This window comes from Paractinoplanes ovalisporus (assembly GCF_016834655.1).
GTDB lineage: Bacteria > Actinomycetota > Actinomycetes > Mycobacteriales > Micromonosporaceae > Actinoplanes > Actinoplanes ovalisporus.
The window spans coordinates 114,142-229,484 of sequence record NZ_JAENHP010000011.1 but is presented as its reverse complement, the minus strand read 5'-3'; the positions used below and the strand labels follow the sequence as shown (position 1 = coordinate 229,484).

Here is a 115,343-nt window from a genome sequence, read left to right as displayed (position 1 = left end):
GGGTTCCGCGCTGAACCAGGACGGCGCCTCCAACGGCCTGACCGCACCGAACGGCCCCTCGCAGCAACGCGTCATCCGCCAGGCACTTTCCGGCGCGGGGCTGCGAGGGGCCGAGGTGGACTTCGTCGAGGCACACGGCACCGGAACCCGGCTGGGTGACCCGATCGAGGCGCAGGCGTTGCTCGCGACCTACGGGCAGGACCGCGCCGAACCGCTGCGGCTGGGCTCGATCAAGTCGAACATCGGCCACACCCAGGCCGCCGCCGGTGTCGCCGGCATCATCAAGTCGGTGCTGGCCATCGGTCACGCCGTGCTGCCCCGCACGCTGCACGTCACCGCACCCAGCAGCCACGTCGACTGGTCGACGGGCGCGGTCGAACTGCTCACCGAGCAGATGCCGTGGCCTTCGACCGGGCGTCCGCGCCGGGCCGGTGTCTCGTCGTTCGGGCTGAGCGGCACCAACGCGCACATCATCCTCGAACAGCCCTCGACCCCGGCTGACGTCTCCTCGCCCGCATTGGTCGACGCGTCCTCGGACGACGCCTCCTCGCCCGTCACGCTGCCGGCCGGAAGCGAGACTTCGGCGCAGTCGGACGGGTCGGCGGCGAGCGGGACCTCGGCGCTGTCGGCGGCAACCGGCGTTTCAGCGTTGCCGTGGTTGGTGTCAGGGGCCACCGAAGCCGCGCTGAACGCTCAGATCGAGCGCCTGCGTGACACCGATGGCACGCCGTTGGACATCGCCTGGTCCCTCGCCACCGGCCGCGCCGCGCTGGAACATCGCGCGGTCCTCCTCGATGGCCGGGAGGTCGCGCGCGGCGTGGCCGGTGAGCAGTTCGTGGCGGCGTTGTTCGCCGGGCAGGGTTCCCAGCGGGTCGGCATGGGCCAGGGCTTGGCGGCCCGGTTCCCGTTGTTCGCCTCGGTGTTCCAGGACATCCTCGACCGGCTCGGCGTGGCGGTGCCGGAAGACGAGACCCTTCTTTCCCGTACGGGCGTAGCCCAGCCGATGTTGTTCGCGTTCGAGGTGGCGCTGTTCCGTCTGGTCGAGTCGCTCGGCATCCGGATCGACGCGCTCGGCGGTCACTCGGTCGGCGAGATCGCCGCCGCGCATGTCGCCGGTGTCCTTTCGCTCGAGGACGCGTGCACGTTGGTGAGCGCTCGTGCGCGTTTGATGGACGCGCTGCCCGAGGGCGGCGCGATGGTCGCGGTGCAGGCTGCGCCGGACGAGGTCGTGCTGACGCCCGGAGTCTCGATCGCGGCGGTCAACGGTCCGCGTTCGATCGTGTTGTCCGGTGTCGAGGACGAGGTTCTGGCGATCGCCGCTCGCTTCGAGAAGACGAAGCGGCTGAAGGTGTCGCACGCGTTCCATTCGCCGTTGATGGAGCCGATGCTCGATGAGTTCCGGGCCGTGGTCGAGGGGCTGACGTTCCACGAGCCGCGGATCCCGTTCGTGACGGCCGGTGATGTGACCGACCCCGAGTTCTGGGTGCGGCACGTACGCGACACCGTCCAGTTCCGAGAAACCGTGACCCGACTGTCCGACGCCACCGCCTTCCTGGAGATCGGGCCGGACGGGACGCTCTCGGGTCTGGTCGAGGCGGCGGCGGGCCGTCCCGTGCCGGGCATCCCGGCCGTCCGGCGTGACCGCGACGAAGAAACGAGCTTCGTCACCGCGCTGGCCCGCCTGCATGTCACCGGGGTCACCCTGGACTGGCGCGCCTTCTTCGCCGGCACCGACGCCCGCTGGACCACACTGCCGACGTACGCGTTCCAGCACGAGCGCTACTGGCTCGACCCCGAGCCGATGCCCACGGGCGTCGACCCGGTCGACGCCGCGTTCTGGGCCGCGATCGAGAGCGCCGACCCGGCCGAGATGGCCGAGGAGTGGGGCCTGGACGCCGGTGCGGTGTCGGCCGTCCTGCCCGCTCTGGCCGCCTGGCGGGGACGCCGCCGCGGCGAGTCGACGATCGACTCCTGGCTCCACCACGAGACCTGGCAGCCGCTGACCGCCCTCGGCACCCCAGCACCCGGCCGCTGGCTGGTCGTCGACCCGACCGGCGACCCTGACGCCCCGCGCATCGCCGCCACCCTCGGCGCCACGCTGGTCACCGACTTGGCCGAAACTGCGGCCGGCACGCCCGACGCGATCAGCGACACGCCCGGCACGACGGCCGACACGCCGCGCTCGACAAACGGGGCGATGACGTCGGCGAAGGGTTTTGAGGGCATCGTGGTGCTTCCCGGGCCGGTCGGCGATGCCGTGGTCCCCGCCGGGATCGCGCGGGTGATGGCGGTTCTGCGCGAGGCGAACGCACCCGTCTGGGTGCTCACGCGCGGTGCGGTCGCGACCGGTCGGGCCGACGCTGTGACCGACCCGCGCGAGGCCGCGCTGTGGGGCTTCGGTCGGGTCGCCGCGCTCGAGCAGCCCGCTCGCTGGGGTGGCCTGGTCGACCTGCCGTCCGAGCTGGACGAGCGGGTCCTGCGCCGGCTCACCGCGGTGCTGACCGGCGGCACCGGAGAGGACCAGGTCGCCGTCCGCGCCACCGGTGTCTTCGGCCGCCGCCTGGTGCCCGCCGCCCGCAACGAAAGCCCGGCCCGCAACGAAAGCCCCGCCGCGCGCGTTGAAGGCCCCACCCACAGCGAAGGCCCCGCCGAGGGGGAGCCGTTCACGTCCGGCGGCGCCGTCCTCGTCACCGGTGGCACGGGCGCCCTCGGAGCCCGCGTCGCCCGCGATCTCGCCGCCCGCGGCGTGACCAAACTCGTGCTGGCCAGCCGCCGCGGGCTCGACGCCCCCGGCGCCGCCGCCCTGCGCGACGAACTGACCGCCACCGGCGCCGAGGTCGTGGTGGCGGCCGCCGACACCGCCGACCGGGACGCCCTGACCGCCCTGCTGGCCGAGCACCCCGTCACCGGTGTCGTCCACACGGCCGGCGTGCTCGACGACGGCACGATCGACGGCCTCACCCCCGAACGCTTCACCGAGGTCTTCCGGGTCAAGGTGAGCTCGGCCCTCCTGCTCGACGAACTGCTGCCCGACGCGGACCTGTTCGTGTTGTTCTCGTCGTCGGCGGGCGCGGTCGGCAACCCGGGCCAGGCCAACTACGCGGCCGCGAACGCCGTGCTCGACGCGCTCGCCGCCACCCGCCACGCCCGTAGGCAGGTCGCCACCTCGATCGGCTGGGGCGCCTGGGCCGGCGACGGTATGGCCGCCCGATCCGAGGTCGGCGACGCCATGGGCCGGGTCGGCGTCAGCGCCCTCGACCCCGAGCTGGCCCTCCAGGCGATGTGGCGGGTCGCCGCCGGGCCGGCCGCCGCCCCGGTTGTGGCCGACCTGCAGCAGCCGCAACTTCTGGCCTCGCTGCTCAGCCTGCGGCCCAGCCCCCTGCTGTCCGGCCTGCCCGGCGCCCGACAGGCGGCCGAGGCCGTCGAGCAGGCCCGCCGGCAGACCGAGGAGGTCGGCTCCGAGCTGCACCAGAAACTGCGGACGCTGCCCGAGCGGGACCGGCTCGAACCGGTGCTCGACCTCGTGCGTACGGTCGCCGCGGCCGTTCTCGGGCACGCCGGCGCCGAGGCGATCGGCACCGACCGCGCGTTCCGCGACCTCGGCTTCGACTCGCTGACCGCCGTCGAGCTGCGTAACCAGCTCGCCGCCGTGACCGGCCTGACGTTGAACGCCGGCCTCGTCTTCGACTTCCCGACGCCGACCGTGCTGGCCGAACACCTTCTCGGCCAGCTGCTGGGCGCGGCGAAGCCGGACACCGACGAGACGGTCGAGGCCAGCACCGACGCGATCGCGGTCGTCGCCATGGCCTGCCGCTTCCCGGGCGGCATCACCAGCCCCGAACAGCTGTGGTCGGTGCTGGCCGAGGGCCGCGAGGTGATCGGCCCGTTCCCCGGCGACCGCGGCTGGGATCTGGCCGGTTACGACAACTTCCGCGGCGGTTTCCTCGACGGCGCCGCCGACTTCGACCCCGAGTTCTTCGGCATCTCGCCCCGCGAGGCCCTGGCCATGGACCCGCAGCAGCGGCTGCTGCTGGAAACCTCGTGGGAGGCGTTCGAGCGGGCCGGCCTCGACCCGCGGGCGCTGCGCGGCAGCCGTACGGGGGTCTTCGTCGGCACCAACGGACAGGACTACCAGCGGCTCGTGCTGGCCGCCCGCGAAGACCTGGAAGGACATGCCGGATCCGGTCTGGCCGCCAGCGTCATCTCGGGCCGCCTCTCCTACACGTTCGGGCTCGAGGGCCCGGCTGTCACGGTCGACACCGCCTGCTCGTCCGCCCTAGTCGCCCTGCACCTGGCCACACAGGCGCTGCGTGCGGGGGAGTGCTCGCTGGCCCTGGTCGGCGGCGTCACCGTGATGGCCACCCCGACCAGCTTCGGCGGCTTCGACCGGCAGGGTGGCCTTTCGGCGGACGGGCGGGTCAAGGCCTTCTCGGGCGACGCCGACGGCACCACCTGGAGCGAGGGCGCCGGCATCCTGCTCGTCGAGCGGCTCAGCGACGCCGAACGCCTCGGGCACCGGGTGCTGGCCGTCGTGCGCGGCTCGGCGGTCAATCAGGACGGCGCCTCGAACGGGCTCACCGCGCCCAACGGCCCGTCCCAGCAACGGGTCATCCGGCAGGCACTGGCCGGCGCGGGGCTGACCGCCGGCGACGTGGACGCGGTCGAGGCGCACGGCACCGGCACCCGCCTCGGTGATCCGATCGAGGCCGAGGCGCTGCTGGCCACGTACGGGCAGGACCGCGCGGCACCGCTGCGGCTGGGCTCGGTCAAGTCGAACCTCGGCCACACCCAGGCCGCCGCCGGCGCCGCCGGACTGATGAAGATGATCCTCGCGTTCGCCCACGAGGAGCTGCCCCGCACCCTGCACGTCAGCGAGCCGTCGCCGCACGTCGACTGGACCGCCGGCGCCATCGACCTGCTCACCGAACCGTCGGCCTGGCCGCGTGGGGAGCGCCCGCGCCGGGCCGGGGTCTCGTCGTTCGGCATCAGCGGCACCAACGCCCACGTCATCATCGAGGAGCCGCCCGCCCGCGACGTCACGCCGTGGACCGGCCAACCCGTCCCGTACGCCCCCTGGCCGCTAAGCGCCCGCAGTGACAACGCCCTCACGGCGCAGATCGAGCGGGTGCACGGCGACTCCCTGGACGTCGGTTTCTCCCTCGCCACCACTCGCGCCGAGCTGCCCCGGCGGGCGGTCGTCGTCGGCGGGGCCGAGGTCGCCCGGGGCACGGCCACCGACCGTACGGTGGCTGTGCTCTTCTCCGGCCAGGGAAGCCAGCGCCTCGGCATGGGACGCCAGCTGTACCACCGGTTCGACGTCTTCGCCGACGCGCTCGACCAGGTCACCGGCGAGCTCGACCCCTACCTGCCGCGGCCGCTGCGCGAGGTGATGTGGGGCGAGGACGCCGACCTGCTCAACCGCACCGGGTTCGCCCAGCCCGCCCTGTTCGCGGTCGAGGTGGCGCTGTTCCGGCTGGCCGAGTCGTTCGGGCTGCGCCCGCGGCACCTGGCCGGGCACTCGATCGGTGAGGTGGCGGCCGCGTACGTGGCCGGGGTGTTCTCGCTGAGCGACGCCTGCCGGCTGGTCGCCGCCCGCGCCAACCTGATGCAGGCGCTGCCCACCGGGGGCGCGATGGTCGCCGTGGAGGCCACCGAGGACGAGCTCACGCTGACCCCCGGGGTGTCGATCGCCGCCGTCAACGGCCCGCGCTCGATCGTGCTGTCCGGCGTCGAGGACGAGGTTCTGGCCGTCGCGGCCGGATGCGCGCGCAGCAGCCGCCTGCGGGTCAGCCACGCGTTCCACTCGCCGCTGATGGACCCGATGCTGGCCGACTTCCGCGAGGTGGTCGCCGGCCTGACCCTGCACGAGCCCCGGATCCCGATCGTGTCCACCGGTGACGTGACCGACCCTGAGTACTGGGTTTCCCACGTGCGTGACGCCGTCCGCTTCCACGACGCCGTCACCCGCTTGGCCGGGCTCGGCGTCACCGCGTACGTGGAACTCGGGCCGGACGGTGTGCTCTCCGGCATGGCCGCCGGATCGGTGCCCGAGGGCGCCGAACTGGTGCCGCTGCTGCGCAAGAACCAGCCCGAGGAGCTGGCCGCTGTCACCGCACTCGCTCGGCTGTGGACGGCCGGGGTGCCGGTCGACTGGCGGGCCTGGTTCGACGGGACCGGCGCCCGGATCGTCGACCTGCCCACCTATCCGTTCGACCGGCAGCGCTACTGGCCGACCGCCGGTGTCGGGATGCGCCCGGGTGACCTCGCCGGCTTCGGCCTCAGCTCGCCCGGCCACCCGCTGCTCGGCGCCACCGTCACGGTCGCCGGCTCGGACGAGATCGTGCTCACCGGCCGGGTCTCGCCCCGCGACCAGCCGTGGCTGGCCGACCACGTCATCGGGGGCACGATCCTGTTCCCGGGCACCGGATTCCTCGAGCTGGCCATGCGCGCCGGCGACCTGGCCGGTTGCGAACGGGTCGCCTCCCTCACCCTGGCCGTGCCGCTCGCGCTCGAAGCGACCCAGGCGGCCGCAATCCAGGTGCGCGTGGGCGAACTGGACGACAACGGCCGTCGCCCGATCGGCATCTATTCGCAGCCGGCCGACGACCGCGGCCCGGTGTGGACCGAGCACGCGACCGGCACCCTGACCCCGGCCGGCGGCGCCACCGGCGGACTGGACTCGTCGGCCTGGCCGCCCGCCGGGGCGAAACCGGTTGAGCTGGAGGGCTTCTACGAGCAGCTGGCCGAGCGGGGCGGGCTCGCCTACGGGCCGGTCTTCCGCGGTCTGCGCGCGGCCTGGCGGCTCGACGGCGACCTGTATGCCGAGGTCGCCGTGCCCGAGTCGGTCGAGGACGCGCCCATGTACGGCGTGCACCCGGCCCTGATGGACGCCGCGCTGCACGGCATCGGCCTGGTCGAGGACGCCGGGCAGGGCCTGCCGTTCGAGTGGAGCGGTGTCACCCTGCACGCCACCGGCGCGCCCGCGCTGCGGGTGCGGTTGCGGCGCACCGGCCCCGACTCGGTCTCGGTCGCCGCCGCCGACGTGGACGGCAACCCCGTCATCACCGCCGACGGTCTCATCATCCGCACGCCGTCGGCCCCACCCCGGACCGCCGTCGCCGGGTCCCCGGTGCTCGACTCGCTGTTCCACGTCGAGTGGGCGCCGATCGAGGAGGCCGGTCCGGCCCGCCCGTGGACGATCCACGGCGAGGACATCTTCGGGCTGGCCGCGCATCTGCCGGCGGTCGAGGGCGACCCCGAGGTGGTGCTGGTGCCGATCGCGGGCGGCAAAGGCCCGGCTGCGGTGCACGAGCTGACCGCCGCCGTGCTGGCCGAACTTCAGGACGCCCTGAACGGGACGGCCCGCACGGTCTTCGTCAGCCGGGGTGCCGCCGCTGTGGGCGAGGAAGCCGTGACCGACCTGGCCGCGGCGGCCGCCTGGGGTCTCGTGCGATCGGCCCAGGCCGAGAACCCGGGACGGTTCCTGCTCGTCGACCTCGATGACCCGGCGGCCGTCGGGCGAGTCGTCTTCCACGGCGACGAGCAGCAGATCACCGTACGGGGAAACGCCTCTCTCGCACCACGTCTGGCACGCCTGGCCTCCGCGCCCGCGCTCGTCCCGCCGCCCGAGGGGCCGTGGCGCCTGACCACCGCGGCCAAGGGCAACCTCGACGCGCTCACCTTGGCGCCCTGCCCCGAAGTGCTCGAACCGCTCACCCCGACCCAGGTGCGGGTGGCCGTGCGGGCCGGTGGCCTCAACTTCCGGGACGTGCTCAACGCGCTCGGCATGTATCCGGGCGAGGCCGGGCTCTTCGGGGCCGAGGCGGCCGGCGTGGTCACCGAGGTCGGCGCCGATGTGACCGGCGTGGCCGTCGGCGACCGCGTGATGGGCATGATGTTCGGCGGGTTCGGCCCGGCCGTCGTCGCCGAGGACCGTTACCTGACCCGGATTCCGGACGGCTGGACGTGGGAGCAGGCGGCCTCGGTGCCGCTCGTCTTCCTCACCGCCTACTACGCGCTGATCGACCTGGCCGACGTGCAGCCGGGCGAGCGGGTGCTGGTGCACGCGGGCGCCGGCGGGGTCGGCATGGCCGCGATCCAGGTCGCCCGGCACCTCGGCGCCGAGGTCTTCGCCACTGCCAGCGAGGGCAAGCAGGACGTGCTGCGCGGCCTTGGCCTCGACGACGACCACATCGCCTCGTCGCGCACCACCGAGTTCGAGGCCCGGTTCGCCGGCGGCGTCGACGTGGTGCTCAACGCGCTCACCGGTGAGTTCGTGGACGCATCGCTGCGGCTGCTCGGCCCGGGCGGCCGGTTCCTCGAGATGGGCAAGACCGACCTGCGCGACCCGGAAAGCCTGCCCGGCCTCATGTACCGGCCGTTCGACCTGGGCCAGGTCGACCTCGACCGGGTGCAGCAGATGCTGGTCGCGCTCGTCGAGCTGTTCGCCCAGGGTGTGCTGGAACCGTTGCCCATCAAGGCGTTCGACGTGCGGCGGGGCCGCGACGCGTTCCGCCACATGAGCATGGCCCGGCACGTCGGCAAGATCGTGCTGACCGTGCCCGAGCCGTGGGACCCGGACGGCACCGTGCTCATCACCGGCGGCACCGGTGGCCTCGGCGCCGCCCTGGCCGAGCACCTGGTCCGCGAACGCGGGGCCCGGAAACTGCTGCTGCTCAGCCGCAGCGGGCCGGACGCGCCCGCCGCCGACGAGCTGCGCGGGCTTCCGGCCGAGGTCGACATCGTGGCCTGTGACGTGGCCGACCGCGACCAGCTCGCCGCCGCCATCGCCGGTCACCGCCTGACGGCCGTGGTGCACACGGCCGGGCTGCTCGACGACGGCGTGGTCTCCTCGCTGACGCCCGAACGGCTCACGCCGGTGCTGCGGGCCAAGGTGGACGCCGCCTGGCACCTGCACGAGCTGACCCGCGACCACGACCTGGCCGCGTTCGTCATGTATTCCTCGGTCTCCGGTGTCATGGGCGCCGCCGGGCAGGGCAACTACGCGGCCGGCAACAGCTTCCTCGACGCGCTCGCCGCTCACCGCCACGGCCAGGGCCGGCCCGCGATCTCCCTCGCCTGGGGAGCATGGGCCCCCGGCGCCGGAATGACCTCGACGCTCGACGCGGCGTCGCTGGAGCGTATGGAACGTTCCGGCATGCCCCCGCTGCCGCTCGCGCTGGGCCTGTCCCTGTTCGACGCGGCCGTCGCCTCCGACCTGCCGCTGCTCGTGCCGACCCGGTTGGTGACCGGATCCGGCCCGGCGCCGTTCGCCGGGCAGGTGCCGCCGATGCTGCGCGGCCTGGTCCGCACCCGGCGCGCGGCGGCCACCGGCGGCCAGGTCGCGGGCCGCCTCGAACGGCTCAAGCCGGCCGAACGGGCCCGGGCCGTGCTGGAGACCGTGCGTGACGAGGCCGCGGCCGTGCTCGGCCACGCCTCGGGGCAGGCCGTCGACACCACCCAGGAGTTCCGGCAGCTCGGCTTCGACTCGCTGACCGCGGTCGAGCTGCGCAACCGGCTCAGCACCGCGTTCGGCCTGACCCTGCCGGCCACCCTGGTGTTCGACTACCCGACGCCCCGGGCGCTGGCCGAGCATCTGATCGCCGAGCTGTTCGGCGACGAGCGGTCCCGCGCCGACGACGCCGTCCGGGTCGTGGACGACACGATCGCCATCGTCGGCATGGCCTGCCACTTCCCGGGCGGCATCGGTTCGGCCGACGACCTGTGGGATCTGGTGGCCGAGGGCCGCAGCGCGATCGGGCCCTTCCCGACCGACCGGGGCTGGGACCTCAGCATGCTCGGCGGCGACGGTGCCGGCCGCAGCATCACCCAGCGCGGCGGCTTCGTCGAGGGGATCGCCGACTTCGACCCCGGCTTCTTCGGCATCTCGCCGCGCGAGGCGCTGTCGATGGACCCGGCCCAGCGGATGCTCCTCGAAACGGCGTGGGAGGCCCTCGAACGTACGGGAATCGACCCGGTCTCGTTGCGGGGCAGCCGCACCGGCGTCTTCGTCGGGGCGGGCGGCGCCGACTACGCCCACCTGCTGCTCAGCTCGCTGGAGAACATGGAGGGCTACACCGGCACCGGCACTTCGCCCAGCGTCACCTCGGGCCGGCTCTCGTACACGCTCGGCCTCGAAGGCCCGGCCATGACCATCGACACCGCCTGCTCGTCGGCGCTCGTCGCGACCCACCTCGCGGCTCAGGCCCTGCGCGGCGGGGAATGCTCGCTCGCATTGGCCGGCGGTGTGCAGCTGATGGCCGGACCGGGCGCGTTCATGGAGTTCACCCAGCAGGGTGGGCTGGCCGCCGACGGGCAGTGCAAGCCGTTCTCGGACAGCGCCGACGGCACCGCCTGGAGTGAGGGCGTCGGCGTCGTCGTGCTGGAACGGCTGGCCGACGCGCAGCGCCACGGTCATGACGTGCTGGCCGTCATCAAGGGGTCGGCGATCAACCAGGACGGCGCCTCGAACGGGCTCACCGCCCCGAACGGGCCCTCCCAGCAACGCCTGATCCGGCAGACGCTGGCCACCGCCGGGCTGACCGCGGCCGACGTGGACGCGGTCGAGGCGCATGGCACCGGAACCGTGCTGGGTGATCCGATCGAGGCTCAGGCGTTGCTCGCCACCTATGGGCAGGACCGGGACACGCCGCTGCTTCTCGGCTCGGCCAAGTCGAACCTGGGCCACACCCAGGCCGCGGCCGGGGTTGTCGGGGTCATCAAGATGGTGCAGGCGCTGCGGCACGGCGTGCTGCCCGCGACCCTGAACGTCACCGAACCCACCACCCACGTCGACTGGACCGCCGGCCAGGTCGAGCTGCTCACCGAGCGCCGGGACTGGCCCGAGACGGGACGGCCGCGCCGCGGTGGTGTCTCATCGTTCGGCATCAGCGGCACCAACGCCCACCTGATCCTGGAGCAGGCGCCGGACACAGCGGAACGGGCGGCGTCCGCCCCCTTGAAGGTGGTGCCGATGCCGGTCTCGGCCCGCACCCGGGCTGCGCTCGACGATCAGGTCACGCTGATCCGAGGCCTCGAAGAGAAGACCGTCGACGTCGGCCACTCACTGGTCACCGGGCGCTCGACGTTCGAGCACCGCGCCGTGCTGCTCGGCGACGACGTGGTGCGCGGTACCGCGACCGACCGACGGCTCGCGATCCTCTTCACCGGGCAGGGCTCGCAGCGCGGCGGCATGGGACGCGAGCTGTACGACCGCTTCCCGGTCTACGCCCGCGCCTACGACGAGGTGGCGTCCCGGCTCGGCCTCAGCGGCGAGCCGGCCGACCTCGATCAGACCGGCCATGCCCAGCCCGCCATCTTCGCCCTCGAAGTCGCGCTCTACCGCCTGGCCGAGTCGTTCGGCCTCGTCGCCGACCGCCTGGCCGGCCACTCGATCGGCGAGATCGCGGCCGCCCACGTGGCCGGGGTGCTCTCGCTCGACGACGCCTGCACGCTGGTCTCCGCGCGGGCCCGCCTCATGCAGGCCCTGCCGGCGGGCGGCGCGATGGTGGCGATCCAGGCCGCCGAGGACGAGGTCGAGCTGACGGCCGGCGTGAGTATCGCGGCGGTCAACGGCCCCGAATCGGTGGTCATCGCCGGTGAGGAGGCGGCCGTGGCGGCGATCGAGGCCGATTTCCAGGCCCGCGGCCGCAAGACTAGCCGTTTGCGGGTCAGCCATGCGTTCCACTCTCCGTTGATGGATCCGATGCTCGACGAGTTCCGCGCGGTGGTGGACGGCCTCACGTTCGACCGGCCTACCGTGCCGATCGCGGCCGCCGGTGACGTGTCCACACCGGACTACTGGGTGCGGCACGTGCGAGACACCGTGCGCTTCGCCGATTCCGTACGGACCCTGGCCGGCGACGGCGTCACCGCGTTCCTCGAACTGGGCCCGGACGGGGTGCTGGCCGCGCTCACCGCCGAGCAGGCGCCCGAAGGCTCGGTCGTCGTTTCGCTGCTGCGCAAGGACCGCCCCGAGGAGCACTCGGCCCTGACCGCGCTGGCCCGACTGCACGTGTCGGGCGTGACCGTCGACTGGTCACCGGTCTTCGCCGGGACCGGCGCCCACCGGGTCGACCTGCCCACCTACCCGTTCCAGCGGGAGCGTTTCTGGCCCGCCACCGGTGCCGCCCGCGCGGACGCCACCGGGCTGGGCCTGCGCCCGGCCGGGCACCCGCTGCTGGGCGCCGCGATGCCGGTCGCCGGGGGAGAGGGTCTGGCCCTGACCGGCCGTCTCGCTGCCAGCCCGGGCCAACGGTTCGGGGAGGCCGGCTTCGCCGAGCTGGCCGTCCGGGCCGCCGACCTGGCCGGCTACGACCGGATCGCCGAACTGACCGTGACCGCCCCGCTGGTCCTGGACAGCGCCACTGACCTGCAGATCTGGGTCGGCTCCGGCGAACTCACCATCTACTCGCGCCCGGCCGGAACCGACCGGCCCTGGACCGAACATGCGAAAGGCACCCTGGCCCTCGACGCCGGGCTCGCACCGGAGGTCGGCCCGCACGACACGCTGGTCGAGGTCGCCCTGCCGGAGGACGTCACCGACGCCGATCGCTACGGCATCCATCCGGACCTGCTGAGCGCGGCGCTGCGCGGTGACGGCGACGACCGCGTGCCGGTGGCCTGGCACAACTTCACCCTGCACGCGGCCGGCGCCCCCGCCCTGCGCGTCCGCACCGTCCCGACCGGCCCCGACACAGTGTCGCTGGCCGCCTTCGACGTGGACGGCGACCCGGTGCTCTCCGTCGAGGAAGTCACGCTGCGCGAGCCCGAGGAGGCCGCGTCTCAGACCGAGGGTGAGCCGCTGCTGCGCCTGGACTGGACCGCGGTGGAGACCCCGGAGGCGCCCGAGGGCCGGTGGGTGGTGCTCGGCGACGAGGTGCCCGGTTTCGCGGCGGTGCCGTCGCTCGCCGAGATCGAGTCGCCCGATCTGGTGCTGGTGCCGCTGCGGGGCGGCTCGGCCGACCCGGTGAGCGCCGCCCACGAGCTGGCCGGTCGCACCCTCGAACTCGTGCAGCAGTGGCTCTCCGACGAGCGTTTCGGCCAGGCCCGTCTGGTGTTCGCCGTCGGGGACGACCTCGCGGCGGCCACCGCGGCCGGGCTCGTGCGCTCGGCCCAGTCGGAGAACCCGGGAACGTTCCAGCTCGCCCACATCGACGGCGACGCCGCGTCGTGGACGGCGCTGCGGGCGGTGCCCGGTCTGACCGACGAGCCCCAGGTACGCATCCGGGCCGGTGTCATCGAAGTCCCGCGCCTGGCCCGCACCGACGGCGACAGCGGCCCCCAGGCCTGGGACCGCGACGGCACCGTCCTCATCACCGGCGGCACCGGCGGTCTCGGCGCCCAGCTGGCTCGGCACCTGGTCACCGACCGCGGGATGCGGAACCTGCTGCTCGTCTCGCGCCGCGGCCCCGACGCCGAGGGCGTGGACGACCTGCGCGACGAGCTCGCCGCGCTGGGCGCGACGGTCACCGTCACGGCCTGCGACACCACCGACCGCGAGGCCGTCATGGCCCTGGTCAAGGGCGAGCCCGCGCTGACCGCGGTCATCCACACGGCCGGTGTGCTCGACGACGCCACCATCGGCTCGCTCGACCCGCAGCGGCTGGCCTCGGTGATGCGACCCAAGGTGGACGGCGCCTGGCACCTGCACGAGGCGACCCGCGACCACGATCTGGCGGCGTTCGTCCTCTACTCCTCGGTCGCCGGTGTGATGGGCGCCGCCGGGCAGGGCAACTACGCCGCCGCCAACGCCTTCCTCGACGCCCTCGCCGCCCACCGGCGCGAGCAGGGCCGGGCCGCGATCTCGCTCGCCTGGGGACCGTGGGAGCAGGCGGGCATGGCCGCCGGGCTGGGCGGCCGCAGCGACCTGCCGCCGCTCACGGTCGCGCAGGGCCTGGCGATGTTCGACGCCGCCACCGGCCGCGACGAACCCCTGCTGGTGCCGGTGCGGTTGGGTGCGAGCGCGCCCGGCATGCCGGTTCCGGCGCTGCTGCGCGGCCTGGTCCGCGCCGGGCGCCGGGCCGCGGGCGGGCGGATGTCGGCGGCGGGCCTGCGTGAGCGGATCGAAGCCATGGCGCCCGCCGAGCGGACGGCCGCACTGGTCGAGCTGGTGCGGGCGCACGCGGCCGGTGTGCTCGGCCACGCGACGCCCGAGGCGGTCGAGACCGACCGGGAGTTCCGGCAGCTCGGCTTCGACTCGCTGAGCGCGGTCGAGCTGCGCAACAGCCTCACCGCCGCGACCGGGCTGCGGCTGGCCGCGACCCTGGTCTTCGACTACCCGACCCCGGTCGCGCTGGCCGCGCACCTCGGCGACGAGATGTTCGGGGCCGTCGAGGAGGGCTCGGCCCTGCTCGGCGAGCTCGACCGGCTCGAATCCGCCCTGTCGGCCAGCTCGGCCGGCGACCGGGACTCGGCGGGCGTGGCCGCACGACTTCGTGAGCTGCTGGCGCGCTACACGAACGGTGCGGACGCGTCCGCCGAGGAGACGACCGTGGCCGACCGGATCAGCGCGGCCAGCACCGACGACATCTTCGCCTTCATCGACAACGAACTCGGGCGCGGAAGCCGCAACGGCGGCTGACGTGCGGACCAGGAAGGGCCCTGACGTGCCGGACGACCAAGAAAAGCTCGTCGAGTACCTCAAGTGGGTCACGGCGGACCTGCACGAGACCCGGCAGAAACTGGAGCGGGCCGAGGCCGGCGCGCACGAGCCGGTCGCCATCGTCGGCATGGCCTGCCGGATGCCGGGCGGGGTGACCACCCCCGAGCAGTTCTGGCAGGTGGTCTCGGGCGACCACGACGTGATCACGTCGTTCCCGGGCGACCGCGGCTGGAACCTCGACGTGCTGGCCGGTGACGCCGGCGGGCACAGCGCGACCCTCCAGGGCGGATTCCTGTTCGACGCGGCCGAGTTCGACCCGGAGTTCTTCGGTGTCTCACCGCGCGAGGCCCTGGCCATGGACCCGCAGCAGCGGCTGCTGCTGGAGACCTCGTGGGAGGCGGTGGAACGGGCCGGGATCGACCCGCAGACCCTGCGCGGCAGTCGCACCGGGGTCTTCGTCGGCACCAACGGCCAGGACTACGGCCACGTGCTGATGATGAGCGGCGAGGACGTCGAGGGGCACGCCGGCACCGGCACCGCGGCCAGCGTCATCTCGGGCCGGCTCTCTTACACGTTCGGCTTCCAGGGCCCGGCCGTCACGGTGGACACCGCCTGCTCGTCCTCGCTGGTCTCGATGCACCTGGCGAGCCAGGCCCTGCGGGCCGGGGAGTGCACCCTGGCCCTGGCCGGCGGCGCGACCGTGATGAGCACGGCGGCCAACTTCGCCGGGTTCACCCGGCAGGGCGGTCTCGCGCCGGACGGGCGGTGCAAGGCGTTCTCCGACGACGCCGACGGCACCGGCTGGTCGGAGGGCGCGGGCATGCTGGTGCTGGAGAAGCTGTCCGACGCCCAGCGCCACGGCCACCCGGTGCTCGCCGTGCTCAAGAGCAGCGCGATCAACCAGGACGGCGCCTCGAACGGGCTCACCGCCCCCAACGGGCCGGCCCAGATCCAGGTCATCAAGGCGGCGCTGACCCGGGCCGGGCTCACCGCGGCCGACGTGGACGCGGTCGAGGCGCACGGCACCGGAACCGTGCTGGGCGACCCGATCGAGGCCCAGGCCCTGCTCGCCGCCTACGGGCAGAACCGCCCGGCCGAGGCCCCGCTGCGGGTCGGCGCGGTCAAGAGTCACATCGGGCACACCCAGGCTGCGGCCGGTGTCGCCGGTGTCATCAAGATGGTGCTCGCGCTGCACCACCACCAGCTGCCGCGCACCCTGCACGTGAGCCGCCCCTCGACCCACGTCGACTGGAAAGCGGGAGCCGTACGCCTGCTGACCGAGGCCGAGCCGTGGCCGGTGGGGGAGCGGCCGCGCCGGGCCGGCGTCTCGTCGTTCGGTGTCAGCGGCACCAACGCCCACGTCATCATCGAGGAAGCGCCGGCGACGCCGGAAACCACGAGACCAACCGTTTCCCGTACGCCGAAGGTCGTGCCCTGGCCCGTCTCGGCGCGCTCGGCGGCCGCGCTGGACCGCCAGATCGAAGCGCTGCGAGCGGTTTCCGCCGACCCGGTCGACGTCGCGCACTCGCTGAGCACCACCCGCACTTTGTTCGCGCACCGGGCCGTGCTGGCCGCCGGGCCGGGCGGCGCCACCGAGATCGCCCGCGGCGTCGCCACCCGCCGGCCCCTGGCCGCGCTCTTCTCCGGCCAGGGCTCGCAGCGCCTCGGCATGGGCCGCGAACTCTACGACGCCCACCCACGGTTCGCGGCCGCCCTCGACGAGGTGTTCACCCACCTCGACCCGAGGCTGCGCGAGGTGATGTGGGGCAGCAACCCCGGCCTGCTCGACGACACCGGCTGGACCCAGCCCGCCCTGTTCGCGGTCGAGGTGGCGCTCTACCGCCAGGCCGAGTCGTGGGGGATCGTGCCCGGCTTCGTGGCCGGGCACTCGATCGGCGAGATCGCGGCCGCGCACGTGGCCGGGGTGCTCTCGCTCGAGGACGCCTGCGCGCTGGTCACCGCCCGGGCCCGCCTGATGCGGGAACTCCCGGCCGGTGGCGCGATGGTGGCGATCCAGGCCGCCGAGAGCCAGATCGAGCTCACGCCCAACGTCAGCATCGCGGCGGTCAACGGCCCCGACTCGGTAGTCGTCTCCGGCGCCGAGGACGAGGTTCTGGCCATCGCCGCCAAGTTCGAGAAGACCAAGCGGCTCGCGGTGTCGCACGCGTTCCACTCGGTGCTGATGGACCCGATGCTCGACGACTTCCGGCACGTGGTCACGGGCCTCACCTTCCACGAACCGGTGATCCCGGTCGTGTCCTCCGGTGACATGACCGACGCCGACTACTGGGTGCGGCAGGTGCGCGAGCCCGTGCGGTTCGCCGACACGATCACCGGCCTGGTCGAGCGCGGTGTCACGGCGTATTTGGAAATCGGTCCGGATGCCACCCTGAGCGGTCTCGCGGCACAGAACGCCCCCGAGGGCGCGGTCGCCGTCCCGCTGCTGCGCAAGGACCGGCCCGAGGAGGACGCTCTGCTCGCCGGCCTGGCCCGGCTGCACGTCTCGGGTGTGCCGGTCGACCTCGCCGCCTACCTCGACGGCACCGGCGGCCGCGTGGTCGAGCTGCCGTCCTACCAGTTCGACCGGCAGCGCTACTGGCCCGCCGGTGGCAACGGCTTCGCCACCGACCCGGCGAGCCTGGGCGTCGCTCCGGCCGGGCACCCGCTGCTCGGCGCCGTGGTCACCGTGGCCGGCTCGGGCGACCTCGTGCTCACCGGGCGCCTGTCCACGACCGCGCAGCCCTGGCTGGCCGACCACGTGGTGGGCGGCTCGATCCTGTTCCCCGGCACCGGTTTCCTCGAGCTGGCCGTCCGCGCGGCCGACCTGGCCGGCTGTGCCCGCGTCGAACAGCTGACCCTGGCCGTGCCGCTGGTGCTGCCGGCCCGCGAGGCGGTCACCGTGCAGGTGCGGGTGAGCGACCGGCGGATCGGCATCTATTCCGAGAACGGCGGCGAGTGGGTGCAGCACGCGACCGGCGAGCTGGCCGAGGAGGAGCAGACCGGCACGTTCGACGCCACCGCATGGCCGCCGCCGGGCGCCGAGCCGATCGAGCTGGACGGCTTCTACGAGCAGCTGGCCGCGCACGCCAAACTCGCCTACGGGCAGGCGTTCCAGGGCGTACGGGCGGCGTGGAAGCGGGACGGCGAGGTCTACGCCGATGTGCAGCTGCCCGCGGCGGCCGGCGGCGCCGACGCGTACGGGATGCACCCGGCCCTGCTCGACGCGGCGCTGCACCCCATCGTCTTCCTGGGCGAGCAGAGCAAGGGTCTGCCGTTCGATTTCCGCGGCGCCTCGCTGCACACCACCGGCACCACCGCGCTGCGGGTGCGGCTCACCCCGCTGCCCGGTGGCGCCGTCCGGGTCACCGCGGTCGACTCCCGCGGCGTTCCGGTGGTTTCGGTCGAGGAACTGGAGATGCGCACCACGTCGGCCCGCGCGGCCGGCGCGGTCAACGCCTCGTTCCGGGTCGACTGGACCGCCTCGCCCGTGCCCGCGGCGAGCGTGCAGAGCAGTTGGGGTGTCATCGGCACCGACCCGCTCGACCTCAGCTTCAAGATCCATTCGGCTGGACAGACGGTTTCCGCGTACGGCGATTCCCTGTCGAGCGCCGGCAGCGGGCCCGACGTGTTCGTGGTGCCGCTCATCCCCGAACCCGGCGCCGACCCGGTCACCGCCGCGCACGCGCTGACCCGATTCGCTCTCGAAACCGTGCTGGAGGCCGTCAACGACGAGCGTTTCCGGGCCGCCCGGGTCGTGTTCGTCACGAGCGGCGCGGTGCTGCTGCCGGGCGAATCCGAAGTGGACCTGGCCGGAGCGGCCGCGGCCGGTCTGGTGCGCTCGGCCCAGTCCGAGAACCCGGGCCGGTTCCTGCTGGCCGACCTCGACCGGGCCGAGCTGAGCGCGGCGGTGCTGCCCCGGCTGCTCACCGGCGAGGAGCCGCAAGTCGCCGTCCGCAACGGAACCGCGTACGCGCCGAGGCTGACGCCCCTGACCGGCGACCGTCCCGAGCCGCGCGCCTGGGACCCGGAAGGAACCGTGCTCATCACCGGCGGCACCGGGGGCCTCGGCGCCGACCTGGCCCGCCACCTGGTGCGCAGTGCGGGCGTCCGTCACCTGCTGCTCGCCTCGCGCGGCGGTTCCGCCCCCGAGCTGGTGGCCGAGCTGGGCGAGGCCGTCACCGTGGTGGCCTGCGACGTGACCGACCGTGCGGCGGTCGACGCCCTGATCGCCTCCGTGCCCGCCGAACACCCGCTGACCGCCGTCATCCACACGGCCGGGGTTCTCGACGACGGCCTGGCCGCTTCGCTGACCCCCGACCGCATCGACCCCGTGCTCGCCCCGAAGGCCGACGGCGCCTGGCATCTGCACGAGGCGACCGCCGGCCTCGACCTGGCCGTGTTCGCGCTCTACTCGTCCGTCGCCGGCATCATGGGCGGCGCCGGGCAGGGCAGCTACGCCGCCGCCAACTCGTTCCTGGACGCCCTGGCCGAGCAGCGCCGGGCCCAGGGGCGGGCCGCCACCTCGATCGCGTGGGGCCCGTGGGAACCGTCGGCCGGCATGACCGCCGAGCTGAGCGCGGCCGCCCTGGAACGCATCGCCCGCTCGGGTTTCCCGCCGTTGACGGCCGCCCAGGGGCACGCCGCGTTCGATGCCGCCGTCGCCGGTTCCGAGCCCGCGGTGGCCGCGCTGAACCTCAGCTCCGGTGGCGCCCGCTCGGCTCAGGGCCAGGTGCCGCCGCTGCTGCGCAACCTCGTCAGCAGCGGCAGCCGTCCGGTGGTGCGGGCCGACCGGGCCGCGGCCTCGGTCCGCGACCGCATCGATGCCCTCGACCCGGAGGCCCGCACGGCGTTCCTCGAGCAGATGGTGGTCGAGACGGCGGCCAAGCTGCTCGGCCACGGCGACGCGGCCGACCTCGACCCCCAGCGCGACTTCCTGGAGCTGGGCTTCGACTCGCTCATCGCCGTCGAGCTGCGCAACCAGCTGGCCGACGCGCTGAGCCTGCGGCTGCCCACGTCGATCGTGTTCGACAGCCGCACCCCGGCCGCGTTCGCGCGGGTGCTGACCGACGAGCTGCGCCAGAGCCCGGGGGAGACCGCTGCCGTCACCACCGTCGCGGTGCCGGCCGGCGAGACCGTGCACGAGCTGTTCCAGAAGGCAGTTGCCGAGGGCAAGTCCCTGGCCGGTCTGCGGCTGCTCTCCGCGGTGGCCGCCCTGCGGCCCAGTTTCGAGTCGCCGGCCGAGCTCGAGGAGCTGCCCGAGGCGGTGACGCTGGCCGACGGCTCCCGCGAGCCCCGCCTCATCTGCATCAGCTCGCCCGGGGCCAGCGCGGGCGTCCACCTTTACGCCCGGATGGCCGCCCACCTGCGCGGCAAGCGTCACGTCTCGGCCCTGCCGCTGGTCGGGTTCGCCCCGGGGGAGCCGCTTCCGGCGACAACTGAGGCCGCGGGCCGGGTGGTGGCCGAGAGCGTGCTGCACGCCTCCGAGGGCGAGCCGTTCGTGCTCATCGGGCATTCCTCGGGCGGCACGCTCGCCTACTTCGCGGCCGGGATCCTCGAGAAGACCTGGGGCGTACGGCCGGAAGCCGTCATCATGCTCGATACGCTGAGCCTGCGCTACGACGACAGCGAGAACATCAACTTCGACGCGACCAGCAACAACTACTTCACCAGCATGGACTCGCCGGCGGTCAGCATGAACAGCGCGCGGCTGTCGGCGATGTCGCACTGGTTCGTGAAGATGACCGGCATCGGCGACGAGCCGACCGTGCCCAAGCTGATGATCCGCTGCGCCCAGGAGGCCGAGGGCACCGACTTCGAGACGGCGTCGAGCGTCGCCACGGCGGTGCCGGCCGACGAGGTCCGCGAGATCGCGACCCACCACATGGCCATGGTCATGGAGGACGCGGCGATGACCGCTCAGATGATCGACGAATGGCTGACCGACCTGACGCTTAGGAGCGCCGAGTGACTACCACCACCCATGACGAGCTGCCGCTCGTCACCCTCGACCAGCCGACCATCATGACGTTCGGCGACCTGCGGCTCGACCTGCAGAAGCAGGCCGGCGTCTGTCAGATCCGCACGCCGGCCGGGCACGAGGCCTGGCTGGTGACCCGGCACGCCGAGGTCAAGGCTCTGCTCAGCGACACCCGGCTCGGCCGCTCGCACCCCGACCCGGCCAACGCGCCCAAGTTCCTCAACAACCCGATGCTCGACATGCTCATCACCGACGCGCCGCCGGACGTCGAGCGCCACGAGCACATGAAGAAGCAGCGCCTCTACACCGGCAGCTTCGCCGCCCGCCGGGTCCTCGACCAGCGGGCCCGGGTCGAGGCGATCGCCGAGCGGATGATCGACGACATCCTGGCCGGGGAGCAGCCGGCCGACCTGCACGGCGGCTTCTCGATGCCGTTCTCGCAGGCCGCGCTCTGCGACATGATGGGCATCCCCAGTGGCGACCGGGTCGAGCTGCTCAGCATGATGGACCGGGTCGGCAACGTGAAGGACGAGGGCGACTCCTACGTCGGCATGGACACCCTGTTCGGCTTCGCCATGCGGATCGCGACCCAGGTGCGAGCCGAGCCCGGGGACAACGTGGTCTCCCGGTTCGTCGAGGCCGGCCTGCCCGACCAGGAGATCGCCACCCACATCGTGGCGCTGCTGTTCACCGGGCTGTCCGGGCTGGCCAGCCACATCGACTACGGCATCACGCTGTTCCTGCGCAACCCCGACCAGCTGGCCCTGGCCACCGCCGACCCCGACGTGATGGCGAAGGCGGTCGAGGAGGTGCTGCGGGCCACCATCGGCTCGCCGGTGCTGCCGCGCTACGCCCACGAGGACATCGAGATCGACGGGAGGACGATCCGGCAGGGCGAGCTCGTGATGATCGACTTCTCGCTGGCCAACTACGACCCCCGGGTCTTCGAGGAGCCCTTCGCGTTCCGCGTCACCCGGTCGCCCAACCCGCACTTCACCTTCAGCTACGGCATGCGCCACTGCACCGGGGCGCCGCTCGTGCGGATCGTGCTGCACGTCGCGTACAGCACGCTGTTCCGCCGCATTCCGACGCTGAAGCTGGCCGTGCCCTACGAGTCGCTGCACCGGCACCCGGGCGGCCGCCTGGCCGGCGGGCTGGCCGAGCTGCCGGTCTCCTGGTAGACGTGAACGGAAATCGGCCCGGGGCAACCGCCCCGGGCCGATCTCTTTCCACGAGAGGGAATTCAGTCCTCGACGACCGTGATGGACTGCGACGGGCAGATCATCGCGGCCGTGCGGGCGTCCTCCAGATCCTCGCCGTCGGGCTCGCCGTTCAGCACCACCACGAAGCCGTCCTCGTCCTGGTCGAACAGCTTGTCCGCGGACAGCACACACTGCGCGGCGCCGATGCAGCGGTCCCCTTCGATCTCAATGCGGGCTGCCATGGGTAGTTCCTCCGTTGGTTACCAGGTGACCGGCAGGGCGTGCAGTCCGTACAGCACGCCGTCGTACTTGAAGGGCAACTCCTCGACCGGCACCGCCAGCCGCAGCGTGGGCACCCGCTCGAACAGCGTCCGATAGGCCAGCTCCATCTCGACCCGCACCAGGTTCTGCCCGAGGCACTGGTGCACGCCGTAGCCGAACGCGACGTGCGCGCGGGCCGAGCGGCTCGGGTCGAAGTGGGCCGGGCAGGCGAACTGCTTCTCGTCGTGGTTGGCCGAGGCCATCAGCGGCACGATGCCCTCGCCGGCCTGGATGAGCTGCCCGCCGACCTCGACGTCCTCGACCGCGACCCGCAGGGCCACGATGTCGGCCACCGAGTGCAGCCGCAGCAGCTCCTCGACGGCCCGGTCGTCGCCGATCCACTCCGGGTTCTGCAGCAGCGTCACCGCGCCCAGGGCGATGTTGTTGGCCGTCGTCTCGTGCCCGGCGATGAGCAGCAGCATGGCCACGCCCGACAGCTCCTCCAGCGAGAAGACGCCGTTGGCGATGAGCCGGCTGAGCAGGTCGTCGCCGGGGCGCTTGGTGCGCAGTGTGATGAGCCGGTTGATGTAGCGCAGCAGGTGCTCGCTGGCCCTGTCACGCTCCTCGTCGGTCGACGTGATGGTGACGAGCACCTTCGTCTTGGCCTCGAAGAAATCGCGGTCGACGGGCGGCACCCCGAGCAGCATCGAGATGACCAGCGACGGCACCGACAGGGCGAAGTCCTCGACCAGGTCGGCATCGGTGCCCTTCGCCAGCATGGCGTCGATGCTGCGGTCGACCACGTCCTGGATGGCCGGGCGCAGCTCGCGGATGCGCCGCACGGTGAACTCGGGGATGAGCGCCTTGCGGAACCGGTCGTGCTCGGGCGGGTCGAGCGAGACGAACCAGCCCGGCACCTCCTTGGCCGACGGCACCCCACCGGTCTTCAACGGGCGCGGAAAGCCCTCATGGGTCGGGTCGGAGCTGATCCGCCGATCGGTGAGCACCATGCGGACGTCCTCGTGCCGGGTCACCAGCCACACCGGCGCCCCGCTGGGCAGCACGGCCCGGGCCAGTCCCTCGCGGCCGCGCATCTCCACGTATTCGGGCGGGGGGAACGGTTTGCCCGGCCCGCGCAGCAGGAAGGGGACGGCGTCCTGTTCGGTCGTGGACATTTCGGGGGCCTCCGTCAGACGTTGGCGGGCGCGGCGAGGAGCTCGGTCACGAGGTCGGCGGCCCGGGCCCGGCCGCCGGCGGCGAGCTGGAGCTGGCCGAACATCTCGGCCCGGGCCCGGAAGGACTTGCCGGTCAGCACGCGGGTGAGCTTGTCGACCACGTCGTCCGGCCGGAACGTGCGCGGGTCGTCCAGGGTCAGGCTCACGCCCAGATCCTGGCCCCGGACGGCCTGGTCGTAGCAGTCGACCCAGAGCGGCCGCATCACCATCGGCTTACCGAAATAGAGGCTTTCGTGGTACGCGTTCCCGCCGCCATGGGTGAAGAAGAGTTTGACGTTCGGGTGGGCCAGCACGTCGAGCTGCGACGGCACCCAGTTCTCGACCCGCAGGTTGGCCGGGCGCTCGGCGGGCAGGAACCGTTGCTGGTCGGTGGGCAGCTTCCAGAGGAACTGGTGTTTCGGCATGCGCCGGGCCACCTCGACCAGCTGTGCCACCTCGGCCGGGGTGAGCCGGGTGATGGTGCCGAACCCGAGGTAGACCACCGAGGGGTGCTCGTCCAGCCAGTCGTTCAGCTCGCCCGCCTCGGCCTGGGGCAGCGGCGGGACCAGGGCTCCGACCGTACGGAAGAAGGGGGGAAGCTCGAACGGGTAGTCCAGCTCGGGAATCGAGTAGTTGAGGACGAACTCGGCCTTCTCCACGCGCGTCATCTGACCGGTCGCGGCCTCGTCGATGCCGAGCTCGGCGCGCACGGCGGCGTCCTCGGCGTTGCGCTGCCGCATGGTCGAGGAGAGGAACAGGGTGAGCATGCGCCACCGGAACAACCGGTTGGTCAGCCGCTGGGTCAGGCTCATGCGGTTCGAGAAACCGGTGTGGGGGACGGGAAAGTCCTTCGGCGTGTACGACTTGCCGACCGGCACCAGCGAGCTGACTGCGTTGCTCGGGATGAACGGGTTGCTCAGCACGTACGGGATCCGCTTGGTGATGGCGAGCTGGAAGCCGTACAGGCACATGCTCTCGACCACCATGAGCGCCGGCCGGATCTGCTCGACGGCCTCCTCCAGGCGGCGGTACTTGGCGGCCAGCAGGCGCGGCACGAAGGTCTTCTCGATGACGGCCCGGCGCGCCTTGAAGCGTGAGCGCTGGGTCACCGCGGCGTAGGTCTCGTCGTCCCAGGTGACCGACGACAGCTCGGAGATGACGTCGCCCAGCGGGACGAACCGCGCACCGGTGGCCTCCACCTCGGCCTTACGGTTGTCGTCGGTGGCGAAATACAGCTCCTCGACGCCCCGGCGCGACAGCTCCTCGGCCAGCACCAGCATGGGGTTCAGCAACCCGCTCTCCGGCATGCTCACGAAGAGAACCGGCCCGCGGTGAGTTGTCATGCTTGCATCCTGGCGTCCGGAAGTCCGGAAGATTCCTAGTCTTGCCGCTCGTAGTCTGCCGACAGCGCAGACCAGGAGTGGAGGGCGGGCATGACGTCCGGATTGGCGGAACGGGAGCCGCAGTGGGCCGAGCTGGAGCGGCTCGCCGCCCTCGCACGCACCGGCAAGGGCCAGGTCGCGCTCATCGGCGGCCCGGTCGCCACCGGCAAGACGGCCCTGCTCGACCTGTTCGCCGAACACCTCGAGGCGACCGGCTTCACCTGGCTGCGCGCGATCGGGGCCGTATCCGAGCGGGACCTGCCGTTCGGCGTGGCCGCCCAGGCGATCGGGCCCATCGCCGATGAACCCGGTGACGACCGGCCGCGGGCCGTGCAGGCGCTGTGCCAGGCCATCCTCGGCCGGGCCACGCGCGACCGGCCGCTGCTCGTCACCGTCGACGACGTCCAGCACGCCGACGAACCCTCCCGGGACTGGCTGCTCGCCTGCATCCGCCGGCTCCCCGGCGTGCCCGCGCTGATCGTGCTCACCGAGGCCGCCGCGCCCCGGCCCGGCGCCACCACGCTGCACACCGAGCTGTTGCGGCACCGCCACAGCACCCGGCTCACCGTTGCGCTGCTGAGCGAGGCGGCCGTGGGCGACCCGGCCGCTTTCCCGCTCACCGGCGGCAATCCGCTGCTCGTGGAGGCTCTGCGCGAGGGCGAGCCGGCCTATCGGCAGGCCCTGCTGAGCTGCCTTCACCGTTGCGGCCCGGACGCGTCGGAGGTGGCGCGTGGCCTCGCCGTGCTGGATCGCTTGCCGGACGACGCGCCGGAGGACGCGACCGCCCTCCTGACCACGGCCGGGTTGCTCCTCGACGGCCGTCTGCGGCACTCCGCGATGCGCGAAGCGGTGCTGGCCGGGATGGTGCCGGGGGAGCGGGCCGACCGGTATGCGGCGGCTGCCCGCCTGCGCCACGACCAGGGCGCCGAGCCCTCCGAGGTGGCGGCCCTGCTGCTCGAGGCGGACCGGGCCGACGGCCCGTGGGCGGGCGCGGTGCTGGCCGAGGCAGCCGAACAGGCGCTGCAGCGGGAGCGGGTCGAGGACGCCGTACGGTGCCTGGAACTCGCCCGCACCTTCGCCGAGGGCGCCGGACGGGCCGCCGCGGTCGCCCGGCTCGCGCGCGCCGAATGGCGGGTCCGCCCGGCCGGCGTGACGCGCCACCTGCCCGAACTGATCGCGGCCGAGGCGGCCGGAGAGCTGAGCCGACTCGACCGGGTGAGCCTGGTGCGGCTGCTGCTCTGGTTCGGCCGGCCCGACGAGGCCATGCCGGTGCTCGACCGGCTGCGCGCGGCCACCGAGCCGGAACGCCTGCACGCCTTGGAACTCTGGCTGGCCGCGACCCATCCCGGGCTGGCCCGGCCGGGAACCCTTCCACACTCCGGTGAGGAGACCCCGGGCTCGGTGGCGACCGACCGTTCGACCGCCGCGATCCTCGCCGTGCTGGGCCGGGGCGCGACGGAACCGGCAGTCGCCGAGGCCGAGCTGATGCTGCAGTCCGCCCGGGCCAGCGACGGCCTGGTCTGGGGCGCCGAGGTGGCGGTCAACGGCCTGCTGGTGCTGCTCTACGCCGATCGGATCGACGAGGCCCGGTCCTGGTGCGACAAACTGCTCGCCGAGAGTCCGACCGCGCCGATCACGGCCTACCTCACCGCCGTACGGGCCGAGATCGCGCTGCGCCGAGGTGAGCTGAGCGCAGCTTGGCAGGACGCCACAACCGCCCTCGATTTGTTGCCCCTGGCCGGTTGGGGTGTCGCCGCGGGCCTGCCGCTGGGGGGCGCGATCGTCGCCGCGACCCGGCTCGGCCGAGCCGAGGACGCCGCGCGCCTGCTGGCCGAGCCGGTGCCCGATGCCATGCTGCAGAGCCGCTGGGGCGTGCACTACCTGCACGCGCGGGGCGAGCACTATCTCGCGACCGGGCGTGACTACGCGGCCCTGGCCGACTTCCTGTCCTGCGGCAAGCTGACCGCCGAGTGGGGGCTGGACGCGCCTGGCCTGGTGCCGTGGCGGACCAGCGCGGCCGGCGCCTGGCTGCGTAAAAGCGAGAACCGGGCCGAGGTGCGGCGCCTGCTCAATGAGCAGCTGGCGCGGGTCGGCCCGGGACCGTCGCGCATTCGTGGGGTGGCGTTGCGGCTGCTGGCCGCGACCAGCCAGGCCCACAGCCGCCCGCAGCTGCTGGCCGAGGCGGTGTCGCTGTTGCGTGACTGCGGCGACCGTTTCGAGCTGGCCCGGGCGCTGGCCGATCTGAGCCGCGCCTATCGGGGCGTGGGGCAGCCGCGCCGGGCCTCGCCGATGGCCCGGCTGGCGGCCGAGATCGTCGAGGAGTGCGGCGCGGCCGTGCTCCGCGACGAGGTGATGCCGTTGCGCACCGGTCTCGAAGCCGGCGCCGGGGGAGCGGACCCGAGGGACCGGCTGGCCTCGCTGACCGAGTCCGAGACGCGGGTGGCCGCCCTGGCCGCGAGCGGCCTGACCAACCGCGAGATCGCCGCGAAGCTGCACATCACCGCGAGCACGGTCGAGCAGCACCTGACCCGCGTCTATCGCAAGCTGCGCGTGCGGCACCGGCGGGAACTGCCGGCCGACCTGTTCGCGCACCTGCCGGTGGCGGCCTGAGGCCGGCTCAGAGCGCGGCGCGCAGATCCTTGACCAGGGTGGACAGGTCGGGGCGGGACGACGCCGAGCCGTACAGGTAGAAATCGGGCCGCACCAGCGCGCCGACCTGCCGGGCCCCGGTGAGGTAGGGCAGATAGACGCCGTCGGTGTCGACCACCTCGTGGTCCTTGAGGTTCTTGGCCGGCATGCGGCCGGGCAGCACCCGGACGACGTGGGCGCCCAGTTCCTTGAGGAAACTCCGGTCGTCCTCGTCGAGCACCAGGTAGGGGTCGAACGTGGCGAGCAGCACGAACCCGCGGCCCACCACGTCGTCGAACATGGCCGTGCGGCCGCCGCGCGTCACCCGGCCCTGAGGTACGAGATCGCCGGCCAAGCCGGCCACCGCGCCCTCGGCGTCGCGCCGGACGATGCCGTCGGTGAGCGCGAAGTACTGCGGCACCCCGGCCTGGGCCGGATCCTGCTGCCGGGCGAACATGACCTTGTCGCGGAGGGCGGCCGCGGCCGGGTCCAGCTCCGAGATCATCTTGCCGACCTCGATGGCCAGCGCGGTCGTGCTGCGTACGTGCGGGTCGCGTTCGGCCACGTACGCGTCGAAGAGGTCGTCACCGGACGTGCCACGCAGCACCAGGTCGAGCTTCCAGGCCAGGTTGACCGCGTCCCGGATGCCCGAGCACATGCCCTGCCCGATGAACGGCGGCATCAGGTGGGCCGAGTCGCCGGCCAGCAGCAGCCGCCCGCGGCGCCAGTCCCGCACGATGCTCGCCTTGAACGTGTAGACGATGTGGCGGGTCAGGTCGGCGTTGTCCGGGGTGACGCCGTGCGGCGCCAGCAGCTCCCACATCCGGTCCTCGCGGCTCAGCTCCTCCAGCGTCTCGCCGGGCAGCCGCATGAACTCCCACCGCCGGTGCCCGCGGCCGCTGGAGACGATGGTGGTGGGCCGCCGCGGGTCGCAGATCTGCACGTCGTTGGGCTTGAACGTGCGGGGCTCGTGGAACACCACGTCGCACAGCAGCCAGTCGTGCTCGAAGTTCAGGTCCACGATGGGCGTGCCGATGTGCTCGCGGACGAAGCTGTTGGCGCCGTCGCAGCCGACCACCCAGGACGCAGTCAGTTCACTGTTGAGCTCCACGTGGTCGCCATGGTCGGTCAGGCTCTCGACCTGATAGGCGGTCCGCAGCTCCAGGTTGGGCAGGGTGCGGGCGTGGGCGCGCAGGGCGGCCTCGAACGTGGGCTGGTGCATGATGACCGCCTTGGGCCACCCGTCGCGGTCCGGCTCGTACGGGTTGTCCAGGTGCAGCAGCGTCTCGCCGGCCGCGTTCTGGAAGTCGTACTCGCCGACCGGCTCGCCCAGCTCGTACAGGTCGTCGTTGAGCCCGACGGTGGCGAAGTTGCGCGCGGTCTCCCCGTCGAACGCCACCACCCGGGGGAACGGGTACTGGTCCTGGTAGCGCTCCAGGATCGCGACCTTCCAGCCGCGCTGGGCGACCGCGATGCCGAGCACCAGCCCGACCGGACCGCATCCGACGATGGCCACGTCGACGTCGGTCATGCTGTGCTCCCCATGCTCAGAAGACGGAAGTGATCAGTTCCCGGGCCTGCGACGGGTTGAGCCGCGGATCGCAGAGCGACTCGTAGCGCCGCCGCAGCGCGTCCTCGCCCGGCACGTTGCCGCCCACACACTCGGTCACGTCGGCCGCGGCCACCTCGAGGTGCAGGCCGCCCGGGTGCAGCCCGAGCCGTTCCAGCGACACGCGGAAGAGCACGGCCTCGGCGATCATAGAGTCGAGATGTCTGGTCTTTTCCCCGGATTTCGCGCGTACGGTGTTGCCGTGCATCGGGTCGCTGAGCCACACCACGGGATGCCCCGCCTGCCGGACGGCGCGGGCGATCGGGGGCAGCGCCTCGGCCACCCGGCCGGCGCCCATCCGCGCGATCAGCGTGAGCCGGCCCGGGCGGCGGTCCGGGTCGAGACGGGCGCACAGATCGACCACGCTCTCGGGGCTCGCGGTGGGCCCGACCTTGCAGGCCACCGGATTCGCGACGGCGGCCAGCATCGCCACGTGCGCGTGGTCGGCCTGCCGGGTGCGCTCGCCGATCCAGGGCAGGTGGGTCGAGGCCAGAAGGAGGTCGCCGGTCGCGCCGGGCCGCACCTGCGGGCCCTCGTAGTCGAGCAGCAGCGCCTCGTGGCTGACCCACGGCCCGTCCGGCATCGCGGCCAGCACGCGGGAACTGTGCGCGTAGGCCAGCAGCAGCCGTTCCGGGTCGGCGGCGCGGGCGGCCGGATCGGCCTCGGGGGCGTTGACGATGTGGCCCCGGAACGTCGGCATCTCGACCCCGCCGACCATCTCGGTGGGGCTCGAGCGGGGCTTGGCGTACTGCCCGGCCATCCGCGCGAAACGCATCACCGGGCGGCCCGTGGACAGGGAGAGCAGATCGCTCAGCCCGGTCAGCGCGGCCACCTTGGCGGCGGTGTGCTCCGGCCCCGATTCGGCGAAACTCTCCGCGCAGTCGCCGGCCTGGAGCAATAGTGCTTCCCCGGCCGCCACCTTCGCGATTCCGGCCCGTGCCGCCGCGATTTCGCTTTCCGTTACCAGCGGTTCACGGGAACGTAATTCGGCGCGAATACGGGACAGTTCCGGATGGTCGCGCCAATCGGGTTGCTCGCGCGCCGGGAGCATTTCCCAGCGCTGGTGCAGTTCGGCGACGGCAGACATCAGTACGCGATTCCCTCGATCTCGACCAGCAGGTCGGAACGGCATACGTCGACGTTGAGATAGCGCACCTCGGCCGCCGGTGAGAACGCCCGGGTGCAGATCGCCCGTACGGCCGGGATGTGCTCGGCGTGCCGCACGTAGACCTTGATCTGATCGAGGTCGGACAGGAAGTAGCCGTCCCCGATGCCGTGCTCGTACAGGTTGCCGGCGCCGATCACCCGGGCGATGTTCTCGAGCGACAGGTGGGTCTGGCGCACGACGTCACCGGCGTGCCGGGACTCGTGGCCGGTGATGCTCGCCGTGCCCGAGACGTAGACCCGGCCGCCCAGCCGCGTGGCCCGGGCGAACTTGGGCGCCTTGGGGCCGTAACGCTGCGGGTAGTGGTAGGCCGCCCACTGCTGCGGGTTCTCGATCGCGATCGGCTCGCCGGAACGGCTGGTCAGGAAGTAGAAGCCGATCCCGCCGCCGTGCGAGCCGATGCCGGTCGCGGCCGGGATCTCGGTCTCGTTGAACCGCATGTGCGCGAACGCGTCGGCCCGGCCCAGGCAGAAGTCGCGGTAGTTCTCCAGGCCCTCGGCGTTGTCCTGGTTGATCCGGCCGACGAAGTTCCACATCCGGTAGCAGCGCGGATAGCCCAGCTCGCGGACCAGGCCGAGCGCGGTGAGATAGGCCTTCTCGGTGGCCGTCGCGTAGCTGCCGCTCTCGGGAATGCGCCCGGCCAGGAACAGGAACTCGCCGTCGTGGGCGTAGACCACGCCGTCGTGCTCGCCCGCGGTCACCTCGTGCGGGCTCGTCCACACCTCGCTGAACGCCTCGCCACGGTCGCGGGCCATGTGCAGGGCGAGCCTCGGCCCGCCCGCGGAAACGACCGGATCGGCCGCCGCGGTGGTGTAGTCGATCCGCCCGAGAACGTTTTCCCGCGCGCCGATCGTGTCCGCGACATCGAGGTCGGCCAGGGTCGCACCGAGCGTATATCCGGCTTCTTTCAATGGCGTCTGCGTCATGGTCGCCGCCCTTTTCTCTCGTCAATGACCGGGCACGGCGAACGCTAGCAGCGGGATTCTGGGGAACTCCTGGACTCAATAGCGGATGGCCTTCCGGAGCAAACATAGGGGTGGCGTAGGGGGGTGTCTGGGGCGGGCCGCTCCAATTCCTGATATTTCCGCGGAACCGGCGCCGCTAGCGTCCCTTCCAGACCTGGGAGGGGTGACAAAGCATGCTGCGTGCCGAATTGATTCGCCCGCTGTGCGAGATCGTGCGTGAGCACGCCCTGGAGCGCCCGGACAAGGTCGCGTTCGCGGATCGCCGGCGAGCCGTCACGTACGGCGAACTGGAGCGGCGTACCCGCCGCCTGGCCGGTCACCTGTCCGGTCTGTGGCTGCAGCCGGGCGACCGGGCGATGATCTTTCTGGGCAACCGGGTCGAGGTCGTCGAGGCGTTCGTCGCGGTGTCCCGGGCCGGCGGGGTGGTGGTGCCGTTCAACCCGTCGGCCAGCGGGGCCGAGCTGGCCTACGCCCTCGACGACAGCGGCGCCCGCCTGATCGTCACCGACGCCGCCCATCTCGAACTCGTGCGCCGCCTGCTGCCCGGGCGCGCCCACCTGCGGGTCGTCGTGACCGGCCCGGAAGCCGTGCCGCGCAACGGGTCGCGGGGCCTGGTGAGCTTCGACGAACTGGCCACCACCGAGCCCGCCGCGCCGCCGCGCGACGACCAGGGCCTCGACGACCCGGCCTACATGCTCTACACCTCGGGCACCACCGGCAATCCCAAGGGCGTCGTGTCGACCCAGCGCAGCTGCCAGTGGTCGATCGCCGCCTGCTATGCCCCCATCGTCGGGCTCGACGAGAGCGACAACGTGCTCTGGCCGCTGCCGCTGCACCACAGCCTGGCCCACATCCTCTGCGTGCTCGGCGTGACCACGGTCGGCGCCACTGCGCGGTTGCTCGACAGCTTCACGCCGCAGGACATCCTCACCGCGCTGCGCGAGGACCGGTACACGTTCATGGCCGGCGTGCCTGCGATGTACCACTACCTGGTCGCCGAGGCCCGCGAGCACGGGATCGACGCGAGTTCGCTGCGGCTGTGCCTGACCGCCGGCTCGATCTGCCCGGGCGCGCTGCGTGACGCGTTCGAGGAAACCTTCGGTGTGCCCCTGATCGACGGCTACGGCAGCACCGAGACGTGCGGCCTGATGGCGGTCAACTGGCCGACCGGCGCCCGCGTGGACGGCTCGTGCGGTCTGCCCGTGCCCGGTCTCGGCCTGCGGCTGGTCGATCCTGAGACCGGACTGGACGTGCCGGCCGGCACCGAGGGTGAGGTCTGGGTGCGCGGCCCGAGCCTGATGCTGGGCTATCACAACCAGCCCGAGGCGACCGCCGAGGCGACGGCCGGGGGCTGGTACCACACCGGGGATCTGGCCCGGGCCAACGAATTCGGCTACCTCGCCATCACCGGCCGTAGCCGCGAGCTCATCATCCGCAGCGGCGAGAACGTGCACCCGGCCGAGATCGAGGAGGTGCTGCTGCGTGTGCCCGGCGTGGCCGACGCGGCGGTGGTCGGACGCCCGCACGACGTGCTCGGCGAGGTGCCGATCGCGTTCCTCGTGCCCGGTCCGGCCGGCTTCGACGCCGAGGAGGTCTTCGCCGCCTGCCGCGACCGGCTCTCCGGCTTCAAGGTGCCCGAGGAGCTGTACGAGATCGACGAGATCCCGCGCACCTCCTCCGGCAAGATCACCCGGCATCTGCTGCTCGACCGGCCGGCCCGGTTGCGCGCGGCCAGCGGGGGACAGCACGAGTCGCTGCTGCGGATCGCCTGGGCGCCGCTTCCGTCCACTCAGGCCACTCCCGCGCCGGCGTCGTCGGCCTGGGCGGTGCTGGGTGACGACACCTTCGCGGTCGCTGGACACCTCGCCGCCTCCGGTGCTTCGGTGACGGCCTACCCGGACATCGCGGCCCTGATCGAGGCGATCGAGGAGGGCGCGGACGTCCCCGACGCGGCCGTCCTGACCCTGCGCCCCCTGCGCGACACCCAGGGCATCGTCGACGCCTGGCTGGCGGCCGAAACCCTTTCCCCCGTACGGCTCGTGCTGCTCTCGCGCGAAGCGGGCGACCTCGCGAACGCCCCCGCCTGGGGTCTTCTGCGGTCGGTGCAGGCCGAGCACCCCGACCGGTTCCAGCTGGTCGACCTCGACGAGCACGAGACGTCTCCGGCCCTGCTGGCGGGCGCTCCGGCCACGGGGGAACCCCAGATTGCCGTACGCGGGGGGATCGCCCTCGTACCCCGGCTCGCACGCGTCTCCACGGCCACCGACAGCGGCGACGGTCTTCGCCTCGACCCGCGCGGCACGGTCGTGGTCGCCGGCGTCACCGGCCCGCGTGGCGTCGCGCTGGTCAAACACCTCGTCACCGCCTACCGCGCGCGGCACCTGTTGCTGCTCGGCCCTTCCCAGGACACCGCCGTGCTCCTGGCCGACCTGCGGGAACTCGGCGCCAAGGCGATCGCGGCCGACTGCGACGTGGCCGACCGGGCCGCGCTGGAAACCGCCCTGGGCAAGGCCCGCCGGCCCGTGACGGCGGTCGTGCACGGCGACGCCGAGTGGCGCACCGGCTTCGAGCCGATCGCCGCCGGCGTGGCCAATCTGCACGAGCTGACCGCCGACGCCGACCTGACCGCGTTCGTGATGCTCGGATCGGTGCCGGGCGCTCTGGGAACGCCCGGCCACGCCGAGGATTCCGCGACCGCCGCCTTCCTGGAGGCGTTCGCCCGCTTCCGCCGCGACCGTGGCCTGCCCGCGACGAGCCTCGCCTGGGGCGCACCGGAGGGCGGGGCGGGCCTGCCGGTCGCGGAGTGCCTGCCGATGTTCGATCTGGTGGCGCGCATGGACCTTCCCGGCAGTGTCGTGCTGCGGCTGGCCCGGCTCGACCTCGTCGACCGGGGCGTCGTGCCGTCGCTGCTGCGCGACCTGGTCGACCTGGCGCCGCGCCCCCGCCTGGACGACGACGAGCAGGCCGAACTGCGGGAACGCCTGGCCGCCATGCCTGCGCCCGAGCGGAGGGCCTTCACCCTCGACCTGGTGCGGCAGGCGGCCGCCGGCGTGCTCGGCACCCCGGTCGACGACCGCGCCACCGGTCGCACCTTCCGCGAGCTCGGCGTCACCTCGATCGGCGCGGTCGAGCTGCGCAACCGGCTGACCGCCGCCACCGGCCTCACGCTGCCGGCCGCGGTCGCCTTCGACTATCCGACCGCCGAGGCACTGGCCGAGCACCTGCGCGCGGCGCTGCTCGGCGAGGAGAGCTTTCAGAGCCTGTCCGGTCCCGGGCCGGGCTTGCCCGACGAGCCGATCGCCGTGGTCGCCATGGCCTGCCGGTACCCCGGCGGCATCCGCACCCCCGAGGACCTGTGGAACCTGGTCGCCGAGGGCGGCGAGGCGCTGGGCGAGTTCCCGTCCGACCGGGGCTGGGACCTCGGCCACCTGTACGCCGGGGCCAGCGCCACCCGCACCGGCGGCTTCCTGCGCGACGCGGCCGACTTCGACGCCGACTTCTTCGGCATCTCCCCGCGTGAGGCCCTGGCCACCGACCCGCAGCAGCGGCTCGTGCTCGAGACGGCGTGGGAGCTGGCCGAACGCGCGGGCATCAACCCCGGGTCGCTGCGTGGCACCCGGACCGGTGTCTTCGCGGGCGTCATGTACCACGACTACGGCGCCGACTTGCCCGCCCCGCCCGCCGGCACCGAGGCGTACTGGGGGATCGGCACCGCGGGCAGCGTCGTCTCGGGCCGCGTGGCCTACACGCTCGGCCTCGAAGGCCCGGCCGTCAGCGTCGACACCGCCTGCTCGTCGTCGCTGGTCGCCGTGCACCTGGCCGGGCAGGCACTGCGCTCGGGCGAGTGTGACCTGGCGATGGCGGGCGGGGTCACTGTGATGGCCACACCCCGTACGTTCATCGAGTTCACCCAGCAGGGCGGCCTCTCGGCCGACGGGCGCTGCAAGGCGTTCTCCGACTCGGCCGACGGCACCGGCTGGTCCGAGGGGGTCGGCCTGGTGATGCTGGAACGGCTGTCCGACGCCCAGCGTAACGGGCACGAGGTGCTCGCCGTGCTGCGCGGCTCGGCGGTCAACCAGGACGGCGCCTCGAACGGGCTCACCGCCCCGAACGGGCCCTCCCAGCAGCGCGTCATCCGGCAGGCCCTCGCGAGCGCGGGACTGCGCCCGGCCGACGTGGACGTGGTGGAAGCGCACGGCACCGGGACGACGCTGGGCGACCCGATCGAGGCCGAGGCGGTCCTGGCGGTCTATGGGCAGCAGCGGCCGGCACCGCTGCGCCTGGGCTCGATCAAGTCGAACCTGGGCCACACTCAGGCCGCCGCCGGGGTGGCCGGCGTCATCAAGATGGTGCAGGCCCTGCGGCACGGCGTCGTCCCGCGCACCTTGCACGCCGAGACGCCCTCGTCGCATGTGGACTGGTCCGCGGGCGCCGTCGAGCTGGCCACCACGCAGACACCATGGCCGTCCACCGGCCGTCCGGGGCGGGCCGGGGTCTCCGCGTTCGGCATCAGCGGCACCAACGCCCACGTCATCCTGGAACAGGCGCCGCCCGCACCCACCGCCGAGCCGGTCGAGGCGCCCGGCGTGGTGCCCGTGCTCGTGTCCGGGGCCTCCGAGGCCGCGCTGGCCGAGCAGATCGCCCGGATCGACCCGAACGTCACGTACGACGCGGCTTTCTCCCTCGCCACCGGCCGCGCCCACCTCGAACATCGCGCCGCGCTGCTCACCGGCCCGGACGGGCTCACCGAGGTGGCCCGCGGCAACCCCGTCGGCGGCTCGATGGCCGTCCTCTTCGCCGGGCAGGGCTCGCAGCGGGCCGGGATGGGACGCGAACTGCACGCCCGCTTCCCGGTCTTCGCGGCCGCTCACGACGAGGTCGCCGTCCGCCTCGGCCTCGACCCGGACGCCGACCTCGACCACACCGGCCACGCCCAGCCCGCCATCTTCGCGCTGGAGGTCGCCCTCTACCGCCTCGCCGAGTCGTGGGGCATCACGCCCGCGTTCGTCGCCGGGCACTCGATCGGCGAGATCGCAGCGGCACACGTGGCCGGAATCCTGTCGCTGGACGACGCGTGCACCCTCGTGGCCGCCCGCGCCCGCCTCATGCAGGCCCTGCTGCCGGGCGGCGCGATGGTGGCCGTGCGCGCCTCCGAGGCCGAGGTGCTGCCGCTGCTCACCGCCAACGTCTCGCTGGCCGCCGTCAACGGCCCGGCCTCGGTCGTCGTCTCCGGCGCCGAGGACGAGGTGCGGGCCGTGGTCGACCGGCTCGGCCGCCAGGCCACCCGCCTCAAGGTGTCGCACGCCTTCCACTCGCCGCTGATGACGCCGATGCTGGCCGATTTCGCGGCCGTGGTCGGTGGGCTGACCTTCTCGCCGCCGGTCATCCCGGTGGTCAGCGCCGGCGACATGACCTCGCCCCGGTTCTGGGTCGACCACGTCCGCGACGCCGTCCGGTTCGCCGACACCGTCACTGCGCTCACCGAACAGGGCGTGGGCACGTTCCTTGAGATCGGGCCGCGTCCCGTGCTGACCGCGTTGGTCGGTGAGATCGCGCCCGGCGCGCTCGCGATGCCCCTGCTCGGCCCGGAGGAGGAGGTCTCGGCGGTGACCGGGCTGGCCCGCCTGCACGTGGCCGGCGTGCCGGTCGACTGGGCCGCGTTGTTCCCGGGCGCCCGCCGCGTCGCCGTGCCCACCTATCCGTTCCAGCGCCGCCGTTTCTGGCCCGAGACTCCGGACCGGGGCGGTTCCACCGGGGACGACGCCTTCTGGAAGCTGGTCGACAGCGGTGACCTCGGGGCGGCGCTGCGGCTCGACGCCTCGGTGGAGGGTGTGCTGCGCCCGGCCCTGACCTCGTGGCGGGACCGTCAGCGACGCCACTCGGCCGTGGACGCCTGGCGCTACCGCGAGTCGTGGCAGCCCCTCGAAACGGCCGCCGCCACCGGCATGCCGGGCCGCTGGCTGGTCGTGATGTCCGAGGGCGGCGCCGAGGTGTCGCTGCCCGAGTCCGAGGGCCTCGACGTGGTGACGTTCGGCCGGGACGCCCTGGTCGATCGCGGCTACGACGGCGTGCTGTCGCTGCTCGCCGTGCCGGCCGGGCGGACCGACGGGCCGGTGCCGGCCCCGCTCGGCCGCACCCTCGAACTGCTGCGGGCGCTGGCCGCGGCCGGCATCGAGGCGCCGCTGTGGTGTGCGACCCGGGGCGCGGTCGCCGCTGCCACCGGTGACATCGTGACCGCGCCCGAGCAGACCGCGCTGTGGGGGCTGGGCCGGGTCGCCGCCTTGGAGATGCCGCGACGCTGGGGTGGACTGGTCGACCTGTCGGACGGCGGTCTCGCCGGGCTGCTCGGCGGTGCGTATGCGGGCGAGGACCAGATCGCGTTGCGCGGCACCACGGCGTACGGGAGAAGGCTGGTCCACGCCCCGGCCACCGCGCCGCCGAAGAAGCCGTGGCGGGCTCGCGGCACCGTGCTCGTCACCGGTGGCACGGGTGGTCTGGGCGGGCAGGTCGCCCGCTGGCTGGCCGGCCGTGGCGCCGGACATCTGGTGCTGACCGGCCGTCAGGGACCCGCGGCCGAAGGCGCCGAAACTCTGCGCGCCGACCTGGAAGCCCTCGGCGTCAAGGTCACCCTGGCCGCGTGCGACGTGGCCGACCGTGAGGCCGTGGCCGGGTTGCTGGCCGAGATCCCGGTCGACGCGGTCTTCCACGCGGCGGGCGTCGACGGCGGCGACGGGCCGGTCGAGACGCTCGACGAGCAAAGGCTGGCTTCCCTTGTACGAGCGAAGGTCGCCGGAGCCTGGAACCTGCACGACCTGGCCGGCGACGTCGACACCTTCGTGCTGTTCTCCTCGGCCGCGGCCACCTGGGGCAGTGGGGGCCAGGCCGGATACGCGGCGGCCAACGCCTTCCTGGACGGGCTCGCCCAGCACCGCCAGACCCAGGGCCTCCCCGCCGTCAGCATCGCCTGGGGCGCCTGGGCCGGAGCGGGACTGGCCTCCGATCCGGCGGTGGCGGCGGCGATGCGGCGGCGCGGAGTTCCCCCGATGGACCCCGAGCTGGCGTTGCTGGCTCTGCGGAGAGCGCTGGAGGACGGCGCCGCCACGATCACCGTGGCCGACATCGACTGGACCCGCTTCGCGCCCGGCTTCACCTCGGTCCGGCCGAGCGCTCTCCTGTCCGGAATCCCCGGGGCAAGGCCCGCACCCGTCGAATCGTCCCCACCCCGCGCCCTCTACTCAGGGCCGGACCAAGAACGGCAGATCCACGACCTCGTACGCGGTGAGGTCGCGGCCGTCCTCGGACATGTCAGCGCCACCGCGATCGGTCTCGACAAGTCGTTCCGCGAGCAGGGCTTCGACTCGATGACCGCCGTCGAGGTCCGCAACCGCCTGCACGCGGCGACCGGGATCGACCTGCCACCGGCGCTGGTCTACGACCACCCGACACCACGGGCCGTCGCCGCCTATCTGCTGAGCCGGCTCGGCCCCGGCGGCGCGGGCGCCGTGGGCACGCCCTCGGCCGAGCTCGAACGCTTCGAGACCGCGCTCGCCGGCGACGGCACCGCCGACCGGCAGGCCCTGGTGACCCGGCTGGAACAGATCCTGGCCGGACTCCGGGCGCCCGCGGCGGCGGCGCCCCGCGCCCCCAAGGCCGACATCAGCACGGCCTCGGTGGACGACCTGTTCGCGATCATCGACGAAGAACTTCAGGACTTCTCGTGACTGTAGGAAACGAGGGCGGATCCGTGCCGGACGAGCAGCAGGACAAGATCGTCGAATACCTGCGCCGAGTCACGCTCGACCTGCGCAAGGCCCGCGAACGCGTGCAGGAACTCGAGTCGCGCCGCACCGAGCCGATCGCCATCGTCGGCATGGCCTGCCGCTTCCCGGGCGGCGTCACGTCGCCCGAGCAGCTGTGGCAGCTCGTCGCCGAGGGCCGCGACGCGGTGTCCGGCTTCCCCACCGACCGCGGCTGGGACGTCGACGGGCTCGACCTGCCTTCCGAAGGCGGCTTCCTGGACAGGCCGGCCGACTTCGACCCGGCGTTCTTCGGCATCTCGCCGCGCGAGGCGCTGGGCATGGACCCGCAGCAGCGGCTGCTGCTCGAAGTCTCGTGGGAGGCGTTCGAGCGCGCCGGGATCGACCCGCACTCGTTGCGTGGCAGCCGAACCGGGGTCTTCGCCGGAACCAACGGTCAGGACTACGCCGACCTGCTGCCCGAGTCGGAGGGCCACGCCGACACCGGCCTGGTCGCGAGCGTGCTCTCGGGCCGGATCTCCTACACGTTCGGTTTTGAGGGCCCGGCCGTCTCGGTCGACACCGCCTGCTCGTCGTCGCTGGTCGCCATGCACCTGGCCGGGCAGGCGCTGCGGGCCGGGGAGTGCGACCTGGCGCTGGCCGGTGGGGTCACGGTGATGTCCACGCCGCACGCCTTCGTCGAGTTCGCCCGGCAGCGCGGGCTGTCCGCCGACGGGCGGTGTAAGGCGTTCTCCGACACCGCCGACGGGGTGGGCTGGTCGGAGGGTGTGGGCCTGCTCGTGCTGGAGCGCCTGTCCGACGCTCAGCGCAACGGGCACCACATCGTCGGCGTGCTGCGCGGCTCGGCGGTCAACCAGGACGGCGCCTCGAACGGGCTCACCGCCCCCAACGGGCCCTCGCAGCAGCGCGTGATCCGGGCCGCGCTGGCCTCGGCCGGGCTGCAGACCAACGATGTGGACGTCGTCGAGGCGCACGGCACCGGGACCCGGCTGGGTGACCCGATCGAGGCGCAGGCGTTGCTGGCCACGTACGGGCAGGCCCGTGATCTTCCTCTGCTGCTCGGCTCGGTCAAGTCGAACATCGGGCACACCCAGGCCGCCGCCGGTGTCGCCGGTGTCATCAAGATGGTCATGGCGATGCGGTACGGCGTGGTGCCGGCCACGCTGCACGTCTCGGAGCCCTCGACCCGGGTCGACTGGAGCGCGGGCGCCGTGGAGCTGGTCACCAGTTCTACACCGTGGCCCTCGTCGGAGCGGGTGCGGCGGGCCGCGGTGTCGTCGTTCGGTGTGAGCGGGACGAACGCCCACGTGATCGTGGAGGCCGGTCCGGAGGTCTCGGTCGAGGAGCCGGCAGGTGCAGCGGCCGGGCCGGTACCTCTGGTCGTTTCGGCCAGGTCGGCGGCTTCTCTGGACGCTCAGATCGCCCAGCTGCCGTCCGATGTCGCGCCTCTGAACCTCGGTTTTTCGCTGGCTTCTTCGCGGGCGTTGTTCGAGCACCGTGCGGTTCTGGTCGACGGTGTTGAGGTGGCGCGGGGTGTCGCGGCCGAGGCGCCGTTGGCGTTCCTGTTCACCGGTCAGGGGTCGCAGCGGGCCGGGATGGGACGGGAGTTGTATGCCCGGTTCCCGGTGTTCGCGGCGGCCTATGACGAGGTTGCGGCGTTGCTGGACTTCGATGTCGACGACCTGGATCAGACCGGGAACGCTCAGCCGGCCATTTTCGCGCTCGAGGTGGCCTTGTTCCGCCTCGCCTCTTCGTTCGGCCTGCGCCCCTCTTCCCTGGCCGGGCACTCGATCGGTGAGGTTGCCGCCGCACACGTCGCCGGGGTCCTCTCTCTGGAGGACGCGTGTGCGCTGATATCGGCACGGGCACGGCTCATGCAGGCTCTGCCCTCGGGCGGGGCGATGGTGGCGATCCAGGCGGCGCCTTCGGATGTCGTGCTGACGCCTGGGGTCTCGCTCGCGGCGGTGAACGGCCCGTTATCGGTGGTGATCGCCGGGGTCGAGGACGAGGTTCTGGCGATTGCGGCCGGTTTCGAGAAGACGAAGCGGCTGGCGGTGTCGCACGCGTTCCATTCGGTGTTGATGGAGCCGATGCTTGACGATTTCCGTGCGGTGGTCTCCGGACTGGCCTTCGGCTCGCCACAGATCCCCATCGTTGCTTCCGGTGACGTGACCGACCCGTCGTACTGGGTGTCGCATGTCCGGGACACCGTGCTTTTCGCGGACAACATGGCCCGGCTCGATGGTTTCAGGCTCCTCGAGATCGGCCCGGATGCTGTGCTGTCGGCCATGGTTTCCGACGGTGTCCCGCTGATGCGCCGTGACCGTGACGAAGAACTGACCGTGCTCACGGCGCTGGCCCACCTGCATGTCACGGGTGTCGAGGTGGACTGGGCACCTTTGCTGACCGGCGGCCGGCGGATCGACCTGCCCACCTACCCGTTCGAGCACCAGCGCTTCTGGCCCTCGGCCCGCGCGGCCGCCCTTCCCGGCAGCGACCACCCCCTGCTCGGCGCCCCGGTCGAACTGGCCGACGGCCACGGCCACCTGTTCACCAGCACGCTCTCGGCCCGCACGCAGCCGTGGCTGGCCGAGCACGTCGTCGGCGGCCGGACCCTGCTGCCCGGCACCGCGTTCGTCGACCTGCTCACCCGGGCCGGTGACGAGGTCGGCGCCGGCCGGATCGACGACCTCACCCTCACCGCCCCGGTGGTGCTGCCCGCCCAGGGTTCTGTGCAACTCCAGGTGCGTGTCGCCGAACCCGACACCAACGGGCGTTGGGCAGTCAGCGTCCACGCCCGCACCGACGACGCCGGACCCTGGTTGCCCTGCGCCACCGGCCTGCTCGCTCCGGGCACGGCCACCTCCGACTTCGCCCCCACGATCTGGCCGCCCGCGGGGGCCGAACCGGTCGACCTCGACGGCTTCTATGACCGGTTCGCCGCCGACGGCTTCGACTACGGCCCGCTCTTCCAGGGCCTGCGCGCGGTCTGGCGCCTCGGCGACGACCTCTATGCCGAGGCGACACTGCCCGACGGCGCCGACGTGACCGGCTTCGGCTTGCACCCCGCGCTTCTCGACTCGGCCCTGCACGCGGCTCGCTTCGCCGGGGCGGGCAACGGCATCCCGTTCGCCTGGCAGGGCGTGTCCCTGCACGCGGCCGGGGCAACCGCTTTGCGCGTACGCGTGACGCCCGCGCCCGCCGGAGCGATGACGATCGCCGTGGCCGACCCGTCCGGCGCTCCCGTGGCCACCATCTCCGCGCTCTCCACCCGCGCGCCCTCGGCCGAACCGCAGGACGACACCGCCGACTCGCTGTTCGAGCTGAACTGGGTCCCGGTTCCGCCGGCGGAGGCGACCGAGGCGGCCACCGTCGAACTGGGCGGCGGCTCGGCCCACGAACTCGCCGAACGCGCCCTCGGCCTGGTCCAGGACTGGCTGGCCGGCGAGCAGAGCGGCCGGCTCACCTTTGTCACCCGGGGCGCGACGACCGGAGCCGACCCGGCCGCCGCCGCGGTGTGGGGTCTCGTACGCACGGCCATCACCGAGCATCCGGGCCGTTTCGCGCTGATCGACGCCGACGATGAAGACCTGCTGCCCCGGGCGCTCGGCGTGGACGAACCCGAACTGGCCCTGCGCGACGGCCAGATCCTCGCCGCCCGGCTCACCCGGTCCGGCGCCGATGCCGGTGCCGACTTCGTGTGGGGCGATTCCGTGCTGGTCACCGGTGGCACCGGCGGCCTCGGCCGGATCGTCGCCCGCCATCTGGCCGGTCGGCACGGCGTACGGAAGCTCGTTCTTCTCAGCCGCAGCGGCGGCGCCGAAGACCTCGTCGCCGAGCTGGACGCGGATGTCACCGTTGTCGCCTGTGACGTGACCGACCGGGACGCGCTCGCCGAAGTCCTGGCCCAGCACGAGGTCTCGGCCGTCGTGCACGCGGCCGGCGTGCTTGACGACGGTGTCATCGAGGCCCTGACCCCGGAGCGCCTGCACGCCGTGCTGGCCGCCAAGGTGGACGCCGCGTGGCACCTGCACGAGCTGCTGCCCGCGACCGTTCCGCTGGTGCTGTTCTCGTCGGCGGCCGGTGTGTTCGGCATCCCCGGCCAGGCCAACTACGCCGCCGGCAACGCCTACCTCGACGCGCTCGCCCTTCACCGCCGGGCGCTCGGCCGACCCACCGTGGCGCTGGCCTGGGGTCCCTGGGACACCGCGGCCGGCCTGACCAGTGGCCTGTCCGACGTCGACCTGGCCCGCATGGCCCGCTCCGGCATGCCGCCGCTCGCCGTCGGGACCGGCCTGCGCCTGCTCGACCGGGCCCTGGCTACCGGCGCCGCCGCGCTGGTGCCGATCCGCCTCGATTTGGCCGCCGTCCGCGCCCGGGGCGAGGTCGAACCCCGGCTGCGGAGCCTCGTGCGGGTCCGCGCCCGCCGCGCGGTTGCCGTTGGCAATGCCACCACCGCCGGCCTGCACGGGCTTTCCCCCGCCGACCGGTCAGCGGCCCTGGTCGAACTGGTCCGCGGCCGGGTCGCCGAGGCGCTCGGCCACGCGAGCGCGTCGGCCATCGATGTCGGGCGGGCGTTCCGTGACCTCGGATTCGACTCGCTGACCGCGGTCGAGCTGCGCAACAGCATCGGCGCCGAGACCGGCCTGCGGCTGCCGGCCACGGTCGTCTTTGACTACCCGAGCGTCACCGCCCTGGCCGCCTACCTGGACGGCGAGCTGTTCGGCGCCACGGTGGCCGAGGAACCGGCGGTCGTCGTGTCCACCTCGGATGACCCGATCGTCGTGGTGGGCATGGCCTGCCGTTACCCCGGCGGCGTGACCAGCCCCGAGGATCTGTGGCGGCTCGTGCTCGACGGCACCGACGCCATCACCGAGTTCCCCGGCAACCGGGGCTGGGACGTCGACGGGCTCTACGACCCCGACCCCGACCGCACCGGAACCTCGTACACCCGGCACGGTGGGTTCCTGCACGACGCCGACCAGTTCGACCCGGCGTTCTTCGACATGTCCCCGCGCGAGGCCGTCGCCACCGACGCCCAGCAGCGGTTGCTCCTGGAGGTCTCGTGGGAGGCCCTGGAGCGTACGGGCGTCGACCCGAACACCCTGCGGGGCAGCCGAACCGGCGTCTTCGCGGGCGTGATGTACAACGACTACGGCACGCTTCTGGGCGCCGAACACGAGGGCTACCAGGGCACCGCCAGCTCGCCCAGCATCGCCTCGGGCCGGGTCTCGTACACGTTCGGCTTCGAGGGCCCCGCTGTCACGGTGGACACGGCCTGCTCGTCGTCGTTGGTCGCCATGCACCTGGCCGCGCAGGCGCTGCGGCAGGGGGAGTGCACACTCGCCCTGGCCGGTGGTGTCACGGTCATGTCGACGCCGGGGACGTTCGTCGCGTTCTCCCGGCAGCGCGGACTGTCGGCCGATGGCCGGTGCAAGTCGTTCGCCGACGCGGCCGACGGCGTGGGCTGGGCCGAGGGCGCGGGCATGCTTGTGCTGGAACGCCAGTCCGACGCGATCCGCAACGGGCACCGGATCCTCGCCGTCGTGCGGGGGTCGGCGGTGAACCAGGACGGTGCCTCGAACGGGCTCACCGCCCCCAACGGGCCGTCGCAGCAACGGGTCATCCGGCAGGCCCTGGCCGGCGCCGGACTGCGTGCGGCCGACGTGGACGTGGTCGAGGCACATGGAACGGGCACGACGCTGGGAGACCCGATCGAGGCTCAGGCTCTCCTGGCCACGTACGGGCAGGACCGGGTTCTTCCTCTGCTGCTCGGCTCGGTCAAGTCGAACATCGGGCACACCCAGGCCGCGGCCGGTGTCGCCGGTGTCATCAAGATGGTGATGGCGATGCGGCACGGGACGCTGCCGCGCACCCTGCACGTGGACGCGCCTTCGACGCACGTGGACTGGGAGGCCGGTTCGGTCGAACTGCTGACCGCCGAGACCGCCTGGCCCGCAGTGGACCGCCCCCGGCGCGCGGGTGTCTCGTCGTTCGGTGTGAGCGGCACGAACGCCCACGTGATCGTGGAGGCCGGTCCCGAAGTCTCCGCTGCCGAGCCGGTCCTCGCCGGGCCGGTGCCGCTTGTGGTGTCGGCCAAGTCGGCGGCTTCCCTGGACGCTCAGATCGCCCAGCTGCCGTCCGACGTGGCGCCGCTGGACCTCGGTTTCTCGCTGGCTTCGTCGCGGTCGTTGTTCGAGCACCGGGCGGTTGTTGTCGACGGTGTTGAAGTGGCCCGGGGAACCGCCTCGGACGCGCCGCTGGCGTTCCTGTTCACCGGTCAGGGTTCGCAGCGGGCGGGAATGGGCCGGGAGCTGTACGCCCGGTTCCCGGTGTTCGCGGCGGCCTACGACGAGGTCACGGCTCTTCTCGACTTCGACTCCGACGACCTCGACCAGACCGGCAATGCCCAGCCGGCCATTTTCGCGCTCGAGGTGGCGCTGTTCCGCCTCGCGACCTCGTTCGGCCTGCACCCCTCCCATCTGGCCGGGCACTCGATCGGTGAAGTTGCCGCCGCACACGTGGCCGGCGTGCTGTCCCTGGAGGACGCGTGTGCGCTGATTTCGGCGCGGGCGCGGTTGATGCAGGCTCTGCCCGCCGGCGGGGCGATGGTGGCGATCCAGGCGGCACCCGCGGATGTCGTGCTGACGCCCGGCGTCTCGCTCGCGGCCGTGAACGGTCCGTCCTCGGTGGTGATCGCCGGGGCCGAGGACGAGGTTCTGGCGATTGCGGCCGGTTTCGAGAAGACGAAGCGGCTGGCGGTGTCGCACGCGTTCCACTCGGTGCTGATGGAGCCGATGCTCGATGATTTCCGTGCGGTGGTCGATGGGTTGACGTTCCACCAGCCGCAGATCCCGATCGTCGCGTCGGGCGATGTGACCGACCCTTCGTATTGGGTCTCGCACGTCCGGGACACGGTGCGGTTCGCGGACAACGTGGCCCGTCTGGACGGCTGCCGGTTCCTGGAGCTGGGCCCGGACGCGGTGCTGTCGGCGATGGTCGACGGTGGTGTGCCGATGATGCGCCGCGACCGCGACGAAGAGTTGACCGTGCTTACCGCGCTGGCCCGCCTGCACGTCCAGGGCGTGCCGGTCGACTGGACGCCGCTGCTGGCCGGTGGCCACCTGATCGACCTGCCCACGTACCCGTTCGAGCACGCCAGCTTCTGGCCCCCCGCCAAGCCGGTCGCGGCCCTCGACACCACCGACCACCCGCTCCTGTCCACGGTCGTGCCGGCCCCCGACGGCGGCGTGACCCTGACCGGTCGCCTGTCCGCGGCCACCCAGCCCTGGCTGACCGACCACACCATCCTCGGCTCGGTCCTGTTGCCCGGCACCGGATTCGTCGAACTCGCCCTGCGCGCCGGGGCCGCCGCCGGTTGTGGCGCGCTCCGCGAGCTGACCCTGGCCGCACCGCTCACCCTGACGAACGAGCCGGTCACGATCCAGGCTGTCGTCTCCGCTCCAGACGGCGACGGTTCGCGGACGGTCGGCCTGTACTCGCGTTCCGCCGAGACGTGGATCCAGCACGCGTCGGGCCGGGTGGAGCCGGCCTTTGTGCCGGCCCCTGGCTCGGTCTTCGCCGAGTTGGTTTGGCCGCCGATCGACGCGTCACCGATCGACCTGACCGGCGCGTACGAGGGTCTGGCCGACCGTGGATTCGGTTACGGGCCGGCTTTCCAGGGTCTGCAGCGGGCCTGGGTGCGCGGGAACGAGGTCTTTGCCGAGGTGGCGCTGCCGGAGGATGTGCCGGTCGGCGGTTACGGCATCCACCCCGCCCTGCTCGACACTGCGCTGCACGCCGCGATGACGCAGAACGGCGGGGACCGTACGGTCGTGCCGTTCGTGTGGAATGACGTGGCCCTGCACGCGGTGGGGGCGTCGGTCGTGCGGGTGCATCTGGTGCGCGGCAGTGACCGTCAGGTTTCGGTGGAGGTGGTCGACACGGCGGGGCGGCCGGTGTTCTCGGCGGGCTCGATGTCCGGTCGTGAGGTGTCCGCGGACCAGCTCAGTGTGCGGCCGCCTCTGTACGGGGTCGAGTGGCGGCGTGTGGATAAGCGCGTTTTCGCTTCGGCCCTGGCTGTGGACAAGTCGGCCCTCGAGCTTGACAGCGGTCTAAAGTCGGCTACTTCCCGGGAGGGTGGGGGAGGTGGTGGCGTAACTGTCTACCGCTGCTCTACGCCTATCGGAAATGTCCCCGATGCCGTAAAAATCCTCCTCGCCGAAGTCCTCCAGACCGTCCAGGCTGCTGAGCAGCCCCTGGTAGTGGTCACGAGGCCGGGCGACGTGGTCCAAGCGCCGGTCTGGGGCCTGGTCAGGGCAGCCCAGGCCGAGCACCCCGGCCGCTTCACCCTGATCGAGTCCGACGGCGACGACGACGAGCTGATTGCAGGCATCGTCGCGGCCGGCGAGCCTGAGGCTGCGATCCGCGACGGCGAGGTCTTCGTGCCCCGGCTGCGCCAAAGCGCCGCCGATGAACCCACGCCGCTGGACCTCGACGGCACAGTCCTGATCACCGGCGGCACGGGCGGCATCGGCGCGGTGGTGGCCCGCTACCTGGCAACCGAACGCGGCGTCACCGACCTGGTGCTGGTCTCGCGGCGCGGACTGGAAGCACCGGGCGCCCGGGAGCTGGCCGACGAACTGGGCGCAAGGGTGGTGGCCTGCGACGTCACCGACCGGAACGCCCTGGCCGAGCTGATCAGTGGCATCGACAACCTGACCGGCATCGTCCACGCGGCCGGCGTCGGCGACAACGGCGTGCTGGCAAGCATGACCCCGGAACGCTTCGACGCGGTGCTCCGGGTCAAGGCCGACTCCGCCTGGTGGCTGCACGAGCTGACCGCGGACCGCGACCTCAAGGCGTTCGTGATGTTCTCGTCGGCGGGTGGCATGGTGCTGACCGCCGGGCAGGCCAATTACGCGGCGGCCAATGTCTTCTTGGACGGTCTGGCCGCGTACCGGAAGGAATTTGGTCTCCCGGCGACGGCGATCGCCTTCTCGCTCTGGGATGTCGGCACGGGTCTGGGTCAGGACATGACCGAAGTGGACCGCCGCCGTATGGCCACCCAGGGCCTCCCGGTCATCGGCGCCGACGAAGGCCTGGCCATGTTCGCGGCCGCCCTGGACTCGCCGCGCTCGACCGTCGTGCCCATCAAGGTGGACACGGCCGCGCTGCGCGCCCGAACCGATGTTGTGCCGGCCCTGCTGCGCGATCTGGCCGGGCCGGTCCGCCGGAAGGCCGCCACGGTCGCGGTCACCGGTGGCCTGGCCGACACCCTCGCCGGGCTCACCGCGGGCGAACGCCGCCGTACGGTCCTCGACCTCGTCCGTGACCAGGTCGCCGCCGTGCTCGGCCACGGCACCGCGGACGCCATCGAGCCCGCGCGTGCCTTCCAGGAGCTGGGCTTCGACTCGCTGACCGCCGTCGAGCTGCGCAACCAGCTCGCCGCCCGCACCGGCCTCACGCTGCCGGCCACCCTGGTCTTCGACCACCCGACCGCCGCCTCGGTGGCCGAGCTCATCGACACCTCGCTCGGCGGGACGGCGCCCGCGCCGGTCGTCGCCGCGCCGGTCGCGGTCCGCGTGGACGAGCCGATCGCGATCGTCGGCATGGCCTGCCGCTACCCGGGCGACGTGCACAGCCCGGACGACCTGTGGCGGCTCGTGCTCGACGGTGTCGACACCGTGGGCGCCCTGCCGGCCGACCGGGGCTGGGACATCGAGAACCTGTACGACCCCGAGCCGGGCAAGGACGGCAAGAGCTACACCCGGCACGGCAGCTTCCTGCGGGACGCGGCCGAGTTCGACCCGGGATTCTTCGGGATCTCGCCGCGCGACGCCCTCAGCATGGATCCGCAACAGCGCCTGCTGCTCGAGACGTCGTGGGAAGCGGTCGAGCACGCCGGCATCGACCCGTCGACGCTGCGCGGCAGCCGCACCGGTGTCTTCGCCGGCGTGATGTACCACGACTACGCGCTCAACGTGAACCCCGCGGCCACGGCCGGCGGCAGCGTCGTCTCCGGCCGGGTCTCCTACACGCTCGGCTTCGAGGGCCCGGCCGTCACGGTCGACACCGCCTGCTCGTCGTCCCTGGTCGCCATCCACCTGGCGGCGCAGGCGCTGCGGCAGGGCGAGTGCGACCTGGCCCTGGCCGGTGGCGCCACCGTGATGGCGACCCCGGGCATGCTCATCGACTTCAGCAAGCAGCGCGGCCTGTCGGTGGACGGCCGGTGCAAGGCGTTCGGCGCCGGCGCGGACGGCGTGGGCTGGTCCGAGGGCGTGGGTGTGCTGCTGGTCGAGCGGCTGTCCGACGCGAAGCGCAACGGCCACGAGGTGCTGGCGGTCATCCGCGGCACCGCGGTCAACCAGGACGGCGCCTCGAACGGGTTCACCGCGCCCAACGGGGCTTCGCAGCAGCGGCTCATCCGGCAGGCGCTGGCCGCCGCCGACCTTCGTGCCTCCGATGTGGACGTCGTGGAGGCGCACGGCACCGGCACCACGCTCGGAGACCCGATCGAGGCTCAGGCGCTCGTGGCCACGTACGGGCAGGAAAGGGACTTGCCCCTCCTGCTCGGCTCGATCAAATCCAACATCGGGCACTCGCAGGCCGCGGCCGGTGTCGCCGGTGTCATCAAGATGGTGCAGGCGATGCGGTACGGGGTGGTGCCGCGCACCTTGCACGCCGACGAGCCCTCGCCGCACGTCGACTGGACCGCGGGCGAGGTCGAACTGCTCACCGGGCAGCGCGAATGGCCGACGACCGACCGGGCCCGGCGCAGCGCGGTGTCGTCGTTCGGCATCAGCGGCACCAACGCGCACGTCATTCTCGAGCAGGGTCCGACTCCGGCGCCCGTCGCCGATCGACCCGGCAACAAGGGCCCGACGCCGTGGCTGCTCTCGGCCGCGACACCGGAAGCGTTGCGGGCCCAGGCGGAACGCCTTTTGACGGTGGCCGACCGCGACCCGCTCGACGTGGCCTGGTCCCTCGCGACCACGCGGGCGGCACTCGAATACCGGGCGGTCGTGCAGCCGGAAGACCTCATGGCGTTCGCCGCCGGGGAGGACAACGCCGTTGTCGGGCGGGCTCGGGGGACGAGCGCGCTGGCCTTCCTGTTCACCGGCCAGGGTTCGCAGCGGGCCGGGATGGGCCGGGAGCTGTACGCCCGGTTCCCGGTGTTCGCGGCGGCCCACGACGAGGTGGTGGCGCACCTCGACTTCGACGCGGACGACCTGGACCAGACCGGCAACGCTCAGCCCGCCATCTTCGCGGTGGAGGTGGCTTTGTTCCGCCTCGCGGAGTCGTTCGGCCTGCGTCCCGACTACCTGACCGGCCACTCGATCGGCGAGGTCGCGGCGGCTCACGTCGCCGGGGTGCTCTCCCTCGAAGACGCATGCACGTTGATCTCGGCGCGGGCGCGGTTGATGCAGGCGTTGCCCGCCGGCGGCGCCATGGTGGCGATCGAGGCGGCTGCGGGCGACATCGAGCTGACCTCGAACGTGTCGATCGCGGCCGTCAACGGTCCCCGGTCGGTGGTCATCTCCGGGGCCGAGGACGAGGTCGTGGCCTTGGCCGCGGCCTTTGAGAAAACCAAGCGGCTGACGGTCTCGCACGCGTTCCACTCGGTGCTGATGGACCCGATGTTGGACGACTTCCGCGACGCCATCGAAAACCTGACGTTCAACGAGCCGCAGATCCCGATCGTCGCGTCGGGTGATGTGACCGACCCGTCGTACTGGGTCTCCCACGTCCGGGACACGGTGCGGTTCGCCGACAACGTGGCGCAGCTGGCCGGCGCGCGGTTCCTCGAGATCGGCCCCGACGCGGTGCTCGCCGGCATGGTCGACGGCGGCGTGCCGACGATGCGCCGCGACCGCGACGAGGAACAGACGTTCCTGACCGCCCTGTCCCGCCTGCATGTCACGGGTGTCGCGGTGGACTGGAAGCCGCTGCTGTCCGGCGGTCGCCGCATCGACCTGCCCACGTACGCGTTCCAGCACGAGCCGTACTGGCTGGAGGCCACCGCCCCCACCGGGCTCGGCATGACCCCCGTCGACCACCCCCTGCTCGGCGCCGCGGTCTGGTCGCCGGGCGGCGGAGTCACCTTCACCGGCCGCTTGTCCCGCTCGGCCCAGCCCTGGTTGGCCGACCACGTGATCCTCGGCTCGGTGCTGCTGCCGGGCGCCGCCTTCGCCGAGATGGCCCTGCGCGCGGGCGCCGAGACCGGCAGCCCCGCCCTGGACGAGCTGACCCTGGCCGCGCCGCTGGTCCTCGGCGACGAGCCGGTGCAGCTGCAGGTCGTGGTCGGCGCCCCCGACGGCGACGGGCGTCGTACGGTCGCCATTCACAGCGGCGGCGGCCAGACCTGGACGCAGCACGCCTCCGGCGTCCTCTCGACCCGCGTGGCCGTCGCCTTCGACCTGGCCGCGTGGCCTCCGGCCGACGCCGCGGCGATCGGCGTCGACGACGCCTACGACATCTTCGCGGCCCGTGGTTTCGGTTACGGTCCGGCGTTCCAGGGCCTCCGGCAGGCTTGGGTACGCGGTGACGACGTCTACGCCGAGGTAGCCCTCCCCGACGCGGTGGCGGCCGGCGGTTACGGCATCCACCCCGCCCTGCTCGACGCCTGCCTGCACGCCACGATCCTGCGCAACACCGAGGAGTCGACCGCCGTCCCGTTCGCGTGGAACGACGTCGCCCTGTACGCGCAGGGCGCGACGACGGTCCGGGTGCATCTGGTTCGGGCCGGTGACCGGGAGCTGTCCCTGTGGGTGGCCGACGCGGCCGGACGGCCGGTGCTGGCGATCGGGTCGCTGATCGGCCGTGAGGTGTCGGCGGACCAGCTCAGTGTGCGGCCGCCTCTGTACGGGGTGGAGTGGCGGCGTGTGGATAAGCGCGTTTTTGCTTCGGCCGCTGCTGTGGATAAGTCGGCCCTTGAGCTTGACAAGGCTCTAGAGTCGGCTACTTCCCGGGAGGGTGGGGGAGGTGGTGGCGTAACTGTCTACCGCTGCTCTACGCCTATCGGAAATGTCCCCGATGCCGTAAAGACCCTCCTCGCCGAAGTCCTCCAGACCGTCCAGGCTGCTGAGCAGCCCCTGGTAGTGGTCACGAGGCCGGGCGACGTGGTCCAAGCGCCGGTCTGGGGCCTGGTCAGGGCAGCTCAGACCGAGCACCCCGGCCGGTTCACTCTGATCGAGGCTGAGACCGGGGACGACGACCTTCTGAGGGCCATCGCCGCGACAGGGGAACCCGAGGCCGCGGTCCGCGACGGCGAGGTCTTTGTGCCTCGGCTGCGGCAGACAGCCGACGATCCCATGCCGGTGGACCTCGACGGCGGCACGGTCCTGATCACCGGGGGCACGGGCGGCATCGGCGCGGTGGTGGCCCGCTACCTGGCAACCGAACGCGGCGTCACCGACCTGGTGCTGGTGTCGAGGCGCGGAATAAACGCCCCAGGGGCGAGCGAACTGGCCGAAGAACTTGGCGCGAGGGTGGTGGCCTGCGACGTCACCGACCGCGACGCCCTGACCGAACTGGTCGCCGGCATCGACAACCTGACCGGCATCGTCCACGCGGCCGGCATCGGCGACAACGGCGTGCTGGCGAGCATGACGCCGGAACGGTTCGACAAGGTGCTCCGGGCCAAGGCCGACTCCGCCTGGTGGCTGCACGAGCTGACCGCCGACCGTAGCCTCGAGGCCTTCATCATGTTCTCGTCCGCCGGTGGCATGGTGCTCACCGCCGGGCAGGCCAACTACGCGGCGGCCAACGTATTCCTGGACGGTCTCGCCGCGTACCGGAAGGAACTTGGTCTCCCCGCCACTGCGATCGCCTTCTCCCTCTGGGATGTCGGCGCCGGTTTCAGCCAGGAGCTCGGCGAGGTCGACCGCCGCCGCATGGCCACCCAGGGCCTCCCGGTCATCGGCGCCGACGAAGGCCTGGCCATGTTCGCGGCCGCCCTCGACTCGCCGCGCTCGACCGTCGTGCCCATCAAGGTGGACACCGCCGCCCTGCGCGCCCGCACCGATGCCGTGCCCGCCCTTTTGCGCGACCTCGTACCCACGGTAAAGAAGGCGGTTAGAACAACCGGCGACCTCCTGGACCTCGTCCGCGGCAAGGTGGCCGCCGTCCTCGGGCACCGCAGCGGCGCCGACATCGACCCCGAGCGGGCCTTCCGGGAGCTCGGCTTCGACTCCCTCGCCGCGGTCGAGCTGCGCAACCAGCTCGCCGAGGCCACCGGCCGCACCCTGCCGGCGACGCTCGTCTTCGACTACCCGACCCCGGCCGTGCTCGCCGCCCACCTCGCCGGCGGTCAGGATCGGAAGGCGGCCGTCACCGAGACCAGGACCGACGACGACCCGATCGTCATCGTCGGCATGGCCTGCCGCTTCCCGGGCGGCGTCAGCACACCCGAGGAACTTTGGCAGCTGCTGCTCGACGGCACCGACGCCATCAGCGACTTCCCGGACAACCGGGGCTGGGACCTCGACGCCCTCTATGACCCGGACCCCGACCGGGCCGGCACCAGCTACACCCGTTCCGGTGGCTTCCTGCACGACGCGGGCGAGTTCGACCCGGCCTTCTTCGGGATGTCGCCGCGCGAGGCCGTGGCCACCGACGCCCAGCAGCGGCTGTTGCTGGAAACCACGTGGGAGGCCCTGGAACGGGCCGGGATCGACCCGCGGTCGTTGCGCGGTAGCCGGACCGGTGTCTTCACCGGCATCATGTACAACGACTACCACCTGCTGCTCGGCGACGACTTCGAGGGCGCCAACATCACCGGCAGCTCGCCGAGCGTCGCCTCCGGCCGGCTTTCGTACGTCTTCGGGCTCGAAGGCCCGGCGATGACGGTCGACACGGCCTGTTCGTCGTCGCTCGTCACCCTGCACCTGGCGGCCACCGCGCTGCGGCAGGGGGAGTGTGACCTCGCGGTCGCCGGCGGTGTCAGCGTGATGTCGACGCCGCGCACTTTTGTCGAGTTCTCGCGGCAGCGCGCGCTCTCGGGCGACGGCCGCTGCAAGGCGTTCTCGGACGACGCCGACGGCACCGGCTGGGCCGAGGGCGCCGGTCAGCTGGTGCTGGAGCGGCTGTCCGACGCGCGCCGGAACGGGCACACCGTTCTGGCCGTCCTCAAGGGCAGCGCGATCAACCAGGACGGCGCCTCCAACGGCCTCACCGCCCCGAACGGCCCGTCCCAGCAACGCGTCATCCAGCAGGCGCTGGCCGGGGCCCACCTGGAACCGTCCGAGGTGGACGTGGTCGAGGCGCACGGCACCGGCACCACGCTCGGGGACCCGATCGAGGCTCAGGCGTTGCTGGCCACGTACGGGCAGGAACGGGCTCTTCCGCTCTTGCTCGGCTCGATCAAGTCGAACATCGGGCACACTCAGGCCGCGGCCGGTGTCGCCGGTGTCATCAAGATGGTGCTGGCGCTGCGCAACGGCGCACTGCCGCCCACCCTGCACGCCGAAACCCCGTCGTCGCACGTCGACTGGACGGCCGGCGCACTCGAACTGCTCACCGAGCGCCGGGACTGGCCCGAGACCGGCCGTCCCCGCCGCGCCGGCGTCTCCTCGTTCGGGGTCAGCGGCACCAACGCCCACGTGATCCTCGAGCAGGCGCCCGCCGCCGACATCCAGGTCGAGGCCGTGACGCCGGGCGTGACGCCGCTGGTGCTCACCGCCCGGTCGGCCGAGGCGCTGCGCGAACAGGCGGCCCGGCTGCGGCCGCTGACCGCCACGACGCCGCTGCCCGACCTCGGCTGGTCGCTGCTGACCACCCGTGGCACGCTCGAGCACCGGGCCGTGGTGTTCGACGCGGCCGGGCTGGCCGACCTGGACGACGCGGTCACCGGCGTGGCCGCGCCGCTGGGCCGCACGGTGTTCGTCTACCCGGGGCAGGGCTCGCAGTGGGCCGGCATGGGTCGCGACCTGCTCGACACCTCACCCGTCTTCGCCACCCGCATCCACGAGTGCGCGGAAGCCCTCCGCCCGTACGTGGATTGGGACCTGATCGAGGTGCTGCGCGAGGGCACCCTGCTCGAACGCGTCGACGTGGTGCAGCCCGCCCTGTGGGCCGTCATGGTGGCGCTGACCGAGGTCTGGCGGTCGCTCGGTGTCGAGCCGGCCGCCGTCATCGGCCACTCCCAGGGCGAGATCGCCGCCGCCACCGCCTCGGGCGCGCTCAGCCTCGACGACGGCGCCCGGGTCGTCGCCCTGCGCAGCATCGCGGTCGCGGCCGACCTGGCCGGGCTCGGCGGCATGATGTCGGTCGCGCTCGGCGCCGACGACGTGCGGCCCCGCCTGGACGAGCGGGCCGGGATCGCCGGGGTCAACGGCCCGCGCTCCACAGTGGTCTCCGGTTCGCCCGAAGCTCTCGACGAGCTCACCGAACAGCTGGTGGCCGAAGGCGTCCGTGTCCGCCGCATCCCGGTGGACTACGCCTCCCACTCGCCGCAGGTCGAGCTGATCCGCGAGCGGGTGCTGGCCGAGCTGGCCCCGATCACGCCACGGTCCACCGACATCCCGTTCTACTCCACCGTCACCGCGGAGCTGATCGACACCGCCGAGCTCGACGCCGGCTACTGGTACGCCAGCCTCCGCCAGACCGTGCTGTTCGAGAGCGCCACCCGCAAGCTCATCGAGGACGGCTACCGCGTCTTCGTCGAGCCCAGCGCGCACCCGACCCAGACCGTCGGGATCGAGCAGACCCTCGAATCGGCCGGCGTCGACGGCCTGGTCACCGGCACTCTGCGCCGCGACGAGGGCGGCCTGCACCGCCTGCTCACCAGCGCCGCCACCGCGTTCGTCCGGGGCGTGCCGGTCGACTGGGCGAGCCTGTTCACCGCCGGCCGTCGCATCGACCTTCCCACGTACGCGTTCCAGCGTCGCCGCTACTGGCCGGAACCCGCCGCGGCGACGAAGGCCGAGCCGGTCGACGCCGAGTTCTGGGGCCTGGTCGACTCGGGGGAGCTGGGCGCCGCCCTGGCCCTCGACAACGCCACCGCGGCCACGTTGACCCCGGCCCTGACCGAATGGCGCGACCAGCGCCGCCGCCGGGCCGCCGGGGACTCGCTGCGCTACACCGACCGCTGGAAGCCGGTCACCGCCTCGGGAAGCCTGGCCGGAACGTGGACCGCCGTCCTCCCCGACAACCCCGCCGAGTGGATGCTCGCGGTGGTCGACGGCCTTGGGCTGAAGACCGGCCGGGGAGACGCCACCATCTCGTTCCCCGGTTCCCCCGAGGTCGACGGGCCGGTCTGGCGCATCACCCGCGGCGCCGTCTCGATCGGGCGCGGCGACCGGGTCACCGCACCCGAGCAGGCCACCGACTGGGGCCGCGCCTGGGCCGGCCTGGTCGACCTGCCCGAGACGATCGACGAGCGCGCCCTGGAACGCCTGGGTGCCGTGCTCGACGGCCCCGAGGACCAGGTCGCCGTGCGCGCCGCCGGGGTCTTCGGCCGCCGCCTCGTCCACGCGCCCGCGGCCACCGGCCGCAACGGCGGCTGGGCCGGCTGCACGGTGCTTGTCACCGGGGACACCGACGACCGTCTGGCCGACTGGGCCCTCGCGCAGGGTGCCGACCGGGTCGTCACCGTGGACCCAGCCGACCGCGACGCTCTCGCCGCAGTGGTCAAGGCGAGCCGGCCCTCGGCGGTCCTGCACGCCGCGACCGGCTCCGACTCAGAAGCCGCTCGCAACCTGCACGACCTGGTCACCGAGGCCGAGACGTTCGTCCTGTTCGCCGAGGACTCCGCGGTCGCGGCCGGGCACGACGGCCTGGCCCGGATGCGCCGCGGCGACGGGTTGCCGGCCACCTCGGTCACCTGGACCGGTTCCCTCGACACCGGTGTCGCGCTGGCCGCCGTCGAGGGCGCCCTCGACGCCGACCTGACCACCGTCACCATCACCGACACCGACTGGGCCACCTTCGCCCCGGCCTTCACCGCGAGCCGCCGCAGCAACCTGCTGGCCGACCTGCCCGAGGCCGCGGCCGCGCTGGCCGAGCCGGCCGTCGACGGCGACGAACCGGAACTGGTCCAGCGCCTGGCGCCGCTCGGCGCCGCCGAACGACAGCGGGCGCTGCTCGACCTCGTCCGGGGCGAGGCGGCCCGCTGCCTCGGCTACGACAACGCCGACACCCTGCCCACCGGCCTGGCGTTCCGCGACCTCGGCTTCGACTCGGCCGGCGCGGTCGACATGCGCAACCGGATGCGCCGCCTCACCGGGTTGTCGCTGCCCGCCACGCTGGTCTTCGACCACCCGGAGCCCGAGGCGCTGGCCCGCCACCTCGACGCCGAACTGTTCGGCGGGACCGAGGCCGCCACGGCCGTGGTCGCCACCCGGGAAACCACCGACGACCCGATCGTCATCGTCGGCATGGCCTGCCACTACCCGGGCGGGGTGGGCTCGCCCGAGGACCTGTGGCAGCTGGTCGCCGACGGCCGGGACGCCATCACCGAGGTGCCCGCCGACCGCGGCTGGGACCTCGACGCCGTCGCCACGGCCACCCGCCACGGCGGATTCCTCACCGACCTGGCCGACTTCGACGCCGAGTTCTTCGGCATCTCCCCGCGCGAGGCCGTCTCGATGGACCCCCAGCACCGGCTGCTGATGGAGACCACCTGGGACGCCATGGAACGGGCCGGCATCGCCCCGCTCTCGCTGCGCGGCAGCCGCACCGGCGTCTTCATAGGCACCAACGGGCAGGACTACTCCGACCTCAAGGTGAACGCCGGGGCCACCGCCGACGCGTACGCGCTGACCTCGACCATCGCCAGTGTCCTGGCCGGTCGCATCTCCTACCTGGCCGGCCTCGAAGGCCCGGCCATGGCGATCGACACCGCCTGCTCGTCGTCGCTGGTCGCCATCCACCTGGCCGCGCAGTCGCTGCGCGGCGGCGAATGCGATCTCGCCCTGGCCGGCGGTGTCTCGGCCATGTCGACGCCGGGCGCCCTGGCCGCCTTCACCGCGCAGGGCGGACTCGCCACCGACGGGCGGTGCAAGTCGTTCTCGGCCGACGCCGACGGCACCGGCTGGTCCGAAGGCGCCGGCGTCCTCGTGCTGGAACGGCTCTCCGACGCGCAGCGGAACGGGCACCGCGTCCTGGCCGTGGTCAAGGGTTCGGCGGTCAACCAGGACGGCGCCTCCAACGGGCTCACCGCCCCCAGCGGACCCGCTCAGCAGCGGGTCATCCGGCAGGCCCTGGCCAACGCGGGTCTCCAGACGGCCGACGTCGACGCGGTGGAGGCGCACGGCACCGGCACCCGCCTCGGCGACCCGATCGAGGCCCAGGCGCTGCTCGCCACCTATGGGCAGGAGCGGGAGACGCCGCTGCTGCTCGGCTCGCTGAAGTCCAACCTCGGCCACGCCCAGGCGGCGGCCGGTGTCGCCGGTGTCATCAAGATGGTGATGGCCATGCGGCACGGCGTGGCCCCGCGCACCCTGCACCTCGGCACGCCCACCTCGGCCGTCGACTGGGACTCGGGCGCCATCCGGTTGCTGTCCGACGCGGCTGAATGGCCTGACTCCGGCCGCGCCCGCCGCGCCGCCGTCTCGTCGTTCGGCGTGAGCGGCACCAACGCCCACCTGATCCTGGAGCATGTCGAAGAGCCCCCGGCCCGGCCGCAATCCGCGACGGTGCCGGCGCCCTGGCCCGTCGCGGCCAAGTCGGCCGCCGCGCTGGACGCCCAGATCGAACGCCTGCGGGTCACGGCCGGCAACCCGGTCGACATCGGCTTCTCGCTGGCGACAACCCGTTCCGCGTACGAGCATCGGGCCGTTCTCCTCGACGGCGCCGAGGTGGCCCGTGGGGCGGCACCGGCGATCCGCCCGGCGGCCCTGCTCTTCTCGGGTCAGGGCAGCCAGCGCCTCGGCATGGGCCGCGACCTCTACGCCCGCTTCCCGGTCTTCGCCGACGCGCTCGACGAGGCTCTGGCCCGGCTCGATCCCGCGCTGCGCGACGTGATGTGGGGCGACGACGCCGACCTGCTCAACCGGACCGAGTGGACCCAGCCCGCCCTGTTCGCCGTCGAGGCTGCGCTCTACCGCCTCGTCGAGTCGTGGGGTGTGCGGCCCGACGCGGTCGGCGGCCACTCGATCGGCGAGATCACCGCCGCGTACGTGGCCGGGGTCCTCAGCCTGGACGACGCGTGCACGCTCGTCACCGCCCGGGCCCGGCTCATGCAGGCGCTGCCCGCCGGCGGCGCGATGGTCGCGGTGCAGGCCGCCGAAGCGGAAATCCAGCTCACGCCCGGTGTGTCGATCGCCGCGGTCAACGGACCCGAGGCGGTTGTCGTCTCGGGCGAGGAGGCCGCCGTCGCCGCGATCGAGGCGGAAATGCGGGACCGCGGGCGGAAGACTAGCCGTTTGCGGGTGAGCCATGCGTTTCACTCACCGCTGATGGAACCGATGCTCGACGACTTCCGCGCGGTGGTGAACGGACTCACGTTCGCCCGTCCCACCGTGCCGATCGCGGCCGCCGGCGACGTGAGCACCCCGGAGTACTGGGTGCGCCACGTCCGCGACGCCGTGCGATTCGCCGACACCGTCGCCACCCTCGCCCAGCGGCGGGCGGTCCTGTTCGAGCTCGGCCCCGACGGCGTGCTGTCGGCGATGGCCGACGGCTGCATCCCCGCTCTGCGCAAGGGCCGCGACGAGGAGTCCACGCTGCTCACCGCCCTGGCCCGGCTCTATGTGGCCGGGGTGCCGGTGGACTGGGCGGCGGTGTTCGCGGGCACCGGGGCCACAACCGTCGACCTTCCCACGTACGCATTCCAGCGGCGCCGCTACTGGCCGGAGATCGCGGTCGGCGACTCGCTGCGCTACCGCGAGACCTGGCGCCCGTTCACGCCGTCCGGGGCGCTCACCGGCACCTGGCTGGCGATCGGAGGCGAAATCGCCGGGGCCGTCACGCTCGACACCGACGGACACGACCGGGCCGCCCTCGCCGCCCGGCTCACTGAGGCGGGCCCGGTCGACGGGATCGTCTCCATGCTCGACGTGGCCGGCACCACCGCGCTGATCCAGGCCATCGGTGACGCCGGTGTCACGGCCAGGCTGTGGGCGGTCACCCGGGGCGCGGTCGCGGTCCACGACGAGACGGTCGACCCGGCCCGTACGGGCATCTGGGGTCTCGGCCGGGTCGCCGCGCTCGAGCTTCCGCAGCTCTGGGGCGGCCTGATCGACGTCGAACCGGGTGCCGAGGAGCGGCTGACCGCGGTGCTCGGCGGCGACGAGGACGAGGTCGCGATCCGCGCCGACGGCGTCTACGCCCGTCGCCTGACCCCCGTTCCCGCAACGACCGGCGAGGAGTGGACGCCTTCCGGCACCGTGCTGGTCACCGGTGGCACGGGCGCGCTCGGCGCCGCGGTCGCCCGCGACCTGGCCGCTCGGGGCGCCGGCAAGCTGCTGCTGGTCAGCCGGCGCGGCCCCGACGCCCCCGGCGCCGCCGAGCTGGCGGCCGAGCTCCCCACGGCCGAGATCGTGGCCTGCGACGTCGCCGACCGCGACGCCCTGACCGCCCTGCTGGCCGCGCACCCGGTCGACGCGGTGGTGCACACCGCCGGCGTGCTCGACGACGGACTGCTCGACAGCCTGACGCCGGAACGCTTCGAGGCGGTCCACCGGGCCAAGGTGACCTCGGCGCTGCTGCTCGACGAGCTGCTGCCCGACGCCGAAGCCTTCGTCCTGTTCTCCTCGATGGCGGGTTCCGTCGGCAACCCGGGCCAGGCCAACTACGCCGCGGCCAACGCGGCCCTCGACGGCATCGCCCAGCGCCGCCGCGCCGCCGGACGAGCCGCCACCTCGATCGCCTGGGGCGCCTGGGCCGGGGCGGGCATGGCCGCGGGCACCGGCATCCAGGCCATCGACCCCGAGCGGGCCCTCTCGGCCCTTCGCCGATCGGCGGCCGAACCGGAAGCCACTGTCGTGGTGGCCGACCTGCGCCGCCGCGAGCTGCTGACCGCGCTGCTCGGCACCCGGCCGAGCCGGCTGCTCAGCGAGCTTCCCGAGGCCCGCACGGTCCTCGACGAGGTGCGGGCCGTCCGTGGGGGCGGCGCCGCCGACCTCGAGCGTCGTCTGGCCGGCCGGGCCGCCACCGAGCGCCTGGACGTGCTGCTCGACGTGGTCCGCACCAGCGTGGCCGAGGTGCTGGGTTATGGCGACGCCACCGCGGTCGGCGCCGAGAAGGCGTTCCGCGACCTCGGTTTCGACTCACTCACCGCGGTCGAGCTGCGCAACCGGCTCGGCGCGGCCACCGGACGGGTGCTGCCCGCCGGCGTCGTGTTCGACTACCCGACGCCGCGGGCCCTGGCCGCCTTCCTGGCCGGCGCCGACGACGACCGGGCCGAGACGGTGGCCGAGGGCGCGGTCGACGAGCCGATCGCCGTGGTCGGCATGGCCTGCCAGTTCCCGGGCGGTGTGCGCACCCCCGAAGACTTCTGGCAGCTGCTGATCGACGGCCGCGACGCCATGGGCCCGTTCCCGGCCGACCGGGGCTGGGACCTCGACCGCCTCACCGCCGAGAGCGCCACCACCTCGGGCGGCTTCCTCGACGGGCCGGCCGAGTTCGACCCGGCTTTCTTCGGGATCAGCCCCCGCGAGGCGCTGCTCATGGACCCGCAGCAGCGGCTGCTCCTGCAGACCTCGTGGGAGGCCTTCGAACGGGCCGGCATCGACCCGGTCTCGCTGCGGGGCAGCCGGACCGGGGTGTTCGTCGGCACCAACGGCCAGGACTACGCGAGCATGTTGCTCGAAGCGGGCCAGGACAACGAGAGCCACGTGCTCACCGGCCTGGCCGCGAGCGTCATCTCGGGCCGCCTGTCCTACACGTTCGGCCTCGAAGGCCCGGCCATGACCGTCGACACCGCCTGCTCGGCCTCGCTGGTCGCGCTGCACCTGGCGGCCCAGGCGCTGCGGCAGGGCGAATGCTCGCTGGCCCTGGCCGGTGGCGCCACGGTACTGGCCAGCCCGCGGTCGTTCTATCTGCTCACCCAGCAGGGCGCGCTGCCGGCCGACGGACGGACGAAGGCCTTCTCCGACTCGGCCGACGGCACCGGCTGGTCCGAGGGCGTCGGCATGATCGTGCTGGAACGCCTGTCCGACGCGCGCCGCCACGGCCACCACGTGCTCGCCGTCATCAAGGGTTCGGCGGTCAACCAGGACGGTGCCTCCAACGGGCTGACCGCGCCGAGTGGGCCGTCGCAGCAGCGGGTCATCCGGCAGGCGCTCGCCAACGCCGGCCTCTCGACCTCCGATGTGGACGCCGTCGAGGCGCACGGCACCGGCACCCGCCTCGGTGACCCGATCGAGGCCGGGGCGTTGCTGGCCACGTACGGGAAAGACCGCCGGACGCCGCTGCTGCTGGGCTCGTCGAAGTCGAACATCGGCCACACCCAGGCCGCGGCCGGTGTCGCCGGTGTCATCAAGATGGTCCTGGCCCTGCAGCACGGCATGCTGCCGCCGACCCTGCACGCCGAGAAGCCGTCCACCCACGTCGACTGGTCGAGCGGCGCCCTGCAACTGGTGTCCGACGCGACGCCGTGGCCCGAGCTGGGCCGCCCGCGCCGTGGTGGTGTCTCGTCGTTCGGGCTCAGCGGCACCAACGCCCACGTCCTCCTCGAACAGGCCGAGCCCGCGCCCGAGGCCGAGCCCGTGGACGAGCCGCTGGTGGTGCCGTTCGTGCTCTCGGCCAAGTCCGAGGCCTCGCTGCGTGGTCAGGCCACTCGCCTGGCCGAGGTGGTCGCCGGCCACGCGCCGGTCGACATCGCCCACTCGCTGCTGACCACCCGCTCGCTGTTCGACCACCGGGCCGTGTTGTTCGACCCGAACGGCCTGGCCGACCTGGATTCCGCGGTGACCGGCGTGGCCGCCCCGCTGGGACGCACGGTCTTCGTCTTCCCCGGCCAGGGATCGCAGTGGATCGGCATGGGCCGCGACCTGCTCGACACGTCCCCGGTGTTCGCCGCGAAGATCGAAGAATGCGCGGCCGCCCTGGCCCCGTACGTCGAATGGTCGCTGCACGACGTGCTCCGCGGCATCGAGGGACCCGTCCCGCTCGACCGGGTCGACGTGGTGCAGCCCGCGCTCTGGGCCGTTCTCGTGGCGGTGGCCGAGGTGTGGCGCTCGCTCGGCGTCGAGCCGGACGCGGTCGTCGGCCACTCCCAGGGCGAGATCGCCGCGGCCACGGTCGCGGGCGGCCTCACCGTGGCCGACGGCGGCATGATCATCGCGTTGCGCAGCCTCATCGCGCTCGACTCGCTCGACGGCGTCGGCAGCCTCGTCTCGGTGTCGCTGTCGCCTGCCGAGACCGCGGCCCGGGTCGCCAAGTGGCCGGCCCTTCAGGTGGCCGCGTTCAACTCGCCGTCCTCGGCCGTGGTGTCGGGCCCGGTCGCCGAGCTGACCGAGCTGCAGGCCGAACTGCAGGCGGACGGGGTCCGGCACCGCCGCATCCCGGCCGCATTCGCCTCGCACTCGCCGGCCGTCGAGGTCATCCGCGACCGCGTGCTCGAAGCGTTCGCGCCGGTGCGCCCGCGCAGCTCGGAGATCCCGTTCTATTCCACGGTGACCGCCGGGATCCTCGACACCGCCGAGCTCGACGCCGCCTACTGGTACAGCAACCTGCGGCAGACCGTCGAGTTCGAGAAGACGGTGCGCCTGCTCGTCGAGAACGGCCACCGTGCCTTCATCGAACCCAGCGCCCACCCGGTCATGACCGGCGCGGTCGAGCAGATCCTGGACGTGGCCGGCGTCGAAGGCGTGGTGCTCGGCTCGCTGCGCCGCGACAAGGGCAGCCTGCGGCAACTGCTCACCATGGCCGCCCAGGGCTTCGTGCGCGGGCTGCCGGTCGACTGGACACGCGTGGTGCCCTCGGGCCGTCGCACCAGCCTTCCCACGTACGCCTTCCAGCGTCAGCGGTTCTGGCCGAGCATCGAGGCGGCCGCGCCGGTCGCCGCCGACCACGCCGACGCCGAGTTCTGGAAGGTGGTCGAGAACGGGGAACTCGCCCTGGAAGCGAGCGCCGTCGAGACGCTGATGTCCTGGCGTGACCGCAAGCGCGACGACGCCGTGACCGACGGCTGGCGTTACCAGGATTCCTGGATTCCCGTACGCCCCGGGCCCGCCCCGGCCGGACGCTGGCTCGTGGTTGTCCCCGAGGACGCCCCGGCCGGAACCGATGCCGTCGTGACCGCCCTCGGCGCCGAACGCTTGGACGTGCCCGCCGTCATCGACCGCCCCGGCCTGGCCGCGCTGCTTCTGGACGCCGGTGACATCGACGGCGTGCTCAGCCTTCTCGGCCTGGCCGCCGGCCGCTACGGTGCTGTGCCCCAGGGCCTGTCGGCCAACGTGCGGCTCGTGCAGGCCCTCGGCGACGCGGCGGTCTCCGCGCCGGTCTGGGTCGCCACCCAGGGCGCGGTCGCGACCAGCGTCGACGACCCGGTGACGGCCCCCGAGCAGACCACCCAGTGGGGCTGGGGCCGCGTCGCCGCCCTCGAACTGCCGCAGCGCTGGGGCGGCCTGATCGACCTGCCCGCCGTCGTCGGCGACGCGGCGGCCGAACGTCTGGCCGGTGTGCTCGGCCGCGACGAGGACCAGCTGGCGGTGCGTGACTCCGGTGTCGTCGCCCGCCGCCTGGTCAGTGCCCCGGCCACCGCCGGCGACCACGTCGGGCAATTCCGCACCAGCGGCACGGTGCTCATCACCGGTGGCACCGGTGGCATCGGCGGGCTGCTGGCCCGCTGGGCCGTCGACCGCGGCGCCCAGCACCTGGTGCTGGCCGGCCGCCGTGGCCCGGACGCCCCCGGCGCGGCCGAACTGGCCGCCGAGCTCAAGGCGGCCGGCGCCGAGGTCACGCTCGCGGCGGTCGACGTGGCCGACCGTGACGCGCTGGCCGCCCTGCTCGCCACGATCCCGGCCGACCGCCCGCTCAGCGCCGTGCTGCACGCGGCCGGGGTCAGCACCGGTGACGCGCCGGTCGACCAGATCACCGACGAGCAGCTGGACGGGCTGCTGCGGGCCAAGCTCACCGCCGCCCGCCACCTGCACGAGCTGACCGCCGACCTCCCGCTGGACGCCTTCGTGCTGTTCAGTTCGGGGGCGGCCAGCTGGGGCAGCAGCGGCCAGGGCGGTTACGCGGCGGCCAATGCGTTCGCCGACGGGCTGGCCTCGTACCGGCGCTCGCGGGGTCTGCCCGCCACCTCGCTGGCCTGGGGCACCTGGGGCGGAGTGGGCATGGCGACCGACGAGCGGATCCTGGAGCACCTGCTCAAGCGCGGCGTCGACGTGATGGACCCGAACCTCGCGATCGGCGTGCTGCAGCGGGCCATCGAGGACGGCCGCACCACGCTCACCGTCACCAACATGGACTGGGCCAAGTTCGCCCCGGCCTTCACGGCGGGCCGGCCCAGCCCGCTGCTGTCCGACCTTCCGGCCGTACGGGCCGCGCTGGTCGAGGAGGAGCCCGAGGCGGACGAGCCGGCCCTGGTGCGCAAGCTGACCGGGCTGTCCGCGGCCGAGGCGACCCGGGTGCTGCTGACCGCCGTGCGCACCGAGGCCGCGGCCGTGCTCGGCATGGACGGCGCCGACGACCTGACCGCCACCAAGGCGTTCCGCGACTTCGGCTTCGACTCGGTGACCGCGGTCGAGCTGCGCAACCGGCTGCGGCGCCTGACCGGCCGCAACCTGCCGGCCGCGCTGGTCTTCGACTACCCGACGCCGCAGGCGCTGGCCGAATACCTGCGGGGGGAGCTGGCACCGGGCGGGGCCGAGGTCGCCGACGACCCCGACGCCGAGATCCGGGCCGCGCTGGCCGCCGTCCCGATCAGCCGCCTGCGCCGGGCCGGCCTGCTCGAGATGGTGCTGCAGCTGGGCGACGACGACCAGAAACCCGAGCCGGAAACGGCCGGGGACGACGAGACCTCCATCGACGACATGGACGCCGCGAGCCTGCTGCGGCTGGCCATCGAGGGCACGACGAATTGACCGGGGAGCAGAGGAAAGCCTGATGACGGACGCCACCAAGCAGTATGTCGAGGCGCTGCGCACCTCCCTCAAGGAGAACGACCGCCTGCGCCGCCAGAACGCGCAACTGGTCTCGGCCGCGGTCGAGCCGATCGCGATCGTCGGCATCGGCTGCCGCTACCCGGGTGGCGTCGCCTCCCCGGAACAACTGTGGGACCTGGTCGAGCAGGGCCGCGACGCGATCGGGCCGTTCCCGGCCGACCGGGGCTGGGACCTGGAGTCGTTGCACAGCACCACCGGCGAGGGCGGCTTCCTGGCCGGGGTGGCCGACTTCGACGCCGGGTTCTTCGGCATCTCCCCGCGCGAGGCGGTGGCGATGGACCCGCAGCAGCGCCTGGTGCTCGAAACCTCGTGGGAGGCCCTGGAACGCGCCGGCATCGACCCGCTCTCGCTGCGCGGCAGCCGCACCGGCGTCTACATCGGCACCACCGGCCAGGACTACGCCAGCCTGCTCGCCCGCACCGGCGAGGACAACACCGTCTATGCCACCACGGCCGCGGTGGCCAGCGTGCTCTCCGGCCGGGTCTCCTACTTCGCCGGCTTCGAGGGCCCGGCCGTCACCGTTGACACCGCCTGCTCGTCGTCGCTGGTCGCCACCCACCTGGCCGTGCAGGCGCTGCGGCAGGGGGAGTGCACCCTGGCCCTGGCCGGCGGTGTGGCCGTGATGACCACCCCGACCGCGTTCGCCGCGTTCACCGCCCAGGGTGGCCTGGCCCCGGACGGACGCTGCAAGTCGTTCGCCGAGGCGGCCGACGGCACCGGCTGGTCCGAGGGTGTCGGCCTGCTCGTGCTGGAACGGCTCTCCGACGCCCAGCGCAACGGTCACCACGTGCTCGCCGTGATCCGGGGCAGCGCGGTCAACCAGGACGGCGCCTCCAACGGGCTCACCGCCCCCAACGGGCCGTCGCAGCGCCGGGTCATCCGGGCCGCGCTCGGCAACGCCGGTCTGGAACCGGCCGACGTCGACGCGGTCGAGGCGCACGGCACCGGCACCCGTCTCGGCGACCCGATCGAGGCCCAGGCACTGCTCGCCACCTATGGGCAGGACCGGCCGCACCCGCTGCAGCTCGGCTCGATCAAGTCGAACATCGGGCATCCGCAGGGCGCAGCCGGTGTCGCCGGTGTCATCAAGATGGTGATGGCGCTGCGCCACGGCGTGCTGCCGCAGACCCTGCACGTCGACGAGCAGACCTCCAACGTGGACTGGGAGGCCGGGAGCGTCGAACTGCTGACCGAGCAGCGACCCTGGCCCGCCACCGGGCACCCGCGCCGGGCCGGTGTCTCGGCCTTCGGTGTGAGCGGCACCAACGCCCACGTCGTCCTCGAACAGGCCCCCGCGACCGAGGCCGTCGACCAGCCGCCCGCCCGGCCCGCCGGCCTGCTCCCGTGGCTGCTCTCCGGCCGTACCGCGGCGGCCTTCGACGCCCAGTCCCGGCGCCTCGAAGGCTTCCTCGCCGACCACCCCGATCTGCGGCCGCTCGACGTGGCCTACTCTCTCGCCACCTCGCGGGCGAGCCTGGAGCACCGGGCCGTACGGGTCGACGGCAGCGACATCGCCCAGGGCGTCACCTCCGAGGGCCTGCTGGCCTTCCTGTTCACCGGTCAGGGCTCGCAGCGCGCCGGGATGGGCCGGGACCTGGCGGCCCGGTTCCCCGACGCGTTCGAGGGGCTGGCCGAGCTCGCCGACGACGACCTCGACCAGACCGGCAACGCCCAGCCGGCCATCTTCGCCCTCGAAGTGGCCCTGTTCCGCATCGCGTCGTCGTTCGGCCTGCGCCCGGACTACCTGGCCGGCCACTCGATCGGCGAGATCGCGGCCGCCCACGTGGCCGGGGTGCTCTCGCTGGAGGACGCGCTCACGCTGGTGCGGGCCCGCGGCGCGCTCATGCAGGCGCTGCCGGACGGCGGGGCGATGGTGGCGATCCAGGCCACGCCGGACGAGCTGGAACTGACGCCGGGAGTCTCCCTCGCGGCGGTCAACGGGCCGGACGCGGTCGTCATCTCCGGGGTCGAAGACGAGGTGCTGGCGATCGCCGCCCGCTTCGAGAAGACCAAGCGGCTCACCGTCTCCCACGCCTTCCACTCGGTGCTCATGGAGCCCATGCTCGACGAGTTCCGCCGCGTCGTCGCCGGGCTGACGTTCCACCAGCCGCAGATCCCGATCGTGGCCACCGGTGACGTGACCGACCCCGGATACTGGGTCGCCCACGTGCGCGACACGGTCCGCTTCGCCGACAACGTGGCGACGCTGACCGAGGCCGGAGTCACGCGATACCTCGAACTGGGCCCGGACGCCGTGCTGTCGGCGATGGTCGACAACGGCGTGCCGATGCTGCGCCGCGACCGCGACGAGGAACTGACCACGCTCACCGCGCTGGCCCGCCTGCACGTCCAGGGCGTCGCCGTCGACTGGGCGCCCTGGTTCGCCGGCACCGGTGCCCGCCGCGTCGACCTGCCCACCTATGTGTGGCAGCGCGAACGCTACTGGCCCGCGGTGCGGGGCGGCCTCGGCGACCTGCGCGCGGCCGGGCTGGGCCGGGTCGACCACCCGCTCTTCGGGGCCGGGGTGGAACTGGCCGGCACCACCGGTTACCTGTTCACCAGCCGCCTCTCGCTCGCCGCCCACCCGTGGCTGGCCGACCACGTCGTGCAGGGCCATGTGCTGCTCTCCGGCACTGCCTTCGTCGAGCTCGCGGTGCGGGCCGGTGACGAGGTCGGCTGCGGCCGCGTCGAAGACCTCACGCTCACCGCGCCGCTCGTGATCCCGGCCGACGGTTCGGTGCAGCTGCAGATCGCCGTGGACGCCCCCGACGACAGCGGACGCCGCGCCATCACCATCCACTCCCGGCGCGACGACGTCTGGACCGCGCACGCCACCGGCTACCTCGCCCTGGGCGCCACCTCCGTGCCGTTCGACGCCACCACCTGGCCGCCCGAGGGCGCGACCCCGGTGGACATCGAGGGCTGCTACGAGCGGTTCGCCTCCGGCGGTTTCGCGTACGGGCCGACGTACGCCGGTCTGCGTGCCGTCTGGACCCGCGGCGGCGACGTGTTCGCCGAGGCCGCGCTGGACTCCGGCGCCGACGCCTTCGGCCTGCACCCCGGCCTGCTCGACGCCTGCCTGCACGCGGCCGGGCTGGCCGACTTCGGCCCGATCAGCCGGGGCGGCCTGCCGTTCGCCTGGCGCGGTGTCTCCCTGCACACCGCCGGCGCCTCGCACGTGCGGGTGCGGTTGCGCCTCGACGGCGACGCCATCGACCTCGCCGTGGCCGACGCCGGCGGCGTTCCGGTGGCCTCGGTCGAATCCCTTGTCGTCCGCGAGATCGGCCCGTCCCACCTCGACGGACCGGCCGCGATCGGCCGCGACTCGCTGTTCCGCATCGAATGGACGCCGGTCGCTCCCGGGTCGTCGGAGACCAGCCTGGCGCTGCTCGGCGACGACCTCTTCGGCCTGGGCATCGCGCCGCTCAGCGACGATGTCACGCCCAGGGTCGTGGTGCGCGCCGTGGACACCAGCGGCGACCCGGTCGAGGCCACCCATCGGGCCACCACCGACGTGCTCACCGCGATCCAGCAGTGGCATTCCGACGCCCGGCTGGTCTTCCTGACCCGGGGTGACGGCCCGGCCGAGGCGGCCGTGGCCGGACTGGTCGGCTCCGCCGCCTCCGAGCACCCGGGCCGCTTCGCGCTCATCGACCTGGACGGACCGGCCGACCTCGCCACCGCGGTCACCGTCGACGAACCTCGCCTGGCTGTCCGCGACGGCCGGCTTCTGGCGCCTCGGCTCCTGCGGGCCCCCCTCCCGCAGGAGCCGGCCGCCGCCGACGGCACGGTCCTGGTCACCGGTGGCACCGGCGGCCTCGGCCGGCTCATCGCCCGCCACCTGGTGGCCGACCTGGGCGTACGGGACCTCGTGCTCGCCTCCCGCCGGGGCGGCGCCGAGGATCTGGTGGCCGAACTCGCCGACATGGGCGCCACCGTCAGCGTGGTGGCCTGCGACGTGACCGATCGGGACGCCCTGGCCGCCCTGATCGCCGAGCACGGCGTCACCGGTGTCGTGCACACCGCGGCCGTGCTCGACGACGGCGTCATCGACACGCTCACTCCCGCGCGGATCGGCACGGTGCTGCGGCCGAAGGTGGACGCCGCCTGGCACCTGCACGAGCTGCTGCCCGACGCGAACCTGTTTGTGCTCTTCTCCTCGGCCGCCGCCAGCTTCGGCGTCCCCGGCCAGGCCAACTACGCCGCCGGCAATGCCTTCCTGGACGCGCTGGCCCGGCACCGCCGCGCCCGTGGCCAGCACGCCGTCTCGCTGGCCTGGGGCGCGTGGGAGCCCGACACCGGCGGCATGACCAGCTCACTCACCGCCGCCGACCTGGCCCGCATCGCCCGTACGGGCCTGCCGTCGCTCTCCGCCGCGCAGGGGCTCGCGCTGTTCGACGCCGGGCTGGCGAGCGACGAGCCGGTGCTGCTGCCCGTCCGGCTCGACCTGGCGACCCTGCGCTCCCAGCCCGAGGTTCCGGCGCTGCTGCGGGGGCTCGTACGCACCCGCTCGCGCCGCCCGCGGACGGGCCCGGCCGACGGTCTCGCCCAGCGCCTGACCGGCCTGGACGCCGAGGCCCGGATCGGCGCCCTGCTCACGCTCGTGCGCAGCCAGGTCGCGGCCGTGCTCGACTACTCCGGCGCGGACAGCGTCGACCCGGCCCGCGCCTTCCAGGAGCTCGGCTTCGACTCGCTGACCGCGGTCGAGCTGCGCAACCGGCTCGCCACCGAGACCGGCCTGCGCCTGCCGGCCACCCTCGTCTTCGACTACCCGAACTCGGTCGTCCTGGCCCGGCACCTCGACGAGGAGCTGTTCGGCGCTCTGGTCGAGGCCGCCCCGGAACGCCCGGCGACGACGACCGACGACCCGATCGTCGTGGTCGGCATGGCCTGCCGCTTCCCGGGCGGAGTGACCTCGCCCGAGGACCTGTGGCGGCTCGTGCTCGACGGCACCGACGCGATCAGCGGCTTCCCGGCCAACCGGGGCTGGGACGTCGCCGGCCTCTACGACCCCGACCCGGACGTGCCCGGCCGCAGCCACGTCATCGAGGGCGGCTTCCTGCACCAGGCCGGCGAGTTCGACCCCGACTTCTTCGGCATGTCCCCGCGCGAGGCGCTGGCCACCGACCCCCAGCAGCGGCTGCTGCTCACCACCGCCTGGGAGGCCGTCGAACAGGCCGGCATCGACCCGCAGACACTGCGGGGCAGCCGTACCGGCGTCTTCGCGGGCGTCATGTCCAACGACTACGGCTTCCTGCTCGAGGGCGAGGAGTTCGAGAGCTTCCGCGGCACGGCCAGCTCGATGAGCGTGGTCAGCGGCCGGGTCGCGTACACGCTCGGCCTGGAGGGCCCGGCCGTCACCGTCGACACCGCCTGCTCGTCGTCGCTGGTGGCCATGCACCTGGCCGCGCAGGCGCTGCGTTCGGGGGAGTGCACGCTGGCGCTGGCCGGCGGGGTCACGGTCATGTCGACGCCGGCGCCGTTCGTGGTCTTCTCGCGCCAGCACGGGCTCGCCGCCGACGGCCGCTCCAAGTCGTACGCCGACGCCGCCGACGGGGTCGCCTGGTCCGAGGGCGCCGGCCTGCTGGTGCTGGAACGGCTCTCCGACGCGCGCCGCCACGGCCACGAGGTGTTCGGTGTGCTGCGCGGCTCGGCGGTCAACCAGGACGGCGCGTCCAACGGGCTCACCGCCCCCAACGGGCCGTCGCAGCGCCGTGTCATCCGGCAGGCCCTGGCCAGCGGCGGGCTGTCCACAGCCGACGTGGACGTGGTGGAGGGCCACGGCACGGGTACGACGCTGGGCGACCCGATCGAGGCCCAGGCGCTGCTGGCCACCTATGGGCAGGACCGCTCCGAAGGCATCCCGCTGTTGCTCGGCTCGATCAAGTCGAACATCGGCCACTCGCAGGCGTCGGCCGGTGTCGCCGGTGTCATCAAGATGATCATGGCGATGCGGCACGGGGTCGTGCCGCGCACCCTGCACGTGGACGCTCCCTCCACGCACGTGGACTGGGCCGAGGGCGCGGTCGAGCTGGTCACGGCCGAGACGCCGTGGCCGTCGACGGACCGGCCGCGCCGCGCGGGTGTCTCGTCGTTCGGTGTCAGCGGCACCAACGCCCACGTCATCATCGAGGCCGCGCCGCCCGCCCCGGCGCCGGTCGAGGCGGAGGCGCCCGGCCTGGTGCCGATGCTGGTCTCGGCCCGGACGCCGGCCGCCCTGGACGCCCAGATCGCGCGGTTGCCGGTCGACGTCGCGCCGTTGGATCTCGGTTTCTCGCTGGCGACCACCCGCGCCCGGTTCGAGCACCGGGCCGTTCTGGTCGACGGGGTCGAGGTGGCCCGCGGCGCCGTTGCCGAGGGCCCCCTCGCGTTCCTGTTCACCGGCCAGGGTTCGCAGCGGGCCGGGATGGGCCGGGAGCTGTACGCCCGGTTCCCGGTCTTCGCGGCGGCCTACGACGAGGTCATGGCGCATCTGGTCTTCGACGCCGACGACCTGGACCAGACCGGCAACGCGCAGCCCGCCATTTTCGCGCTCGAGGTGGCGTTGTTCCGGCTGGCCGGATCGTTCGGCCTTCGCCCCGACGCCCTGGCCGGACACTCGATCGGCGAGATCGCCGCCGCGCATGTCGCCGGCGTGCTCTCACTGGCCGACGCCTGCACCCTCGTCGCCGCCCGGGCCCGGTTGATGCAGGCGTTGCCGGCCGGCGGAGCCATGGTGGCGGTCCAGGCCGCACCCGATGAGATCACTCTGACGCCCGGAGTCTCGATCGCGGCCGTCAACGGCCCCCGCGCGGTCGTCATCTCGGGCGCCGAGGACGAGGTTCTGGCGATCGCGGCCGGGTTCGAGAAGACCAAGCGGCTCACGGTGTCGCACGCGTTCCACTCGGTGCTGATGGACCCGATGCTGGACGACTTCCGCGACGCCATCGCCGGGCTGACGTTCAATGAGCCGCAGATCCCGATCGTCGCGTCGGGTGACGTGACCGACCCGTCGTACTGGGTGAACCACGTGCGGGACACCGTGCGGTTCGCGGACAACGTCGTGCGGCTGGAAGGCTCCCGGTTCCTGGAGCTGGGCCCCGACGCGGTCCTGTCGGCGATGGTCGAGAACGGCGTTCCGATGCTGCGCCGCGACCGCGACGAGGAACTGACCACGCTGACCGCCCTGGCCCGCCTGCACGTCCAGGGCGTCCGGGTCGACTGGGCGCCGCTGCTGGCCGGTGGCCGCCGGATCCCGCTGCCCACCTACGCCTTCCAGAACGAGTGGTACTGGGCCCCGCCGGTCGCCCGCGGTGCCGACGCCACCGAACTTGGCCTCACCGACACCGGCCACCCGCTGCTCGGCGCCGGTGTGGAGCTGGCCGGCGGCCGCGGTCACCTGTTCACCGGCCGGCTCTCCGAGCGCACCCACCCCTGGCTGGCCGACCACGTCGTCAACGGCCGGATCCTGGTGCCCGGCACCGCTTTCGTCGAGATGGCGATCCGTGCCGGTGACGAGGCCGGCGCCGACCTGGTCGAGGACCTGACCCTCACCGCCCCGCTGGTGGTGCCGGCCGGCGAGGCGGTCACTTTCCAGGTGACTGTGGCCGAGGCCGACCCGTCCGGGCGCCGGGCCTTCGCCGTCCACTCGCACCGCGACGGCGCCTGGGTTCAGCACGCGGCCGGTGTGCTGGCCGTCGTCGCCACCCCCGCCGAGCCGTTCGACACCACGTTCTGGCCACCCGCGGGCGCCGAGGCCGTCGACATCAGCGGCCACTACGAGCGGCTCGCCGCGGGCGGATTCGTCTACGGCCCGGACTTCCAGGGCCTGAAGGCCGTCTGGCGGCTCGATGACGACGTGTACGCCGACGTGGCGCTGCCCGGCGGCACGGACGGGTTCGGCCTTCACCCGGCCCTGTTCGACGCGGTCCTGCACGCCGCCGGCTTCGGGATGCTCGAAACGGGTGCCCTGCCGTTCTCGTGGTCCGATGTGCGGCTGTACGCCACCGGTGCCACCGCCCTGCGGGCGCGGGTGACGCCGCTCGGTGACGGCGCCATGAGCCTGGCCCTGACCGACCCCTCGGGCGCGCTGGTCGCCACGGTCGGAACCCTGTCCGTACGCCCGGAAACCGTCTCCGAGGCCGGAACCGACTCCCTTTACGCCGTCGACTGGATCGCCGTGCCCGCGGGCACCGAAACGCCCGACTTCACGACGTTCGAAGCCACTGACCTGGCCGGGGTGCTGGACCGTCTGCAGCAGGACGACGACGGCCTCGTGGCGTTCGTGACCCACGGCGAGAACCCGGATTCCGCCGCCGTCCGCGGTCTCGTGCGCTCGGCCCAGTCGGAGAACCCGGGCCGGTTCGTGCTCGTGGACACCGATGACAACACCCTGATCGCCGCCGCCGTCGCGACCGGTGAGCCCGAGATCCGCGTCCGCGACGGCCAACTGTCCGGACCGCGCCTGGCGAGGACGACGACCTCGGCACCGATCGACTGGGACACCGATGACACGGTCCTCATCACCGGCGGATCCGGTGGCCTGGCCGGAATCATCGCCCGGCATCTGGTCGCCGCCGGCGCCGGTCGGGTGGTGCTGGCCAGCCGCCGTGGCACCGGTGTCGAGGACGAACCGCGCATCACCAACGTGGCCTGCGACGTCAGCGACCGCGAGGCCCTGACCGCCCTCGTCGCCGAGCACGCCTTCACGGCCGTGGTGCACGCGGCCGCCGTACTGGAGGACGGGGTTGTCTCGTCCCTGACGCCCGAGCGCGTGACCACGGTGATGCGCCCGAAGGCCGAGGCCGCCCGGCACCTGCACGAGCTGCTGCCCGACCTCAAGGCTTTCGTTCTCTTCTCGTCGGCCGCCGCCACCATCGGCTCGCCCGGCCAGGCCGCCTACGCCGCCGCCAACGCCTACCTCGACGCCCTCGCCGAGGAACGCCGGGCGCAGGGCGTCCACGCGGTGTCGATGGCCTGGGGCGCCTGGACCGTCGGCCTGGCCGGCGAGACCGACCAGGCCCGCGCGGCCCGCTCCGGCATGCCGCCGCTCGCCGTCGAACAGGGCCTCGCGCTGTTCGACGCCGCCCTCGCCGCCGACCGGGCCACCGTCCTGCCGATCCGGCTCGACCTGGCCACCCTGCGGGCCCAGGGCGACGTGCCGCCGCTGCTGCGCGGCCTCGTCCGGGTGCCCGCGCGCCGCCGGGCCACCAGTTCGGCCGCCGCCACCGGCCTGGCCGAGCAGCTGCGCTCCCGGCCCGCCGACGAGCGGATCGCGCACCTGACCGACCTGGTCCGCGCCGCCGTCGCCGCCGTGCTCGGCCGCGACGGTGCCGCCACCGTCGACGCCCAGCGGGCCTTCCGCGACCTCGGCTTCGACTCGCTGACCGCGGTCGAGCTGCGCAACCGGCTCGGCGCCGAGACCGGGCTGCGGCTGCCGGCCACCCTGGTCTTCGACTACCCGACCTCGGCGCTGCTCGCCGGTTACCTGCTCGACGAACTGCTGGGCGCGGCCGACGTGGAGATCAGCGCGCCGGTGACCGCGGCCACGACCGACGACCCGATCGTGGTGGTGGGCATGGCCTGCCGGTTCCCGGGCGGGGTCACCTCTCCCGAGGAGCTGTGGAAGCTCGTCGCCGACGGCACCGACGCCATCACCGAGTTCCCCGAGAACCGGGGCTGGGACGTCGATGCGCTGTTCGACCCGGACCCGGATCACGCCGGAACGACGTACACCCGGCACGGTGGTTTCCTGCACGACGCCGACGAGTTCGACCCGGCGTTCTTCGGCATGTCCCCGCGCGAGGCACTGGCCACCGACTCGCAGCAGCGGCTGCTGCTCACCACCACGTGGGAGGCGCTCGAGCGGGCCGGCATCGACCCGGCCACGCTGCGGGGCAGCCACACCGGCGTGTTCACCGGTGTCATGTACAACGACTACGGCCTGCTGCTGGCCGGCGGCGAAGGGGCCGAGGGCTATCAGGGGCAGGGCAGCTCGGGCAGCATCGCGTCGGGCCGCGTGTCCTACACGTTCGGCTTCGAGGGCCCCGCGGTCACCGTTGACACGGCCTGCTCGTCCTCGCTGGTCGCCCTGCACCTGGCCGCTCAGGCCCTGCGGTCGGGGGAGTGCTCGCTCGCGGTCGCCGGTGGTGTCACGGTCATGTCCACGCCGAACGCCTTCGTCGGGTTCTCCCGTCAGCGCGGCCTGTCGGTCGACGGGCGTTGCAAGGCGTTCGCCGACGGCGCCGACGGGGTGGGATGGAGTGAGGGGGCCGGTCTGCTGCTGCTGGAGCGGCGCTCCGACGCGATCCGCAACGGCCACGAGATCCTGGCCACCGTACGGGGTTCGGCCGTCAACCAGGACGGCGCGTCCAACGGCCTGACCGCTCCGAACGGGCCGTCCCAGCAGCGGGTCATCCGTCAGGCACTGGCCAACGCCGGGCTGCGGACCGCCGACGTGGACGCGGTCGAGGCGCACGGCACCGGCACCACCCTCGGGGACCCGATCGAGGCCCAGGCGCTCCTCGCCACGTACGGGCAGGACCGTTCCGAGGGCGCCCCGCTGCTGCTCGGCTCGATCAAGTCGAACATCGGCCACACGCAGGCCGCAGCCGGTGTCGCCGGTGTCATCAAGATGATCATGGCGATGCGTCACGGCGTCGTCCCGCACACGTTGCACGTCGACGCGCCCTCGTCACATGTGGACTGGGAGGAGGGCGCGGTCGAGCTGGTGACCGGGCCGACCGGCTGGCCCGCGGTGAGCCGGCCCCGCCGCGCCGGTGTGTCCTCGTTCGGCATCAGCGGAACCAACGCCCACGTCATCATCGAGGCGGGCCCCCAAGCCGCGACCACGGCGAAGGAAGGCACCCCGGCCGAGGCGTCGGAAAGCGCCCCGACCCGGTTGGTGCCGCTCCTGGTCTCGGCCAAATCCGCGGACTCCTTGGACGCTCAGATCGTGCGTCTGGCCGAGGTCGACGCACCCGTCCTCGACGTCGCTTTCTCGTTGGCGACGACCCGCGCGGGCTTGCACCACCGTTCTGTCCTGATCGACGGCGCCGAGGTGGCCAGGGGTGTCGTTTCAGCCGGCTCGCTGGCGTTCCTGTTCACCGGCCAGGGTTCGCAGCGGGCCGGGATGGGTCGCGAGCTGTACGCGCGTTTTCCGGCCTTCGCCGAGGCCTACGATGCCGTCACCGCCGAGCTGGACCCGTATCTGGACCTGCCCATCGGAGAAGGGGACCTCGACCAGACCGGTATCGCTCAGCCCGCCATCTTCGCCCTGGAGGTGGCCCTGTTCCGCCTCGCCGAGAGCTTCGGCCTGCGTCCGGATGCCTTGGCCGGTCACTCGATCGGCGAGATCGCCGCGGCCCACGTGGCCGGTGTGCTGTCGCTCGGGGACGCGTGCGCCCTGATCGCCGCCCGCGCCCGCCTGATGCAGGAACTGCCCGCTGGCGGGGCGATGATGGCGATCCAGGCCGCCGAGGACGAGATCGAGCTGACCCCGAACGTCAGCATCGCGGCGGTCAACGGCCCGAACGCGGTGGTCATCTCGGGCGCCGAGGACGAGGTGCTGGCGATCGCGGCTCGCTTTAAGAAGACCAAGCGGCTGACGGTGTCGCACGCGTTCCACTCGGTGCTGATGGAACCGATGCTGGACGACTTCCGCGACGCCGTCCAAAACCTGACCTTCAACGAGCCACAGATCCCGATCGTCGCGTCCGGTGACGTGACCGACCCGTCGTACTGGGTGAACCACGTACGCGACACGGTCCGCTTCGCCGACAACGTCGCCCGCCTCGAAGGCGCCAGATTCCTGGAACTCGGTCCCGACGCCGTCCTGTCGGCGATGGTCGAGAACGGCGTCCCGATGCTGCGCCGCGACCGCGACGAGGAACTCACCACGCTGACCGCCCTCGCCCGTCTGCACGTCCAGGGCGTCGACGTCGACTGGTCCTCGTTCCTCGACGGCGGAAAGAAGACCGACCTTCCTACGTACGCCTTCGAGCGCCACAGTTTCTGGCCCACCGGCGCGCCCCAGGTCGGCGACGTCTCCACGGCCGGCCTGCAACCCGCCGGCCACCCCATGCTCGGCGCCGTCGTCGAGCTGAGCGGCGACGACGGCCACCTCATCACCGCCGCCCTCGGCCTCGGCGCCCACCGCTGGCTGGCCGACCACGTCATCATGGGCCGCACCGTGCTGCCCGGCGCCGCGTTCGCCGAGCTGGCCATCCGCGCCGGCGACGAGGTCGGCTGCGACCGCCTCGACGAGCTCACCCTCACCGCGCCCCTGGTGCTGCCCGAGCGCGGCACGGTCCCGCTTCAGCTGCGCGTCGGCACACCCGGCGCGGACGGCCGCCGGACGATCGGCATCTTCTCCCGCCCCGGCGACGAGTGGATCCAGCACGCCACCGGCCTGCTCGCCGCCGGCGCCACCACGGTCCCGTTCGACAGCACGGTCTGGCCGCCCGCCGGCGCCGAGGCCGTCGACCTGACCGGCGCGTACGACCGGTTCGCGGCGGGCGGATTCGACTACGGCCCCGCCTTCCAGGGCCTGCGGGCCGTCTGGCGCTCGGGCGAGGACGTCTACGTCGAGGCCGCCCTGCCCGAGGGTGTGAGCCCCGGCGCGTACGGCATCCATCCGGCCCTGCTCGACGCCGTGCTGCACGCCGCCGGCTTCGGTGCGGGCACCCAGCGCGGCCTGCCGTTCAGCTGGGAGGGCGTCACGCTGCACGCGACCGGCGCCAGCACCGTACGGGCCCTCCTGCGGCCCGACGGCGACTCCGTGACCATCGCCATCGCCGACACCGCGGGCGCCCCCGTCGCCTCGATCACGTCGCTGGTCACCCGCGCGGTCGCCGCCGACCAGCTCGCGGGCGCCGACCCGCTCTACGCCGTCGACTGGGTCCCCGTGCCCGCCGGCACCGGGGCCCCGGACTTCACCACGTACGAGGTCATCGATGTCACCGAGGCGCTGGCCCGGTTGCAGCAGGACGACGAGCGCGTGGTCGTGTTCGTGTCCCGCGGCGACGACCTGGCCACCGCCCCCGTACGCGGTCTGGTCCGCTCGGCCCAGTCGGAAAGCCCCGGCCGGTTCGTGCTCGTCGACACCGACGACGACACTCTGATCGGCGCCGCGGTCGCGACCGGCGAACCCGAGCTGCGTGTCCGCAACGGCGAACTGTTCGTGCCGCGTCTCGCCAAGGCCACCGCCTCGGCGCCGGTCGAGTGGGACACCGATGACACGGTCCTCATAACCGGTGGCTCGGGAGGCCTGGCCGGCGTCGTCGCCCGGCACCTGCTCGACTCCGGGGCCGGGCACCTGGTGCTGGCCAGCCGCAGCGGCACCGGCCTCGACGACCCGCGTGTCACCGCGGTGGCCTGCGACGTCTCGGACCGCGAGGCCCTGGCCGCCCTGACCGCCGAGCACCGGTTCACCGCGGTCGTGCACGCCGCGGCGGTCCTCGACGACGGCGTCATCGCCGCCCAGACCCCTGAGCGGATCGCCGCCGTCCTGGCCCCCAAGGCGGACGCCGCCCGGCACCTGCACGAGCTGCTGCCCGACCTCAAGGCGTTCGTGCTCTTCTCGTCGGCCGCCGGCACCTTCGGCAACCCGGGACAGGCCGGATACGCCGCCGCCAACGCCTATCTGGATGCCCTGGCCGCCCACCGCCGCGCCGGGGGCGCCCACGCAGTGTCGATGGCCTGGGGCGCCTGGGAGGGCACCGGTGGCATGACCGCCGGAATGACTGACGTCGACCTGGCCCGCATCCGCCACTCGGGGATGCCGCCGCTCACCGTCGAGCAGGGCCTGGCGCTGTTCGACACCGCGCTCGGCGCCGACCGGGCCGCCGTGTTGCCGTTGCGCGTCGACCTGCCCGCCCTGCGGGCCCGTGACGACGTGCCGCCGATGCTGCGCGGCCTGGCCCGCGGCCGCGTCCGGCGTTCGGTGGCCGGGTCGGCGCCGGCCCGCGACCTGATCCATCGGCTCGGCCCGCTGCCCGAGGCGGCCCGCCTGGCGGCACTGCTCGACCTCGTCCGCCTCGAGGTCGCCGCCGTGCTCGGCCACGCCGGCCCGGCCACCGTCGACCCGGTGCGGGCGTTCCGCGAGCTCGGCTTCGACTCGCTGACCGCGGTCGAGCTGCGCAACCGCCTCGGCACGGTAACCGGGCTGCGGCTGCCGTCCACGCTCGTCTTCGACTACCCGACCGCCCGTGTGCTGGCCGGCCACCTGCACGACGAGCTGTTCGGTGCCGAGCTGCAGGAGAGCCTGCCCGCCCTGGTGTCCACCACCGACGACCCGATCGTCGTGGTGGGCATGGCCTGCCGCTTCCCGGGCGGGGTCACTTCGCCCGAGGAGCTGTGGAGGCTCGTCGCCGACGGCACCGACGCCATCACCGAGTTCCCCGGCAACCGGGGCTGGGACGTCGACTCGCTGTTCGACCCCGACCCCGATCACGCCGGAACCACGTACACCCGGCACGGCGGCTTCCTGCACGACGCCGACGAGTTCGACCCGGCGTTCTTCGGCATGTCCCCACGCGAGGCCCTGACCACCGACTCGCAGCAGCGCCTGCTTTTGCAGACCACGTGGGAGGCCCTGGAACGTTCCGGCATCGACCCGGCCACGCTGCGGGGCAGCCGCACCGGCTTCTTCACCGGTGTCATGTACAACGACTACGCCCACATGCTCGACCCCAAGGACTTCGACGGCCAGCGCGGCACCGGCAGCTCGCCGAGCATCGCGTCGGGCCGCGTGTCCTACACGTTCGGCTTCGAGGGCCCCGCGGTCACCGTTGACACGGCCTGCTCGTCGTCGCTCGTGGCCATGCACTGGGCCATGCAGGCGCTGCGGGCGGGGGAGTGCACCCTCGCGCTCGCCGGCGGCGTCACCGTCATGTCCTCCCCGGGCACGTTCGTCGAGTTCTCCCGCCAGCGCGGGCTCTCGGCCGACGGCCGCTGCAAGGCGTTCGCGGACGGCGCCGACGGCGTGGGCTGGGGTGAGGGTGTCGGCATCCTGGTGCTGGAACGGCTCTCGGACGCCCGGCGCAACGGCCACAACATCCTGGCCCTCGTACGGGGTTCGGCCATCAACCAGGACGGCGCGTCCAACGGCCTGACCGCCCCGAACGGGCCGTCCCAGCAGAGGGTCATCCGTCAGGCGCTGGCCAGTGGCGGGCTCTCGGCGGCCGACGTCGACGTGATCGAGGCGCACGGCACCGGCACCACGCTCGGCGACCCGATCGAGGCGCAGGCCCTGATCGCCACCTACGGCCAGGACCGCGAGACGCCGCTGCTGGTCGGCTCGGTCAAGTCGAACATCGGGCACTCCCAGGCCGCGGCCGGTGTCGCCGGTGTCATCAAGATGATCATGGCGATGCGGCACGGTGTCGTGCCGCGCACCCTGCACGTGGACGCGCCGTCCTCGCACGTCGACTGGACCGAGGGCGCGGTCGAGCTGGTCACCGCCGAAACGCCGTGGCCCGCAGTTGACCGCCCGCGCCGCGCCGGTATCTCGTCGTTCGGCATCAGCGGCACCAACGCCCACGTCGTCATCGAGCAGGTCGCCCCGGCCCCCGCGGCGCCCGCCGTGGATGAACCCGGCCGCGTGCCGATGGTCGTCTCGGCCAAGTCGCCGGCCGCCCTGGGCGAGCAGATCGCCCGCCTGCACACGGTCGAGGCGCCGGCCCGCGACATCGCCTTCTCATTGCTCACCACCCGCTCCCTTCTCCCGCACCGCGCCGTGCTGATCGACGGCGAACAGGTCGCGGTCGGTGCCGCAGCCGAGGGTCCCTTGGCCTTCCTGTTCACCGGCCAGGGTTCACAGCGGGCCGGGATGGGTCGCGAGCTGTACGACCGTTTCCCGGTGTTCGCCGACGCCTACGACGAGGTCGCGGCCGAGCTGGACCTCTACCTGGACGTGCCGTTGGGCGAGGGTGACCTGGACCAGACCGGCAACGCCCAGCCCGCCATCTTCGCCCTGGAAGTGGCCCTGTTCCGGCTGGCCGAGTCGTTCGGCCTGAAGCCCGATCACCTGGCCGGTCACTCGATCGGCGAGATCGCCGCGGCCCACGTGGCCGGGGTGCTGTCCCTCGAAGACGCCTGCGCGCTGATCTCGGCCCGGGCCCGCCTGATGCAGGCGCTGCCCACCGGTGGGGCGATGGTGGCGATCCAGGCCGCCGAGGACGAGATCGAGCTGACCCCAGGCGTAAGCATCGCGGCCGTCAACGGCCCTCGTGCGGTGGTCATCTCCGGCGCCGAGGATGAAGTGCTGGCGATCGCGGCCCGGTTCGAGAAGACCAAGCGGCTCACGGTGAGCCACGCGTTCCACTCGGTGCTGATGGACCCGATGCTGGACGACTTCCGCGACGCTGTGGCCGGGCTGACCTTCCACGAGCCGCGGATCCCGATCGTCGCCTCGGGTGACGTCACCGACCCCTCGTACTGGGTGAACCACGTGCGGGGCACCGTGCGGTTCGCGGACAACGTGGCCCGGCTGGAAGGTTCCAGGTTCCTCGAACTGGGCCCGGACGCCGTCCTCTCCGGCCTGGTCGACAACGCCGTGCCCATGCTGCGCCGCGACCGCGACGAAGAGCTCACCACTCTGACCGCCCTCGCCCGCCTGCACGTCCAGGGCGTCGACGTCGACTGGTCCTCGCTGGTCACCGGCGGGCGGAAGACCGACCTTCCCACGTACGCCTTCGAGCGGCAGAGCTTCTGGCCGAGCGGCGCCGCCCCGATCGGCGACGTCGACGTGGCCGGCCTGCAACCCGCCGGCCACCCCATGCTCGGCGCCTTCCTGCGCACCCCCGACGGCGGACTGGTCGCCACCGGCCGTCTCGGTGTCACCCGCCAGCCCTGGCTGGCCGACCACGTCGTGCACGGCTCGCCCGTCCTACCCGGCACCGGCTACGTCGAACTGGCCCTGAGCGCGGCCGAGGAAGCCGGTTGCGGCGTCCTCGACGAGCTCACCATGTCGGCGCCGCTCGTGCTGCCCACCCGCGGCACCGTCCAGCTGCAGGTGGTCGTCGGCGCCCCCGACGACCGCGCCCGCCGCATGCTGGGCATCCACTCCAGCCCCGACGGCCAGGTCTGGACGCTGCACGCCTCGGGCCGGCTCTCCGAATCGGTGCTGCCCGCGCCCGACGATCTCGCCGCGTGGCCGCCGTCCGACGCCATCGACGTGCCGGTGGACGACGCGTACGAGATCCTGCGCGACAACGGATTCGCCTACGGCCCGGCCTTCCACGGCCTGCGCGCGGCCTGGCGGGTCGGCGAGGACCTCTACGCCGAAGCGGCCCTGCCCGAGGGCAGCGACGCCGCGAAGTACGGCCTGCACCCGGCCCTGCTCGACGCCGGCATGCACGTCGCCATGATCGAGGGCGTACGGCTGGGCGGCTCCGACACGGTCATCCCGTTCGTCTGGAACGACGTGCGGCTGCACGCGGTCGGCGCCCCCGCCGTCCGGGTCCGCCTGGCCCGCGGCGCGAGCGGCCTCGCCATCACCGTGGCCGACGTGACCGGCCGCGCGGTGCTGACCGTCGGGGCGATGGCCGGCCGCCCGATCGCCGCCGAGCAGATCGGCACGACCGCCGAACCGACCTATGGCATCGACTGGCAGAAGGCCACCGCCGAGCCCCGCGCGGACATCCCGGTTCTCGACTGCGTCACCCCGGCCGGTGACGTGCCGGCCGCCGTCCGGACCTTGACCGCCCAGGTTCTCGCGGCCCTGCAGAACGCCGACGGCCCGCTGGTCGTGGTCACCCACCGCGCGGTCGCCGTGCGGCCGGGCGAGGACGTCGACGTCGTCCAGGCGCCGCTCTGGGGTCTGGTCCGCTCGGCCCAGGCCGAGAATCCGGGCCGGTTCACGCTGGTCGACACGGCCGAGCCCGGCGGGCCGGTCGTCGTGACGGACGAGCCCGAGGCGGCCGTCCGCGACGGCGAGCTCTGGGTGCCGCGCCTGCGCCGCACGGCCGAGACGGTCACGCCGGTCGAGTTCGACGGAACGGTTCTGGTCACCGGCGGAACGGGCGGAATCGGCGCCGCCGTCGCCCGCCACCTGGCGACCCGGCCGGGCGTACGGGAACTGGTTCTGACGTCCCGTCGTGGGCTGGACGCGCCCGGTGCCGCCGAACTCGCCGAAGAGCTCGGCGCCCGCGTGGTGGCCTGCGATGTCGCCGACCGGGCGGCCGTGGCCGACCTGCTGGCCGGGATCGACGACCTCACCGCGGTCGTGCACGCGGCCGGCGTCGGCGACAACGGGTTGCTCGACACGATGACACCCGAACGGTTCGACACCGTGCTCGCGCCCAAGGCGGACGCGGCCTGGCACCTGCACGAGCTGACCGCCGGCCGTGACCTGGCGGCGTTCGTCCTGTTCTCGTCGGCGGGCGGCCTCGTTCTCCCCGCCGGACAGGCCGGATACGCGGCGGCCAACGTGTTCCTCGACGGCCTCGCCGCCCACCGCCGGTTCCGCGGCCTGCCCGCCACCTCGATCGCGTTCTCGCTCTGGGACGTCGACGGCGGCCTCGGGCAGTACATCGGCGACGCCGACCGCACCCGCATGGCCTCGCAGGGCCTCCCGCCGGTCCCGGCCGCCGAGGGCCTGGCCATGTTCGCCGCCGCCCTCGGCTCACCCCGGCCCACGGTCGTCACCGTCAAGGTGGACACCGCCGCGCTCCGGGCCCGCACCGACACGATCCCGGCCCTGCTGCGCGGTCTCGCCCCGGCCGTCCGGCGGGCGGCCGCGGCCGTGGCCGAGGGCTCGCTCACCCGCATGCTCACCGGCCTGGCCGGCGCCGAACGGTCGCGCGCCCTGCTGCAGCTGGTCCGCACCGAGGTCGCCGCCGTGCTCAGCCACTCCGGTCCCGAGGCGGTCGAACCGGCCCGGCCCTTCCAGGAACTGGGCTTCGACTCGCTGGCCGCGATCGAGCTGCGCAACCGGCTCAACACCGCCACCGGGCTCACGCTGCCCGCCACCATCGTCTTCGACCACCCGAGCTCGCAGGCCCTCGCCGCCTTCCTGGGGGGACTGGTCGAGGGGCCGGCTCCGGTCGAGGCGGCCCCGGTCCGGATCGAGGCGTCCGACGAACCGATCGCCATCATCGGCATGGCCTGCCGTTACCCGGGCGGCATCGGCTCGCCCGAGGACCTGTGGCGACTTGTCATGGAGGAGACCGACGCCACCGGTGACCTGCCGGCCGACCGCGGCTGGGACACCGACCTCTACGACCCCCGGCCCGGCACCGACGGCAAGAGCTACACCCGCCGCGGCAGCTTCCTCTACGACGCGGCCGATTTCGACCCCACCCTGTTCGGCGTCGCACCCCGCGAAGCCCTCTTCATGGACCCGCAGCAGCGCCTGCTGCTCGAAGCCTCGTGGGAGGTGATGGAGCGCTCCGGCATCGACCCGGCCTCGTTGCGGGGCACCGACACCGGTGTCTTCGCGGGCGTCATGTACCACGACTACGCCCTCAACACCTCGCCGTCGGGCACCTCGGGCGGCAGCGTCGTGTCCGGTCGTGTCTCCTACACGTTCGGTTTCGAGGGCCCGGCCGTCACCGTCGACACCGCCTGCTCGTCCTCGCTGGTCGCCCTGCACCTGGCCGCCCAGGCGTTGCGCAGCGGCGAATGCTCCCTGGCCCTGGCCGGCGGCTCGACCGTGATGGCGACACCCGGCATGCTCATCGAGTTCAGCCGCCAGCGTGGGCTCGCCCCCGACGGCCGCTGCAAGGCGTTCGGCGCCGGCGCGGACGGCGTGGGCTGGTCCGAGGGCGTGGGCGTGCTGCTCGTCGAGAAGCTGTCCGACGCCCGCCGCAACGGCCACGAGGTCCTGGCCGTCATCCGCAGCACCGCGGTCAACCAGGACGGCGCCTCCAACGGCTTCACCGCCCCCAACGGCGCCTCCCAGCAGCGCCTGATCCGTCAGGCGCTCGGCACCGCCGGCCTGCGGCCCTCCGATGTGGACGTCGTCGAGGCGCACGGCACCGGCACCACGCTCGGCGACCCGATCGAGGCGCAGGCGCTGCTGGCCGCCTATGGGCAGGACCGCGAGACCCCGCTGCTGCTCGGCTCGATCAAGTCGAACATCGGCCACTCGCAGGCCGCGGCCGGTGTCGCCGGTGTCATCAAGATGGTGATGGCGATGCGGCACGGCACCGTTCCCCGCACGTTGCACGCCGACGAGCCCTCGCCGCACGTCGACTGGACCGCCGGATCGGTCGAACTCGCCTCCCGCGCTACCGCCTGGCCCGCGGTCAACCGCCCGCGCCGGGCCGGTGTGTCCTCGTTCGGCATCAGCGGCACCAACGCCCACGTGATCGTCGAGCAGGCCGACGAGCCGGTGGCCGCCGCGCCGTCGGCGGCGCCCGCCGAGGGCATCCTCCCCATGCTGCTGTCGGCCGCCACCCCCGAGGCCCTGCACGCCCAGGCCGCCCGCTTGGCGGCGCTGGCCGACGACCGCAACCCGCTCGACGTGGCCTGGTCGCTCGCCGCCACCCGCTCGGCCCTCGAACACCGCGCGGTCGTGCTCGGCGGCGACCTGCGCGACCTGGCCGCGGGGCGCCCGTCGGCCACGATCGTCACCGGCCGGGCCCGCGCCGGCGGCGCCACCGCCTTCCTCTTCACCGGCCAGGGCTCGCAGCACGCCGGGATGGGCCGCGAGCTGTACGACCGTTTCCCGGTGTTCGCCGACGCCTACGACGAGGTCGCGGCCGAGCTGGACCTCTACCTGGACCTGCCGCTGGGCGAGGGTGACCTGGACCAGACCGGCAACGCCCAGCCCGCCATCTTCGCCCTCGAGGTGGCCCTGTTCCGTCTCGCCGAGAGCTTCGGCCTCCGCCCCGACTACCTCGCCGGCCACTCCATCGGTGAGATCGCCGCCGCCCACGTGGCCGGAGTCCTTTCCCTCGAGGACGCGTGCGTGCTGGTCGCCACGCGGGCCCGCCTGATGCAGGACCTCCCGGCCGGTGGCGCGATGGTGGCGATCCAGGCCGCCGAGGACGAGATCGACCTGACCCCGAACACGAGCATCGCGGCCGTCAACGGCCCTCGTGCGGTGGTCGTCTCGGGCGCCGAGGACGAGGTCGAAGCGATCGCGGCCCGGTTCGAGAAGACCAAGCGGCTCACGGTCTCGCACGCGTTCCACTCGGTGCTGATGGACCCGATGCTGGACGACTTCCGCGACGCCATCGAAAATCTGACCTTCCACGAGCCGCAGATCCCGATCGTCGCGTCCGGTGACGTCACCGAACCCTCGTACTGGGTGAACCACGTGCGGGACACCGTCCGCTTCGCCGCTACCGCCGCCACGCTGCGGGCCCGCGGCGTCACCCATTTTCTCGAACTGGGCCCCGACGCGGTGCTGTCCGGCCTGGTCGAGGATGGCGTGCCGGTGCTGCGCCGCGACCGCGACGAGGAACTGACCTTCCTCAGCGCCCTGGCCCGCCTGCACGTCAGCGGCGCCGAGGTGAACTGGGCGCCGCTGCTGACCGGGGGCCGCCGGATCGACCTTCCCACGTACGCCTTCCAGCACCAGCGCTTCTGGCTCGAAGCGACCACCGGCGCCGACCTGACCGCGGCCGGTCTCGCCGCGGTCGACCACCCGCTGCTCGGCGCCGTGCTGCGAGCCCCCGACGGCGGCGCGGTCTTCACCGGCCGGGTCTCCCTGAACGCCCAGCCCTGGATCGCCGACCACACCGTGCTCGACCGCGTCCTGGTGCCAGGCGCCGCGCTGGTCGAGATGGCCCTGCGCGCCGGCGAAGAGGTCGGCGGCACCGCCGTCGAGGAACTGGCCCTGGCCGCGCCGCTGGTGCTGACCGGCGACGACAACCTCCGCCTCCAGCTCACCGTCGACGCCCCCGGCCCGGACGGCCGCAGCCGCTTCGGCATCCACTCCAGCCCGGACGGCAACGTCTGGACCCAGCACGCGGGCGGCGTCCTGACCCGCGACCACAACGGACCGGTCTTCGACCTCGCGGCCTGGCCGCCGCCCGGCGCCGAACCGGTCGACACCGATCAGGCCTACGAGACCATGACCGGGCGGGGCTTCGCCTACGGGCCGGTCTTCCAAGGTCTGCGGGCGGCCTGGCGCGACGGCGACGTGCTCTACGGCGAGGTACGCCTGCCCGAAACCGCCGACGGCAACGGGTTCCTGGTGCACCCGGCCCTGCTCGACGCGGCCATGCACCCCGCCATCCTGGTCGGCGACGGTGACCGCGCCGTCATCCCGTTCGCCTGGAACGACGTGCGCCTGGCCGCTTCCGGCGCCACCGATGTGCGGGTGCGGGTCACCCGCCTGGACACGACCACGATGCGCATCGAGGTCGCCGACACCACCGGCCGGCCCGTTCTCGCCGTCGGCGCCATGACCGGCCGCCCGGTCTCCGAGCAGCAGTTGCGCACCACCGAACCGCTCTACGCCGTCACCTGGCGGCCGCTGACCGTCACCGCCGAGGGGTCCGGGGATGCGGTCGTGTACGCCTGTGAGACGCCCGCCGGTGAAGTTCCCGCCGCAGCACGGGAGCTGACCCACCGGGTGCTGGCCGTGGTGCAGGAGGCGCTGGCCGGCGACCGCCGTCTGATCGTCGTCACCCGCCGGGCCGTCGCCACCTCGGACGGCGACCCGGTCGACGTGGCCCAGTCCCCGATCTGGGGCCTGGTGCGGGCGGCCCAGGCCGAGAACCCCGGCCGTGTCACCGTGGTTGATGTCGACACCGACGCGCCGGAAGGGATCCTGGCCGCCATCGCCGCCTCAGGTGAACCGGAAGCCGCGATCCGCGACGGCGCGGTCCTCGTGCCCCGCTTCGCGGCCGTCACCGAGCCGGGAACCCCGGTCGAGTTCGACCCGGACGGCACGGTGCTCATCACCGGCGGCACCGGCGGCCTCGGTGCGGTCATCGCCCGCTACCTCGTGCGGGAACGCAACGTCCGCGAGGTGGTCCTCACCAGCCGCCGCGGCCTCGACGCCCCCGGAGCCGCCGAGCTGGCCGCCGTCCCGGGCATCCGCGTGGTTGCCTGCGACGTCACGGACCGCGCCGCCCTGGCCGGGTTGCTCGACGGCATCGGCACCCTCACCGGAGTCGTGCACGCCGCCGGCACCGGCGACAACGGCCTGATCGGCACGATGACCCCCGACCGGTTCGACGCCGTGCTGGCCCCCAAGGCCGACGCCGCCTGGCACCTGCACGAGCTGACCGCCGGCCGCGACCTGGCCGCGTTCGTCATGCTCTCCTCGGCCGGCGGCCAGATCCTCGCCGCCGGGCAGGCCAACTACGCCGCGGCCAACGTCTTCCTCGACGGCCTGGCCGCCCACCGCCGTTCGCTCGGCCGGCCCGCCACGGCCATGGCGTTCTCGCTGTGGGACGTCGGCGCCGGCCTTGGCGACTACCTGACCGACGTCGACCGCACCCGCATGGCGACCCAGGGCGTCCCGCCCGTCCCGGCCGCCGACGGCCTCGCGCTGTTCGCCACCGCCCTCGATTCCGGCCTTCCCGCCGTCGCCCCGATCCGCGTCGACCGGGCGGCCCTGCGGTCACGTACCGACGAGCTCCCGGCCCTGCTGCGTGGTCTGGCCCCGGCCGCGCGCCGGTCCGTGGCGGCCACCCCCACGGTCGCGATCGACGAGGCTGGGCTTCTCGACCTCGTCCGGGCTCAGGTCGCCGCCGTGCTGGGCCACCCGAACGCGGACGCGATCGAACCGGACCGCGCGTTCAGCGAGATGGGCTTCGACTCGCTGGCCGGCGTCGAGCTGCGCAACCAGCTCAACGAGGCGACCGGGCTCAAACTCCCGGCCACGCTGGTCTTCGACTACCCGAACTCGCTCGTGCTGGCCGCCTTCCTGGGCCAGGAACTGTTCGGCGGAGTGGCCTCCGAGGTCGTGGACGAGGTCGTGCCGCTGGTCAGCACGGCCGACGACCCGATCGTCATCGTCGGCATGGCCTGCCGCTACCCGGGCGGCGTCGACTCGCCGGAAGCGTTGTGGCGGCTGGTCGCGGGCGGTGGCGACGCCATCTCGGCCTTCCCGGTCAACCGGGGCTGGGATGTCGACGGTCTCTACCACCCCGACCCCGACCACCCGGGTACCTCGTACGCCCGCGAGGGTGGCTTCCTGCACGACGCCCCCGAGTTCGACCCGGCCTTCTTCGGCATGTCCCCGCGGGAAGCCCTGGAGACCGACTCCCAGCAACGTCTGCTGCTGCAGACCACCTGGGAGGCGATCGAGCGGGCCGGCATCGACCCGGCGAGCCTGCGCGGCAGCCGTACGGGCGTGTTCGCCGGTCTCATGTACAACGACTACTCGGCGCTGCTCGAGGGCGCGCAGCTCGGCGGCGGCCAGATCACCGGCACCTCGCCCAGCGTCGCCTCGGGCCGGGTCTCCTACACGTTCGGCTTCGAGGGCCCGGCCGTCACCGTCGACACCGCCTGCTCATCCTCACTGGTCGCCATGCACTGGGCCATGCAGGCGCTGCGCGACGGCGAGTGCACCCTGGCCGTGGCCGGCGGCGTCACCGTCATGTCGTCGCCGAGCGCGCTCATCGGCTTCTCCCGGCAGCGCGGTCTCGCCCCCGACGGCCGGTCCAAGGCGTTCTCGGACGCCGCCGACGGCGTGGGCTGGAGTGAGGGCGCCGGCCTGGTCGTGCTGGAGCGCCGGTCCGACGCGATCCGCAACGGGCACACGATTCTTGCGGTCGTACGGGGTTCGGCCGTCAACCAGGACGGCGCCTCCAACGGCCTCACCGCCCCGAACGGCCCGTCCCAGCAGCGGGTCATCCGCCAGGCCCTGGCCGGCGCGGGGTTGCGGACCTCCGACGTGGACGCGGTCGAGGCCCACGGCACCGGCACCACCCTCGGCGACCCGATCGAGGCGCAGGCGCTGCTGGCCACCTACGGCCAGGACCGGGACCACCCGCTGCTGGTCGGCTCGGTCAAGTCGAACATCGGCCACGCCCAGGCCGCGGCCGGTGTCGGCGGTGTCATCAAGATGGTGATGGCGATGCGGCACGGCGTGCTGCCACAGACCTTGCACGTCGACCGGCCCTCGACCCACGTCGACTGGACCGCCGGGGCCGTGGAACTGCTCACCGAGCAGCAGCCGTGGCCCGAGACCGGCCGGGCCCGCCGGGCCGCCGTCTCGTCGTTCGGCATCAGCGGAACGAACGTCCACCTTCTGCTGGAGGGCGCCGCGACTGAACTGGCGCCGCCGGAGACGGCCGATGAGACTCCGGTTGTCCCGTGGGTGGTGTCGGCGCGTTCGGCCGCCGCGCTGGACGGCCAGATCACCCGCCTGACCGAGGTGAACGAACGCCCGGTCGACATCGGCTTCTCGTTGCTGACCACGCGGAGCCGCTTCCCGCACCGCGCCGTGCTGCTGTCGACCCCCGACGGCGTACGCGAGGTGGCCCGGGGCACGGCCGCCGCCGGCTCGCTGGCCTTCCTGTTCACCGGGCAGGGCTCGCAGCGGGCCGGGATGGGTCGCGAGCTGTACGCCCGGTTCCCCGCCTTCGCGGCGGCCTATGACGAGGTCGCGGCCGAGCTGGACCCGTATCTGGACCTGGCGCTGGGTGATCCGACGGCCGATCTCGATCAGACTGGCAACGCCCAGCCCGCCATCTTCGCCCTTGAGGTGGCTCTGTTCCGACTGGCCGAATCGTTCGGACTCAGGCCCGATCGCTTGGCTGGGCACTCGATCGGTGAGATCGCCGCAGCTCACGTCGCGGGAGTTCTGTCGCTGCCGGACGCGTGCGCGCTCATCGCGGCCCGGGCCCGCCTGATGCAGGCCCTGCCGACCGGCGGCGCGATGGTGGCGATCCAGGCCGCCGAGGACGAGATCGAGCTGACCCCGAACGTGAGCATCGCGGCCGTCAACGGCCCGGAGGCGGTCGTCATCTCGGGCGCCGAGGACGAGGTCCTGGCCATCGCGGCCCGCTTCGAGAAGACCAAGCGGCTCACGGTGAGCCACGCGTTCCACTCGGTGCTGATGGACCCGATGCTGGACGACTTCCTCGACGTGGTCGCCGGCCTGACGTTCCACCAGCCACAGATCCCGATCGTCACCTCCGGTGACGTGACCGACCCGTCGTACTGGGTCATGCATGTTCGGGACACCGTGCGGTTCGCCGACAACATTGCGCGGCTGGAAGGTTCCAGGTTCCTCGAGATCGGCCCGGACGCGGTCCTGTCGGCGATGGTCGACAACGGTGTGCCGATGCTGCGCCGCGACCGTGACGAGGAGCTGACCGTCCTGACCGCCCTGGCCCGCCTGCACGTCCAGGGCACCGAGGTCGACTGGACGCCGCTGACCGCCGGCGGCCGTAAGGTCGACCTGCCCACCTATGCGTTCGAGCGGCAGAGCTTCTGGCCGGTGGCCGTGCACCGGGCCGGCGACGCCACCGGGCTGGGCCTGGCCGACGCCGCCCACCCGCTGCTGGGCGCCCTGCTCGACACCCCGGACGGGGTGCTGGTCGCCACCGGCCGCCTGGCCCTGTCCACACACCCGTGGCTGGCCGACCACCGTGTGATGGGCCGCGTCCTGCTGCCCGGCACGGCCCTGGTCGAGATGGCCGTGCGGGCCGGGGACGAGGCGGGCTGCGACCGTATCGAGGAACTGACCCTGGCCGCCCCGCTGATGCTGCCCGACACCGGTGCCGTGCGGGTGCAGGTGGTGCTGGGCGCGGCCGACGAGAACGGCGGCCGGACGATCGGCATCCACTCCCGGCCCGAGGGCGCGGCCGACATCCCGTGGACCCAGCACGCCACCGGCCGGCTCACCGGCGGGGGAGAGGCCCTGGAGTTCGACACCACGGCCTGGCCGCCGGCCGGTGCCGAGCCCGTTGCGCTCGACGGCGGTTACGAGCGACTGGCCGAGGCCGGATTCGAGTACGGGCCGGTGTTCCGGGGCCTGCGCGCCGCCTGGCGTTCCGGGGAGGACATCTTCGCCGAGGTGGCGCTGGACGACGACGCCACCGGCCGCTACGGCCTGCACCCGGCCCTGCTCGACGCCGTGCTGCACGCCTGGATGCTGGCCGGGGATGAAGATGGCGGCGGTGGCCTGCCGTTCTCGTGGAACGGGGTCACGCTGCACGCCGGCGGGGCGAGCGCGGTGCGGGTCCGGCTGCGGCCACAGGGCGAGTCGATGAGCATCGCGGTGGCCGATCCCGCGGGCCGTCCGGTGGCGTCCATCGCGTCGCTGGCCGTGCGGGCCGTGGCACCCGACCAGTTCGCCCCGGCCGAGCGCGATTCGCTGTTCCAGCTCACCTGGGTTCCGGCGACGGCCGGCGAGCGGGTCACCGCGGCGACCGTGCACGGCGACGACCCGTACGGGATGGGAACGCTCTTCGAAGCCGGCGGCGACGTCGTCCTGGCGCCGATCGACGGCATCGGTGACACGCATGCCGCCACGGCCCACGCGCTGGGGCTGCTGCAGCAGGAAAGGCACGACGGCGAACGCCTCGTCTTCGTCACGCGCGGCGCCACCACCGGCGACGACCTCGCGGCGGCGGCCGTCTGGGGCCTGGTCCGCTCGGCCCAGTCCGAGAACCCGGGCCGCTTCGCGCTGGTCGACCTGCTCGACGGTGACGCCACGCAGCTGCCCGCCGCGCTGGCCTTGGACGAGCCGCAACTGCTGCTGCGCGACGGCAAGGTGTTCGCCGCCCGCCTGGCCCGTGCGGAACGGCCCGAGGCGCCGGAGCTGCCCGAGGGCACCTACCTGGTCACCGGTGGCACCGGCGGTCTCGGCCGTACCCTGGCCCGGCACCTGGTCGAGCGGGGAATCCGCGACCTGCTTCTGCTCAGCCGCCGCGGCGGTGCCGAGGATCTGGTCGCCGAGCTGGCCGGGCGCGGCGCCCGGGTCAGCGTCGAGGCCTGCGATGTGGCCGACCGTGACGCCTTGGCCGCTGTCCTCGACGGACGCGACATCACCGGTGTCATCCACGCCGCCGGTGTGCTGGACGACGGCGTCACCTCCTCGCTGACCCCCGAGCGGCTGTCGGCCGTGCTGGCGCCCAAGGCCGACGCCGCCCGGCACCTGGACGAGCTGCTGCCCGACGCCAAGGTGTTCGTTCTCTTCTCGTCGGCCGCCGGCACGTTCGGCAACGCCGGTCAGGGCAACTATGCGGCGGCCAACGCCGTGCTGGACGCCCTCGCCGCCCGCCGCCGCGCAACCGGCCGGGCCGCCGTCTCGATGGCCTGGGGCACCTGGAACCAGCCGGGCATGCTCACCGAGAAGGACATGGTCCGCCTGGCCCGCTCGGGCATGCCGCCGCTGGAGGTCGAGCCGGGCCTGGCGCTGTTCGACGCGGCGATCGGCGCCGAAGCGGCCACGGTTCTGCCGCTGCAACTCGACTTGGCCGTGCTGGGGGCCGCGCCGAGTGTGCCGCCGCTGCTGCGCGGGCTCGTGCGCAGCCGGACCCGTCGCGACGCCGCCGCCCCGGAGCGGGTGGACGGCCTGATCGAGCGGCTGACCGCGCTGGGCGAGGCGGAACGGACCGAGGTGCTGATCGACCTGGTGCGGGGACAGGTGGCGGCCGTGCTCGACCACGCCGGTCCCGAGACGGTCGAGCCCGACCTCGCCTTCAAGGAGCTCGGATTCGACTCGCTGACCGCGGTCGAGCTGCGCAACCGGCTCGGCGCCGCCACCGGTCTGCAGCTCAGCGCGACGGTGGTGTTCGACTACCCGACCGCCACCGAACTGGGCCGGCACCTGCTGGACCGGCTCGAGCTCGGCGCCCCCGACGTCGCCGGCACGCTGCTGGCCGAACTCGACCGCCTGGAACAGGCGCTGGCCGCGGCGACCGTCGACGAGCAGGTCTTCCGTACGGTGGCGGGCCGGCTCGAGGTGTTGCGCAGCCGCTGGGCCGAGACCAAGTCGGCGGGTGACCGGGACGAGGTCGACCTCGACGCGGCCACCGACGAGGACATGTTCGCAATGCTCGATGAGGAACTGGGGAACCGATGACGTACACGTACCAGGTGTCGAAGCCGTTTCTCGCCGAACGGGAGCTGGAATACGTCAGCGAGGCCGTGCGCACCGGCTGGATCTCGTCGCAGGGCCCGCTCGTGCCCCGCTTCGAGGAGGCGTTCGCGGCCTTCCACGGCAGCGCCCACGGGGTGGCCTGCTCCTCGGGCACGGCCGCGCTCACGCTGGCGCTGCGGGCCCTGAACATCGGCCCGGGCGACGAGGTGCTCGTCCCCGAGTTCACGATGATCGCCACCGCGTGGGCGGTCACCTACACGGGCGCGACACCGGTTTTTGTCGACTGCGGCGACGACCTGAACATCGACGTCCGCCGGATCGAGGAGAAGATCACGCCGCGGACCCGGGCCGTCGTGCCGGTGCACATCTATGGCCGGCGCTGCGACATGGACGAGATCCGGCAGATCGGCTACGAGTACAACCTGCACGTCGTGGAGGACTCGGCCGAGGCCCACGGAGTGCCGCCGACCGGTGACATCGCCTGCTTCTCGCTGTTCGCCAACAAGATCATCACTTCGGGCGAGGGCGGCATCTGCCTCACCGACAACCCGCGGCTGGCCGAGCAGATGGCGCACCTGCGGGCCATGGCGTTCAGCAAGGAGCACAACTTCCTGCACCGCAAGGTCGCCTACAACTTCCGGATGACCAACATGCAGGCCGGGGTCGCCCTGGCCCAGACCGAGAACCTGGGCGAGATCCTGGCCCGGCGCGCGAAGATCGAGGCGTACTACGACGCCGGCCTGTCCGGAGTGGACGGCATCACGCTGATGCCGAAGCGGGACGTGCTCTGGATGTACGACCTGCTGGCCGACCGCCGCGAGGAGCTGCGCGAGTTCCTGGCCGGCGCGGGCATCGAGACCCGGCTGTTCTTCAAGCCGATGAGCCGCCAGCCGATGTACCTCGACCAGGTCTGGCCCACGCTGAACGCGCACCGGTTCGCCGAGCGGGGGCTTTATCTGCCCACGTACACCGGGATGACCGAGGCGGACCAGGACGTCATCATCGCCAAGGTCCGCGAGTTCTACGCCTGAGCGTTCCTCAGGGCCGGGAACCCTCCCGGCCCTGAGACAGGGTCAGCGGAAACGGTTGATCTGCGTCTCGTGCCGGGCCCGGAACTCGGGGTCCGAGACACCCAGGCCGGGCGAAGGGGCCAGGCACAGCACACCCACCTTGCCGTCGTGCTTGTTGGCGTGCACCGTCGACACCGCGACACCGGTGTCGTCGAGGCAGTAGGTGGCCGACACCGTCGGATGCACCATCCCGCGGGCGATGAGCCGGTTGGCCGCCCACGCCTCCTGGTAGTTCGCGAAATGCGTGCCGACGATCCGCTTGAGCCGCATCCACAGGTGCCGGTTGTCGTAGGTGTGCTCGTAGCCCGACGTGGACGCGCAGGTCACCACCGTGCCGCCGCGACGGGCCACGTAGATGCTGGCCCCGAAGGTCTCACGGCCCGGGTGCTCGAAGACGATGTCGGGGTCGTCGCCGCCGGTCAGCTCGCGCACCAGGCCCCCGAAGCGCTTCCACTCGGACGGGTTCTGGGTGTGCTCGTCGAGCCAGAAGTCGAAGCCCTCGGCCCGCCGGTCGATGACCAGCTCGGCGCCCATCGAGCGGACCAGTTCGGCCTTGCGCTCGCTCGACACCACGCAGACCGGGATGCCGCCGCCGTTGAGCACCAGCTGGGTCGCGTACGAGCCCAGGCCGCCGGCCGCCCCCCAGATCAGCACCACGTCACCCTGTTTCATCCGGGCGCCGTTGGGCGAGACCAGTTGCCGGTAGGCGGTGGAGTGCACCAGCCCCGAGCTGGCCGCCTCCTCCCACGTGAGGTGGGCCGGCTTGGGCATCAGCTGGTTGGCCTTGACCAGGGCCAGCTCGCCGAGCCCGCCGTAGTTCGTCTCGAAGCCCCAGATCCGCTGCTCCGGGTCGAGCATGCTGTCCGCGTGCCCCTCGGGCTGGGTCAGCTCGACGTTGAGGCAGTGCGCCACCACCCGGTCGCCCGGCTTGACGTTGCGCACGGCCACGCCGGCCCGCAGCACCACACCCGACAGGTCCGAGCCGACCACGTGGAACGGCTGGTCGTGCTTGCGGGCGCCGGGAACGCTGCGGCCGTAACGGCTCAGGAAACCGAACGTGGGCAGCGGCTCGAAGATGGCCGACCAGACCGTGTTGTAGTTGATGGCGCTGGCCATCACCGCCACCAGCACCTCGTCCGGTCCCACCTCGGGCGTCGGCACGGACTGCACGTGCAACGCCTTGGCCGGGTCGCGGTCGCGGGTCGGGATACCGGCGAACATCTCGGTCTCGTCGGCCAGCACGACCGCCGCCCGATAGCTCTCGGGGACGGGCAGCGCGCCGACGTCCCCGCCCGTGCTCTCGCCGAGCAGGGTGTCCAACAGGTCGTTCACGGGGAGTCCCCTTTCACACGATAAGATCCGGTCCCGTGGTCTTCAGCCTGGCGAGCGTCAACCTGCACTGCGGTCTCGATCACCGAGGCCGGCCGTTCGGTGTGAAGGAGGCGATCGCGGCCCTCGACACCGATGTGGTTCTGGTGCAGGAGAACTGGTCCCGCACCGACGGCGGCAGCCTGGCCGAGCGGGCCGCGGCCGATTGCGGCTACACGGCGTACGAGGAAATCGCTTTGACCGACGTGGTGCGGCTGGCCGACCTGGAGATCTCGCGGGGCGAGGTGCCCGACGAGACCGGCACGTGGGGCCTGGCCCTGATGAGCCGGCTCCCGATCGACGCCCGCGCCACGATCGGCATCGGGGCGGCGCCGCGCGACGTGGTGGGGGAGCGCTCGGCCCAGGTCGCCGAGATCTCCGGTGTGCGCCTCGTGAACGTCCACCTGACCCACCGCGTGCTGCACGGCCCGCGCCAGCTGCGCCGCCTCGTGGCCGGGCTGGCCGGTCGTGAGATGCCGACCGTGGTGGCCGGCGACCTCAACATGTTCCGGCCCACCGTCTATTTCGGACGGCCGTACCGTCCGGTGGTGCGCGGCCGCACGTTTCCGGCCACCCGCCCCTTGCTGCAGCTCGACCACGTGCTGGCCGGACCGGGCGTGCGGGTCGTACGGGCCGAGGTGCTGCCCTCGTGCGGCAGCGACCACCGCCCGGTACGCGTCGAACTGGGTCAGACCCAAGGCAGCGACCACCGCCCCGTACGCGTCGAGATCGCCTAGACCCGCACGAGGGCCGACAGCTCCCGGTCCACCTCGTCCATCACCGGCGCCGGCTTCTCGACCAGATAGAAGTGGCCGCCCGGGAACGACGCCATGCGGAACCCGCCGGTCGTGAAGTCGCGCCATTGCTCCACCTCGTCCAGCCGCGCCTGCGGGTCCTCGGTGCCGGTGAGGGCGGTGATGGCGGCCCCGAGCGCCCGCCCGGGCTCACCCCGGTGGGTCTCGACCGCGCGGTAGTCGTTGCGGATGGCCGGCAGCGTGAGCCGGCGCATCTCGTCGTCCTCCATCAGGCTCATCGCCGTGCCGTTGAGCTTCTCCAGCTCGGCCAGGAACGTGGCGTCGTCGCGCAGATAGATCTGCTCGTCGGGCCGGGCCGCCGAGGGCGCCCGCCGGCCCGAGACGATGACCGTGCGCGGCGCGTGGGTGCTGCCGCGCTGCTCCAGGCGCCACGCCGTCTCGTACGCGAGAACCGCACCCATGCTGTGCCCGAGGAAGACCGTCGGTTTGTCGCTGAGCCGGACCAGCTCGTCGGTGATGCGGTCGGCCAGCGTCGCGATGTCCGCGACCATCGGCTCGGCCCGCCGGTCCTGCCGCCCCGGGTACTGCAGGGCGACCACGTCGATCGCGGGACCGAACCGCGCGGCGACCGGATAGAAGAAGGTGGCCGCGCCGCCCGCGTGCGGGAAGCACACGAGACGGCCGGTCTGCTCCGTGCCCGCCCGGAACCGCCGCAGCCAGCTCGTCGTGGTGTCATCGGCAATGCTCATGCCACGAGCGAAGCGCACGCGACGCCCGATATCCCCTAGAAATCGCCTCAGGTGGTGGGGAACTCGCCGGTGAGCACGGCCGCCGCCAGGTCGATCCGGCTGCGGTAGCCGGTGCGGGTGAACAGCCGGGTCAGCATGCCCTCGACGCTGCGGGCGCTGGTCATCAGCACGGTCGCCAGTTCGCGGTTGGAGGCGCCGTCGGCGACCAGGGTCGCCAGCAGACGGTCGTTCTCGCTGACGGTGGCGGCGCGGTTGGGCACGGGAACGTTGTGCCGGCGCATCAGGCCGCGCAACCGGTAGCGGTCGAGCAACGCGTCCAGGCCGTCCAACGCCCCGTACGCCTCGGGAAGCAGCCCCGGGTCGCCGCCCGTCTCGACCACCGCGGCCAGCGCCACCGACAGCATCCATGGCTGTCCCAGCCGCCGGGCCACCGTCACGGCCTCGGCCGCCGTGGCCGCCGACGGTTCCACTGAGAGGCGGGTCAGCAGCGCCAGCAGCCGGCTGCGGTCGGTCTGCTGCAGGTCGGCGATCCGCTCGGCCGCCTCGGCCGCGGCGTGGGCCTGCTCGGGGCCGAAGAGCTGAGCCGTGAGCATCTGAAGCTCCTCGGTGCCGGCCACGGTGCCGCGGGCAGCGGCCTGGGCGAGGCCCTCGCGCACCCGGCGCCGGGCCAGGTCGTCGTCGCCCAGAATGCGCGCGATCATCGCGTCCACGGCGTCGAGCAGGTGCGGCATCGGGCAGTACTCGTTGCGGGCGTCGGCCACCGCCTGCCGGGCCGCGGTGAGCCGGCCCCGGCCCAGCAGCAGCGCCATGAACCCGTGCGGCACGTCGGCGTCCGGCCCGGCGGCGGCCCGCCGGACGTGGTGCATGGCCTCGTTCCACTGCCCGATCTGCCAGGTCAGCAGCACTCTGTCCTGGGCCGGGAACTCCTCCACGGACAGGCGTTCGCGGCGCAGCAGCCGCTGGACGGCCACGGTGTCGCCGAGCAGCAGCAGGGTCCGTACGGCGATCCGGATCATCATCGGGTGCGAGCGGTCCGGCTCGGCGTGACCGGCCCGCTCGACCAGGTCGCGCAGGCCGGCCGGGCGTCCGGTGAGCGCCCCGGCCGCCGCCAGCACGACCCGGCCGTGTTCGCGGCCCTCGTCCCGCTGCCATGCGGCGCGGTCGGCGTCGAGCAGCCGGTAGGCCTCGGCCTGGCGGCCCACGCAGCTCAGCGCGAGCGCCCGGCAGATCAGCCGGTGTCCCGGGGTGCGGCCGAACTCCCGCCGCCCCTCGGCCACGTCGGTGATCGCGTCGTCGCGGTTGCCCCAGAGCGCCGCGACGTGCACCAGCGACGCCTCCAGCACGTCGACATCGGACTCGCCGGATCCGGTCCGCTGCAGCAGCGACCGGGTGCCGCGCAGGGCCGCGTCGTAGTCGCCGAACGCCGCGCTCGCCCCGGCCGCCCCGGCCATGGTGGTGTAGCGCGGCGGCCGCTCGGTCTCGGCCGCGGCCACCACGGTCAGGCGGCGGATGGCGGTGACGGCGTTGCGCCGGATCGCGAGCAGCCCCAGGCTTTCCAGCTCGGCTCCGGCCCGTTCCGGCTGCCGGGCGCCGCCGCCGCGCATCAGCTGCTCGGCGAAGTGGGCCGGAGGCGCCGAGACACCGCCCTCCCACACGGCCTCGACCAGGATCCGGGCCAGCTCGCCGCGCTCGTAGGGCGCCAGCGACCGGTCGAACGCGTCGGCCCAGTAGCGCGCCGCGAACCGCCAGCCGCCGGTCCAGGGAACCAGCAGACCCTCGGCGACCAGGGACCCCAGCGCCGACCGGACCCCGGCGACGTCCAGCCCGCTCGTCAGCGTGGCCAGCTCGGGCAGCCGCGTACCGGCCGGGTGCAGGACGGCGGCCGCCTTGGCCACCGTCCACATCGGCTCGTCGAGGCGGCCGGGCCGCTCGGCCGGTGTCCCCGCGACGGGCGCGGCCAGCAGATAGGCGTGTCCGTCGGAGACGTGCAGTGCCCCCGACCGCCGCCAGTCGGCCAGAAGGGCGACGATCGCGGCCGGCAGTCCCCGGCACATCCGGTGCAGGCGGGCGCTCAGCAGGGCGTGCGGCCGGGCGCCCAGCACCTCGGCGACCAGATCCTCGGCCGCGGCCCGGGACAGCGGCGCCAGCGGCACGATCCGGGCCAGCCGGTCGGTGAGCAGAGCGGGCAGGCGCGGGACGGGCCGGACGGGCGTGCGGGCGGTGCCCACCCAGCGCACGGTGCCGGGAGCGAGCGTGCGGGCCAGATCTTCCAGCTCCGTACGCGAGGCGTCGTCCATCAGATGGACGTCGTCGATCAGCACCACCAGTCCCGGCTGGGCGGTGAGCAGCGCGGGAAGGTCGGTGGCGCGGGAACCGGGGGTCAGGCGGCTCACCGCGCCGGCCAGCCGGGCGCTCACCGATCGGGGTGCCGCCCGGTCGTGCCGGGTGACGCGGATCCGGACCGGCACCAGCCCGCCGGCATCCGTGGCCCGGGCGACCTCGGCCAGCACGGCGCTGCGCCCGACACCGGCCGGCCCGGTGAGCAGGGTGACGGGGGTCGGGCCCAGGACCGCGTCCAGGATCCGCGCGACGCTGTCGGCCCGGCCGATCAGGCTCATCCGGCGACGCCCGGCGGAGTGTCGCCGTTGCTCACGCGGCCCGCCAGCACGGCCGTGGCCAGCTGCACCCGGCTGCGGGTGCCGGTGCGGGCCAGCAACCGGCTGACGTGTTCCTCGACGGTCTTCTCGCTGAGCCGCTCGCGCCGGCCGATCTGCCGGTTGGTGCGGCCGGCGCTGATCATCCGCAGGATGCGCCGGTCGAGCGGGGAGAACCCGTCGGACGCGCGGACGGCCGCCGGCACGCTGACGCCGTTGCGCCGCATCGCGGTCGCCACCCACGCCTGCAACGGGGCCGCGCCCAGATCGCGGGCGATCTCGTACGCCTCGACGAGAAACCCGTCCCCGGCCACCAGGCAGGCGCGCAGCAGGGCGGGCCGGTCGTCGCGCTCCCGGGCGAGCGCCATCGCCGAGGCGGCCGCGATCGGATCCCCGGTCACCACCGCGCGGGTCAGCTGCAGGGCCTCGCCGAGCGCCGGGTGCGTCTCGCGGTCACACCGGTCGGCCAGGTCGTCGAGCAGGCGCCGGGCGGTCGCGGGTTCACCGCCGCGCACGGCGAGCTGAGCCAGGCGCGGCACGAGCAGGGCGGCGCCGCGCGGGCTGGGCGCTTCGATCTTCCCGTACGCACCGAGGGCGCTCGCCAGGTCCGGAGGAGCCAGCTCGACCGGCCCGCAGCCGGCCCACACCAGCAGTGCGGGGTCGGACTCCGGCCCGATCTCGCGGGCCGCCCCGCGGAGCCGGCTCATCTCGGCCGCCCAGACCCGGGACAGCCGATGCGCCGGGGTATCGCCCGTACCGATCAGCTCGGTCTCGCGGGCCGCGGTCAGCGCCGCGTCGAAGTCGCCGTCCCGGTAGCCTTGCAGCACCCGCCGGTACGCCCCGGGCAGCGACTCCGACGCACACCGGTAGCGCGGCCCCAGCACCGACTCGAACGCGCTCGCCCAGTCGCCGGGATAGGTCTGCGCGGCCTCGAAGCGGGCCGCCGCGGCGAGCTCGGCCGCGGTCACCAGCCCCGCGTCCGGCCACTTGTCCAGACCGTCGCCCACGGCCGGTTCGCCGGCGAACCAGCGGCGCGCGAACTCGAGCGCGGCCGGGGCGCGGCCACCGACGAGCAGCCGGTCCCGGGTCGTCTCCGGAACCGGCACGCCGGTGTGCACGGCCGCCAGCATGGCCGCGGCGGCCAGGTCGCCGAGCAGTTCCGGGCCGGCCGGGCCGGTCGCGAGCACGGCGTCGACGGCGGCCGCCAGATCGCCGGCCCGGCCGGCCCGGGTGAGCTCCCGCAGCCAGCCTGCGGCCAGGCGCGGCCGCAGGTGCGCGTCCATGGCGCGTTCCCAGGCGGCGCGGATCCACTCCGCCCGCCGGTCGGGCTCGGTGCCCGGCCGCGCGATCAGCGTGAGCAGCAGCCGCATCGCCTCGTCGCCGGGCGCGGGCAGGCCCCGGTAGCGGGCGATCCGGTCGCCGAGCGCCGCCGGGTCGAGGTCGGCCCCGTCGCGCCGGGCGGCGAGCATCGATGCGGCCAGGGCCCGGCGGCGGCCGGCGGCGACCCCGGGGCCGAGCCGGCTGAGCAGGTGGGCCGCGACGGCCGGAGAGCTGCAGCGCAGCCGCCCCTCGTCGTCCTGGCCCAGCACGCCGGCCTCGGCGAGCCGGTCGGCGAGGCGGCCCCGCCCCGGGTGCGCGGCGAGCTCGGCGGGCTGCACCGGGTTGACGGCGACCTCGGTGAGCAACGCCCGGGCCGGATCGTCGAGCCGGTCACAGAGCAGGCGGGTGGTCGCCGAGGTGACCGGCAGGGGCAGGCGTGGGCGGGCCAGGCAGAGCCGGTCGTCCAGCGTGACCAGCCGGCCGGCCCGGGCGAGCGCGGCGCAAGCGTCGAGCACGGCGGCGGGACCCCCGGCCAGCGCGCCCAGGCCGTGATCGAGCGCGGTGTCCAGGGATTCGTCGGGCTCGGCGCCGTGATGGTCCCCGATCATCGCGGCCCGGGCGTCGCGGTCCAGCGGCGGCACCTCGAGGACGGTGTCGGCCAGCACCGCCAGCTGGTCGCCGAGGCCGCTGCCGGTGGTGCCGGTGGCCACGACCAGGACATCGCGCCGGCGGGCGGCGTCGAGGACGAGCGCGGCGTCGGCGGCCGTGTCGGCGTCGTCGACCAGCAGAACCAGCGGGCGCCCGCCGGCGAGACGGTCGATCGCGGCGCCCAGCCGCAGGGCGGTCCGGACGACATCGCCGGTCGTGTCCGCCGTCTCCGGCCGGTCGCCCAGGTGTGGACGGAGCGCGGCGAGCACGGAACGTTCCTCGCCCAGGCGCACGTCGATGACGGCCGTGCCGTCGGAGCGGGCGGCCCGGGCCGTCGCGCGGAGCAGCGTCGTCCGTCCGGCGCCGCGGGGCCCGTGGAGGAAGGTCAGCGCGCCCTCGGCGACCGGCGCGCGGCGCAGAGCCGACAGAAGCTCGTCACGTCCGTGGACCGTCCGGGCCTGGGGCATCTGCGGAACTCCCGATCTGAAATATGTCGATCGACATGCGTGAATCGCAATTCACCGTCGCGAATGGACAGTCGCGCCGCCGTCGCCGCTATTCGAAAGTCGCGGTCAATCGACCGGTCCGGCCGGCCCGGCCGATACCGGGGGCCGCGGCGAGGCGGCGGCCAGGGTGCCCGTGTCTGTGCTGCGAGGATTCGGCAATTGACGCACTGCCAACTATTCGACGTCCTCGGTGGCTCACCCGGAAAAGGCTATCCACGGCGCCATCCGGCTGCAACTCCGGCCACTTGCCCGCATTTACCTGACCGTTATTCTTCGTTGATCTTGTTGAAATCAACGGGCCGGGCAGCGTATCCGCACACGCGCTCCGCGTTTCGTGACCGAATTGCGGGATGCCGTGACCGTGGCGTTCACGGCGGTCCGCGGGCACGGGATATAGTGCGCCGCGATGGCCGAGATCCTGCGCGCGGTGCTTCCTCCCGCGGTCACCTGGGTCGAGACCCGCGACGACCGCGGTGCCGACGAACTTTTCCCCGAAGAAGCCGCGGTGGTCGCCAAGGCGGTCGCCAAACGACAGGCCGAGTTCGCCACCGTGAGGTGGTGTGCCCGGCAGGCGCTGGCTCGTCTCGGCGTCACGTCGGGCCCGATCGTGCCCGGCGAACGCGGCGCCCCGTCCTGGCCCGCCGGCGTCGTCGGCAGCATGACCCACTGCCTGGGCTACCGGGCCGCCGCCGTCGCCCGCCGGGGCGAGGTGACCTCGATCGGGGTCGACGCCGAACCGGCCGCCCCGCTGCCCGACGGCGTGCTCGAAGCGATCGCGCGCCCGGCCGAGACCGAGATGCTGGCCCGCCTGGCCGCCCGCGAACCCGGGATCCACTGGGACCGGCTGCTGTTTTCGGCCAAGGAGTCCGTCTACAAGGCATGGTTCCCGGTGGCCGGCACCTTCCTCGAGTTCCACGAGGCCGAGCTGGTCGTCGACCCGGCCGCGGGCACGTTCACCGCCCGCCTGCTCCAGCGCGGGCCGTTCCTGGAACTGGGCGGGCGCTGGACGCAGACGGACGGGGTGGTGGCGACCTCGGTCGTGGTGCTCAGTCCGTCGGCGCCGGCAGGATCGGCCTGAGCAGGGGCGGCTGCTCGCCGAAGCGGGCCCGCCATTCGCGCGGGTAGCCGAGCGAGACTTCCTCGAAGCGCACGCCGTCGCGCCGGGTCGTCCGGCGGATGTGCAGGTGGCCGTAGACCGCCACCTCGGCCCGGAACCGGGTGTGCCAGTCGGACGTGCGCTCGGTGCCGCACCACTGCGCGAACTCGGGGAAGCGCAGGATCTCGGTCGGGTGCCGGTGCAGCGGCCAGTGGCTCACCAGCACGGTCCGGTGGGCGGGATCGATGTCGAGGAGCCGCTTCTCGGTGTAGGCCAGCCGCGCGTCGCACCACGCCTCGCGGGACGGGTACGGGTCGGGGTGCAGCAGCACCTCGTCGGTGCAGACCACGCCGGTGCGTTCGGCGTAGGCCAGCGACGCCGCCTTGGTCGTCGTGCCCGGGGCGCGCCACGTGTAGTCGTACAGGAGGAAGAGGGGCGCGATGGTGACCGGGCCGGTGTCGCTCGGCCAGACCGCGTACGGATCCTCGGGTGTCACCACGCCGAACGAGCGGCACGCCGCGACCAGTTCGGAGTAGCGCTGCTCGCCGCGAAGCTTCACCGGGTCTTGCGGGTGGGTCCACAACTCGTGGTTGCCGGGCGCCCAGATCACCTTCGCGAACCGCTCGCTGAGTGCCCGCAATGTGGCCGCGACCTCGCCGAACATCTCCCCGACATCACCGGCCACGATGAGCCAGTCGTCGTCGGAGGAGGGCACGATCGCTTCGGTGAGCGACCGGTTCTCCTGATACGCCACGTGCAGGTCGCTGACCGCGAAAAGAGTTCCGGACTGGGAATTCACAGGCTTCACGGTACCCATCCTGGAATACGGGTGATCTAGGTTCTTTCCCGGGACAAGGAAACGACGGGCCGGAGCGAATGCGAATATTGCTCGTAGAAGATGATCATCGGGTGACCGCGGCCATGATGACGATGCTGGAGCGGCGGGGCTACCAGGTGGAACACGCGGCGACGGCCACGGCCGCGCTGGCCGCGGCGCCCTGCGATCTGGTGCTGCTCGACCTCAACCTGCCCGACGGCGACGGCGTCGAGGTGTGCCGCGCCCTGCGCGAGCGCAACGAACACCTGGGCATCATCGCCGTGACCGCCCGCGGCGAGGAGCGCGACCGGGTGGTCGGTCTGCGGTCGGGCGCCGACGACTACGTGGTGAAGCCGTTCTCGATGGTGGAGCTGCAGGCCCGCATCGAGGCGCTGCTGCGCCGCACCGCGCGGGCCGGGCTGCCGGCGCCGCAGACGGTCGAGTTCGGCCCGCTGCTCATCGACTTCTCGGCGCGCACGGTGCGGGTGGACGGTGAACCGGTCGTGCTGACCCGCAAGGAGTTCGACATCCTGGCCTCGCTGGCCCGCCAGCCCGGCGTGGTGGTGACCCGCGAGCGGATCCTGCTCGACGTCTGGCGCACGACCTGGTCGGGCAAGCACACCCTCGAGGTGCACGTGGCGTCGCTGCGGGCCAAGCTGGGCCGGCCCACTCTGGTGCAAGCCGTGCGGGGCGTGGGCTACTGTCTGCGGGCCGGATGACGGTGGTCGGGAGGGTGCGTTGCGCAGGCGGCTGGTGACCTCTTATGTGCTGCTGCTGTGCCTGGTCCTGCTCGCGCTGGAGGTGCCGCTGGCCATCTCGCTGACCAACCGCGAGACCCAGCAGGTGCTGGCCGACCGGCTCGCCGACGCCACCCGCTTCGCGTCGCTGGCCGCGCCGGCCATGCGCACCAACGACCTCGGTGCGGTCGTCGACGAGCTGCGCCGCTACCAGGAGCTGTACGGCATCGGCACCATGCTGGTTGACCAGGACCAGCGGGTGCTGACGTCGTTCGGGGCCGCCGGTCTGGACCCGGACCGGTCGCTGTCGGCCATCCGGGCGGCGCTGGCCGGTCGCATGATGGGGACGCCGGCGACACTCTGGCCGTGGCAGCCCCACCCGCTGGTGGTGGCCGTGCCGATCAACGACGGCGGCGCGGTGCTGGGCGCCGTCGTCACCGTCTCGGAGACCGCCCACAGCCGCCAGGAGGTGCTGCTCAGCTGGGCTCAACTGCTGTTCGTGGGCGTGCTGGCGGTGGCCGTCTGCGTGTTCACGGCCCTGTGGCTGGCCGGGTGGGTGCTGCGGCCGGTGACCCGGCTCGACGCGGCCGCCCACGAGATCGCGGCCGGTGACGACGGTGCCCGCGTCCAGCCCGGCCTGGGCCCGCCCGAGCTGCGCCGGCTCGTCGACAGCTTCAACGAGATGGCCGACGCGGTGGCGCAGAACATCGAGCAGCAGCGTTCGTTCGTCGCCCACGCCAGTCACCAGCTGCGCAACCCGCTCACTGTGCTCCGGCTGCGCATGGAAGACCTCGGTAGCCAGCTGGCGACCGAGACCGGGCGGTCCGACCTCGCGATCGCGCTCGAGGAGACCGACCGGCTGGCCGACGTGCTCGACGGTCTGCTCGCGCTGGCGAGGGCCGAACAGGGGCAGCACGGCACCGAGGTGGTCGACGCCGTGGCGGTGGCCCTGAACCGGCAGCAGGCCTGGACCCCGCTGACCGAGCGGCGCGGCATCGAGCTGCGGGCCGTCGTGCCGGACGAGCCCCGCTACGCCCGGCTGGTCGCGACCGCGCTCGACCAGTCGCTGGACGCCCTCATCGACAACGCCATCAAGTTCACCCCCACCGGCGGCCGGGTCGACGTCGAGGTCGGGGCGGGCGACGGGGGAGTGGAGGTGACCGTGCGGGACACCGGCCCGGGAATGACCGAGGAACAGTGCCACCGGGCGACCGAACGGTTCTGGCGCGCGCCGGACACCCAGAACGTCGACGGCGCCGGGCTGGGCCTGCCGATCGTCACCGTGCTGGTCGAGGCGTCGGGCGGCCGCCTGACCCTGGCCCCGGCCGAGGGTGCGGGGCTGGAGGCGCGGATCTGGCTGCCGGCAGCCGTTTCCGGCCCGGCTACGGTTTGACCGACTGGTAGTAGCGGGCCGCGCCCGGGTGCAGCGGCACCGGCAGCGTGGCGATGGCCGAGCGCAGGTCGAGCCGTTCCGCCGCCGGGTGCGCGGCCGCCAGCAGGTCGCGCCGGTCGAGCAGCAGGCGGGTCAGGTCGAAGGCCAGGCTCTCGGCCATGCTCGTGGACACCACGAGCAGGTTCGGCACGGCCACAGTGGACACCGCCGTGGTGCCGTAGACCGAGGTCGGCACGTCGCGGACCACGTAGACGTCGCTGTAGACCCGCCTCAGCCGGTTCGCCCAGTCGGCCAGCCCGACGACGCGGATCGGCAGCTTCTCGCTGAGCTGCTTGATGCCCGCGACCGGCAACCCGCCCGAGAAGAAGAACCCGTCGATGGCCTCGCTGCGCAGCGCGGCCATCGAGTCGTCCAGGTTCAGTTCCCGGCGGACGATCGCGCCCGGCGCCGACAGCTTGGCCGCTTTGAGCAGCCGCTGCACCGTCACCGCGGTGCCGCTGCCGCGCCCGCCGATCGACACCCGCTTGCCCCGCAGGTGCTCGAGGCGGCTGATCGAGCTGTCGGTGCGGACGACCAGATGCAGCAGATCGTCGTAGACCCGGGCCAGAGCGGCCACGTCGCCCGGGGGACCGCCGGTGGCGGCCAGGATGTCGGCCTGGCTGAACCCGATCTGGGAGTCGCCGCTGCGCACCCGCTCGACGTTCTCGGCCGAGGCCGCGGTCACCACCACGGAGGCGTCGGCGTTCGGAAGGTACTGGTCGATGACGTTCGCGTACGCGGTGCCGACGGCGTAGTAGACGGCGGTCGGGCTGCCCGTCGCTATACGTATCGGACGGTATCGCGGAGTGTCGTCGGAACACGCGGCCGACGCCATCACCGCCAGCGCCCCCAGGAGCAGGGCGCGACGTGATCGCGGAGGACCCGGAAGCGGGGAACTCAACAGGACAGTCACTCGAATCCCCCAGGCCCGGTGCCAGTGACTGCGCAAGTTTTACACAAATCCTGGCCGGTGGACGTGCTGTTGCGTTTCCGATTAGCGACGGTGTCATGACAACACGAAAGGGGAACACCGAGGTGGGTCAACATACGCCGCGCGACGGAGCCGACGCGGTCGGCATGGCATTCGAATCGGCCTGCCTTGTCCGATGTGCCCGTTCGCTCACTCCGCCGTCGCCCCGTCGTCCCAAGATGCAGCTGACGGCCGTGCCGCGGGAGCCCTCGACCGGCGGCGAACCGCTGGCCGAGTTCGGGTCGCCTCAGCCCGCGGCCCGGCTCACCCTCCTGCTGACCGGTCTCGGCTTCACCGCCGTGGCCGAGACACGCGTCGGCGGCGTCGCCCGTCAGTACGAGCTCCAGCGGGTGCTGGTGCCCGAGGCCGAACGGGCTCAGCTCAACCGCCGGATGACCGTCGCCTGGCAGTGGGGACGGCAGCAACTGCTCGACACCGAGACCCGGGGTTCCCTGGCGTCGGTCCACTCCCGGCGGGTCGCCGTGGCCCGCTACGCGTGGCAGGCCGTGCTGCTGGCCGGGGCACCCCGCCGGCGCGCGGGCGAGCTGCGGGTCAAGCTCGGCGACCCCGAGACGGCCGACCTGCTCGTGCGGGGCGCCCGCATCATCGGTGTGACCGGCGAGGTGATCCGGCGCCAGGGCTGCTTCGTCGTGGCCGTCGCCAACGCGGCCGTCCCGCTGCTCACGACCGCGCCCACGACCCGCGTCCCGGCCGGCGCTTTCTAGGCGCCGAGGCCGCTTCCACCGCCGACGGCCAGATGCTGGCCCGTGATGTACGAGGCGCCCGGCGAGGCGAGGAAGGCGACCGTCTCGGCGACTTCGCGGGCGGTGCCGAGCCTCCCGAACGGGATGCGCTCGGCCATCGACGCGGTGACCGAGGCCAGCATCTCGGGCGGCATGCCCGACTTGGCCCAGATCGGGGTGTCGGTGGCGCCGGGGCTGACGGCGTTGACCCGGATCCGGCGGGGCGCGAGTTCGAGAGCCAGCGACGGCACCATCGACAGCAGGGCGCCCCGGCTGGCGGCGGTCACGCTCCCGCCGGCGATGCCGAGCGAGACGCCGATGCCGATGGTGAAGACGACCGAGGCGTGATCGGCCAGCAGCGGCTGGGCCTTCTGGAGCATGAAGAACTGCCCCTTGGCGTTCACCGCGAAGACCTCGTCGAAGAAGGCCTCGTCGACCGCCTCGAGCGGAGCTGGGCGGCTGATCCCGGCGTTGAGGAAGAGCACGTCGAGCGAGCCGAAGCGTTCCTCGGCCGCGGCGACGACCGCGTCGGCGTCGGGCAGGGAGCGGGCGTCGGCCCGGACCACGGCGACGTCGTGCGGGAAGTGGTCGCGGGCCTCGGCCAGGGTGTCCGGGTTCTGGCCGGTCACCATCACCCGGTAGCCCCGCTCGTGCAGCAGGTCGGCGGTGGCACGGCCGATCCCGGTGGTGCCTCCGGTGATCAGGGCGGTCGGTGCGGGCATGGTGCCCTCTCTTTCTTTCCGGTGTACGGGATCCACCGTGCGCCCGGGGAATGCCGGAGGGCCAATGAATGATTCGCATCCGGCAATACGCTCTCCGTATCGTCGCAGTAGGGTTCGGGGATGACCGACGACGCGGATCTCGACCTCCGGCTCGTGAGGGCGTTCACCGTGGTCGCCGAGCACCGCCACTTCGGCCGGGCGGCCGAGGTGCTGCACACCACCCAGCCGTCGCTGACCCGTCAGATCGGGCGCCTCGAACACCAGATGGGCTGCCGCCTGCTCGACCGCTCCCCGCGCGGCACCTCGCTCACCGAGGCCGGCGAGGTCTTCCTGCCTCTGGCCCGGTCATTGCTGCGGTCTGCCGCCCAGGCCACGACCCGCACGAGGGCCGCCGCGCAGCCGAGCCGGATCACCGTCGGCCGCACCATGAACCTCATCGTCACGGGTGCGGTCGCCGAGCTGCGCATGCGGCACCCCGACGCTGAGGTCCGCACGGTTCACCTGGAGTGGAACGAGCCGCGCGACGCTCTGCTCGAGCACCGGGTCGACGCGGTGCTGACCCGCCTGCCGTTGCGTACGGAAGGGCTGGAAGTGTCGGTCCTCTACGACGAGCCGCGCGTCCTGCTGATCCCCGAGGGCCATCGCCTGGCCGGCAAGGAGTCGGTGTCCCTCGACGACATCGCCGACGAGCCCATGCCGCGGGCCGACGACCCGGAGTGGAACGCGGTCTGGCGGGTCGACCCCCGCCCCGGCGGTCGGCCTGCCCCTGACGGCCCGTTGCTGCGCCACGTGGAGGACAAGGCCGAGCTGGTCGCCGCGGGCGAGGCGGTGGCCATCGTCCCCGCCGGCGAATACCTCAGCCGCCTGCGTCCCGGTCTCACCACCGTGCCGCTGGAGGGCGTCGATCCCGGCCACGTCGTGCTGGCCACCCGCGCCGGCGACCGCGGACGCCTGGTCTCGGCGTTCCGCAAGCTGGTCGCCGACCACGCCCGAGCCCGGAACACCTGACAGCCGGCTCCGTGATCGTCACACTTGTAAATCGCCCTTTTACCTACTTCGGCTATAGGATTTGTGGAGTGCCCTGTTCCGTGCGAGGGAGCTTCCATGACCGAACACGCCCTTCCGTTCCCCACCAACCAGGACCTCGACCCGGTCCGCCTGCGCCAGGCGTTCGGCATCTTCCCCAGCGGAGTGGTCGCGGTGGCGGCCCAGGTCGACGGGGTGTTGCTGGGGCTGGCGGCCAGCTCGTTCACGTCGGTCAGCCTCGACCCGCCGCTGGTGTCGTTCTCGATCGCCAACACCTCGAAGACGTGGCCCGACCTGCGCCGCTCGGCCCACCTGGGCATCACGATCCTGGCCGACCGCCACGGCGGCCTCGCGCGACAGCTCGCGGGCCCGGTCGCGACCCGCTTCGACGGCATCGAGGTGCTGCTGAGCCACGACGGTGCGGTGACCCTGCCCGACGGCCTGGCCCAGTTCGACACCACCATCTACCGCGAGGTCGAGGCCGGCGACCACACGATCGTCCTGCTGCAGCTGCACTCCGTCCAGCAGGCCGACCATTCGCTACCGCTGGTGTTCCACCGCAGCGCGTTCGGCCTGCGCCCTCAGCCCCACGCCGTGGACGGCTGAGGGCGGGGTGATCACGGGCTCTATTGGCCCAGGGCGGCTTCGGCCGGGGCGGTGCGCGGGCCGGCCCGCCGGGCGTAGGCCAGCACACCGATCACGAACAGGGCGCCCCCGGTGAACGCGGCCGGGCGGCTCGACCCGGCCTGGAAGAGCCAGAACGCAGCCTCGCGCCAGCCGGGCTCGGCCAGACCGCCGAACAGCATCTGCAGGACCGTCCAGCAGATCGGCAGCTGCCAGGCCATCCGGATGCCGGCCACGGACACCCCGAGGGCGATCAGCCCGGTCAGCCCGGCCACGTTGCGCAGCACCACGCCCGACGGGCCGAACCAGGCCCCGGTGCCCGCGCTGGCCAGCATCCCCCCGGCGACCAGGGCCATGAAGGCGAGCAGGTGCAGCGCCCGCCGGGGCGGCCAGAACAGCGCCGCGGTCGATTCGAGGGAGTCGTCGTCGCCGGCCATGGTGGGGATCAGCGGGGCCAGGGCCAGCAGCGCGGTCAGCACGGCCAGGTTCTCGTCGATCTCGCGGCGGTCGGTGAACAGCGACCAGCCGCCCCAGGTCAGCACGAGCGCCCCCGCTGACACCAGCAGTGCGATCGGCAGGCGCCGCGATCGCAGGTACAGATAGGTCCAGCGCATCACGCCGACGCCTTCCCGGTCAGGATCCCGACCAGGTCGCCGCCACAGGTCAGGGCGGCGTCGCGCATCGCGGCCACCCGCCGTACCTGCTCGGCCTCGGGCGCGGCCCGCAGCGTGGTCAGCACCTGGCTGATCTCCTGGTCCAGCTCGGGGTAGTGGCCGAGAGCATCGGCGACCCCGTCGAGCTTGTCGGTGCCCATCAGCCAGGCCCCGGCCACGTGGGCGGAGACCAGGTCGCGGCCGTTCTGGCAACCCACCCAGGAGGTCCCGGCGCCGGCCACGATGTTCTCGACCAGCGCCTCGCTGATCCGGTTGTCGTCGAGCACCAGGTCGAAGCTGAGCGTGCCCGGCTCCGGCTTGGTGGTGCCGCCGTCCATCCACATCGACTTCCCGGGCTCGTACACCTCGGAGGCTCGCCACTCGACGGCCCGGGTGGGCGCGCCGGGCAGTTTCGCCAGCAGCTGCAGGGCCTCGCGGACCTGCGGGGCGGCGTCGTCCAGGACGTACGCGTGGACCGCGGTCACACACACCTGCGGCGAACCGTCGGCGCACACGAGCTTCTGCGCGCCCGCGTCGATGCGGAAGTGGTCGGCCTGCGACGTTCCCGGCACGACCACGGCGACCGCGACGGCCACGCCCAGCACGGCGACCGCGGCCACCCGGGGCAGCCAGGAGCGGCCGGTGGACAGCAGGAAACCGGCGCCCGCCAGACCCAGACCGAGCACGGTCCAGCCGAGCAGGGTCTTCGGAGAGACCGTTTCCCAGTCGTACGACGGAGGTTGGCCCAGCAGCGACAGGTTGCGCAGTGGCGACGACCCGCCCGGACCGCCCGCCTCCGCGAGCCCGACCTGCGCGGCCACGGCCACGACGGCCAGCAGCGGCGGCACGAGCGGGGACGACCACGCCCGGCCGGCCGCCAGGCCCAGCCAGACGCCGCCGACCAGCACGACCATGCCGCTCACGGGCCACAGCAACGAGATGAGGCCGACGTAGCTGCCGTTGAGGGCGGGCAGCACCCCGGCGACCACGAACACCACGAGGTGGGCGAAGACCACCGCAATGCCGAGCGCGAGCAGGCCGGGCAGGAGCCGTTGGGTCTTGGGCCGCCCGGTGCTGGCGATCAGCTCGTCGGCCCTGGTGCGCTTCTCCCGGCGTCCCAGCACCGCACCGCCGGCGAGGGCCAGGGGAAGCAGCAGGAACACCGAGGAACCATGGAGGTAGACGAACCGGATCCAGGTGCTGGACCAGTCGTTGCCGGACAGCAGCAGCCCGGCCGCGCCGGCCGCGAAGAGCAGCAGGATCAGTGTGAGGGCGTTGGAACGGCGCAGTTCGATGCGCAGCATCCGCCTCATGCCGCGCTCCGGTGGTTCGCCAGGAGCGTGCTGTAACCGCGCTCGGCCGCGCTGTCGCCGACGCCACCCTGCTCGCCGAGGCGGGTCAGGTCGGCCGGCACCCCCTGCCAGACCAGCCTGCCCTTGTCGACCAGCACGACGTCGGAACAGGCGGCGACCACGTCCTCGACCAGATGGGTCGAGACCAGCACGCAGCTGTCCTGGCCGAGCTCGCGCAGCAGGGTGCGGAACTCCACCCGCTGTTCGGGGTCGAGGCCGACGGTCGGCTCGTCGAGCAGCAGCACGGCCGGGCCGTTGACGATCGCCTGGGCGATGCCGACGCGGCGCAGCATGCCGCCCGAGAGCGCCTTGAGCCGCGAGTCGGCCCGGTCGGTGAGCCCGACCCGTTCCACCGCCCGCTGGACCGCCTCGGGGATGTCGGCCCTGGGCATCTCGCGCAGCCAGGCCACGTACTCGACGTATTCGCGCACGGTGAACCGCGGGTAGAAGCCGAAGTGCTGGGGCAGATAGCCGAGCCGGGACCGCAGCGGCCGCAGCGCCCGCCCGTTCGTCACGTCCTCGCCCAGCAACCGCAGCCGGCCGCCGGAGGGGCGTTCGACGGTGGACAGAGCGCGCATCAGCGTGGTCTTGCCGGCGCCGTTCGGGCCGAGCAGGCCGTGCACGCCGACGCCCAGCCTGAGGTCGAGGCCGTCGACGGCCAGATGGCGCCCGGCCTTGACCCGCAACTGTTCGGTCTCGACCGGCCAGGCGGTCGTCGAGGGCCGCAACTCGGTGTCAGTGACCATACGTACCAACGTTTCCTCCAAGGACGAAGGTGTCTTGCGAACGGGGGGACGTTCAGGCGTTCCGGCGGTGGTCGTCGACGCGCCAGATCGCCAGTGCGGCGCCGACGACCGCGGCCACGACCCAGCCGGGTGTGCTCGACGGTTCGATCAGGGCCGGCATGTCGGCGGTGACCAGCGCCGGCGCCACGACGACGAGGAACCAGGAGCCGCCGAGCACCGCGGCCGCCCGGACCACGCCGATCCGCCCGCCGAGCAGCAGCGTGGCCGCGGTGAAGGTGAGGGCCGGCAGCAGCCACAACGCCGGGGTGGTCCCGAGCCGCCAGCCGGCCAGGGCCAGCGGCGGCAGCACCACCGCGAGGATCACGGCCGTACGCCGCAGGAGCAGTTCGAGCCCGGCCCGCGAGGTGCCCGCCGTGATCTCCCAGCCCGGATCGGTGCGCCGCGACCACGCCGACGCCATGCCGGCCAGGGGAGCGACCGGCGCCAGCAGCAGCACCAGCGACGGCCGTTCGGGAAACGAGCGGTCGAGCGCGAACGCGGCCAGCACGGCGGCGACGATGGTGACCAGCCACGGGATCAGCGACCACATGGC

31 protein-coding genes and 1 pseudogene (2 of these 32 only partly in view) are annotated in these 115,343 nt (G+C 73.2%); 15 read left to right on the top strand and 17 right to left on the bottom strand.

The window, feature by feature from the left end; genetic code table 11:
• The 3 genes in view from JIG36_RS52375 to JIG36_RS54260 are tightly spaced (at most 25 nt apart) and all read left to right on the top strand, a layout consistent with a single transcriptional unit that may run on beyond the window.
• Nucleotides 1–14,581 carry the 3' portion of a type I polyketide synthase gene (locus JIG36_RS52375; RefSeq protein WP_236048429.1) on the top strand. Its footprint begins 5,732 nt before the window's first position, so the window shows 14,581 of its 20,313 coding nt (coding positions 5,733–20,313); its start codon lies off the left edge, out of view; it ends in the stop codon at nucleotides 14,579–14,581.
• 25 nt (nucleotides 14,582–14,606) lie between these two features.
• Complete coding sequence (locus tag JIG36_RS29575; protein ID WP_203379661.1) at nucleotides 14,607–20,570, top strand: type I polyketide synthase; 5,964 nt, start codon at nucleotides 14,607–14,609, stop codon at nucleotides 20,568–20,570.
• Nucleotides 20,567–21,760 (top strand): cytochrome P450, encoded by a 1,194-nt coding sequence (locus JIG36_RS54260; RefSeq protein ID WP_203379660.1) that lies wholly within the window; start codon nucleotides 20,567–20,569, stop codon nucleotides 21,758–21,760. The genes JIG36_RS29575 and JIG36_RS54260 overlap by 4 nt, the downstream gene beginning before the upstream one ends.
• A 62-nt stretch (nucleotides 21,761–21,822) precedes the next feature.
• Here the strand turns inward: JIG36_RS54260 and JIG36_RS29565 are convergent, their stop codons facing one another.
• From JIG36_RS29565 to JIG36_RS29555, 3 genes are read right to left on the bottom strand one after another with little or no spacing between them, the layout of a single operon-like run.
• A complete protein-coding gene (locus JIG36_RS29565) occupies nucleotides 21,823–22,023 on the bottom strand; it encodes a ferredoxin (RefSeq protein ID WP_203379659.1) in 201 nt (66 codons plus the stop codon).
• 18 nt (nucleotides 22,024–22,041) lie between these two features.
• On the bottom strand, nucleotides 22,042–23,217 hold the full coding sequence (locus JIG36_RS29560; protein WP_203379658.1) for a cytochrome P450: 1,176 nt from the start codon (nucleotides 23,215–23,217) through the stop codon (nucleotides 22,042–22,044).
• Between the two features lie 14 nt (nucleotides 23,218–23,231).
• Entirely contained in the window at nucleotides 23,232–24,599 is a 1,368-nt protein-coding gene (locus JIG36_RS29555) for a glycosyltransferase (RefSeq protein ID WP_203379657.1), read from the bottom strand.
• Nucleotides 24,600–24,689: 90 nt separating this feature from the next.
• Here JIG36_RS29555 and JIG36_RS29550 point away from each other — a divergent pair, with 90 nt between their 5' ends.
• Nucleotides 24,690–27,248 carry a helix-turn-helix transcriptional regulator gene (locus tag JIG36_RS29550; protein WP_203379656.1) on the top strand — a complete coding sequence of 853 codons (2,559 nt, stop codon included), beginning with the start codon at nucleotides 24,690–24,692 and terminating at the stop codon, nucleotides 27,246–27,248.
• A 7-nt stretch (nucleotides 27,249–27,255) separates the two neighbouring features.
• On the opposite strand, the gene mhpA is transcribed toward JIG36_RS29550, so the two are convergent.
• From mhpA to JIG36_RS29535, 3 genes are read right to left on the bottom strand one after another with little or no spacing between them, the layout of a single operon-like run.
• A complete protein-coding gene (gene mhpA, locus JIG36_RS29545; protein ID WP_203379655.1) occupies nucleotides 27,256–28,797 on the bottom strand; it encodes a bifunctional 3-(3-hydroxy-phenyl)propionate/3-hydroxycinnamic acid hydroxylase MhpA in 1,542 nt (513 codons plus the stop codon).
• Nucleotides 28,798–28,813: 16 nt separating this feature from the next.
• Nucleotides 28,814–29,962 carry a 3-deoxy-7-phosphoheptulonate synthase gene (locus JIG36_RS29540; protein ID WP_236048428.1) on the bottom strand — a complete coding sequence of 383 codons (1,149 nt, stop codon included), beginning with the start codon at nucleotides 29,960–29,962 and terminating at the stop codon, nucleotides 28,814–28,816.
• On the bottom strand, nucleotides 29,962–30,966 hold the full coding sequence (locus JIG36_RS29535; protein ID WP_203379654.1) for an FkbO/Hyg5 family chorismatase: 1,005 nt from the start codon (nucleotides 30,964–30,966) through the stop codon (nucleotides 29,962–29,964). The genes JIG36_RS29540 and JIG36_RS29535 overlap by 1 nt, the downstream gene beginning before the upstream one ends.
• 212 nt (nucleotides 30,967–31,178) lie before the next feature.
• Here JIG36_RS29535 and JIG36_RS29530 point away from each other — a divergent pair, with 212 nt between their 5' ends.
• The 4 genes and pseudogenes from JIG36_RS29530 (at nucleotide 31,179) to JIG36_RS29405 (ending at nucleotide 95,794) form a co-directional block, all read left to right on the top strand.
• The gene (locus JIG36_RS29530; RefSeq protein WP_203379653.1) at nucleotides 31,179–38,726 is read left to right on the top strand and encodes a type I polyketide synthase; all 7,548 of its coding nucleotides are present in this window, start codon (nucleotides 31,179–31,181) and stop codon (nucleotides 38,724–38,726) included.
• A pseudogene (locus JIG36_RS52360) lies at nucleotides 38,723–65,452 on the top strand (type I polyketide synthase); the annotation flags it as partial. The gene JIG36_RS29530 and the pseudogene JIG36_RS52360, both read left to right, overlap by 4 nt.
• A 310-nt stretch (nucleotides 65,453–65,762) precedes the next feature.
• Nucleotides 65,763–94,745 (top strand): type I polyketide synthase, encoded by a 28,983-nt coding sequence (locus tag JIG36_RS29410; RefSeq protein ID WP_203379652.1) that lies wholly within the window; start codon nucleotides 65,763–65,765, stop codon nucleotides 94,743–94,745.
• Nucleotides 94,742–95,794: a DegT/DnrJ/EryC1/StrS family aminotransferase gene (locus JIG36_RS29405; RefSeq protein ID WP_203379651.1), complete on the top strand. Its 1,053-nt coding sequence runs from the start codon at nucleotides 94,742–94,744 to the stop codon at nucleotides 95,792–95,794. The genes JIG36_RS29410 and JIG36_RS29405 overlap by 4 nt, the downstream gene beginning before the upstream one ends.
• 42 nt (nucleotides 95,795–95,836) lie before the next feature.
• Here the strand turns inward: JIG36_RS29405 and ccrA are convergent, their stop codons facing one another.
• On the bottom strand, nucleotides 95,837–97,165 hold the full coding sequence (gene ccrA / locus JIG36_RS29400; RefSeq protein ID WP_203379650.1) for a crotonyl-CoA carboxylase/reductase: 1,329 nt from the start codon (nucleotides 97,163–97,165) through the stop codon (nucleotides 95,837–95,839).
• A gap of 35 nt (nucleotides 97,166–97,200) precedes the next feature.
• Here ccrA and JIG36_RS29395 point away from each other — a divergent pair, with 35 nt between their 5' ends.
• Entirely contained in the window at nucleotides 97,201–97,938 is a 738-nt protein-coding gene (locus tag JIG36_RS29395; RefSeq protein WP_203379649.1) for an endonuclease/exonuclease/phosphatase family protein, read from the top strand.
• On the opposite strand, the gene JIG36_RS29390 is transcribed toward JIG36_RS29395, so the two are convergent.
• The 3 genes from JIG36_RS29390 to JIG36_RS29380 are packed head-to-tail and all read right to left on the bottom strand — an operon-like array spanning nucleotide 97,935 to nucleotide 103,794.
• A complete protein-coding gene (locus tag JIG36_RS29390) occupies nucleotides 97,935–98,705 on the bottom strand; it encodes a thioesterase II family protein (RefSeq protein ID WP_203379648.1) in 771 nt (256 codons plus the stop codon). The two genes, JIG36_RS29395 and JIG36_RS29390, sit on opposite strands and share 4 nt — an antisense overlap.
• A 47-nt stretch (nucleotides 98,706–98,752) precedes the next feature.
• Entirely contained in the window at nucleotides 98,753–101,323 is a 2,571-nt protein-coding gene (locus JIG36_RS29385) for an ATP-binding protein (protein ID WP_203379647.1), read from the bottom strand.
• Nucleotides 101,320–103,794 carry a LuxR C-terminal-related transcriptional regulator gene (locus JIG36_RS29380; RefSeq protein WP_203379646.1) on the bottom strand — a complete coding sequence of 825 codons (2,475 nt, stop codon included), beginning with the start codon at nucleotides 103,792–103,794 and terminating at the stop codon, nucleotides 101,320–101,322. The genes JIG36_RS29385 and JIG36_RS29380 overlap by 4 nt, the downstream gene beginning before the upstream one ends.
• 445 nt (nucleotides 103,795–104,239) lie before the next feature.
• Between JIG36_RS29380 and JIG36_RS29375 the strand changes: the two genes are divergently transcribed.
• The gene (locus tag JIG36_RS29375) at nucleotides 104,240–104,911 is read left to right on the top strand and encodes a 4'-phosphopantetheinyl transferase family protein (RefSeq protein ID WP_203379645.1); all 672 of its coding nucleotides are present in this window, start codon (nucleotides 104,240–104,242) and stop codon (nucleotides 104,909–104,911) included.
• Here JIG36_RS29375 and JIG36_RS29370 read toward each other — a convergent pair.
• Entirely contained in the window at nucleotides 104,880–105,737 is an 858-nt protein-coding gene (locus JIG36_RS29370) for a metallophosphoesterase family protein (protein WP_307872955.1), read from the bottom strand. The two genes, JIG36_RS29375 and JIG36_RS29370, sit on opposite strands and share 32 nt — an antisense overlap.
• A 68-nt stretch (nucleotides 105,738–105,805) precedes the next feature.
• Between JIG36_RS29370 and JIG36_RS29365 the strand changes: the two genes are divergently transcribed.
• Both JIG36_RS29365 and JIG36_RS29360 read left to right on the top strand, forming a co-directional pair.
• Nucleotides 105,806–106,465 (top strand): response regulator transcription factor, encoded by a 660-nt coding sequence (locus tag JIG36_RS29365; RefSeq protein WP_203379643.1) that lies wholly within the window; start codon nucleotides 105,806–105,808, stop codon nucleotides 106,463–106,465.
• Between the two features lie 19 nt (nucleotides 106,466–106,484).
• Entirely contained in the window at nucleotides 106,485–107,876 is a 1,392-nt protein-coding gene (locus JIG36_RS29360; RefSeq protein ID WP_203379642.1) for a sensor histidine kinase, read from the top strand.
• Here JIG36_RS29360 and JIG36_RS29355 read toward each other — a convergent pair.
• Complete coding sequence (locus JIG36_RS29355; protein ID WP_307872954.1) at nucleotides 107,866–108,828, bottom strand: TAXI family TRAP transporter solute-binding subunit; 963 nt, start codon at nucleotides 108,826–108,828, stop codon at nucleotides 107,866–107,868. The two genes, JIG36_RS29360 and JIG36_RS29355, sit on opposite strands and share 11 nt — an antisense overlap.
• 236 nt (nucleotides 108,829–109,064) lie before the next feature.
• Here JIG36_RS29355 and JIG36_RS29350 point away from each other — a divergent pair, with 236 nt between their 5' ends.
• Nucleotides 109,065–109,610 (top strand): hypothetical protein, encoded by a 546-nt coding sequence (locus JIG36_RS29350; RefSeq protein ID WP_203379641.1) that lies wholly within the window; start codon nucleotides 109,065–109,067, stop codon nucleotides 109,608–109,610.
• On the opposite strand, the gene JIG36_RS29345 is transcribed toward JIG36_RS29350, so the two are convergent.
• The gene (locus JIG36_RS29345; protein ID WP_203379640.1) at nucleotides 109,607–110,350 is read right to left on the bottom strand and encodes an SDR family oxidoreductase; all 744 of its coding nucleotides are present in this window, start codon (nucleotides 110,348–110,350) and stop codon (nucleotides 109,607–109,609) included. The genes JIG36_RS29350 and JIG36_RS29345 overlap by 4 nt on opposite strands.
• Before the next feature lie 120 nt (nucleotides 110,351–110,470).
• Here JIG36_RS29345 and JIG36_RS29340 point away from each other — a divergent pair, with 120 nt between their 5' ends.
• Both JIG36_RS29340 and JIG36_RS29335 read left to right on the top strand, forming a co-directional pair.
• Entirely contained in the window at nucleotides 110,471–111,358 is an 888-nt protein-coding gene (locus tag JIG36_RS29340; RefSeq protein ID WP_203379639.1) for a LysR family transcriptional regulator, read from the top strand.
• A gap of 96 nt (nucleotides 111,359–111,454) precedes the next feature.
• A complete protein-coding gene (locus tag JIG36_RS29335; RefSeq protein ID WP_203379638.1) occupies nucleotides 111,455–111,982 on the top strand; it encodes a flavin reductase family protein in 528 nt (175 codons plus the stop codon).
• Nucleotides 111,983–112,002: 20 nt separating this feature from the next.
• Here the strand turns inward: JIG36_RS29335 and JIG36_RS29330 are convergent, their stop codons facing one another.
• The 4 genes in view from JIG36_RS29330 to JIG36_RS29315 are tightly spaced (at most 52 nt apart) and all read right to left on the bottom strand, a layout consistent with a single transcriptional unit that may run on beyond the window.
• Nucleotides 112,003–112,614 carry a hypothetical protein gene (locus JIG36_RS29330; protein WP_236048464.1) on the bottom strand — a complete coding sequence of 204 codons (612 nt, stop codon included), beginning with the start codon at nucleotides 112,612–112,614 and terminating at the stop codon, nucleotides 112,003–112,005.
• On the bottom strand, nucleotides 112,614–113,966 hold the full coding sequence (locus JIG36_RS29325) for a hypothetical protein (protein WP_203379636.1): 1,353 nt from the start codon (nucleotides 113,964–113,966) through the stop codon (nucleotides 112,614–112,616). The genes JIG36_RS29330 and JIG36_RS29325 overlap by 1 nt, the downstream gene beginning before the upstream one ends.
• Complete coding sequence (locus JIG36_RS29320; RefSeq protein ID WP_203379635.1) at nucleotides 113,963–114,751, bottom strand: ABC transporter ATP-binding protein; 789 nt, start codon at nucleotides 114,749–114,751, stop codon at nucleotides 113,963–113,965. Before JIG36_RS29320 ends, JIG36_RS29325 begins: the two co-directional genes overlap by 4 nt.
• Before the next feature lie 52 nt (nucleotides 114,752–114,803).
• Nucleotides 114,804–115,343: the 3' portion of a cupin domain-containing protein gene (locus tag JIG36_RS29315; RefSeq protein WP_203379634.1), read on the bottom strand. 252 nt of this gene lie beyond the right edge of the window; only the last 540 of its 792 coding nucleotides appear in the window; its start codon lies beyond the right edge, outside the window — the gene reads right to left on this strand; the stop codon is at nucleotides 114,804–114,806.

Bases quoted from the DNA above. Each gene is read 5' to 3' on its own strand.
- JIG36_RS29530 (WP_203379653.1), top strand. From the start codon at position 31,179: ATGCTGCGTGCCGAATTGATTCGCCCGCTGTGCGAGATCGTGCGTGAG.
- JIG36_RS29535 (WP_203379654.1), bottom strand. From the start codon at position 30,966: ATGACGCAGACGCCATTGAAAGAAGCCGGATATACGCTCGGTGCGACC.
- JIG36_RS29350 (WP_203379641.1), top strand. From the start codon at position 109,065: ATGCAGCTGACGGCCGTGCCGCGGGAGCCCTCGACCGGCGGCGAACCG.
- JIG36_RS29325 (WP_203379636.1), bottom strand. From the start codon at position 113,966: ATGAGGCGGATGCTGCGCATCGAACTGCGCCGTTCCAACGCCCTCACA.
- JIG36_RS29345 (WP_203379640.1), bottom strand. From the start codon at position 110,350: ATGCCCGCACCGACCGCCCTGATCACCGGAGGCACCACCGGGATCGGC.
- JIG36_RS29555 (WP_203379657.1), bottom strand. From the start codon at position 24,599: ATGACAACTCACCGCGGGCCGGTTCTCTTCGTGAGCATGCCGGAGAGC.
- JIG36_RS29385 (WP_203379647.1), bottom strand. From the start codon at position 101,323: ATGAGCCTGATCGGCCGGGCCGACAGCGTCGCGCGGATCCTGGACGCG.
- JIG36_RS29380 (WP_203379646.1), bottom strand. From the start codon at position 103,794: ATGCCCCAGGCCCGGACGGTCCACGGACGTGACGAGCTTCTGTCGGCT.
- JIG36_RS29365 (WP_203379643.1), top strand. From the start codon at position 105,806: ATGCGAATATTGCTCGTAGAAGATGATCATCGGGTGACCGCGGCCATG.
- JIG36_RS29330 (WP_236048464.1), bottom strand. From the start codon at position 112,614: ATGCGCTGGACCTATCTGTACCTGCGATCGCGGCGCCTGCCGATCGCA.
- JIG36_RS29410 (WP_203379652.1), top strand. From the start codon at position 65,763: ATGACGGACGCCACCAAGCAGTATGTCGAGGCGCTGCGCACCTCCCTC.
- JIG36_RS29375 (WP_203379645.1), top strand. From the start codon at position 104,240: ATGGCCGAGATCCTGCGCGCGGTGCTTCCTCCCGCGGTCACCTGGGTC.
- JIG36_RS29565 (WP_203379659.1), bottom strand. From the start codon at position 22,023: ATGGCAGCCCGCATTGAGATCGAAGGGGACCGCTGCATCGGCGCCGCG.
- JIG36_RS29320 (WP_203379635.1), bottom strand. From the start codon at position 114,751: ATGGTCACTGACACCGAGTTGCGGCCCTCGACGACCGCCTGGCCGGTC.
- JIG36_RS29405 (WP_203379651.1), top strand. From the start codon at position 94,742: ATGACGTACACGTACCAGGTGTCGAAGCCGTTTCTCGCCGAACGGGAG.
- JIG36_RS29390 (WP_203379648.1), bottom strand. From the start codon at position 98,705: ATGAGCATTGCCGATGACACCACGACGAGCTGGCTGCGGCGGTTCCGG.
- JIG36_RS29560 (WP_203379658.1), bottom strand. From the start codon at position 23,217: ATGTCCACGACCGAACAGGACGCCGTCCCCTTCCTGCTGCGCGGGCCG.
- JIG36_RS29540 (WP_236048428.1), bottom strand. From the start codon at position 29,962: ATGTCTGCCGTCGCCGAACTGCACCAGCGCTGGGAAATGCTCCCGGCG.
- mhpA (WP_203379655.1), bottom strand. From the start codon at position 28,797: ATGACCGACGTCGACGTGGCCATCGTCGGATGCGGTCCGGTCGGGCTG.
- JIG36_RS29550 (WP_203379656.1), top strand. From the start codon at position 24,690: ATGACGTCCGGATTGGCGGAACGGGAGCCGCAGTGGGCCGAGCTGGAG.
- JIG36_RS29340 (WP_203379639.1), top strand. From the start codon at position 110,471: ATGACCGACGACGCGGATCTCGACCTCCGGCTCGTGAGGGCGTTCACC.
- JIG36_RS29335 (WP_203379638.1), top strand. From the start codon at position 111,455: ATGACCGAACACGCCCTTCCGTTCCCCACCAACCAGGACCTCGACCCG.